Source organism: Ensifer sp. 2TAB8 (assembly GCF_052115125.1).
Lineage (GTDB): Bacteria > Pseudomonadota > Alphaproteobacteria > Rhizobiales > Rhizobiaceae > Ensifer.
In genome coordinates this window covers 1-90872 of record NZ_JBFRGB010000025.1, presented here as the reverse complement: position 1 = coordinate 90872, position 90872 = coordinate 1, and the positions used below count along the sequence as shown (strand labels likewise).

Sequence of the window (90872 nt, the reverse complement as noted above, 5' to 3'; positions counted from 1 at the left end):
TCGCCGTCGGTCGGTGCCGATGTCGGCTTCGCCTCGCTCGACGGCGAAGGCCTGTTCGGGCGGGTTTCAGCCGGGTTGGCCTTGTCGAACACCGACAACTGGGACCTCGACTTCTCGCTGCTGTTCAACATCGAAGGCGACGGTTCGCAATCGGCCGGCGCCAAGGTCGGTGCCCGCGTTCGCTTCTGACGAATGAGGGGCACCATTGTTGGTGCCCTTGCCGCCGCTCGGGTCGAAGATCGCACGATCGCCGGATATAGAGTGCGCCGCAAGATTGGTGTCGAGCACCCGTGGCGTAAAACGCTTCTGCGGTCGATAACGTCATCGCCCGATCGGCATCCGACAAACAGGTCCCGCCGATCTCAGGAAATGCCGTCGTCCTCCAGACGGGACAGCCATTCCGAACCGATCTGTTGGCGACGCAGGACCATGGCCGGGTCCTCCGCATCGAGGCGCGAGCAGATGCGGTAGACTTCGAGTGTTTCAGCATCCAACAAGCCGCGCTGGTAGAAGAACATTGCTGCCGCGTATCGGGCGCGGCCGGACCACTCGATGCCGGGTGCCATCTTGATCATCTCCCAGTGCCGTCTCGTCTCGTCGTCCATGCGCGCGGTCTCAGAAACGGCCGGGCGGATTGGCCGAGCGGCGGTCGAGTTTGACAAAGGGCCGGGCGACGACACGCGCCCGTTTCATCAGCTTCTGATACTGCAGTTCGCGCAGAGCATAGATTTCGACCCAGAGATCGTCGGCGATCCGGCTGCCGTAAGGGCGCGCTAGGCTGGCAATCGCGATGTTGCGCTTGGCGAGCGGCGACCAGATCGCCGCCGTGACGAGGCCCACTTCCTTCTTGCCGCGATGATAGACGATTGCGCCCTCGGCGGGGATGTTGCCCTCGATTTCGAGCCCGACGAGAACGTGCTTCAGGGTCTGTTTCGCGCGAGCCCGGAAGATAGCGTCGCGCCCGTTGAAGTAGGGCTTCTCCGCATCGACCAGCCAGTCGAGCCCGACCTCGTCGGGCATACGTTCGCGGTCGGCGCGCAGCGCGGCTTCGGCGGTGATGAAGTCGGCATTGGCGACGATGAAACCTGCTTCGATGCGGGCGCGGTTGAGCGCATCGTAGCCGATCGCCTTCAGGCCGAAATCGGCACCCGTCGCCCACAGCCGGTCCCAGAGGCTGAGAGCGTGCGTGGCATCGACGAAGAGTTCGTAGCCGAGGTCGCCGGTGAAACCGGTCCGCGAGACGGTCACCTTGCCGTCGAGATCGGGAAACTCGGCGAGTTGGAACGGCTTGAGGTTTTCCACGCCGGCAAAGCCTGCCGCTTCGAGAACTGCAAAGGAGGTTGGTCCCTGCAGCGCCACGGCAGCAATCTCGCTGGTCTCTTCGTTAATCTCGACGGAAAAACCTGCCGCGCTGTCGAGAAGCCAGGGCAGGTGCCGCTCCTGGCAGCAGAGGCGGAAATCATCTGCGGCAAGCCGGAAGAGCGTTCCGTCGTCGAGGACATGACCATGGTCGTCGCACCAGGCCGTGTAGTGCACGCGGCCTATGCCAAGCTTGGCGACGTTGCGCAGTGTCAACCGGTTGAGATAGCGCTCGGCGTCAGGGCCGCGAACGCGGTACTTCACCATGGGCGAGATGTCGAACAGGGCCGCCGTCGAGCGGATCGCGAAGTATTCGAGTTCCGTGTCGAAGATCGAATGCGGCGCCTTGTAGCCCGCCCAGCTGTACCAATCTTTGGTCTCGCTGAGTGCGGCAAGGCGTTGATGAAACGGCGTTTCGAGACGGGGCGTCAGGATATGGCCCTGCTGGGCGCGGCGCAAGGCTGTGAGATGCATCATCATGCACGTTTCTCCGATAGGACCTGCCGGGCGGCGAGCAGGCCGGGCAGGCCGGAAATGCCGCCGCCTGGATGCGAGCCGGCGCTGGCGAGATAAAGACCCCGAAGCGGCGTCGCGTAGCCAGACGCTGCGTTGACCGGGCGGTTGACAAGCAACTGATCGGCCTGCAGTTCGCCATGATGCCAATGTCCCCCAGGCAGGTTGTAGCGCGCCTCGATATCCAAGGGGGTCATGAGGCTCGTGGCCACGATGCTCACGCCAAGACCGGGGGCATAGCTTTCGAGCGTCTCAAGTACGATCTTCTGGAATGCCGGCTTGCCCGTCTCCCAACCGTCGGCAAGCGCGTAGGGCGCGAATTCGACGAGCGCCGAAAGCGTACAGCCGCCAGCCGGCGCCAGCGAGGGATCGCCGAGGCTCGGCAAAGTGATCTCCATCACCGGGTCGCTGGAAAACGCGCCGTATTTCGCCGGGTTGAATGCCTCTTCGACATGGTCGATCGAACGGGCGATCACGAGCCGTCCGCGGAGATCAGCCGCCGCGACGCCGGGAAAGTTCGGGGGGCGGTCGAGCGCCAGGTCGAGCTTGGCGACATTGCCCTTCGAGCGGATATTGCCGATGGCGCGGCGGAAACCGGTGCCGATCTCGGCGGCGTCGGTGAGGGCGAGGAACGTGGCCTTCGGGTGGATCGCCGAGACGATGGCTCCGGCTTCGAGCGTCTCGCCGGTGGAGAGGACGACACCGCTGGCACAGCCGCGATCGGCGATGATGCGGGAGACCTGCACGCCCGTGCGGATCGCGACGCCGGCGCGGGTTGCCGCGTTCTCGAAGGCCACCGCCGCCGATCGGCCGCCGGCGCCGGCGACGACCTGCGCGCCGGTCACGCCGTGCATTTCTCCGGTGAGGCGGTAGTAAAGGCCGAGCAGCGACGTCGGCGAACGGGGTCCCAGATGGATGCCGAGCGTGGCGTCGAAGGCGAGCAGCGCCTTCAGCCGGTCGTCGGTCCGGTACTCGTCGGCGATGTCCGCCACATTCATCAGCAACATGCGCAGGAAGTCGCGGCTTTCCTCTCGTCCCTTGCGCAGAAGGCCGAGACCGGCCCCGGCGAGCGTTGCGAAATCCGCCAGCGCCATCTCGCCGATCTCCGGCGGCTTGCGTTTCAGGAACCGTTTCAGGATGGCCGCCTGGAAGATCAGCTTGCCGCGCAGATCCTGGAAGCGTCGGGCTTCGTCTTCGGAAACGCCGTCGATGGCTTCTCCGTAGCCGCCCCGCAGTACGGCATGACGCCCGGTCGGCGAAAGCACCACCGTCGGTGCCGCCGCTTCGCTGCCGCTTTCGAGCGAGAGAGCTGACGCGACTTCCGGATGGAGCCGGTTGACGATGTGGGCAAGACCGGGGCTCGAATAGCCCGGGTGGAAGGTGTAGCTGCGCGCGGCGCCCCCGAGCGTGTCGCTGGCTTCAACGACCACGACCTTGCGGCCGGAGCGGGCGAGGAGGGTGGCGGCGGTCAGGCCGTTGTGGCCGCCGCCGATGACGATGGCATCAAATGACGTCATGGGCCGGGCTCATCTTGTCGGAGGACGTATGACGCAGGTCGCGCAGGATTTCGGCGGCGGCATTGCGGCCGGGGGCGCCCATGACGCCACCGCCCGGGTGGGTCGACGAGCCGCAGATGTAGAGACCCCGCACGGGGCTGCGATACTGCGCATAGCCGGGGACCGGGCGGTTGAAGAGCAACTGGTCGAAGGTGAGTTCACCCTGGAAGATGTTGCCTTCGGTGAGGCCGACTTCCTGCTCGATCTCGCGCGGCGTGCGCACCTCCATGTGCAGGATGCGGTCACGAAAACCCGGTGAATAGTCGCTGATCTGCTTGATCACCGTTTCGGCGAAGGCGTCCCGGTCGGCATCGGTCCAGTCCCGGCCCTCCACCTTCGGCGGACAGTACTGCACGAAACAGGAGACGAAATGTTTTCCCGGCGGCGCCATCGTCGGGTCGAGCGTCGTCGGGATCATCATGTCGACGAAGGGGTCGGCCGACCAGCGCCCGGCCTTCCAGTCGTCATAGGCCCGCTCCATGCGCTCCACGCTGTCGGTGAAGTGCAGGTCGCCGCGAATGCAGGAGGAACCTGCGGGCAGGGCCGGAAATTCCGGCAGGCTGTCGAGTGCGATGTTGAGCTTGCCGGAGGAGCCGCGCATCTTGAAGTGCCTGACCCGGTGGACGAAGCGCTCCGGCAGATCGTGCTCGTCGACGAGCTTGAGGAAGGTGCGTTTGACGTCGGCATTGGAGACGACGAGATTGCCGAGCACCTCTTCGCCATCGACAAGCACTGCACCACGGGCGCGACCGCCGCGGGTCAGCACCTTGGTGACATCTGCGCCGGTGCGGATTGTGCCGCCAGCCGCCTGGAACGACGAGGCGAGCGCCTTGGTGACGGCGCCCATGCCGCCGCGGGCATAACCCCAGGCGCCGACCGAGCCGTCGACCTCGCCCATATAATGGTGCAGCAGCACATAGGCCGTGCCCGGCGACATCGGCCCGAGCGCAGTGCCGATGATGCCGGAAAGCGCGAGGTAGGCCTTGATCACGTCGGTCTCGAAATACTCGTCGAGGAAATCCGCAATCGACATGGTCCAGAAGCGTAAGGTTGCCGCCATTTCGGCCGGTGAGAATTCGCCGAACTTCTTTGCGAGGTAGATGAGTTCGGAGATATCGCGCGGCTTGAAGCTGAACGGGTCCGGTGCCGTGCGCATGAGCAGCGGCTGGATGAAGCGGCACTGGCGGGTCACGTCGCGGGCGTAGCGGTCATAGGCTTCCGCATCGCGCTTCGAGTAGCGGGCAAACTCGCGGCGATGGGAATCGTGGTCGCGGTAGGAGGCGAGATAGTCGCCGTCACGGGTCAAGACCGCGCCGCCTTCGTAGGAGATGACCTGAAGCCCGTGTTTTGGCAGCTCCAGATCGCGCATGATTTCGGGGCGGAAGAGCGAACAGACGTAGGAACAGTTGGAGTAGAGGAAGCCGGGGGTGAGTTCGCGGCTGGTGGCCGCCCCCCCCACCCAGTCGTTCTTTTCGAGGACGACGACATTCAGCCCGGCGCGCTGCAGATAGCAGGCGGCGACCAGGCCGTTATGACCTCCTCCAATCATCACCACGTCGTATTTTTTCATCTGGCTCCCCCTGTCGTTGATCAAAAAATGACACGGAAAGCAGAATGTTGTCCATCAATATTGAATGAGCGTTCAGCAAATATGTTGCAATCCTCTGATAATGCGGTAGGATTTTTAGCAAGGCTTGATATGGCCAGGAGGTCAGATGTCGTCGATTGATCAGGAAACGGGACAGGCCGTCGAATACGACGATACGGCCATCCGCTTTCTTGAGGTGCTGTGGGGCGAGGGTTACCTTTCGCCCGGTGGTCCCGACGAGGTTGACCGCGTGCTCGACGGGGTCGAGATCGACGGCAAACGTGTCCTTGATCTCGGCTGCGGTGCTGGCGGCGTGACGCTGCATATCGCCCGAACCTGTCGTCCGGCGGCAATCACGGGCTTCGACGTCGAGGCGCCGGTTATCGCGCATGCGCGCGACGCGGCAGCGCGCCAGGGCCTTGCGGGGGTGAGCTTCGTTCAGGCGCCGGCTGGTCCGCTGCCCTTCATCGATGGCAGCTTCGATGTCGTCTTTTCGAAGGACGCACTGGTCCATGTTGCGGACAAACTGGCCGTGTTTCGCGAAATGTACCGCGTGCTTTCGCCCGGCGGCGTGTTCGCCGGCTCCGATTGGCTGATCTCCCACGACGGTGAGCCGTCGCAGGATATGAAGGCGTATCTCGCGGCCGAGGGGCTGAGTTTCGGTATGGCTTCGGCGGCGACGTATCTCACGGCGATGGCAGAGGCGGGCTTTGTCGAGACGCGCGCGGAAAGCCGCAACCAATGGTATCGCGAGGTCGCGCGCCAGGAGCTTTCGCGACTGCAGGGAACATTGCATTCGGCCGCCGTTGCGGCGGTCGGCGAGGCCTATGTGGCCAAGAATATCCGGACCTGGGCGGCCATGCAGAAGGTGCTTGACAGTGGGGAGCATTGTCCCACTCATCTGCGTGGCATCAAGCCGATGCGGCGGGACGCATGACATGCATCTGCGCCTGAAGAAGAACGATACGGCGGTACGGATGAAACTCACCCCTGAAGTGCAGGAAGCCGCGGAAGGCGAAAAGCGTGGCCGCAAGGCCTCGAAGGAAACCCGGCGGCAACAGCTGATCGAGGCGACGATCGATTCGCTGGCGAAGCGCGGCTATTCGGAAACGACGCTTGCCGACGTTGCCGATGGCGCCGGCCTTTCGCGCGGCATCGTCAACTTCCATTTCGAGAGCAAGGAAAAGCTGCTGATCGCCACGCTGCAATATATGGCCGACGAATATGCGGCCAATTGGGGTGCAGCGCTGGAGAAGGCCGGTGACAAGGCGGCGGCCCAGCTCTGGGCACTTGTCGCCTGTGATTTCGATCGCAAGATTTGCACCAAGCGCAAGCTTGCGGCCTGGTGCGCCTTCTGGGGTGAGGCGAAATCGCGGCCGACCTATCAGGCGCTCTGCGGCGCGCGCGACGTCAAATACCAGGAGATCTTCCTGGCCCTTTGCCAGAGGCTGAAGGACGAGGGCGGCTACGCCTATGAGCCCGAGGGCATGACGCTGGCGCTCTGCGCCTGCATGGAAGGGCTGTGGCTGAGGCTGATGATGGGCGACGGGCTGACGCGCGAAAAGGCGCATGCGGCGGCCGTCGAATATCTGCTCGTCGCCTTCCCCAAGCATTTCACCCGGGAAGGGCCGAAATAGGGAACAACAACGCCGGAACGGCCGGATAGAGGAGGTTGGCATGACATTGGTGAACGCGTGCAGGCAAATCTTGGGAGGCGCCTTCATCGCCTCGCTTGTCTCGACCACCGCCCTGCCGGCGCATGCCGCCGGAAACCTCACGATCTTCGACTGGTCCGGCTACGAGGATCCGGCCTTCCACCCGTCCTACACCTCCAAGCACGGAAGCGAACCGGACTTCAGTTTCTTCGGCGACGAGGAGGAGGCTTTCCAGAAGCTGCGCTCCGGCTTCAAGGCCGACCTTGCCCATCCCTGTTCGCAGAGCGTGGCGAAGTGGCGCGAGGCCGGGCTGATCGAGCCGCTCGACACCTCGAAACTCACCTACTGGAACGACATCGATCCGGGCATCGCCGCGATGAAGGGGCTGATGACGACGCCGGACGGAAAGGCCTGGCTGCTGCCCTTCGAATGGGGCAACACCGTGCTCACCTACCGCACCGATACGGTCAAGGAGGACGAGATCAAGTCGCTCCGGGCCTTTGCCGATCCGAAGTTCAAGGACCGGGTCTCGATCGGCGACAATGTCGATGACGCCTATGCGCTGGCGAGCCTCGCCATCGGCGTCAAGGACTGGACGACGATGACCGACGAACAGTTCAAGCAGGCTTCGGACTTTCTGCGCGAAGTGCACAAGAATGTCCGCCTCTACTGGACCGACAACACCGACTTGAGCCAGGCGATCGCCAGCGGCGAGGTCGATCTCGCCTGGGCCTGGAACGAGACGGCAACGACCCTGCAGGCAGACGGCGTTCCGGCGGCGATCAAGAAGGATACGACCGAGGGGCTTTCGACTTGGGTCTGTGGCTATGTCCGCCTCAAAGGGGCCGAAGCGCCGCTTGACGAACAATATGACTACCTGAATTCGATCTCCGATCCCGCGATCACGGCCTATATGGTCGAGTCTTGGGGGTATGGTCATGCGAACGCTCGCGGCATGGCGCAGGTCGATCCGAAGATCCTGGCCGACAAGGGCTATGCCGACGTCTCCAAATTCCTGGCCAACACGCTGTTCCAGTCGCCGATGCCGGTCGAACTGCGCCAGCGCATGATCGCTGAGTTCGAGAAGATCAAGTCGGGCTACTGAGAAGGGAAATCGGCGGGGCGCGACTGCGTCCCGCCGAAACTTTGTCAGTCGGCAACGGCGACCAGCGCATCCGGATCGTAGGCCAGCCGTATCGTGTCGCCAACGGGAATGTCGTCCGCGCCGAAATTGTTGGTCTCCGATACCGAAAGCGGCTGCTCGAGGCCGGGGATATCGACGATCAGGTGGGTGATCTCGCCGAAATAGTGTCGGTCGACGACCTTGCCGGCAACCTCGAAATCGGAACGCGCATCATCCCACAGCACACGCAGGCGTTCCGGTCGAATGCCGATCGTCGCCGTGCCGTTCCGGGCAGCAAAGCCGAGCGGTTTGTCGACGGTGACGCCACCGAAGCGCGGGGTCTCGACGGAAATGCGTGTCGCTGTCTCGTTGGTGACGCGGGCTTTCATGAAGTTCATGCCACCGAGGAAGTCCGCGACCTGGCGCGTGTTGGGGCGCTGGTAGATCTCCTTCGGCGTCGCCACCTGCGCGATCCGGCCACCGAACATCACGGCGATGCGGTCCGAAAGCGCCAGCGCCTCATACTGATCGTGGGTGACGAGGATGAAGGTGATGCCGACCGCGCGCTGCAGCGTGCGCAGTTCCACCTGCATTTCCTCGCGCAGCTTCTTGTCGAGCGCGGAGAGTGGCTCGTCGAGGAGCAGCACCTTCGGTCGCATTACCAGCGCGCGCGCCAGCGCCACCCGTTGGCGCTGGCCGCCTGACAGTTCATGCGCCCGTCGCTTGCCGAGATGGCCGAGCCTGACCTGTTCGAGTGCGGCGCCGACACGGCGGCGTTCCTCGGTCGCATCGAGCTTCAGGCGCTTCAGGCCATAGGCGACATTCTCCTCGACATCGAGATGCGGAAAAATCGCGTAGTTCTGGAAGACCATATTGGTAGGGCGGCGGTTCGGCGGCACGCCGATCACCGATTGGCCGTCGATGCGGATGTCGCCTTCTGTCTGCGTGTCGAAGCCGGCGATCGAGCGCAGAAGCGTGGTCTTGCCGCAGCCCGAAGGGCCGAGCAGCGAGAAGAATTCGCCGGCGGCGATGCCGAGCGAGACGTCGTCGAGCGCCTTGTAGATGCCGTAGAACTTGCTGACGCCTTCGATTGCGATCATCGGTGTTTCAGCCATGCTGCGCTCCCTGTGCCCTGAGCCTGTATTCGGCGCGGCGGCGTATGATTTCCGAAAGAGTGAGAAGCAGGATCGAGATGAGCAGCATCAGGCTGCCGAGCGCGAGCACGCCCGGTAGCTTTGCGGCAAAGCGGAGCTGGCCCCAGATATAGACCGGCAACGTCGGCTCGGTTCCCGAGAGGAAGAAGGCGAGGATGAACTCGTCGAGCGACACCGTGAAAGACACGAGCAGGCTGGAGACGATCGCCGGCGCGACGACGGGCAGGGTCACCCGCCGGAAGGTGCCGATCGCCGTTTCGCCGAGATCGAGCGAAGCCTCTTCCAGCGACCGGTCGAAGCCGTCGAAGCCTGAGATCAGTACCGACATCGCATAGGGCAGGCAGAAGACCACCTGGCCGAGGATGACGGTGACGAGCGAAAGCTCGATGCCGAGCTGCAGCAGGATCATCAACAGCGAAACGGCGACGATGATCTCGGGCAGGAACAGGGGCGCCATGATCAGGCCTGTCGCCGGCCCTTTGCCGCGGAAGCGATAGCGCGTCAGTGCGCGGGCGGCGCAGATACCGAGAACGGTGCTGATGAGCGCCACGGAGACGCCGACGATCATGCTGTTGCGTGCCGCTTCCAGCATGGCCGAATTGCCCCAGAGCGTGACGTACCACTTGGTGGTGAAGCCGGCCAGCGGGAAGGTCGTGGTGGAGGCGTTGTTGAAGGAAAAGATCGGCAGCAGCAGGATCGGGAAATAAAGGAAGAGCAGGTAGAGGCCGACATAGATCGGCAGCCAGCGGGACTTCGGGATGCCGTGACGGCCGCTCATTTCGCCAGCCTCATTGTGAGTTTCAGCGCGAGGACGACGAGCCCCGCCATCGCCGAGACGACCACCATGGTCGTCACCGAAAGTGCGGCGCCGAGCGGCCAGTTGGCGCCCTTGCCGAACTGTGCCTGGATCGCGGTCGCGATCATCACCCCATCCTTGCCGCCGACGAGCTTGGGCGTCACGTAGTCGCCGACGGTCGGGATCATCACGATCAGGAAGGCGGAGATGACGCCCGGCAGCGACAGGGGCAGGGTGACACGCAGGAAGCTCATCACCTTGTTGTCACCGAGATCGTGCGCAGCTTCTATCAGCGAGCGGTCGACCTTTTCCAGCGACACGTAGATCGGCAGGATCGCAAAAGCCGCCCAGCTGTGGACGAGCGTAATGACGACGGCATTGGAATTGTAGAGCAGCGTCGTCAGCGGCTTGTCGATAAGGCCGATCGATAGAAGCCCCGTATTCATCACGCCGCCATAGCCGAGGATGACCTTCCACGACATCACGCGCAGAAGATAGCTCGTCCAGCAGGGCACGGTGATCAAGAACAGCCAGAGGTTCTTGTGCACGCCGCCATGGAAGGAAATGAACCAGGCGATCGGATAGGAGGCCGCGACGGTGACGACGCTGACGACCAGCGAGATGACCAGCGAGCGCACCAGGAGGTCCTGGTAGATCGGTTCGCCAAGGGCGGTGCGGTAATTTTCGAGGGTAAAGGTACGGTCGATCGTCAGATAGTCCTGGGTCCAGAAACTGTAGGCGATGACGATCAGGACGGGCAGGAAGAGCAGGGCAAGCGCGTAAAGCAGTGTCGGTGAGATGAGAGCGAGGCCGCTGGCCTCTTCGCTGGCAATCCAGCGTGTGCGGCTTTTCGGTGGTTCTGCGGGCCGATGCTCCACCCCCGCGCCCGACAGGACTGCCATCAGCATGTCCTCGCGCGATGTGCTGAGCGTGGACACTGGAAATGCAGCGATCGCTTCATTCTATCCATCCCGTGGCGGTATCCGCCTTTTGTGGTCCCTCAATTAGCAAAACGCAAATCGGGATTGAACGCAAGCGGAATTTCTGCAATATTGATTGAACAGCCATTCAATAAAAGTAGTCATTATCGATTGTTATCAACTTGTTGAGTGGAAAAATACACCGGATTTAATGGGAGATTCCGTGATGGCCGCGAAGCTCGATCCTGCAGTTGTGCACAACCGCGAGGCGGATGAAACCGCCGCGCTCGCCGCGCGGCATCTCGTCCAGCCTTGGCCTGTCGCCGGCAGCATCGGCGCCGAGTCGCGCGGGGCGATCGAAAGCGGCGACGGAATCTATGTGACGGACGGCGAGGGGCGCCGACTGATCGATGGGCCTGCCGGCATGTGGTGCGTCAATGTCGGTCATCGCCGGGCCGAGCTGGCTCAGGTGCTGCATGATCAGGCGCTGGCGCTCTCCTACAACTCGCCATGGTACACGACGAGCACGCCCTCGGTTGATCTCGCCGAGCGACTGGCAGCACATGCGCCCGTAGACCTCGGCCACGTGTTCTACACGACGGGCGGATCCTCGGCGGTTGAGACGGCCCTGCGCTTCATGCAGTTCATGAACAATGTGCGCGGCCAGCCGGACAAGAAGCTGATCGTCTCGCGTCAGGGCGGCTATCACGGCTCCACCTATCTCTCGGCCTCGCTCAATGGTCGGCCGCGCGATCACGACTGGATGGACAGCGCTTCGGATCAGGTGATCAAGCTCACCTGTCCGAACCCCTTCCGCCGCCCGACGGGTCAGTCGGAAGCGGAGTTCTGCGATTTCCTCGTTGCGGAGTTCCGCGCCGTGATCGAAGCGCGCGGTGCCGAGAAGATTGGCGCCTTCATCGCCGAGCCGGTCATGGCATCCGGTGGCGTCATCGTGCCGCCGGCGGGCTACCTTCCGCGTATGCGGGCGCTTTGCGCCGAGAACGACATCCTCTTCATCGCCGACGAGGTGGTGACGGCTTTCGGCCGCCTCGGCGAGATCTTCGCCTCCAAAGCAGTCTTCTCGATCGAGCCCGACATGATCACCTTCGCCAAGGGGGTAACGTCAGGCTATTTCCCGCTCGGCGGCGTGATGATCTCGTCGAAACTTCTGGAAACGCTGCGCCAATCCAATCATTCCGACGCGATGTTCGCCCATGGCCTCACCTATTCCAGCCACCCGATCGGCTGTGCGGTGGCGCTCAAGAACCTCGATATCCTGGAAGGCGGGCTGCTCGACCATGCGCGGGCGATCTCCGGTCATTTCCAAGCGGCACTGAAACGGCTCGAAGCGCTGCCGCTCGTCGGCGAGGTGCGCGGACTGGGGCTGATGGCCTGCGTCGAATGCGTCGCCGATCGCGTCAGCAACAATCCGCTGATGCTCGATTTGGAAGTCGGCAAACGTATCGATCGGCACTGCCAGGAACTCGGCCTGCTCGTGCGGCCGCTGATCAACATGTGCGTGATGTCGCCACCGCTGACGATCACGACGGGCCAGATCGACGTCATGGCCGATATCCTCGATGTCAGTATTCGAAGGACGATGGACGAACTGGTGCGCGAGGGGCTCTGGAAGGGCTGATGGTGGCATGAAATGCCTCGGCCCCGCCAGCATTCCCCGGCGAGGCCGACTTCAGGGGCCGGACGATCTCCGGCCCTTCTTTTTGTCTTCGTTCAGCGTGCCGCCATCGCCTCGTTGACGGCGGCCATCTCCTCCTCGCGCGGCGCCTGATCGAGCGTCATGACCGGCAGAACCGCGCGCAGGTGGTCGTGGTGGGTCCGCACGCCATATTCGAGGTCGGAGAGATAGAAGCCGCCGAACGCCTTGGACGTCATCGACTCGTTCGACCAGATCGTCAGCTGTACGTCTTCGGCCTGGGTGTCGCGATCGATGCGGAAGGCGAGGTAGCGGGCGAGCCGCTGCCGGCGCGTCTCATCGGGATAGCGATAGATGCCACCGCGTAGCAGCGTCTTGCCCGTTGCGAGCGGGAATTCCTGATAGAATTGCACGCTCTCCGGCGTCACGGCGATGACCGCGTTCGGAAACAGGCCGAAATAGATCCAGGTCTTACGCAGCCGCTCGGGCAGATGCGTCGCTTCCGGCGCGACGCTGACATATTGCTTCACGCTCCAGCGCCGGCCGGCATGCGGATTGTAGGTCGCGAAGGAACGGCAAAGTCCGTTGACGAAGGGCTCGTCGTAATAGGTCGAGCCGTAGAGATCCTGCAGCGCCGGATGGGCCATGGCGACATGGTAGCCCTCATTGTCGACGTCGCGCACGGACTTCCAGTTGACCGGGCTTTCCTGCGTCCAGATGCCCTGGGTGGGCACCATGCCCTCCGTCCCATAGTGCCCGAGTTCCTCGGCGAAGGGGCGCATGACCTCGGCGACCGATGGCTGCGGGCCGGGGCGGAAGCGGACGAAGACGAAGCCCATCCAGACCTCGAGTTCCAATGGGATCAGCCCGAATGCCTGCTTGTCGAGCGGCGGAAATGAGCGTGGGCGCGCGGCGCCGCGCAGCGTTCCGTCGAGATTGTAGACCCAGCCGTGGAACGGACAGACCAGCGCGTTGCGGCAGGTGCCCTTGTCGTCGGCGACGACGCGGGAGCCCCGGTGGCGGCAGATGTTATGAAATCCGCGGAGCGTGCCGTCCTGGTCGCGCAGGATCAGCGCCCGCTCGCCGACGACGTCCATGGCGACGTAATTGCCCGGCTCCGGCACGTCGGACACATGGCAGGCGATCTGCCAATGCTGCTTGAAGACATGCTCCTTCTCCAGCTCGAGCAGGGCGTTGCTGTGGTAGCACCATCCGGGCAGCCCACGGCGATCCCAGTCATTCGGAACGGAAATGTCGCGGACCAACTCGTTCATCACGGTCTCCATATTTGCTGAACGTTCATTCAATATATCCGGATTTTGCGATGAAGGGAAGCCGGGGCGCTGGCGCGACGGGCGGCGGTCCGGCTTGAGGAGGAGCGGCATCGCAGTCGATGTCGTTAGGCGAAGCCCAACCCTTGTTGGTGGGATGTGGTGTCACTATAGAAATGGCCATCGATCAGGTTCGCCGCGGTGGCAGAGGTTTTTGATGGATTCGCATATTCGTCCCGTTCCGCTCGAAAAGGCCTATCGGTTGCTCAACCATGGCCCGACCGTTCTGGTCTCCGCCCGCCATGCTGGGGTGGAAGACGTGATGGCAGCGGCCTGGGCCTGCGCCCTCGACTATGATCCGCCGAAGCTGACCGTCGTGCTCGACAGTGCCACCCGCACCCGTAGCCTGGCAGAGGAGGCGGGCCTGTTTTGCATCCAGGTTCCAACCGCGACCCAGGCGGTGCTGACCCATGCGGTCGGCACCACGAGCCTGCACGACGATCCGGACAAACTTGACAAGGCCGGTGTCGCGCTCTTCGACATGCCGGAGCATGACCTGCCCTTCGTTGCCGGCTGTTCGGCCTGGCTGGTGTGCCGGCTGATCTCCGAGCCGTCCATCGAAAGCCGCTACGACCTGTTCATCGGCGAGATCTTCGCCGCCTGGGCGGACGATCGCGTGTTTCGTGACGGGCACTGGATGTTCGAGACCGCCGACCCGGCCCTGCGCAGCCTGCATTATGTCGCGGGCGGACACTTCTACGCGATCGGCGAAGCGATCGACATATCCTCCCCCTAGGCTGATCTTTCCCGGCAGTTGAAGCCGCGCCGGCAGGAAATGATCTGTGCGCGGGCCGCAATCATTACGCGTTTGACAAACGCATACCCAATTGGCTATACGTCATCATATAGCCAATTGGGTATGAGATATGTCGCGGTTGCAGGATGCGGTTTTTCGGGCGCTCGCCGATCCCACTCGTCGTGGGCTCTTCGAGCACCTCTGCCGCCAGGGGGATACGACCGTCGTCGGATTGCTGGCCGATGCCGGCGTTTCGCAGCCGGTCGTGTCCAAGCATCTGAAAATCCTGAAGGCGGCAGGGCTCGTGCACGACAGGCATGAGGGCCGCTACACTTATTACAGCGCGAAGCGCGAGGCGCTTGCGACCCTGGTTGACTGGACGACGGAGATGGCCGGCTTCTGGCAGGACCGCTTCGATGATCTCGATGATTTGCTGAAGAGAATGGACCAATGATCGAAACAACGGAAACTACACGCTCTGTCGTGGTCGAACGTGACTTCCCGCATCCGCCCGAGAAGATCTGGCGTGCCCTGACGCAACCGCATCTGATCGCCGAATGGCTGATGCGCAACGATTTCATTCCCGAAGTCGGCCGCCGCTTTACCCTGTCGGCCGATTGGGGACAGGTCGACTGCGAGGTTCAGACGATCGAGGCGAACCGCTCGCTTGTCTATCGCTGGGACACCAAGGACCTCACCAGCGTTGTCACCTGGACGCTCGCTCCCGCCAATGGCGGCACGAGCCTGCGCATGGAACAGCGCGGCTTCCGCGCAGACCAGAAGTCCTACTTCCAGGGCGCAACCGTCGGTTGGCAGCGCTTTTTCACGCAGTTGGAAGAGGTCGTCGCAAAGCTCGACTGATCGCTCCATCGCTCGATCCAACGCCCGAATTCAAGGTGCCAGAATGACTTCTCTGATCCGGATAATCCATCGCTGGACGTCCCTGCTATTCTCCTTGGCCGTTGCCGGGATCTTTATCGGCATGCCCCTGGCGACGCTTCCCGAATGGGTCTACTACCTGCCCCTGCCGCCGCTGTTCGTGCTTTTGCCGAACGGCCTCTATCTCTTCGTGCTGCCCTATTTGAGCAAGCCGCAAGGCAGGGTTCAGGCGGCCGAATAGGGGGATGCGACCCGCCAATTTACCCAGCGAGAAGCGCCGGGCTGGCGAAGCGCTTTCGGTACTCGGCCGGCGTTACGCCGACATGGCGGGTGAAGGCCCGACGCAGCGTATCGGCATCGGCAAAGCCGCACTGGGCCGCGACCTGCTTGGGCGCGTCATGGCCCCGTTCGAGAAGGCGGCGGGCCGCATGGACCCGCGCCTCCTCAACCCAGCTTGCCGGCGTGATGCCGACCTCGCTGCGAAAAAGCCGGGAGAAGTGGCGCGGGCTGAGATCCATCCGCTTGGCGAGGTTGGCAACGCTGTGATCCTGTGCGGGATTGACGGCGATCCAGCGCTGAAGTTCCTGGAGCGCCGAGCGGCCGGCCGGTGCCGCTTCCCCCTTGCGGCTGAACTGCAGCTGCCCTCCGGGCCGCTTGAAGAACATCACGAGCTGGCTCGCCACCCGTTTGGCGACCTCATGCCCAAGATCCTCCTCGACCAGGGCGAGCGCCAGGTCGAGTCCGGCCGTCACCCCGGCAGCCGTGCGCACCGGCCCGTCGCTCACATGGATTGAATCCTCCTCGACGGTCACCTCGGGGAACCGCCGCGCGAGCGCTTCGGCCACGGCCCAATGCGTCGTCACGCGCCTCCCTGCAAGCAGCCCCGCCGCGGCAAGGAAGAAGGCGCCGCTGCAGACCGATCCGTAGCGCCGGACAATTGGCGCCCGCTGCCGCAGCCAATCCAGAACCACGCCATCCGCGGACACCTCCGCCGCATTCGGGCATCCGGCAACAAGCAGCGTGTCGATCGGATCGTCGAAATCGCGGCCGATAACCCGGTCCGCCATCAATCGCACGCCGGACGAACTGCGGAGCGGCCCGGGCTCTGTCGCGGCGACAAGGAGGCGATAGGCCTCGCGCCCGACCTGCGCATTCGCTTCCGCAAACACATCCAACGGACCCGAGACGTCGAGCAGTTGCACGCCGGGCAGCGCCACCATCACGATTGTTCTCGTTTTCTCCTTCATGCGCGTCCGCCTCGATCTGGATTTGGCCGTATTTGACGTGTTGCATAAATTGCAGACATTTTAGGTGGTTTCTATCCTGTTGGCGAGTAGAAAGCGCAGGAGAAAACAATGCCGCTCATCGCCAACGAGGCCGCCATCCCCGATAGCAAGCTGGCCAAGGCAATAACCGAGTACATCCGCGACACCGAAACCGCACTGCTCTTCAACCATTCAAGCCGCGTCTACCATTTCGGCGCGCTCGCCGGCATTCACCGCGGGCTGACCTTCGACCGCGAGCTGCTTTATGCCGGGGCGATGTTCCATGACATCGGCCTGATGCCGAGCCACAGCAGCAAGCATGAACGCTTCGAAGTCGACGGCGCCCATGCCGCGCGCGACTTTCTGCGCGGCCATGGCATTTCGGAAGCGGATGCCTACACGGTCTGGACGGCGATAGCGCTCCACACGACGCCGGGCGTGCCCGAACATATGCATCCGGTCGTGGCACTCGTGACCGCCGGCGTCGAGATGGATGTGCTCGGCCTCACCTACCAGCAATATTCCGACGCCGAGCGCGAAGCCGTGGTCGGCGCATTCCCGCGCACGCCCAATTTTAAGGAAGATATCATTCAGGCCTTCTACGACGGCATCAGGCACAAGCCCGACACCACCTTCGGCAACGTCAAGGCCGATGTCATTGCTGACAAGGAGCCCCACTTCCATCGCGGCAATTTCTGCAACGTCATCCGCTGCTCGCACTGGCACGGCTGAGGCGTCTCGTGCGAGGGTTGCCTCATATCCTCGCAGCCCTTGCCCGACAGTCTATTCCAAAAGGCAATCGATCAAGGCGCGCGTCGCGGCAGACAGGTTGCGATGCGGCGGGTAGATGAGCGAGAAGGGACGCGACCGGCCGCCCAGTTCCAGAAGGAGTTCGACCAGGCCTCCCTGCGCCAGGCTATCCCGCACGACGAAGTCATAGGTCTGGCAAACGCCAAGACCGGCCTCCGCCAGGGACACGGTGCCGAGAACATCGTCTTGAACATGAACGGGGCCATGGGGCGTCCACTCGATATCCGAGCCGTCGACCCGCAACAACCAGGGCGCCGGACGGCCCGTGCTGGGCATGATGAAGGGCAGGCAGGTATGTTTCGTGAGATCGTCGATCGACTGCGGCATACCGCACCGGGCGAGGTAACCGGGAGAGGCCACAAGCCTTAGCGGCTCGTCCCCGAGCTTTCTCCCAATCATCCCGCTGTCGGGAAGCTGACCGAGGCGGATTGCGAGATCATAGCCCTCGGCGACAAGGTCGACATTGCGGTTGGCAATCGATACTTCAACGGCAACCGACGGATACTTCAGCGCAAAGCGGGTCAGCTTCTCCGGCAGGCAAAAATGACCGTAGGTAGTGGAAACGCTGAGGCGGACCCGGCCGGCCACAACGCCTTCGCCCTGAACGGCGCGCTCGGCCTGGTCGATGGTTTCGAACGCCGTGCGGACCTGTTCCAGATAGTTTCGCCCCGCCTCCGTAAGGCTGATGCGCCGCGTCGTTCGCCGCAACAACTGCGTGCCGAGCTTCGTTTCCAGGCGGGTGATCGCCCGGCTCAGGACCGATGGCGTGGTGGCCAGCGCCACGGCGCCGGCCGTCATTGATCCCTTGTCGATGACGGTGATGAAGGCCTCGACGTCGGCGAGGTGATCGAAGCGGCGCATTGTTGCCTTTCAGGACCAAATCATTTCCCTGTGAGTGAATTTATCGCCGAATGTGGAGATAATAAATAGGCTGCATCAGCAACGCCCGCGACGCCGGGCCATTCCCAAAAGAGGAAATGACGATGACGGAGGCAGCCTCGACCGCCGGAAAGCCAGTGCTTTTCGTTCTCACCAGCCACAGCTCCAAGGGTGACGGTGGCCAGCCGACCGGCTTCTATCTCGGCGAGGTCACGCATCCGCTGGCCGTGCTCGAAGCCGCCGGGATCTCGGTCGAATTCGCGTCGATCAAAGGCGGCGAACCGCCGGTTGACGGCCTCGATCTCGAAGACAAGATCAATTCGCAGTACTGGAACGACGATGCGTTTCGAGCGGCGATCCGCACCACCACCGGGCTCGATGATGTCGACCCCTCGCGTTACGCTGCGGTTTTCTTCGCCGGCGGTCACGGCGCCATGTGGGATCTGCCGCAAAGCGGTGCCGTCGACCGGGTGACTCGTTCGATCTTCGAGGCTGGTGGTGTGGTCGCGGCGGTGTGTCATGGCCCGGCGGCGCTCGTAAACGTCAAGCTGTCCGACGGTCGCTATCTCGTCGCCGGCCGCGATGTCAGCGCCTTCACCGATTCCGAAGAGCGCGCCGTCGACCTCGACAAGACGGTGCCCTTCCTGCTCGCGAGCGCTCTCGTCGAGCGTGGCGCGCGGCATCATCCGGCGCCGGACTGGACATCGAAGGTCGTCGTCGACGGCCGATTGATCACAGGCCAGAATCCGCAGTCCGCCACAGGCGTCGGCGAGGCGCTGCGCGACGTCCTCGCCGCCTGAAGAGCCCATTGCGGGAGGCCCATTCGGCCACCATTCGGAGACATGAAGATGAAAATGCTGATGAAGTTGGCGGCCTCGGCGGCAATCGTGCTTAGCGCCACGCACGCGGATGCCGGAAATATCCTGGTCGTGCTTTCAGATGAAAACAGGCTGGACCTCAAGGACGGCAAGGTCTTCGAGACCGGCTTTTACCTCAACGAATTGATGCAGCCGGTAAAGGCGTTCCTGGACGCTGGCCATGAGGTAACCTTCGCGACACCAAAAGGCATGGCGCCGAGCGTTGATCGTACTTCGATCGACAAGATGTATTTCGGTGGCGATGAAGCGGCGATGCGGGAAAGCGAAGCACTGCTCGGCAAGCTGAAGATCACCTCGCCGACGGAGACCCCGGTTGTCAGCCTGCCGCGGGTGGCGCCGATCGGCTACGACCACTTTGAAGCGGTCTACGTTCCCGGAGGCCATGCGCCGATGCAGGATCTGCTCGTCGACGCAAATCTCGGCCAGCTGCTTCGGCAGTTTCACATGGGCGGTAAGACGACCGCCTTGATGTGCCACGGGCCGATCGCGCTTCTGTCGACACTTTCCGAGCCGGCCGAGTTTACCGGAGAATTGGCGGCGGGTCGCCAGACTGTCGCCGATACCGGCTGGATTTATGCCGGCTATCGCATGACCGTCTTCAGCAATGGCGAGGAAGAGATGGCCAAGCCTCTGCTGAAGGGCGGGGAGATGAAGTTCTATCCTCAGGATGCCCTGGCACTGGCGGGCGGTATGATCGCCAACGGTGATACGCCCTTCCAGTCGAACATGATCGTCGATCGCGAGCTGATCACCGGCCAGAATCCGGCGAGCGCTGCGAAGGTCGCAGGTGAGATCCTGAAGCGCGTGCAGTAGTCCCTATCCTCAGGAGCGGCCATTGCGGTCGCGCAGAATTCGATTGCGAATTAAGTCTATGCAATGCATAGGTTTTCGATCGCCTTCACCCGGTCGCTCCGAGGTCGCCCATGCCCATCGCAAGCCTTGCCATGTATGTCAGCCCGGCGCCGCTGAAGGACGCGACGCGGATGTTCTGGGAGGCGCTGGCGGATCGCCTCCGTGCCGTTGGGCTCGATGCGCCTGCGGCCTTGAAGGAGGACATGCGCTACGACGAGCCCTGGCTTCGCCCAGATCTCCTGTTCGCGCAGACCTGCGGCTATCCCTATGTCCAGCGCCTGCGCGGCCAGGTGCAGCTGGTGGCGACGCCGGTCTACGGACTGCCTGGCTGCGACGGATCGCTCAAATGCAGTTTCATCATCGTCAACGCCGCATCCTCGGCGCGTTCGATCGAGGATCTGCGCGGTGCGCGGGCGGCGATCAACGATCCCGGCAGCAATTCCGGTTACAACCTGTTTCGCGCCTTCGTGGCGCCCCATGCGATCGACGGACGGTTCTTCTCGACGGTGCTGCAGACCGGCGGTCATGTGGCGAGCATTGACGCCGTGTCCAGCGGTGCCGCCGATATCGCGGCGATCGACTGCGTGACCTTCGGCAACACCTTGCGCTTCGACCCCGCTCGCGTCGCCGGCGTGCGCATCCTGGCAGAGACAAAAAAAGGTCCGGGCTTGCCGTTCATCACCGCAGCATCGACACCGGCGAAGGACCTGGTGTTGTTGCGCCGCGTGCTTGCGGAAACCATTGCCGACCCGGCGCTTTTCGAGATCTGCGACACGCTTTCGCTGCGCGGCATCAGCCTGCTATCCGATAGCGACTACGAGGCTCTGGCGGCTTTCGATCGCGATGCCGCCGATCAGGGATATCCGACGATCGCCTGACGGTTCGGCGGCGGCTTCGCGAAGGCCGTCGCGAACATCAGGCGCACGGCAGCTTTATAGAATATAAATTACATAGAATAAATATTTTACAGGCCTGGCGTTTCGCACGACCACTATTCCCGTTTGCGTGTCTTTGCCGCAAAGCCATGCGGCGCCTTCCCCTTGGTCGGCTTTTTATATTGGCGATTGAAATCTATCGCTTTTTCTAGCCGGAGACCCCATGTCGACTGACGCGCTGCCCCCGCAATCGAGCCTATCTCTAATCGCGCGCATCGAATGGCAGACCGTCGCGCTGGCCGTGGCCATCTATAGTGGTTTTTTCGCCCTGACCTGGTTCTGGAAGTCGCTTCCCGTCGCGGTGGTGATCGGCTTGGGCGGTTGGTTGATTGCCTGGCACGGGTCGCTACAGCATGAGGTCATTCACGGTCATCCGACGCGCGACCAACGCATCAACGATGCGATCGGATCGCCGCCGCTTTCCCTCTGGCTGCCCTACGCGATCTATCGGGAAGGGCACCTCGTCCACCATCGCGACGAACATCTGACGGATCCGATCGAGGATCCGGAGTCCTCCTATTTTACCCGAGCCGCCTGGGAAGGCATGGGCAAGGTGGGACGAAAGCTTGCCGAGTGGAACACGACCCTGCTCGGCCGGCTGACACTCGGACCACTGGTCATGATCCTGAGTTTCCTCGCGCAGGAACTGGCGCAGATCGTGCAGGGCGACAGGGAGCGGGCAAGAATCTGGCTCGCGCACGCGGCAGGCGTCGCCGTCGTCCTCATCTGGGTTCTTGCGGTCTGCGGCATGCCGCTCTGGCTCTACCTCTTCGGTTTCGTCTATGCCGGTGCGGCGTTGACGCGGCTTCGCTCCTATGCGGAGCACCGTTACGCCGGCCATCACGACGAGCGGACGGCGATCGTCGAAGGCACACCGCTCTTCGGCCTCCTGTTTCTCTACAACAATCTGCATGTGCTGCATCACCAGCGACCGGGTGTTCCCTGGTATCAGATCCCGGCGCTCTATCGCCGGTACAGAGGTGCACTGCTGGCGATCAATGGCGGCCTCGTCTATCGCGGCTATCTCGACGTCGCGCGTCGGTATCTCCTGAAGCCGCACGACGATCCGCGCCATCCGCAGCACCCTTGAGCGCAAGCCGCAACGGCAAAGGCCGGCGTGAAGCGCTAGGCAGTTCGTCCATGGCGTGCTCGGTGATGGGCGACGAACGCGCGTACGGCTGCCGAGCCTTCGACCTTGCGATAGGCGACCGCGAGATCGGACGTGACGCGGTTTCGCGCCAATGAAACATAGCGCACGCCCGGAAGCTGCAGGCATTGCAGCGACTGCGGCACGAGCGCGATGCCGAGCCCGACGGCGACCATGCTCATGATGGTGGTGAAATCCCGGCCCGTCGCGCTGATCTTCGGGGTAAGGCCGGCGTCCTTGCAGGCGTCGAGCGTGTTTAAGTGGAAGCCGACATCGGCAGGTTGGCGCGGGGTTATGAAGGTGTGGTCGGAGAGGGCCGCGAGCTCGATGGCATGCTGGGCGGCCAGCGGATGGGCCGTCGGCAGCGCCATCACCAGTGGCTCGCGCAGGACCGTGGTCGTCGTCAGGCCGGCCGGGATCGGCGCCGGTGGGCGAATGTAGCCGAAGTCGAGATCACCTTCCGCGATCATCGTGAGCTGCTGGCGCATTTCGATCTCGACAAGCTGAAGTTCGATGTCGGGAAACTCCTGACGGAAAGAGGTGAGTGATTCCGTCAGCACGCCGGAATAGGCGGCCGAGGCGACATAGCCGATCGATATCCTGCCCGTCTGACCGCGTCCGACCCGCTGCAGTTCCGACAAGGCGAGGTCGGCCTGCGCGACGATCTTTCGGGCTTCGTCAAACAGCAATTGTCCAGAGAGCGTCAGTTGTACCGAACGCTTCGCCCTATTCAGCAACGGGATGCCGACCAGGCTTTCCAGATTGAGAATCTGCTGGCTGAGGCCGGGTTGGGCAATCCCGAGCCGGGCGGCGGCGCGCTCGAAATTTTTCTCCTCCACCAGGGCGATAAAATAGCGCAGGTGCCGAAGCTCGAAGGTTGCGGCGCGCGGTGACTTTGGAGCCGACATGAGGCCTCGTGGTGTAATAACTGAAAGCGATGCTGCCTGTTGGTATCATAATCATTAGTTCTGAAAAATCCTGTACCGACTTATTGGAATGGCGGAAAATTTGCCTATACAAAGATGACAAATTTACTCCAGATTGAGCGCGCGGTACGCGGTGCGCAGAGGCTTTCGTCGTCACATGTCACGCATTCACTGGTTGCTGCTTACGTCCGTCGCTCTGGTAGGATACGCCGGACAGTCGGCGATGGCGCAGCAGCACGGCGAGACCAGGCTCGAGGCGATCGTCGCGAAGGGCGACAGGGACGCCGGCGGTCCCGTCGAGGGCTATGTGGCGAAGTCGAGCCGCACCGCTTCGAAGACCGGCACACCCCTGCTCGAGACGCAGCAATCCGTGTCTGTCATCACGCATGACCAGATCGTGGCGCAGGGTGCCCAGACGGTAGGGCAGGCGCTGAATTACACGCCCGGCGTGCTGGCGCAGCCCTTCGGTACGGATCCGCGCTTCGATACGCCGATCATACGCGGTTTCGATGGCCGGCAGGCCCAGTTCCTGAACGGGCTCAGGATGATGCGCACCGCCGGCGCACCAGCCGTCGAAATATACGGGCTCGAAAACATCGACGTCCTGCGCGGGCCCGCCTCGGTCATGTACGGTCAAGGCAATCCGGGCGGCATCATCAACATGATCAGCAAGAAGCCGATCTTTGAGAATTTCGGCGAAGTCGGCGTGCAGGGTGGAAGCTTCGAGACTTTTGGTGGCTTCTTTGATTTCGGCGGTACGCTGGGTGAGGATTCGGATTTCGCATACCGGCTGACCGGTCTTGGCAAGAATGCCGCTGCCCAGGTCGATGAACTGGACAACGACCGCTATTTCATCGCACCGGCGCTGACATGGCAGCCGGACGAGGATACCAAGCTCACGATCCTTGCGAGCGTCCAGCACGACAATCCCGGCACGCCCTCGGGCCTGCCGCCGCAATACACGCTGAACGCAACCGACTTTCGCCTGCCGCGCGACTTCTATGTCGGTGACGAAACCTTCGACCGCTCCAGCCGCACGCTCACCAATCTCGGATACGAGCTCGAACATCGCCTGAGCGAGAGCTGGATCTTCTTGCAGAATTTCCGCTACTCCGATTTCGATTGGGACTACCAGTCGCTCGGCATGTCGACGCTTGGTCTTGCGGCTGACGGCCGCACGCTGCGGCGAAACGCGACCTTCCAGGACGAAACGCTCAACACCGTCAACGTCGACAACAATCTGCTGGGCGAATTCTCGACCGGCGACGCCGACCATACGCTGCTTGTCGGCCTCGACTATCGCCACTTCGACAACAATGTGCGGACCCGCTTTTTCCAGGCGACGCCGATCGACGTGCGCTCGCCAAGCTATGGCGGGCCGATCCGGCTGATCGCGCCGACGCTCGATACGACGGTCGACAGCGCGCTTTCGCAGCTTGGCGTCTATGTGCAGGACGAATTGGCACTCGGCGGCTGGCGGGCGACGCTTGGCCTCAGGCAGGATTGGACCAGCAGCTCGGGAACGTCGCTCAACGGCCTTACCGGCGCTTCCCGCCCGCTCGATCAGGATGATCATGAACTGACCGGCCGCGCCGGCCTCGCTTACGTCTTCGACAACGGTGTTGCGCCCTATGTCAGCTACTCGACGTCCTTCGAGCCGGTGATCGGGGCCGGGCCGGATGGCTCGCCCTTCGAGCCGACATCGGGCGAGCAGGTGGAGCTCGGTGTGAAATACGAGCCGGCTGACTGGAACGGTTTTTTCACGGCAGCCGTCTACGACCTCAAGCAGAGGAACGTGCTGCGCACCATCGCCGGCCTCTCGTCGCAGATCGGCGAGGTCAATGTCCGTGGCCTGGAGCTCGAGGGCGTCGCCAGCATAACGCGAGGGCTCGACCTGCGCGCCGCCTACACCTACACGGACGCCCGGATTGCGGCCGGCGCTGACGACGGCAACCGCGTCGAAAACGTGCCGGAGCATATGGCGAGCCTCTGGGCGAACTACACCTTCCAGGAGGACACGGCGCTTGAAGGTCTCGGCGTCGGGGCGGGCGTTCGCCTCGTCGGCCAGCGCTATGGCAACAGCGCCAACACCTTCAACCTGGATTCGGTGGTGCTCGCCGATTTCGCGCTCTCCTATCAGAAGAATGGTTACAAGGCCTCGCTCAACGTTCAAAATCTGTTCGACAAGGACTATGTCGCAAGCTGCAGCTCCTTCGGCTGCTACTACGGCGACGGCCGCACATTCATGGGGAAGCTGACCTATAGCTGGTAGCGAATTGAGAGAGCGGGCATTGGGTCCTTTCGTCAGCCGCCGGGAACTGCTTCTCGGCGCGCCGCTGTTGCTTGCCGCGCCGGATGGCCGGGCCGACGTGCCATTGCGCATCGCCGCGATCGACTGGGCGATGCTGGAGACGCTGTGCGCGCTCGGCCTCACGCCGGTTGCCGCGACGGAACTCATCCAGTTCCGAAGCGATGCTGTAGAGCCGGCGTTGCCGAACGATGTCGTCGATCTCGGATTGCGCGGCTCGCCCAATTTCGAGCTGCTTCACCTGCTCAGACCCGACCTGATCCTGATTTCGCCGTTCTATGTGCGCCATGAGGCAGCACTCGGCCGGATCGCGCCGCTCTTCTCACAGCCGTTCTACGTTCGCGGCGAGCCGCCCTTTGAGAAGGCGCTGGCGGCGGTCAAGGCGCTCGGCCACCGGCTCGAACGCTCGGAAAGGGCCGAAGCACTGTTGAAGGAGATAGCCGGCAAAATCGAAGGTCACAGGCAGGCGCTCGCTCCCTTCGCGGGCAGGTCCACCTATATCGTCAACATCGGCGATGCACGGCACGTGCGCGTCTTTGGTTTCGACAGCATGTTCGGCGACTTGCTTGCCCGGCTGGGTCTGCCGAATGCCTGGACGGATCGTTCGCGCTTTACTTTCGCAGCACCCGTGCCGATCGAAAACCTGGCGGCTGACCCCGATGCGCGCATCGTCATCGTCTCGGACATCCCGGTCGAGGCACGAAGCGGCCTTCGAAACAGCATCATCTGGAACGCGTTGGAACCCGTCCGCCAGGGACGCATCATCCAGCTTGCCAACGTAAACCCCTATGGCGGCGTCACCGCGGGCCTGCGGTTTGCGCGCCTTTTCGCCGAGGCGATGCAGACGGGGGATCCGCGCGGATGACGATGCGGGCATGGTCTTTCCTGTCGGCTAGCCTGCTGGTCGGCCTCATCCTCTTCGCGTTGTCCGCATCGAGCCAGGTGCCGTTTTCGCAGTGGAGCGATCTGCTTGCGCCTTCCGCGGCACTCAGTCTCGACAAGATCATTCTGGCCTATAGCCTGTTCCCAAGGGCGGCGGTCGCGCTTACAGCGGGCGCAGCGCTCGGCCTCTCGGGCGCGCTTCTCCAGCAATTGCTGCGCAACCCGCTCGCCGATCCCTCGACCCTCGGGATTTCGGCGGGTGCCCAGCTCGCGATCGTTGCAGCAACGCTCTACGCCCCTGAAATCGTCGATGGCCATCGAACTGCCGTTGCGCTCGCCGGTGCCGCGGCGGCGGCAGCGGTCGTCTTCGCGCTCGGCTGGCGGCGGGCTTTCGAACCGATCACGATGGTGGTCTCCGGTCTGCTCGTGGGCGTGACGGCAGCCGCCCTATCGGCGGCCATGACGCTTGCGCGCGGCGAATATCTCATGTCGCTGGTGACCTGGAACGGCGGGTCTCTCAGCCAGCAGGACTGGTCCGTGTTCCAGGGGCTCGCGCTGGAGTTCGTCCTTCTCGGCGTGCTCGCCAGCCTGCTGATCCGCCCGCTGCTGGTCCTCGGTCTCGGCGATACCAGTGCGCGCAGCCTGGGGGTCAATCTCGGCGGCATTCGCTTTGCAATTGCCGCAATCGCGACAGCTCTGGCCGGCTTCGTCGCTGCTGCGGTAGGGCTCGTCAGCTTCGTCGGCCTTGCCGCCCCGGCCTTCGTGCGCGCCTGCGGAGCCCGCCGGCCGGCGGCGATTGTCGCGCTGTCGCCGCTTGCGGGTGCCTTGTTCCTCTGGCTCTGCGACGGCATCGTGCAGACCCTTGCTCGCACCTCGAGCGAGAACTTTCCAACCGGTGCGGTCACCGCACTCGTTGGCGGCCCCTTGCTTCTCTGGCTTCTGCCCAAGGTGCGCAGCATGGAAGTGCCGCATGAGGCGCGGGAGAGCATTCGTCGCGCGAGATTGATGCCGGCATTTGCTGTGTTTCTTGCCCTGGTGCCCGTCATCGTCGCGATCGCCTTTTTCGTAGGGCCCTCCGGGCAGGGCTGGAAGGTACTGAGCTGGGCCGAAACGCTCGACCTTGCACCGCTCCGGTGGCCACGGCTGCTGGCGTCCGCCTCAGCAGGCGGCCTGCTGGCCGTGACTGGCGCGATCCTGCAGCGCATGACGGGTAACGCCATGGCAAGCCCCGAGGTCGTCGGCGTCAGCGGCGGTGCCGGTCTCGGTTTTGCCGCAGCGCTGACCGTCGTGCCGGACGGCGGCACGGCCACGGTCTTCATCGGCGCGGGTCTCGGCGCGCTCATCGCCATGCTGGCGGTGCTCCTCTTCGCCAGCCGCAGGCATCTGCCGCCGGAAAAGCTGCTGCTTGCGGGCGTGGCCGTCGGTTCCTTCAGTTCGGCCGTCCTGTCGGCGCTGCTGGCGATCGGCGACCAGCGGTCGTGGCAGATCCTCGCCTGGCTCGGCGGTTCGGCATCCACGGCAACGCCGGCGACTGCAATTTTCCTCGGCATTCTCTCTCTGCTCATCCTTGCCGTCGCGTTGATGCTGAGCCGCTGGTTGACGATCCTGCCGTTTGGGCCGTCAATCGCCCTGTCGCTCGGCCTGTCGGTGCGCTTGAGCCGCGTGTTCCTCCTGCTTCTTTCGGGCGCTGCAACGGGTGCTGCATCCCTGCTTGTCGGCCCCTTGAGCTTCGTCGGGCTCGTCGCGCCGCACATTGTCCTGCGTGCCGGTCTCGTCACGGCGCCGCAGCATCTGGCCGGCTCCTTCCTGCTCGGCTCGATCCTGATGGCCCTTGCCGATTTCGGCGCTCGCACGGCGACGTTCCCCTACGAGTTGCCGCTCGGCCTCTTCGCCGCGCTCGTCGGTGCGCCCTACCTCATCTGGCTTCTGGGGCGGAAACGATGATGGCGAGCCTGTTGCCGGCGCTTCCCGCTCCCTTTGCGGACGCGGCCTTGAGCCACGCATTTCAGGCTGACGACGATGATCTCGTCCGCCTGGACAGCATTCTCGAACCGGGGCCGGTTGCCCGCGCGCTGGATGGCCTTTTGCGGCGTTGGGGACCGGGCGATCGCAGGGCTGCCGCGTCGCTGTGGACGCAAGGCTATTTCGGCCGACTGCTCCGACCCGCCATCGCCTATGGCCTCGTTCACGACATCTGGTTTTGCCTGGCGTTACCGGAAGTTCAGGTCGGCCTGTCGGATATGGCGACGCCCGTTCGGTTCGTGGCGAAGCGGGCAGCTCCCGCTTCGTTGAGCACACATCTGCATGGGATCGTCGATGACAATGTGAGACCGTTGATCGCGCGAATTGCGACGGTGACGGCGACCTCGGAACGGGTGCACTGGAGCAACGCGTCTTACGCCTTCTGCCGCGCCCGCAGCCATGTTCGCAATCTCTGCCAGCGGGGCGCGATGCCGGGCGATGTCGCGGCGCGGCTCGACGAGCTGGAGGCGCTGATGGCAGCGGGCCATCCACTGGTCCGGCTGACGCAGACGGCCCCCGACGCCTCGGGTGGTACCTGCCTCCAGCGCAAGGTCTGTTGCATCCGCTACAAACTCGATGGATTGAAGAAATGCGGCCCGGCCTGCCCGATCAATGCCTCGACCTTTTGTCGCCAATGATGTCTACCGATAGAGCAAACAGCAGGTTCAGCCACCCTGCACCGGAACGAAGAGATGCAGAACCACGCGACTGAAGCTCCGCCCATTGCCCGCGATCAGGCCGTCCTGTCGCTTCATGATGTGAGCTACGCCATCGACGGGCGAAACCTGCTGCACCCGCTGACGCTGGATATCCCGGCAGGGCATTCCATCGCGCTCATCGGCCACAACGGTTCTGGCAAGTCGACATTGCTCAAGCTGATCGGGCGGCAGCTCACGCCGACCGCGGGGCGTATCGATTTCGAGGGCCAGCCACTTACAGGCTGGGGAACGCGGGCCTTCGCCCGCCGGCTCGGTTATCTGCCGCAGAACACGCCACCGGCGCCCGGCATGCTGGCCCGAGAACTGGTCGCGCTTGGCCGCTATCCCTGGCACGGCACGCTCGGACGCTTCGGGGCAGCCGACAAGGCAAAGGTGGAAGAGGCGATCGAGGTCACCGGTATCGGGCCGTTCGTCAACCGCGAGGTCGACAGCCTGTCGGGCGGCGAGCGCCAGCGTGTGTGGCTCGCCATGCTCGTCGCGCAGGATGCCACGTGCCTGCTGCTCGATGAGCCGATCTCCGCGCTCGACATCGGCCATCAACTCGAGGTTCTGACGCTGACGCGCGATCTTTGCCGGGACAAGGGCATCACCATCATCGCGGTGCTGCACGAGATCAACATGGCGGCCCGTTTCTGCGACCGCATCGTGGCGCTTCATTCCGGCCGCCTCATCGCCGAGGGGACACCCTCCGACGTCATGACGCCCGAAGAACTGGCGCGGATCTACGATGTGCAGATGGACGTGCTGGAACAGCCCGTCAGCGGACGCCGCGTGGCGCTGGCGCGGTAGGCGGCAAAACCACCGCCCCAAGTCGACCAGCCGGCTTGGATGCCGGACCACCGATTAGCATTTGCCCCTTGAGTAGCCGACGGCAATTGACATGAGTCAATGCGAAGGCCCGGTTCTTCGGGCCTGTTCTAGCGACCCTTTGCACCGCGTGGCGCGGTCGCTTCGTCTATTCCCGGTTGTGTTTGGACGGCCGCGGGCTATTGTTACGGTATATGTTGAAGGTGGACGCTGAGATGGAAAAAGCCCGGAAGAATTGGTTCTTGGTCGGTCTGGTCATTCTGGCGCTCGCGGGCGGCTACTATGCCTGGCAGAACCTGGATCGCAATGCGCTGCCCGCGGGGATTGCGAGCGGCAACGGACGCATAGAGGCTGTCGAGATCGATATCTCGACCAAGACGGCCGGCAGGATCAAGGAGATCCTGGTGGACGAGGGGGACTTCGTTACTGCCGGCCAGGTGCTCGCCCAGATGGACACCGTGCAGTTGGAGGCCCACAAGCGGCAAGCCGAGGCGCAGCAGCAGCGTGCGATCATCGGCGTCGAAGCGGCAAAGAACCTGGTGACGCAGCGCGAAGCCGAGAAGGCGGCGGCCGAGGCTGTACTGGCACAGCGCAAGGCACAACTGGACGCTGCGGAACGGCGCCTTGCCCGCTCCGAGCAACTCGTCAGGACGAGCACCGTTTCGCAGCAGGTGCTGGATGACGACCGGGCGACCGCCGAGGGCGCGCGGGCCGCCGCCAGTGCGGCGGAAGCTTCGCTTGCCGCGTCGAATGCGGCAATCAATTCGGCCAAGTCCCAGGTCATCGATGCCGAAGCCGCGGTCGAGGCCGCCAAGGCGTCGGTCGAAAGCATCATCGCCGACATCAACGACAGCACCCTGATCTCGCCGCGCGACGGCCGTATTCAATATCGTGTGGTCCAGCCCGGCGAAGTGCTGGCGGCTGGTGGCCGCGTCCTCAATCTCGTCGATCTCGGCGATGTCTACATGACGTTCTTCCTGCCGACGGATCAGGCCGGCCGCCTGTCGATCGGCAGCGAGGTCCGGCTGGTGCTGGATGCCGCCCCGCAATATATCATTCCTGCCAAGGTCTCCTATGTCGCCGATGTCGCGCAGTTTACGCCGAAGACGGTGGAGACCGCCGAGGAACGGCAGAAGTTGACCTTCCGCATCAAGGCGCAGATCCCGAAGGAACTCCTGAAGAAGTACATCCGCATGGTGAAAACCGGTCTTCCGGGCGTTGCCTATGTGAAGGTCGACCCGAATGCAGAGTGGCCGGCGAGCCAGACCGGCACGCTGGTGCAGTGATGGCCGCCCCGGACCGGGCCGGCCTGCAGCCGGCAGAGCCCGTGGTTCGCTTGAGCGCCGTCACCCTTTCCTATGGGAAGACGAAGGCTCTGGACGAGGTGACGCTGGATATTCCGTCCGGCTGCATGGCCGGGCTGATCGGACCGGACGGCGTCGGGAAATCGAGCCTGCTGTCTCTCGTTGCTGGCGCCCGCGCCGTGCAGGTGGGCAGCGTCGAGGTGCTTGGCGGCGACATTGCCGATGCCGGCCATCGCCGCCGGACCTGCCCACGCATCGCCTATATGCCGCAGGGTCTCGGCAAGAACCTCTATCCGACGCTTTCCGTTTTCGAGAACGTCGATTTCTTCGGCCGACTCTTCGGCCATGATCGCGAGGAACGCGAAAGGCGGATAGCCAGCCTGCTCGAAAGCACCGGGCTTGCTCCCTTCGCGGAGCGCCCCGCGGGCAAGCTCTCCGGCGGCATGAAGCAAAAACTCGGGCTTTGCTGCGCGCTGATCCACGATCCCGATCTCCTGATCCTCGATGAACCGACGACCGGCGTGGACCCTTTGTCGCGACGGCAGTTTTGGGAACTGATCGACGACATCCGTGCTGAGCGGCCGGGCATGAGCGTCATCGTCGCGACTGCCTATATGGAGGAGGCCGCCCGCTTCGACTGGCTGGTCGCGATGGATGCCGGCCGGGTGCTGGCAACGGGCACACCCGATCAACTGCTTGAAAAGACCGGGGTCGACACGCTCGACGCTGCCTTCATCGCGCTGCTGCCGGAGGATATCAGGGGCGAACACCACGATGTCGTCATTCCGCCGCGCCCGGAAGGCGCGGGCGATGATATCGCCATCGAGGCGAACAACCTCACCATGCGCTTTGGCGATTTCGTCGCCGTCGACAATGTCAGCTTCCGCATCGGCCGTGGCGAGATCTTCGGTTTCCTGGGTTCCAACGGCTGCGGCAAGACGACGACGATGAAGATGCTGACGGGCCTGCTCGCCGCCAGCGAAGGTACGGCAAAGCTCTTCGGACGCGAGGTCGACCCGCGCGACATGGAGGTGCGCCACCGCGTTGGCTACATGTCGCAGGCCTTCTCGCTCTATACCGAACTCACGGTGCTGCAGAACCTGGAACTGCATGCCAAGCTGTTCGGCATGGCGGCGGACAGCATTCCCAATCGGATCGAGGAACTGGCGAAGCGCTTCGATCTCTCGGACGTGATGGAAGCCTTGCCGGACGCCTTGCCGCTTGGCGTGCGCCAAAGGCTGTCGCTTGCGGTCGCGCTGATCCATTCACCCGATATCCTCATCCTCGATGAGCCGACATCCGGCGTCGATCCCGTGGCGCGCGACAGTTTCTGGCAGATCCTCGTCGATCTCTCCCGCAACGACCAGGTGACGATCTTCATCTCCACCCACTTCATGAACGAAGCGATGCGCTGCGATCGCATGTCGCTGATGCATGCGGGCAAGGTGCTCGTCAGCGATACGCCGGTCGGTATCATGAAGAGCCGTTCCGCCGCGACGCTGGAAGAGGCTTTCATCGCCTATCTGGAGGAGGCGATCGCCGGGGCGAAACAGCCGGTGCCCGCAGTGGTCAGGGCCAAGACGCCGCTGGAGCCGGTCGCTAAGCGAACGGCCGAGGCGACACGGCCTCCGAAGTCCGGTTTTTTCGACGTCGGGCGGATGTTCAGCTATACCCGCCGCGAGGCCCTGGAACTGGTGCGCGATCCCATTCGCGCGACGCTTGCCACGATCGGCACGGTCATCCTGATGTTCGTCATCGGCTACGGCATCAACATGGACGTCGAGGACCTTACCTTTGCAGTGCTCGACCGCGACCAGACGACGACCAGCCGCGAATATATTCTCGAAATTGCCGGCTCGCGCTACTTCATCGAGAAGGATCCGATCACCGACTATGCCGATCTGGACCGGCGCATGCGCAACGGCGAACTGAGCCTCGCGATCGAGATCCCACCGGGTTTTGCCCGGGATGCGGCGCGCGGCGACACGGTGCAAATCGCCGCCTGGATCGATGGCGCGATGGCGAGCCGTGCCGAAACGGTCAAGGGTTACGTGCAGGGGCTGCACGCCCATTGGCTGACCGGCAAGATCCGAGAGCGCTATGGAGCGGCCGCAACCACGGGCGCGTTCAAGATCGAGACACGCTTCCGCTATAATCCCGACGTCAAGAGCATCGTCGCCATGGTGCCGGCGGTCATCCCGCTGTTGCTGATGTTGATCCCGGCCATGCTTTCGGCCCTCAGCGTCGTGCGCGAAAAGGAGCTGGGGTCGATCGTCAATCTCTACGTCTCGCCGGTGACGCGGCTCGAATTCCTGATCGGCAAGCAGATACCCTATATCGCCCTGGCGATGCTCAACTTCGTGCTGCTGACGGCTTTTGCGGTCTTCGTCTTCCGGGTGCCCTTTACCGGCAGCCTGCTTACCTGGACGGTCGCGGGGCTGATCTATGTCTCGGCGGCAACGGCCATGGGGCTGGTCATCTCCACCTTCATGTCGAGCCAGATCGCCGCGATCTTCGGCACGGCGATCCTGACGCTCATTCCGGCGATCCAGTATTCCGGCATGATCGATCCGGTTTCCTCGCTCGAAGGCGCGGGCGCCTTCATCGGCCAGATCTATCCGACCACGCATTTCATGACGATCGCCCGCGGCACTTTTTCCAAGGCGCTCGGCTTCGCCGATCTCGGCGGTGCCTTCGTGCCGATGCTGATCGCGGTGCCGGTGCTGCTGGCGATCGGCACGTTCTCCCTCAAGAAGCAGGCGAGGTAGCGATGCGCCTGTCCCACATCTACCATCTCGGCATCAAGGAACTCTGGGGGCTCTGGCGCGATCCGATCCTGCTGATCCTGATCGTCTATTCCTTCACGCTGTCGGTCTATACGGGCTCGACCGCAATGCCCGAAACGCTGAACCGCGCGGCGATCGCCATCGTTGACGAAGACCAGTCGCCGGTTTCGACGCGGATATCGACGGCTTTCTACCCGCCCTATTTCGTGCCGCCACAGATGATCACGCCGGCGGAAATGGACCGGCGCATGGACCAGGGGCTCGATACTTTCGCGCTCGACATCCCGCCGAATTTCCAGACGGACCTCCTGGCCGGTCGCTTGCCGACGATCCAGCTCAATGTCGACGCGACGCGCATGAGCCAGGCTTTTTCCGGCAACGGCTATATCCAGCAGATCGTGACCGGCGAGGTCTCTGGCTTTCTGGAGCGCCACCGCAACGAGACGCCGCTTCCGGTCGATCTCGTTCTGCGCGCCCGCTTCAACGCCGAACTCAACAAGGGCTGGTTCGGCGCGGTCATGAACGTCATCACCAACATCACCATCCTGTCGATCGTCTTGACGGGCGCGGCCCTCATCCGTGAACGCGAGCACGGGACCGTCGAGCACCTGCTGGTCATGCCCGTGACCCCGTTCGAAATCATGGTCAGCAAGGTCTGGTCGATGGGGCTGGTGGTGCTCATAGCGTCGGCGGTCTCTCTGATATTCGTCGTCAAGGGCGCGCTTGCTGTTCCCGTGCAGGGGTCGTTTGCCCTGTTCCTACTGGCAACGGCGTTGCAGCTCTTTGCGACAACGTCGATGGGCATCCTGCTGGCCACGGTTGCGGGCTCCATGCCGCAGTTCGGCCTGCTGCTGATGCTGGTGCTCTTGCCGCTCCAGGCCCTGTCCGGCGGCATGACGCCGCGCGAAAGCATGCCCGAGATCATCCAGAACATCATGCTGGCGGCGCCGAACACGCATTTCGTCATTCTGGCGCAGGCGGTTCTGTTTCGCGATGCGGGGCTGGACGTGGTCTGGCCGCAGCTTCTTGCCTTGCTGCTGATCGGCGCGATCCTGTTTGCCTTCGCCATGCGGCGCTTCCGGGCGTTCCTGAAGTAGACAACGCGCCCGGCGCTCGATTCAAGAGGCGATGCCGGCGGATCTGCGCTTGATCGCTGCACTCCAGGCTGCGGGAGGGATCAGGCGGGAATGAATTTCCCGTCGTAGCGCACGCGAAAATTCCGGCGTTGGGCGTCTTCCTGGAAGCAGACAAACACGAGTTCGAGATCGTGCGTGCTGTTGCGTCTGCCCAGCAGGCTCAAGGTGATGACGATCACGCCGCCATAGGTGCGCGTCAGATTGATGGCCGCGCGCCGGATTTCATTCGTCCCGGCATCGTCCCGGTCTTCGCGCCGTTCGTACACCTGCCAGAAAGGCGCGCTCTCCCAAGCCGTTCGCAGTGCTTCGGTTATCTCCGCCTTGAACTCTTCAACCGATCGGCCCTTGCTCCATGAAACGGTCCGTTCGGTGTGATCGCCAAAGATATCGAGATAGGCGTCATAGTCGTCTGGATCGGAAAAACACCGCTCGATCATTCCGAATGCCACGTCGTCGGAAATTGCTGCCTTAAAGAAAATCGTCATCGAATCGCAATCCTGCCTTGAACACCTATGTTGTCAAAGCGTCGGCGGCGTATCCAGTCCTTCGGCTGCTGATCGCTACCGCACGAACAACTAATCGTCTCGCTGCCGGTGTTTAGACGGGCTGGGCGCATCACGTAGGCAGCCGATTTTGGCTTCATGATTGTTGCCTCATATTCGGGGTCCATGCTATCTTTGGTTTTATTATTGGCTGGCGCAACTTTCATTCTCCTGTCGCCTTCTGAGGAGCAATCCTCGTGGCGACCGCGCAAGAACTGTTTGTTTTGATAGTCATATTTGCAGCATGAATTTTACAGGATCGAGCGTGGCCGCTCCATTCTGAAAATCCGGGGCCGCGACAGTCGGGAGAGGTACACTTTTTTGATCGGGATGGCATTTCCACGAGAAGTATTCTCGCGTTCAGTGGTCATTGTCTGTCTGTTGGTTGGGCTTTTGGCCTCCGCCGCGACGGCTCGCGCGGCGCCAGCCGATGACACCGACATGCAGTTCTTCGTGGTTCGCAGCGGTCAGCCCGGGTGCGAGCCGACCTGTCCGGAGTGGATATCGGCCGAAGGGGCGATCGTCCGCGACAGCCCGGCACTGCTCAAGAAGCTGCTCAAAACCATCGGCAATCGCCGCCTTCCGGTCGTGGTGACGTCGCCCGGCGGAGATGTCGATGCGGCGCTGGCGCTCGGGCGGATCATCAGGGCGCGCAAGCTTGAAGTGGCGGTCGGCAAGACCCGCTTCATCGGTTGCCAGCCGCAGCAGAAGGATTGCCGCGACAACGACGGCAGGGGCGCGCGCTATATCGGAATCGCCTATTCGGGCGGAGCCTATTGCAACTCGGCCTGTCCGCTGATGCTGGCCGGCGGCACCCGGCGCGTAGTCGGCCAGTGGGCATATCTCGGCGTTCACCAGATCACCACGGTCCACACGCAGGTCCTGACGCGGTACCAGGAGAAGTACCGCATCGTGAACGGCAAGAAGAAAGTCACCAGCAAGAAGGTCGTCAGCCGAAAGAATGTCGGCACCCGCACGACCTATGAGATGAGCAAGGCGCAGGAGCGCGAACTGGCGGCCTACCTTGCGGAGATGGGTGTCGGGCGTGCGGTCATCGATCAGATGAAGATCACGTTCGCTAACGACATGCGCAAGATCGAGCCGGTGGCGATGATGGAAATGAAGCTGATCACGCAGCTGGGCGGGGTCGAACTGCTGACCGCGGCCGGGGTCTGCAAGACGGTGCCCGCCTCCGCCCATTGCCGGGTTTTCGTCATGTCGGACCTGAAGCGCTAGACCCGGGGACTTTTAGGTTGGAGACTGCGATGCGAGTATGGAGTTCTCCACCCGGTCCTGCCACGACCCGCCTGAAATGCGTTGTGGCTCTGATCTGCCTTCTGGCCGCAGGCCTGTTGATGGAGCGGCCGGCAATGGCAGAGCAGGAGATGCGGTTTGTCGTCGTGCGCTCTAACCAGGCCGGGTGCGAGCCGACATGTCCGGAATGGATTTCCGCCGCAGGCGCTATCGGTCCGAAGACACCGGCCCTGCTGAAGGCAACCTTGAAGACGCTCGCAGGCCGCAAGCTGCCATTGGTCCTGCGATCGCCCGGTGGCGACATGGCAGCTGCGATGGCACTCGGCCGCCTCATCCGCAAGAGCAAGCTCAGCGTGGCGGTGGGCACGACCATGTTCGTTGGATGTCAGCGCGATCAGAAGAATTGTACCGCAAACGACAAAAAGGGGGCCGATTACATCGGCAAGGCAGTTTCGCTTGGAGCCTGCGAGCAGGCCTGCACGCTCGTGCTTGCGTCCGGCATTCGGCGGCTGGCGGGAGAAGGGACGATCGTTGATGACATTCCGATGCTGGCCGGAAACGAGGCCGATACCCGCAAACTCGTGGCCTACTACGGCGAAATGGGCGTCCGCTACCAGTCTTTGGCCGAACGCCTGCGCAACGCGGCTGGTAGACTCCACCCCTATCAATTGTCCCTAGAGCTGATGTTGACGGACCAGCTGCCCGTCGGCCAACTGGTCGATGCGGAAATTTGCCGCGCTGTGCCTGCGCCCGACAATTGCCGGGTCTTCACCACGCTAGACCTGGAGTAGCTGCGTGGGCCCAATATTTGTCGGCCAGTCGTCTCCTGCCAAGGTCAGCATGCGGGCCTCCATGCGGGCAAGGAACGATGGTGGGTTGAGGTGGCAGCCAGCAATGGCTATGTGGTGCGCTTCCTCTTCAACGAACCACAAGGCCGAACCGGATGATCCCAGAGTTTCTCGTTACCCATTCCGGTGGCTTCCATGCCGACGAACTGTTGTCCACCGTGATCCTCACGCGGCTTTTCCCTGAGGCTCGTATCATGCGCAGCCGGGCTCCTGAATGGATCAGGCCTGGTGCTGACCGCATCGTGTACGACGTTGGCGGCCAGTATGACCCTGCTGCCGGCATCTTCGATCATCACCAGCGCGGGGCGCCGCTCAGGGAGGACGGCCAGCCCTACAGTTCGTTCGGGCTGATCTGGAAGCACTTTGGTCGCGACTATCTCGCCGCTTCAGACGTACCTGAAGACCATATCGAGGCGGTCCATGCAGCCTTTGACGCGCGCTTCGTGCTTCCGGTCGACCTGGTGGACAACGGTGCCTTCGACCCTTCCGTTGCCGGGCCGCTGGCGGGGCTGACGTTGCCGGCACTTCTGGAAACCTTGAAGCCGGTCTTCGACCAGGCAGGCCCCGAGGCAGACGATCGCGGCTTTCAGGCGGCGCTGGCGGTTGCCCGCACGCTCGTCGAGGCCGGCGTCGCGCAGCGCGCCGCCAAGCTCAGGGCCGAGGCGTTCGTTCTGCAGCAGATCGCCCGTGCTGGAGATGGCCGTGTTCTCGAATTGCCGATGGGCATGCCCTTCCGCCCGGCCATCGTGAAGTCCGGTGCCGATCATCTGCTGTTCGTCGTGCACCCGCGCGACAAGGACTGGTGCCTGACTGGCATTCGCAAGTCCGATGAGGGCTTTGAGCTACGCGCAGACCTGCCTGCCGCCTGGGCTGGCCTGACCAATGGCGATCTGGAAGCCGCTTGCGGGGTCGCCGGCGCAAGCTTCTGCCACAATGGCCGCTTCATCGCGGCCGCTGCGACGCGCGAAGCGGCTCTTGCCATGGCTGAACTGGCGGTCGCAGAGGCCACGTCGTCGGCTGTCGAAGCGCAGGCCTAGGCCAAAGGATGCCCTGCATCGGGCACTTCGCCTGCTTAGGCCCCAGCCGGAAACGGCGGACCAGCACCGGCCGCGGCGCGGTCGGTCGCCTGAAGCGACTTCGCGCTCAAGTTTTGGTGCCCGCCATCCTGATGAAATCGACGAAGGCGCGCAACGCCGCGGGCATCTGTCGCCGGCTGGGATAGTATAGGTAAAGGCCGCCGTAATAGGGGCACCAATCCTCCAGCACCCGAACGAGCTTCCCCTCGTCGACGAGCGACTGCACCTGATCCTCGAAGGTGAAGGTCACGCCGGCGCCGGCAAGGGCGGCGTCCACCATCATGTCCTGGTCGTCGACGATCAGCGGGCCGTTGACTTCGACCTGAAGTTCAACGCCGCCGCGCTCGAACTCCCATGCATAGAGCCGGCCGCTGCCAAAGCGCAGCCCGACGCAGGGGAGTTGCTTCAGGTGATCGGGAGCGGTTGGCTTTGGAAAGCGCTCGAAGAAGGTGGGCGTTGCCACGATCGCCGTGCGCTGGCGCGGCCCGATCGGTACGGCGATCATGTCCTGCGCGATCACTTCGCCGAAACGAATGCCGGCGTCGAAACCTTCCGATACCATGTCGACGAGGTCGTTGTCGGTGACGATTTCGATGCTGATCTTCGGGTAAGCTTCGAGAAAACGCGCGACCAAAGGCAGAAGCACCATCTTCGCGGCGGCTCGCGCCGCATTGAGCTTCAGGCGCCCGACGGGTGTGCCTCGGAAGTTGTTGAGGTCGTCGAGCGCATCCTCGATGTCGCGGAAGGCGGGGGCGACGCGTGCGAGGAGGAGCTCGCCTGCTTCCGTCAACGCGACGCTGCGGGTCGTTCGGTTGAAGAGGCGGAGATCGAGACGCTCTTCGAGCGCTTTCAGCGCATGGCTGAGGGCCGAGGGCGTGCAGCCGAGCTCGTCGGCGGCCCGGCGGAAGCTGCGATGCCGGGCCAAGGCCAGGAAGGAGGACAGGTCGGACGGTGATATGGTTCTCATTGGTGAACTGTATTCATCAGCTTGAGGAGAATCCAGTCGATTATCTCAGTAGCCAGGGCGCGGTAAAACCTTCTCAGCCGCCGACGATGGAGCGGCGACACAAACAGGAGGTTCTCATGCATACATGGTTCGTTACCGGGGCATCGCGCGGATTTGGTGCCCTCATTGTTGAAAGGGCGCTCGCCAAGGGCGATCAGGTCGTCGCCACCGCGCGCAATCCGAAGGCGATCGTCGAGCGTTTCGGCGAGCAAGCCAACCTTCTGGCAGTCGCGCTCGATGTTACCGATGAGGCCCAGGCGCATCAGGCGGTCGGCCAGGCGATCGCACGCTTTGGCCGGATCGATGTTCTGGTCAACAATGCAGGCTACGGTCTGCTGGGTGCAGTCGAAGAAGCAAGCGGCGCCGAGATCGAGGCGCTCTATCGCACCAACGTCTTCGGCCTGCTGGCCGTTACCCGGGCCGTGCTGCCGCACATGCGCCGCCAGCGTTCGGGACGCATCCTGAACTTCTCGTCGGTCGGCGGCTATCGCAGCGGCCCCGGCTTCGGGGTCTATTGCTCGACGAAGTTCGCGGTCGAAGGCTTGACCGAAGCACTTGCGGCTGAACTCGCCCCGCTCGGTATCCATGCGACGGCGATCGAGCCCGGCTACTTCCGTACCGACTTCCTGGATTCGACCTCGCTCAGCGTCAGCCCGATCGAGATCGAGGACTATGCGGAAACGGCCGGCGTCGTTCGCAGCAAGGCGAAGGAAATCAGCCACAACCAGCCGGGCAACCCCGACAAGCTGGCCGAGGTAGTGGTCGCCTTCGCCGACGCAGAAAATCCGCCGGTCAGGCTCCCGCTCGGCAGCGACACGGTGGCAGCGATCGAGGCCAAACACTCATCGGATGCAGAGCTCCTCGCCCAATGGCGTGCCGTGTCCGCTTCGACCGATTTCGACCCGGCCGCATAAACGTCGAGGCGGCGGTCAGCCGCCACCTCAAAGGTCCCGCCATGGTGCGGGGCCATCGTCACAGGTGGTTCACCCGTTCGACGCTACGCCTCCCCCGGGATGCTTCGATCCCGAAGGTCTCGTCGCCAGCCAGAAGAGCAGCGAAGCAAGGCTGATAGCGGCGCCCATCAGGCACACGCCGCTCCATCCCGCATGCGCATAGGCGACCGTGGAGAGGGAAGAGCCGATCGCGCTGCCAAGCGAATAGAAGAGCATGTAGGCAGCCGTCAGTCGGTTCTGCGCTTCCGGGCGGACGCGATAGATCAGGGCCTGGTTCGTCACGTGGACCGCCTGGAGCCCGAAATCGAGCACGAGGACCCCGGCGATCAGCCAGAGGAGGGAGTGGTCCAGCAGGGAGATCGGCAGCCACGCGGCAAGCATCAGGGCGAGCGCAATTCCGGTTGTTGTCTGGCCAAAGCCGCGATCGGCCCAATGGCCGGCGCGCGAAGCGGCCAACGCCCCGGCGATGCCAGCGAGGCCGAAGAGGCCGACCCCGGTATGCGACATCGAGAAAGGCGGCGCACTCAGCGGCAGAACAAGCGGTGTGAGCAGCGTCGTCACATTCGCGAAGATCAGCATGGCGATCACGCCGCGGGTGCGCAGCACCGGCTCTTCCCAGATCAGCTTGAAGGTGGAGCCGATGAGGCGGGGGTAGCTGAGCTTGCTCGTTTCCCTTCTCTGCTGCGGCAGCAGCCTGTAAAGCAGGCCGGCGATCAACAAGGTTGCGACGCAGGATGCGAGATAGACTGATCGCCAGCCGGCAAGATCCGTCAGAAGACCAGCGATCGTGCGGGCGGAGAGGATGCCGATGACGATACCGCTGGTAACGAACCCGACCACCCGCCCGCGCTCCGATGGATCGGCCAGGCTGGCCGCATAGGCGACCAGGGCCTGCGTCAGGACGGCAAGCATGCCGACGGCGGCGATCGAGGCCATCAGCATTTCGGCACTGGCCGATAGGGCCACAAAGCTGAGAGCGACCACGGACAGAAGGGACTGGACGATGATGACCTTGCGGCGATCGAAGAGATCGCCAAGGGGAACGAGCAGGATCAGGCCGAGCGCGTAGCCGATCTGCGTCGCGCCGACGATCAGGCCGGCGCTTGTCTGCGACAGCTTAAGATCCGCGGCCATCACATCCAGCAGCGGGTGGGCAAAATAGGCGTTGGCGACCGCCAGGCCAGAGGCAAAGGCGAAGAGGGTCAACATCGGGCGCGTCAGGAGTGACGTCGCAGTCTTGCCGGCGCTCAGGCACGCAGCGTCGTTTGCGGCGTCGATCGACGCCGCAGCAGCTCTACCATCCATTGGACTTCTTCCTTATTTCGGTTTAATAATGAAACCAAAATAATGGATACCAATTTGGTTTCATAATACAACCAAAAATTCATGACCCGTGAGAGAGGAGAGTTCGTATGGTGGCGCGCAGAAGCCTCAAGGGGGACTACTGCCCCAGCGCGCGATCTCTGGATGCGATCGGCGACTGGTGGTCGCTGTTGATCGTGCGCGATGCGTTCGACGGGTTGCGACGCTTTAGCGATTTTCAGAAAAGCCTCGGCATTGCCAAGAATATCCTGACGGATCGCCTGCGCACGCTCGTCGACCGCGGCATTCTGGAGACGGTTCCCGTCGGCGATGCGAAAACGCGGGTGGAGTATCAGCTGACGGCGATGGGCCGGGACCTCTTTCCCGTGATGGTCGCCTTGCGCCAGTTCGGCGAACGACACCTCTTTCAGCCTGGCGAGGAACATTCCCTGCTGGTCGAAAAGGAAACAGGGCTACCAGTCAAGCTCGATATCCGCACGCAGGATGGCAGGCCGATCGAGGCTGTCGAGACGGTCCTGATCAAGGTTCCCGAAGACTGACGCTGCTCAGCGCAACGTTCGATACTTCTGCGGCGAATCGATCTAACTTTAGACGAATATTCAGTTTTCTCTTTTAGTTTGCAGGTGTCCTTCCGCAGCCGGGGAATTGGTAATGAGCGTAATCACGCTGGACCAGGTCGAGAACCAGATCGCGCGCGGCTTTCGCTATCTGCAGTTCTCGCCGGAGATCGAGGCGCTGTTCCGCAAGGAATATGCAGCCGAGCGTGTGCGGCTCGCGGTGATCTGGGGCGTGATCGGCGTCTTCATCTACGACCTGGTCTATTTCGGCGACCGTACGATGCTGCCGGATGTGTTCGACGAGTTGCTCGTCGCCCGTTTCCTGGTGTTCACGCCTTTCGTCATCGGCTGTATCCTCGCCGTGCGCCGCTGGCCGAATGCGCTCCTCTACGACATTCTGGCGGTGGCAATAGCGGTGCTCGGCGTCACCTTGCCGATGGCGGCGGCCACGCAGAGCGCCAGTTCGTACCTGTTCGTCTATCAAAACGGCAATTCTGCCGCCTTTTTGTTCTTCGTCATCGCGCTGCGACCGCGTTTCCTTGCCGTCGTGATCGGGCTTGCGCTGATGTGTGCCTCCCATTTTACGACCACGCGTCTGACCGGCGCTTTCGATGATGTCACCTATTCCGGCATCATCACCTTCTATCTGACGCTGTCGATCTTTCTGGCGGTCAGCGCCTATTTCCTGGAGCAGAAGGACCGGCAGAATTTTCTCAACCAGCTGCGTGGTAGCCTTCTCTATCGCCGGCTTGAGCGCAACGCTGAGCGGGATGAGCTGACGGGACTGCTGAACCGCCGGTCGCTGGCGCGGGTGGGCGAGATGCTGTGGAACGACGCGCCGCACCTGGTGCCGGTTTCCGCGATCCTTTTGGATATCGATCACTTCAAGCGGTTCAACGACGTTCACGGCCACATAGAGGGCGACTCCTGCATCCGCGCCGTCTCCCAAAGCATCCGCGATACGGTGGACGAGGCCTCCTTCGTCTTCCGCTTCGGCGGGGAGGAAATGCTGGTGCTCGCCGCGGGTCGGGAGCCGCTGCAGGCGCTGGCGATGGCCGAGCGGATCCGCACGGCGATCGAACGGCTTGCCATTGCGCACCGCGGACTTGGCGACGGGTGCGTGACCGCAAGCCTCGGCGTCGCCTCGGCCCTTGCGGCCGAAACGACGCTTGAAAAGCTGCTGCAAAAGGCCGACAGCGCCCTCTACGAGGCAAAGCGCATGGGCCGCAACACGGTCGCGCTCGCAAGTGCCCCGGAGCCCGGCGCGCAGGTCGCCTGAAAGGTGGATTGCCGCTTAGCCGATGATCGCCTTCGGCTCGAGGAAGGCTTCGAGGCCGAAGGGGCCAAATTCACGGCCGATGCCGGAATGCTTGAACCCACCGAAGGGAGCCTCAGCATCCGCCGGCGATTCATTGAGGACCACGCGCCCGGCCTCGAGCTGGCTGGCCACGCGGTGCATGCGCGTCCCGTCAGTTCCGAGAACATAGGATTGCAGGCCATAGTCCGTGTCGTTGGCGATGGCGATCGCCTCGTCTTCGTCGCGATAGGAAAGAACGCTGAGGACCGGGCCGAAGATTTCCTCGCGCGCGATCCGCATGTCGTTGGTGACGTCGGTGAAAACGGTGGGGCGAACGAACCAACCACGGTCGAGCCCTTCGGGGCGACCTTCGCCACCGACCAGTAACGTTGCGCCGTCCTCCTGCGCAAGACGAATATAGGACTGGACACGCTGCCATTGTCTGGCGCTGACCATGGGGCCGATCTCCGACGCCGGGTCGCTCGAAGGGCCGGTCTTCAGTGCCGAGACGGCGGCTGCGAGTCGGGAGGTCACTTCCGCATGCTTCCGCTTCGAAACCAGAAGTCGGGTCCCGGCGATGCAGGCCTGGCCGCTGTTGCGGAAGGCGGAAGCAAGCAGATGCGGGATGGCGTGATCGAGATCGGCATCGTCGAGCAGGATCTGCGGTCCTTTGCCGCCGAGCTCAAGTGTCACCCGCTTGAAGGTTTCCGCCGCGGTTCGGAGGATCGTCCGTCCGGTCGCGGTCGAACCGGTGAATGTGATCTTGGCGATACCTGGGTTTTGGCTGAGCTCGGCGCCGACGACATGGCCGTAGCCATTGACGACGTTGAGGACGCCGTGCGGAAGTCCGGCTTCGTGCAGGGCTTCCAGCAGCGTCTGGGTCTGGATGGCGCTCATTTCCGACGGCTTGATCACGATGGTCGTGCCGGCTGCGATCGCGGTCGCGAGCTTGGTGCAGATGAAGCCTATATTGCTGTTCCACGGGGTGATGGCGGCGGCAACGCCGACGGGTTCCATGACCACCTCGGCGTTGCCGATCTGCCGGGTGAAGGCATAATCCGCCACGGTCTTCGCGGCGACGTCGAAAACGCGTGCGGCATGCGGCACCGAAAAAGCGAGGAAGGATTGCGGCGCGCCGTATTCCGTTGCCATGGCCTCATGCAGGGTCCCGGCGCGCGCCGCGACGGCGTCGCGCAACGCGTGCAACATGGCGATGCGTTCGCCCGGCGTCGTGCGTCGCATCGCGGGGAAGGCGCGCCTCGCGGCTGCGATGGCCGCGCGGGCGTCTTGCGCATCACCGAGGCGGACTTCGCCGATCTTCTCTTCGGTGGCGGGATTGAAAAGCTCGAAACGCTCGCTGCTCTCCGGTGTCACGAAAGCGCCGTCCACGTAGATCTGCTCGATCATTTTCATCATTCGGTTTCCTTTTGCGATGAAAGGGGATATGCGCCGGAACGGCCGCTAGGATAAGATTATCAATCATAGACAGGTTGATGAGGAAAATTGTGCAATGAGGCCCAGTCTCTCCGAACTCGAGGCGGTGACGGCGATCGCGCGGCTTGGCGGCTTCCGCGCCGCGGCCCGGGAACTCGGCGTGTCATCCTCCGCGCTCAGCCATGCCGTGTCGGCGCTGGAAGAACGGCTGGACGTCCGTCTCTTCAACCGGACGACCCGGTCGGTGGCATTGACGGCGGCGGGCGAGGCTTTCGTGGCGGAAGTCCTGCCGGCTCTCGCCGCGATCGACGGCGCGGTTGAGAGGGTGACGGAATCTCGGACTCGACCGAGCGGAACGCTGCGGCTGAATACCTCGCCCGGTGCGGCACGCATCGTGCTGCAGCCGCTGCTCATGGAGTATCTCCGCCGCTTTCCGGAAATGGCGGTGGAGGTGGCGACCGACAATGCCCTGGTCGACATCGTTGCCCTCGGTTTTGATGCCGGTTTCCGGCTGGCAGAGGCGGTGCCGCCGGACATGATCGCCGTTCCGGTGACGCGCCGGACGCGCATGATCGTCGTCGGATCGCCGGACTATTTCCATGAAAGGGCGGCGCCGCTGCGACCGGGCGATCTCGTGAACCACACCTGTATCCGGGGGCGGATGGCGAGCGGCCGGATCTACCACTGGGAATTCTCGCGTCGTGGTGAAAGCGTGGAGATCGATGTGCCCGGACGGCTCATCCTGGACGAGAGCGGGCTGATGCTCGAGGCGGCACTATGTGGCGCGGGACTGGCTTATCTCTCCGATCATGCAGTCCAGGAGCACGTCGCTTCCGGGCGATTGCTGCAGGTTCTCGATGATTGGACGCCACCCTATGACGGCCTGTGCCTCTATTTCTCCGGCCGACGACACGTGCCGGCAAAACTCCGCGTGTTGATCGAACTCGTCAGAGAGTTGCGCGTCGAAGGTGGTGGAGCCGTCGGCGCTACGCCCTGAATCACGATCGAAATAAAACGAGACGAACCGGGCAGGTTGGGCGCTCGACTGCCGTTTCGTTGGCCATGGCGAGAAACCGGAAAAACCGCCATGTTCGCCATCCCTGCCGCGTCCGGTTGACGCGGTTCGCACTCAGATGGGTAATGGTGTTTCGGGGGAAAAGTTCCGCTGCAGCAACGGGGTAGGGTGCCTGGCCGAGGACAATCGCGCTCGACGGCAATGCGCTGCCGTCACTGCCTCGAAAAATAACATGACTATTACAGACAAGTTTACTTCTGCGTGCTAAGAGACTTCGCGTTCGCTGGGTCAGCCTGTCCATTGATCGCCTCGCGGCAGGCAGTGCGAACGACGCTGGACGCCACATCAAAGTTGTTTTGTTCGGATCAGACGCCCTTGGTCGACATGGAAACGCGCCATCAGGTCTATTTCGCCAATCGGACCGCTTTGGTCGCCTATGCCACCCGCATCGTCGGATCGCGCGAAACTGCCGAAGACATCGTGCAGGAGGCGTTCATCCGCTTCGCGCCGGCCAACGCCGACAACGGTTCCCTGGGGCTTACGCCCGCCTATCTCTACAGGATCGTCCGCAACCTCTGCCTGGATCTCCTCAAGCGCCGGAAGATCGAGGCACGGGAGGAACAGGGCGAACCGCCTTTCTGGTCGATGCCGATCGAGATGCCGACGCCCGAAGATATCGCGGTGGTGAGCGACGAGATCAGGCGCATTTCCGGCGTCCTCGACGATCTTCCTGTGGAGGTTCGCGTGGCCCTTGAGATGCACCGCTTCGGTGGGTACACCCTGGAAGAAATCGCCGCCCACCTGAACATCTCCGTCGCAACCGCCCACCGCCATGTGCGCACTGCCATGATGCGGGTGGCGGCAACCCTGGCAGGCGACGCCCCCTAGAATTTTGGGCCGGAGTGAAAAAAAATCCGAAGCAATTCGTCTTTGTGACAGACCGGATCATTCCGCTAGTGTCTCGTCGAACACGTAACCAGCAGGCAGAGCTTTGACCAAGGACAACCACATACCGGAGGCGTTGCTGGAAGAGGCCATGGACTGGTTCCTCGAGCTGAAGGCACGCCCGAACTGTCGGCAGACCGAAGTCGCGTTCCGGGCCTGGTTGGGTCGGTCGGAATTGCATCCCCGATCCTGGGAGACGGCCTTGAAAACCTGGCAGTTGCTGGGAGAAGTGTCGCCGGTTCATGAGCACCTCTGGCGCGACGCAACGCCGTCGGCGTCGTCGGTCGTGCCGGCCCGCCAGTCGAAACGCCTTGTGGCGCGAACCCTAGCTGCCGGTGCGGCGGCCATGGCGCTTGCCGTCTGCCTGGTGCTTTTCGTCTCGCTGCCGTCGCTGCTGGTGTGGTGGCAGGCCGATCACGTGACCGAGACCGCCGAGAGCAGGACGATCACACTGGAGGACGGCACGACGATCCAAATGGGCGGTGGCAGCGCGATTGCTACCGAGATTACAGCCATGGCCCGGCATGTTCGTCTTCTCAGGGGCGAGGCCTATTTCGACGTTGCGCGCGACCCGTCTCGTCCCTTCGTCGTCGATGCCGGCGGCGTGGAGGTTTCGGTTCTCGGCACCTCTTTCGACGTGCAGCTTGCGAGTACGGAGACCACGGTCGAGCTCGCTCATGGCACCGTTGCCGTTTCGTACAACGGGGAAAGCCACAGGCGGAACTTCGAGCTCGCGCCGGGAGAAACGGCGACGGTGACGCATGCGACGGGCGCGGTTACCCGAAGCGCGATCGCGGCCGAAGAGATCGGCGCCTGGCGCAGCGGCAAGATGTTCGTCAACAACGTCACCGTTGCCGCTGCCGCCGAGCGGCTGCAACGTTACCATTCCGCCTGGATCTCCGTCCCGCAATCCGAACTCGCGGCACGAAGGGTAACGGGTGTCTATGACCTTACCGACCCCGATCACGCTCTTCAGGCATTGGTTCAGCCCTTCGGCGGCAAGGTGCGCGAGGTGACACCCTATGGCCGCGTTCTGACGCAATTTTAATTTGGACTCAAAAATTCAAGAAAAAATCGCGGGCCGGTGAAAAAAAATCCGGCGCCCGTCGTCTTTGGTCCGAAGCGCCTGCACGAGAGGCAGCGCGCGGATCATCGAGACGGGGGTAAAATGAGTTCGCCGAAATGCCGCAAGGGACATCTTTCTTTCAAAGCAGGATATAGTCAGGCGGGCCTGCGCCTGCTGACTACGACGGCAATCGTTGGGCTTTCCTCCCTTGCCTTCATGCCCCTTTCCGTCGCATCCGCACAGCAGACGACATCGCGCGTCAGTACGGCCCGCACGTTCAATATTCCGTCGCAACCGCTTGCCAGCGCCTTGAATGCGTTTGGGCGGCAATCCGGCCTGCAGGTGACCTTGGCCGCGGCGACGTCGCAGGGCCTTCGCTCGACTGCCGTCAACGGCACGCTGGAGCCGCAGCAGGCCCTTGCGCAGTTGCTGTCGGGCACCGGCATCTCCTACAGGGTATCGGGCGGAACGGCGCTGATCGGTTCGCCGACGGCGGCCGGCGGAAGCGGGGGCGTGGATGCCTCCGGCGCGACGGTCCTTGATCCGATTTCCGCCTTCGGCAGCGGACCGCTCGGCGCCGGCGAGATCGAGATTTCGTCGGAAGACCTGAAGCAGAAGAACCCTGCCAACATTGCCGACGTCTTTTCGGGTGAGCCCGGCATTTCAGTCGGCAGCTCGCTGCCGATGTCGCAGAAGGTCTATGTCCACGGGATCGAGGAGACCAGCCTTGCCGTGACGATGGACGGCGGCCGCCAGAACAACAAGGTCTTCCACCACAACGGCACGAACCTCATCGATCCCGGTCTCCTGAAGGCGGTGAGCGTTGATGCCGGCGTCGCGCCGGCCGATGCCGGTCCGGGGGCGCTCGCCGGCGCGATTGCCTACGAAACCATCGATCCGCGCGATCTGCTGGACGCAGACGGCTTCGGCGGTTTCGTCACGTCGAGCTACAATTTCAACAGCGACACGGTGACGACGGGCGTTTCCGCCTATGGCATGCATGAAGGGCTCGAGTTCCTCGGCTACTTCAACTTCGGCAAAGGCAACGATTTTACCGCCGGAAACGGCAAGGAGGTCGAAGGCACGAGCACCAACCTGCTCAGCGGCCTTGGAAAGCTCGCCTACGAGTTCGAGAGCGGTGACCGTCTCGAGATCAGCCACGACCGCATCAACGACGATGCGCCCCGGCCGTTCCGTGCCAATGTGGGTTCGATTTCGAACCCCAAGCCGTGGGAGCCGCGCATCCGTGACTACACGCTCGACCGGCAGAACACCGTCTTCACCTACACCGACAGCACGCCGGAGGGGTGGTGGGACCCGAAGCTGCTGCTTGCCTACAGCAAGACCGAGGTCGATCTGCCGATCTTCCCGAAGCCCGGAGCAGGCGTTCCCAGTACCTACGACGCCATTGGCACGTCGGATAGTTTCAACGGAAAATTCGAGAACAAGTTCTCCTTCGATATCGGCAACGTGATCGCCGGCATCGACTTCTATAGCGACAAGGCCGAGCTCGAGGATCTCTACGATCCGGGGGCGGAGAAGGCGCGCAATGTCGGCATTTACGCACAGGCAAGGCTGGAGCCCTGGGAGAGGACGCGCCTGTCCTTCGGCGCCCGAGGCGACAACCAGCACTTCACCGGAACGACGGGCCAGGAGTGGACCAACTCCGGCTTCAGCGGCAACGTCTCGGGCGAATATGACCTGATCGAGGATCTTCTGACCGCCAAGGCAGGCTACTCGCATGTCTGGGCCGGCATTCCGCTCGCCGAGAACTTCATCATCAATCCCAACTGGGACTACGGCCAAGGCCCGAAACCGGTGACTGCCGACAATTACATCCTGGGATTGGAGGCCAATTACAACGGCTTCACCGTCGAGGGTAGCGTCTTCCAGACCGATCTCGATGATGCGCGCGCGCCGCGCTTCCGGGCGGACCTCGGTATTGCCGCCCATGACGTTCGCTCGCGCGGTTTCGAGATCGGCGGCGGCTACAACTGGGGCGACGGCTACTTCAAGGTGAAATACGCCAACATCGATGTCGAAATCGACGGCAAGCCTGCCGACTCCGACGTCGGCACCTATCTTGCAGCACCCGCCGGCCAGATCATCACTCTTCAGGCGATCCACACGCTGACTGACTGGGGCGTCACCTTCGGTGCCGATGCCGAGATTGCGCTCGACTACGACGACGTCGCTCCCGGCAGCAAGCCTCTCAAGGGCTACGAGGTCTTCAACGCCTTTGTCGAATACGTGCCGCCGGAACGCCCGAACCTGACGCTGCGCGCCGAACTGAAGAACATCTTTGACGAAACCTATTCGGACCGGGCGACCTACGGCCAGGAATTCGGGAACGTTACGCCGCTCTACGAGCCCGGCCGTTCCTTCATCCTGACCGCCAGAGCGACGTTCTAGGCCGACGGTCCGCAATTGCGGCTGCCGTGTCCTCCCCGCGGCGGCCGCCCAAGACGCTCAGGCGGTCACCCCGGCCGCCCGAGCCGCGAAAGCCGAAAGACAGGAGTTCCAGATGCAAGAAGCGACCACCCATTTTGCGACGGAAGACGGCCAGAAGTACCTGACGCAGCTCTGCAAGCATTTCGCCCACAAGATCGACGTCGAGCAGGCGGGCGACCGCGCCGAGCTCCGGTTTTCCTGCGGGACCGGCTATCTCCTGGCAACAGTGAATGGCCTGAGCATTCGCGCCCGCTCGCCCGACGATGACAATCTCGCCGATACGAAATCGGTCATCGAAAGCCATCTTTTGCGCTTCGCCTTCCGCGAAGAGCCCGGGCCGCTCCACTGGCAAGCCGCCGGCTGAGCGACGCGGACAGAGAGCATTTTCAATCAGAAAATTCAATGTGTTGGTCAAAGGCGGCCAACGCCATTGCGCGGCCATGCGTGTCGCGTGCCGAGGATCGACAGGATGCAATCGTCTAGGCAAATCGCTGAAATCGCCACTTTTCAAAGTTTCGCAAACTGCTACCTGCGCGAAGTGAACCCGGGCATTCGGGTCATTCATCGAGCCAGCGGCGGCGTCTTCGACTGTGTCGAGTGGTCGCTGCCGCGGCAGCACATGATCCTGCGCGCCGAGGTGACGTCGCCGTCGCTCTGCGGTCCGCATCACTTCGGCAGGGTCTGGGGCAGGGGCATTTCCGATGCCGCCTGGCGCCAGATCGAGCTGATATCGGCGCTGCACATTCTCATCCACGAATGCTACCGCCAGGTCGATGATGCGCACGCCGATGCCCTGCGTGGCTTCGAGCTCGAGCTTCTGGTGCGGGTGCTTGAAAGCTATCAGCAGACAGCACTCTACATCGACAAGGCGCGGCCGGAGCCGGAAAACGGCGGCGATTTTATCGAGGCCGAGCAAGCGCTCGTCTTCGGTCACTGGCAGCATCCGACACCGAAGAGCCGGCAGGGCATGACCTACTGGCAGCAGGAGTCTTATGCGCCGGAACTGCGAGGCCAGTTCAAGCTGCACCATTTTGCCGCCAAGACGGATTGCGTGCGACACGCCTCCGCCCGTTCGACGGCGGCTCCTGAGATTGTCCGTTCGCTGATGCGGCCGGGGGCAGAGGCGAGCGCGCCCGATGAGCATCTTCTGCCGATGCACCCGCTGCAGGCGGAAGCACTGTTGCTCGATCCCGATATTCAGGCACTGATCGGGGAGGGGAGGCTGCGCCACCTGGGCCCTGCCGGCCCGACCTTCACCGCGACCTCGTCGGTGCGCACGGTCTACGGCGTCGATGCCGATTGGATGCTTAAATTCTCGCTCCCTGTCCGCATTACCAACTCGGTGCGGCCGAACCGGCTTCAGGAGCTTGAGGCCGGAGTGGCCATGGCGAAACTGATCGATCGCATCGGCTTTGCCGAGCGTTCCCGCAATTTCCGCATCATCCAGGACCCGGCCTATATCACGCTCGACCTGCCCGATCGCAACGAAAGCGGTTTCGAAGTCATCCTGCGGGAGAGCCCTTTTGCCGGTGCGAAGGGCAGGGGTATCGTGACCGTTGCTGCCTTGACGGCCGATCCGCTTCCGGGCCGGGCTTCCCGGCTCGAAAGTCTGGTTCGGACACTCGCCGCGCGCATCGGCGAAGCGCTGGCGGATGCAGCACTTCTTTGGTTCCGCCGCTATCTCGACTGCGCCGTCGAGCCGCTGGTCCGCCTCTATGACGACTACGGCATTGCGCTCGAGGCGCACCAGCAGAACAGTCTGCTGGATGTCGGCAACTGCTACCCGCTAACCAGCTATTATCGCGACAATCAGGGCTTCTATCTTTCGGAGCGCTATCGCAGCCTGATCGTCGGCCATGTCCCCGAGACGCAAACGATCGCGTCGCTCTATTTTGCCGACAGCGAGATCCGTGATCGCTTCGCCTACTACCTGATCGTCAACCAGGTTTTCTCGGTCGTCAGCCGCATGGGCCATGACGGGCTCTGCGACGAGGGTCTGTTGCTGCGCGAACTGCGCCTGCACCTGGAGCGCTATGCCGCCCGGATGAGCGGTGCCGGTCGGGACTTCGCGCGCCATGTGCTCGACCTGCCGACGATCGCCTCCAAGGCCAACCTGACGACCCGCCTTTACGATGTGGACGAACTGCAATCCAACAACGCGCCGACGCTCTACCGCCCCGTGCCCAACCCGCTGCGGCTGCCGGCCGTCCTGACGCTACCGAGGATCGATCATGCCATTGCCTCTTGATCTCCCGGGCCGGCCGGACGAGCGGGTGCTTCGCCAGTTCGTCTCAGCGCTGCTGTTCGAAGGCATCGTCGACGCCGGCAAGCATGTCCGGGACGATATGGTTGAGTTTCAGTGGTCGCTCGGCGGTCGCGACTATTGCTGCCGCGGCGCCATCGGCCCGTTCGGGCGGCTTCGCTTGGTAGCGAACTCGGTAGAGATGCGTGAAGGCGCGGACAGCTGGGTTGCACCACCCCTGGCACAGCTGGTCTCGGCTCTGCCGGGCAGCGGCCCCATGCGCGGCAAATTGCTCCACGAACTCTTGCAGACCATCGCCTTCTGCCAGTGGAACGAGCGCCATCTCGCCGGGCGGCCCCGACGCATGATGACCTTCGCGGAACTCGAGGGCGCGCTGGACGAGGGGCACCCGTACCACCCCTGCTTCAAGGCGCGCAGCGGCTTTACCTTTGCCGATCATGCCGCCTACGGTCCGGAAGCGGGCGACCGCTTCCAGCTCGTCTGGTTGCTGGTGGCGCGCAAGCATCTGCGGCAGGCGCTGCCCTGCGACGAGGATTTTTTCTGGCAGGGCGAACTCGGGCCGGAAACATGGGCGCATCTCTGCGCGTTGCGAGAACAGCTCGATGCTTCGCCGGGTGATTTCGGCCTCGTCCCCTTGCATCCCTGGCAATGGCGAGAACTCGGCGAGACGTTGCGCTCCGGCTGGATTGCTGCCGGCGAGGCCCACTATCTGGGCCCGGTGGGCGACCGATACACGGCAACCCAGTCGGTGCGCTCTCTCCTCAACCAGAACCGACCGCATGCCGCCAGCCTCAAGCTGCCGCTCAACATCGTCAACACCTCGTCGCGACGGATACTGGAGCCGCATTCGGTCTGCACCGCGCCGGTGATCTCGCGCTGGATCGCCGGGATCGTGGCCGGCGATCCGGCCTTTTCCGCGCACTATCCCCTGACCATCTTGCAGGAATATGCCGGCATCATTGCAGACGGTGACGGCCCCCTGGCGGGGCAGGTGGCGGCGATCTGGCGCGAGAGTGCCGAAGCCACACTTGCGGTCGGCGAAGCGGTGATCCCGTTCAATGCGCTGATGATGGTGGAGGCGGACGGGCGGCCCTTCGCCGGCGACTGGATCAGGCGTTTCGGCCTCATGCCCTGGCTCAACCGGCTCATCGAAGTCGCAGTCCTGCCCGTCTGGCATCTGCTCGTTCATCATGGTCTCGCGGTCGAGGCGCACGGACAGAACATGCTGCTCGTCCATCGCGATGGCTGGCCGGTCAGGCTCATCCTGCGCGATTTCCACGAGAGCATCGAGTTCTCACCGGGCTTCCTGCGCGAGCCGGACAAGGCGCCGGATTTGCTGTCGCTGCACCCCGCCTATCGGGACGCCGAACCCGACCAGTTCTACTGGACGAACAATCTGGATTCGCTGCGCGAATTGGTGATGGACACGCTGTTCGTCTACAATCTCAGCGAAATCTCCCATCTTCTCGACCACTGCTACGACCTGCCGGAACCGCTCTTCTGGCAACGCGTCCAAAGCGTGCTTTTCGCCTATGAGAGCGAGCATGGGGCGAGCGACCGACTGGCTGTGCTCGGCTGCGGCCAACCCCGCATTCTCACCGAATCCCTGATGACGAGGAAGCTCCTCGCGACCAAGCCCGAGTACCACCACACGGTGCCGAACACCTTGGCTGCGAAAACGCTTCAACGAAGGAGAAAGTCATGATCCGCATCGATGACAGGCTCTACGACGAGCGCCATTTCAGCGAAACATCGGCACGGCTGGCCACGGAGACGGGCCTTACGCAACGAGACACCGGCCGCTACGCCGTCTGTTTCCCGGAAACAGCCGATTGGCTGTCGCTGTTTTTCGCGATCCGCAAGGCAGGTGCGAGCGTTCTGCCGATTCATCCTGGCACGCCCTATCCGGCTGCCCGCAAGCTGGCGATCGGTGCCGGCTGTGATCGGTTGTTCTACAACAGCGTGACCGCCGAGGTTCTCGATGTGCCCGCCGTGGAGCCGAAGCCGGGAACGCTGCTGCAGATGAGTTCGGGGACAACCGGTGCGCCGAAATGCATCGCGCGCAGCTGGGCGGAGATCGATGCCGAAATCGAAAGCTACGTCCGCACCTTCCGCGAACCGGAGGACATGACGCCGGTCATCGCCTGCCCGACCACGCATTCCTATGGCCTGATCTGCGGCATTCTGGTGGCGCTGAAGCGCGGCCAGACGCCGGTCATCGTAGACACCGCGAACCCGAAGTATCTCTTGAAGGTGCTGCGCGATACAGAGCGGCCGCTGCTCTATTCATCGCCGGCGATCCTGCACACGCTGGCGCGGCTGCTGCCCGTGGGCGAGCGCATCCATGCGACGATGACTTCGGGCACGTTGCTTCCCGATCCGTGGTTTGCCGATATCCGCGCGAAAAGCCGGTTCATGTTCCAGCAATATGGCTGCTCGGAATCCGGCTGCATCGCCATCAACCCGGATGTCGCCGCCGCGGGCGACATGGGCTTCGTTCTGCCGCACCATTCCGCCGAAACCGGCAGCAGCGCAGAGGGTGCCGCCGAGATCATCGTCCGCAACGGCGACGGCATCGCAATTCATACCCGAGACCTCGGTTACCGCCGCACCGACGGCATGCTGGTCTTCGTCTCGCGCATGGACGACATGATCAATGTCTCCGGTCTCAATGTCTATCCGAAGGATGTTGAGGACGCCGCCATGGCGATGCCTGCGATCACCGATGCCGTTGCCTTCCGCAAGAGTGACCGCTTCGCCGGTGAGCGCGTCGCGCTGCTCTTCAGCGCCGACCAGGCGATCGCGCCGCAGGCGGTGCGGGAATGGTGCAGCCGCCATCTCGCCGGCCACCAGCTGCCGATGGAGATTCTGCAGGTCGATGCAGTTCCCCGTCAGGCGAACGGCAAGATCAGCCGCCGCGACGTTGCGGCGCGGCACATGGCCGGTGAATTCAACAGGTCTATGGCAGGTGCTGCATCATGAGCGAGACCGAAATCCTGACGGCGATCGAGACCGTTCTCATCGAAAAGATGGCGCATGGGCATATGGCTGGCTTCGGGCTGGACGCGCGGCTCAACGAGGACCTCTATCTCGATTCCGTTCTGATCCTGGAGATCTTCCTCAATCTCGAACTCGAATACGGGCTTTCCGTGCCCGAGGAAGCGATTGCAAAGCAGGAGATCGAGAAAGTTGCCGATCTGGTCGCTCTCTATCTGCCGAAGTCCACGGTTCACGTTCCGAGCTTCCCGCTCACCGGCGGCACGAGCGACGAGGGCGTGCACGGCGACGCCTACTACGACATCAAGGTCCATTGCTTCGTCAGCTGCGTCTCGGATGGCTTGAAGCGAAACGGGCTGGACCAGCGGCCGTTCTATTTCGGTGTATGGGATGCGAAGTTCGCGGTCAGCGACCGTTTCGAACTTCTCTACCATGCGCCTGACATCACCCAGGAGTTTTTCCGCGGCTGGTTCGAGCGGCTCTACGGGGTCTCCGTCGTCGAATGGTACGATCCGGAGCGCATCAAGCTCGACAACCTTGCTGTGCTGCTCGGCCTCTTGAAGCAGCGCGGTGACACCGGTTCGGTCATGGTCATGCTCGACATGTTCCACCTGCCGGAGCGGGAGAACAAGTTCAACCAGAACCCGTTTCCGCATTATCTCATGCTGCAGGAAACCGCCGATCCCGACACCTGGTTCGTGCATGATCCGGACTATCGCTGGGAAGGCGAGATCGCCAAGGAAAAGGTCATCCACGCGATCATGCAGCCGACCGTCGGCGGCGGCTACGTCTTCGACAATGCCGAGGCGCGTGCGCCGCATGCCGAAGATCTGAAGGCCTATTTCGAAGCGTGCTTCGTTCGTGGCCGAAACCCCCTGGTCGATGCCATCAGGGCGATCGTCACCGCACATATTGAAGAGCGGGATGGGCTTACGCTCTCGACGCTGAGCGCAGCGGTGCGTGAGCTGCCGGTGATCACCATCCGGAAATACGCCTATGAGCACGGCTTCGCCTTCTATTGGCGGGCGCTGAAGCTGCCGGCAGCAGAATTCGAAGGGTGGTGCGAGGAAATCGAGGCGCTGGTCCAGTCGTTGAAGACGCTGCACTACAGCTGCATGAAGCTTGCCCAGACCGGCGATCGCGCCTTGGCGACAGACGTTTTCGGGCGCCTCGACGAAGCGGACCGGCAGGAGATGAAGCTCAAAACCAAGCTCGCCGAGATTTTCGATCTCTGGTGCGACCTCGTCCTTCCCGCAGAAGTTCCCCCATTGAAGAGAGTTGCACGATGAGAGTTTCGCTCTGCACCATCACCTTCCGGCACCATCTGATATCGCTCGGCGAGATCGCCGCCTGGGCCGAGGCCAATGATTTCCAGGGCATCGAGCTCTGGGGGGCGCATGCCCGCAACCTGGCGCCACGGACGGACCGGAACGCCGAATGGCTCGACGGCTATGGCCTCTCCGTGCCGATGATCAGCGACTACCTGCCGCTCGATGGCGATACCGAAGCGTTGCGGCACAAGACGGTAGAGCTTTGCCGGCTTGCCCGCCGTTGGCGCACCCGCAAGATCCGCACCTTTGCCGGAAGCCGCGGCAGTCAAGCCGTCGGGGCGGACGAGCGGCGGCAGGTCGTCGCCCGGCTGAAGGAGATCAGCGACATCACCGCGAGCTACGGCATTTACCTGCTTGCCGAGACGCACCCGAAGACACTGGCCGATACGGCGGCATCGACCCTGCAACTGATCGAGGAGGTCGCTCACTCCCATTTCGCGATCAACTTCGACACGCTGCATGTCTGGGAGGGCGGGGACGATCCGGTCACGGTGCACCGGGCCATGAAGCCGCATATCCGCCACTACCATCTGAAGAACATCGTCGACCGTGCAGATTTGTCAGTCTTCGAACCGGCCAATGTCTACGCGGCCGCCGGCAACCGGCGGGGCATGACGCCCTTGTTCGAAGGGACCGTCGACTACACGCGGTTCCTTGAGGAGATAGCCGACGATCCGCAGGCCGATGCATCGCTGGAGTGGTTCGGCAATGACTGCATGGACACGCTGAGACGGGACCGCCGGCAGGTGCGCCAGGCGATCGAAGGCGGCGAGCGCCCGCTCAGGACAGCAAATATCTAGAGCAAGATTGGAAGAATTGGCCTTCGCAGTGGATCCTGGCGATCCACTGCGAAGGCGAGGGCCGGCATGTTCTGCTCCTGTCGACCTCAGGCCGGAGGTGGTCGGCGTGGTGGATCAACCGGTGAGAGCGGGGCTCAGCCGTCCTTGTAGTAGTAGCTGTAGCCGTTCAGCGCCGGAGCGCCGCCGAGATGGGCGTAGAGCACGCGGGACCCCTCCGGGAAGAAGCCCTTGCGGGCGAGGTCTATCATCCCCTGCATCGATTTGCCCTCGTAAACCGGGTCGGTAATCATGGCCTCGGTGCGAGCCGCTAGCCGGATCGCTGCATTGGTTTCTTCCGATGGTACGCCATAGGCGGGGTAGGCATAATCGGGATTGATGACGATTTCGTCCTCGCGGATGCCCCGGCCGAGGCGCACCAGCTCGGCGGTGGAATCGACGATCTTCCGGACCTGGGCACGCGTCTGCCCGAGCGTTCCGGACGCATCGATGCCGATCACGCGGTCGGCGCGGTCCTGGGCGGCGAAACCCACGATCATGCCGCCCTGGGTCGAGCCGGTAACGACGCAGACGATGATGTAGTCGAAGGCGAAGCCGAGTTCCTTCTCCTGCGCTGCCACCTCCTCGGCGAAGCCGACATAACCGAGCGCGCCGTATTTGTGTACGGACGCGCCGGCGGGGATCGGGTAGGGCTTGCCGCCGGCATCCTTTACCGACTGAATCGCATCCTCCCAGCTCTTGCGGATGCCGATATCGAAGCCGTCATCGACCAGCCGGCTGTCCGCCCCCATCAACCGCGTCATCAGGATGTTGCCGACGCGGTCGTAGACGGCATCGTAGTGCGGCACCCACTTTTCCTGGATGACAACGCATTTCATGCCGATCTTCGCGGCGGTGGCGGCGACCATGCGCGTGTGGTTCGACTGCACGCCGCCGATCGAGACGAGCGTATCGGCGCCGGAAGCGATCGCGTCGGGTACGATGTATTCGAGCTTCCGGAGCTTGTTGCCGCCCATGGGGAGACCGGAATTGCAGTCGTCGCGCTTGGCATAAATCTCCACCTTTCCGCCGATCGCTGCCGTGAGCCGGGGCAGGTGCTCAATCGGGGTTGGGCCGAAGGTGAGCGGGTAACGTTCGAACTTCTCAAGCAGTGACATTGATCATCGCCTCCGTGCTGGATTGACAGGAGAACGATAGGAGAATGTTCGCGAAAGGTGCTCTCTATTATCTGTTTAGAATTTCCTGGATTTCGAAGTCCGATCGACAGAGAATCAAATTTCTTCGAATGGGAGACGTATAAATGAAAGATTCTTCCAGTGACGATTTCGACAGGATCGATCTCAAGATCTTGCGAGCCCTGCAATCCGAGGGCCGGCTGTCGAATGCGGACCTCGCCGAGCGCGTGAATGTGAGCGCTGCCACCTGCCATCGGCGCACGCAGAGGCTGTTCGACGAGGGCTACATCACCGGTGTCCGGGCGGAAATCGCGCCCAGTGCCGTCGGTCTCGGGGCGCTGGTGATGGTCGGCGTGGTGCTCGACCGCTCGACACCGGAAAGCTTCGCCGCCTTCGAGGGCGCAGTGATGGAGATGAAGGAGGTGCTCGACTGCAACCTTGTCGCCGGCGATTTCGATTATCTCCTGAAGATCCGCGTGCGTGACATGGCGGACTTCAACAAGCTGCACGGCCTGAAGTTGATCGCGCTACCGGGCGTGCGCCAGACGCGGACCTTCTTCGTGATGAAGGAAGTCAAGGAGAATGCGCGGCTGCCGTTCTGATCGTGAGACGTCTCGACCTTCGCTTGGATATATCTTGATGGTAAAGATACTTATCTATAAAGATAAATTCATCTGATTGGGACGGGAGAGCTCTCAATGGTTTCGCTGTCGGTTGCTTTGGTCGGTCTTGCCGGTTCGCTGGCGCTCATCGGCGTCGGCGGTGGGCTCTACGAGTTTTCAGTCGTGGACGCCGCCTGGCCGCGGCGTCCGGATCTCATTCAGCCTGCGCGCGGAGGCATTTCCCGACGTCGCTTCTGGATACCGGCGCATATCGCCTTCGAGTTGGCGCTGGTGGCGGCGTTGATCATCACCTGGTATCAGCCCGACATTCGCTTCTGGTTGCTCGTTGCCGTCGCCAGCCATGCTGTCATGCGTCTCTGGTCGGCATTCGACTTCATCCCGAAGGCGCTGGCCTTCGAGCGTGCCGATCCCGCGGAGTTCGATGCGGCGGCCGCCCGGCGGTGGAGCAATCGAAGCCTGTTGCGCCTGCCGCTCGACCTTCTGACAGCCACCGCGATGTTGGCTGCCTTTGCGACTGCTGTTGCGATCGCTTGAGCCGGAGCTACCAATGACCGACGAAGGCAACAATCGAAGCGCGGCAGACAAGCAGGAACTTGTCGCCCAGGTCGGGCGCAATATCCGCCAGATGGGTGCGCAAAGCGTGATGACCAGCCAGGCCGTCGCGAGACGCTTCGGCCTGCATACGACGGACCTTGAATGCCTCGATCTGATCTATCTGCGCGGGCAGGCCTCGGCAGGCGAACTGGCCGAAGCTGCCGGGCTCACTTCGGGCGCCACAACCGCGCTGATCGACCGGCTGGAGCGTGCCGGCTATGTTGAGCGCGTTGCCGATCCGCGGGATCGGCGCCGCGTGTATGTCCGTGTCCGGCCGCACGCCATTGCGCCGATCAAGGCCGTCTATGAGCCGATGCAACAGCGGATGTTCGAGCTGTGGTCGCGCTATGATTGCGATGAGTTGGCACTGATCGCCGACTTCCTGTCGCGCAGCACGGAACTGGCGAAGGCATGTGCGGAAGATATTCGGCGCGACACCTCGCCATCACCGCCGAAACGCCGCGCACCGCGGAGCGGTGGGCGGGGGGACGAAAAGGGCTGACGGCAACCCGGGAGGTGCCACCGGCATATCTTCGAGGCGTGTTTCGTCGGGGTTTGACCGCAGTCGGCAGCGTTCAGGGAGCCGAGCGCGTCAGTTCCCCAGCTAGACCTGGACGAAATGATCCTCGGCAATCTGCTGATAGCGCCGCGCTTCCGGAACGTAGTCGGGCGCGCGCAAGGGGCTCTTCAGCTCGTCACTCGCAACATTGCGACGCGCATGGCGTCGGGTCGGGTCGGCAATCGGCACGGCAGCCATCAGCTTCTTCGTATAGGGATGCTGCGGGTTTTCGAAGACCTGCGCGCGTGAGCCGATCTCGACGATCTCTCCGAGATGCATGACGGCGACGCGGTGGCTGACGCGCTCGACGACGGCCATGTCGTGCGAGATGAACAGATAGGCAAGGCCGAGGCTCGCCTGCAGGTCGAGCAAGAGGTTGATGACCTGCGCCTTGATCGAGACGTCGAGTGCCGAGACCGATTCATCGGCGACGATCACCTTCGGGTCGAGCGCAAGCGCTCGGGCGATGCAGACGCGCTGGCGCTGGCCGCCGGAGAATTCGTGCGGGTAGCGCGCAGCCATGTCGGCCTGCAGTCCGACGCGTTCCAGGAGGTCGGCGACCTTTTCGCGGGCCTGTCGCGTGGTGCCGAGCTTGTGTTCGAGATAGGGTTCGGCGATCGCAGCGCCAACCGTCATGCGCGGATTGAGGCTGGCGAAGGGATCTTGAAAGATCATCTGCATGGTGCGGCGCATTTCGCGCAGCTGCCTGCGGTCCATTTTGAGGACGTCCTGGCCATCGAGCGTCACGGAGCCGCTTTCCGGTTCGATCAGCCGCATGATGGCCCGGCCGGTCGTGGACTTTCCGCAGCCGGACTCGCCGACGAGCGACAGCGTCTCGCCCGGCTGCAGGCTGAATGATACGTCCTCGATCGCATGTACCCGGCCTTTCAGCTTGCCGAGCATGCCCGCATGGATGTCGAACCGCTTGACGAGGTTCTTGACCTCGAGGATCGGCTTGCGACCGGATTGAACAGTGTCGGTTGCCTCAGCCACGGCGTTTGGCAGCCCGGTCGAAGCGTCGATGATGGGAAAGCGCATCGGCTGGCTTTCGCCCTTCATCGAGCCGAGCATTGGCACGGCCGAAAGCAGCGCTCGCGTATAGGGGTGTTTCGCCCGCAGGAAGATGTCCTCGGTGTTGCCGGTCTCGACCGCGTCGCCGCGGAACATCACGACCGTGCGGTCGGCGATTTCGGCGACCACGCCCATGTCGTGGGTGATGAAGAGCACCGAGGTGCCTTCTTCCTCCTGCAGCACCTTGATCAGGTCGAGGATCTGGCCCTGGATCGTCACGTCGAGCGCCGTTGTCGGCTCATCGGCGATCAGGAGCTTTGGGCGGCTCGCCAGCGCCATGGCGATCATCACGCGCTGCCGCATGCCGCCGGAAAACCGATGCGGATATTCGTCGAAGCGAGAGGCGGCCGAGGGAATGCGAACCTTTTCGAGCAGCCGGATGGTTTCGGCTCGCGCTTCGGCCTTCGACATCGGGCTGTGGCAGAGCAAGGCTTCGGAAATCTGGTCGCCGATCGTGAACAGCGGATTGAGGCTGGTCATCGGCTCCTGGAAGATCATCGCGACGTCATTGCCGCGCACGTTGCGCATCTCGCTTTCGGGTAGGTCGAGGATATTGCGCCCTCCCATCATCACCCGGCCCTCGATCCGGCTCGTCTCCTTCTGCAGGAGGCGCATGATCGAAAGCGACGTGACGCTCTTGCCGGATCCGGACTCGCCAACGATCGCGACGGTTTCGCCCGGAGCGACGGAAAACGAGACGTCCCGGACGACAGGCTTCCACACGCCATCGACCAGGAACGAGGTCGTCAGGTTCTCGACGGAGAGAACGGGCGCCGTCGAACGGTCCTGTGGGGCTTTGGTCTCGGTCATCTCGTTTGCTCCGTCACATGCTGCGTGCTTGATCGTCGTTGCGGGTCAGTCAGGCCAGCGCAGCAGGCCCGCAAAACGGCGGGCGTTGCGTTCGCTGAGGGACGTGGCGATGATCTCGTTCGAGGCTCTTGCCTTGTCGAGCTCTTCGCCGAGGCGGCTGGCCACGACCTTCTCCTGGCCGGGATGCAGATTGCAGGGGTCCAGATAGAAGTAATTGTGCTCGGCTTCGTGGTCGCGCACGATGATCGGTGGCGTACCGCGGGCCAGCGCATCGGCGAGATCCCAGGCGGTGATGTGGGCTTGCTGCGGATCGATGTTGACGCGCAGCCGGTCGAGCGGGTTGTTGGTCGGGTCGGCCTCGATCACCGGCTTGATGCCGGGGCGGCCGTCGAGCGTTTCATGCCAAAGGTTCAGATAGCCGGTTTCCCGCTCGCGAATGCCGGCGTGGTCTCGCGTCTCCCACGCTTGAAGTGCGGCCATCACGCCGAGCATGCTTTCCTTGCCGACCTTCATGCCGCGGCCGATGCCAAGGTTTTGCAGGAAAGTGTTGCGCACCAGCTCTTTTCTTCCGGCGACGATGCCCGAAGTCGGGCCGCCCAGGAACTTGTGGCCGGAATAGAGCACGATGTCGGCGCCCTGCTCCAGGAAGATACGCAGATCATATTCGGACGCGGCATCGACGATGACCGGCACGCCCTTGGAATGGCAGACCTCGGCGAACTCCTTGAGACCGACGAGGCCATATTGCACGACATGATGCGAGACAACGTAGACGGCGCAGGCGGTGCGCTCGTTGATTGCGCCTTCGATGTGATAGCGATAGGCCGATGTCGCCTGGCCGACGATCACCGGCTTGGCGCCGGCAAGGCGGATCGCCTGGTCGACGGGCGCGCCGTAGCTCACCACATGGCCCATCTGGAGAATGACTTCATTCTTGAGGCCAGTCGTGTCCGGCAGGCGCTCGATGGCGGCCAGATCGCTGCCGGTCATGGTGCCGGCGACGGCGAGACTGATGCCGGCGGAACAGGACGCCGTCACAAAGCCCGCTTCGGCGCCCGTCAGCCGCGCAATCACCGGGCTCACCTTGCGCTGCAGGTCGTTGATCTCGACGAATTGCGGCAGTATGCCTGTCATGGCCGCGATCGCTTCCGGGACCACGATCGATGCGCCGAGGCCCGTCATCGTGCCGGAGACGTTGATAACGGGACGAAGTCCGAGAGCTTCGCGAATGTCACGGTCAGGCATAGTGGTCTCCATGTAATTTTCTGGCAGGCGATTTTCTGGCGGTCGAAGCGGATAGACTATTCCGTCTTCGCGGAATATCTACCATAGTAATGAAGTACGGGTGAGGCCTTTCGTCGTTGAATGCAGCCGCTGGCAGCGGCGCAGATGCGACAAGGCCGGACATTTTCCTGATGATGCGCATTCCAGGCTGCGCAGGAGTGGAACAGTGGACAAGACGATGACCGACGCCGCGCCGAACGACGACACCGAAACGACCGGCAAGCCGCGCCGCTCGCGCGTAAGTGGCATGGACCGTGCTTTGCAAGTGCTCGATTTCCTCTATGAAACCGGTGCGCCGAGCGGCGTCTACGCGATTGCCAAGGCGGTCGGCGCACCGCTGTCCACGGCCTATGTCATCGTCGACGACATGGTCGAAAAGAACCTGCTCAGCCGCGATGCCGACGGTTTCGTCTGGCTCGGCGACCGGCTCTACCACTACGGCCTTGCCTATGCTCGCTCGCTCGATTTCCTGGGCGTAGCCACCCGCGAGATGCACGACCTCGGTCGACAAGTGTCCGAGACGATCCAGCTCTGCGGTCGCGACGGTGACTACATGCAGGTGCTCGCCATGGCCGACGGCCCCGGCCATTTCCAGGTGACCTCGCGCGTTGGTACCCGCGTTCCGCTCAACTGGACGGCGTCCGGCCGCTTGCTCGTCGGCCATCTGCCCGCCGACGAAAGGCTCGAGCTTTTCCGCCGTTGCGCCCGCACGTCGCCGACCGGCCGCGCCGATATCGATCCCGCTGCCCTTTCCGCGCAAGCCGAGAGCGCGCTCACGGCGCGCCTGTCGATCCAGGCTGGCGAATCCGATTATGCCGTTGCCTGCGTCGCGGCTCCCATCCTTGACGACAAGGGCAATTGCGCCGCCACGATCTCGATCGTGCTGCCCGAGCAGAAAATCCTCGACGACCGGGCGTTCTACGCCGATCACGTCAGGGTTTCCGCCGAGCGGATCGAGAAGATGATGGGCTGGCGCAGCCATTGATCCGACCTCCCGCCGTCACTCGTGAAGAGCGACGATCGCCTCGATTTCGACGGTGATGTTTCCGGGCAGCGACCCGAAACCCACCGCCGAGCGCGCATGGCTGCCGGCCGCTCCGAAGACGTCCATCATCAGGTCGGAGCAGCCGTTGATGACCCGCGGATGCTCGGCGAAATCCGGTACGGCATTGACCATGCCGAGGATCTTGACGATGCGCTTGACCCGTCCGAGATCCCCCAGCGCATCGTGCATCACGGCCAGCAGGTTGATGCCGGTCAGTCGCGCGTGATCATAGGCGCTGTCGATGTCGACATCGGCCCCGACCTTGCCGGCATAAAGATGCCCATCGGGCTCGCGCGGGCCCTGGCCCGAGAGGTAGAGCATGTTGCCTTCGCGCACATGCGTCACGAAATTGGCAATCGGCGGCGGCGCCGGCGGCAGGTCGATGCCGAGGGCCTGAAGCCGTTGATAGGGTGAGGCAGATACGTGGCTGCCTTTCTTCTGATCCAGACTGTTCACGCGATGTCCTGTCATTTCTGTATTCTGTCGCCCTGGCTTAGCGGTAGCTGAAGCCGTGGCTGTGGTCCGGGCATTCGACATGCTGCGGCTGATAGCGGTTGGCCGCGACCACGTCGGTACCCATAACCGCGTAGCGCGGTTCGAAGAGGCGGTTGAGATGGGCTTCGGTACCAAGGGAATCGAAGACCCGAAGCTCGCTATCGATGAGGTCGAAGAGGGTGAACTCGGCGCGGGCGCCGACGGTTAGCAGATTGTCCATCGGCAGGCGGATCACCGAAGCGGGCGCCTGGGTCACGGCCTCGACAACCTTTTCAAAGGGCATTCCGACGCTCAAGAGTTTCGACATGGTGGTGCCGAGGTCCCAGACGGACTGGTTCATGCTGCGCAGATGCACGTCGGTGGAGATCGAGAAGGGCAGGAGCCCACGGGCGATCGCCACTTCGGCGACGCGGAAGGAGAACGAGGCGCCGCCATGGCCGATGTCGAGGCGGATGCCTTCGCCGGCGCAGCGTTCGGCAAGCTCGAACAGGTCCTCATCCTCGATGATGCTGGAGCCCGCCTTGCCGTTGAAGCAATGGGTGACGATGTCGCCGGGGCCGAGGATTTCGAGCACCTCGTCGTAGAGCGCCGGCGGTTCGCCGACATGCACCATCATCGGGATCTTCAGGATCTTGGCGATCTTCTTGCCGAGTTTTACCGGCGTGACGCCCCAGGAACCGGTGATGACGTGGCTGGCGCGCACCTTCAGGCCGACGATGTGCTCGCGGTTTTCCTGATAGCAGGCGATGATGCGGTCAATGTCAATCGAGCGGATGTCGGAGAGCTCGCTGACGCGGTTGCAGGCGACGAGACCGATCGAGCCGAGATTGAGGAACGCCTTGATGCGCTCGCGCGACGGCTCGATGATGTATTCGCGGAAGCCGTGGAAATTGGCTTCACCGGCAGAGCCCGCATCGACGATCGTGGTGACGCCGCGCTCCATGCCGCAAAGCTGCGGACGCACGGAAATGTCGGTGCCGCCGTGCCAGACATGGGCATGCAGGTCGATCCAGCCGGGCGAGATCCAGGCACCCTTGCCTTCGATGCGGCGAACATCGCCTGACGCCTCCAGGTTCGGGCCGAGGGCTGCGATGCGGCCTTCGTCATCGACGAGGATGTCGACGGTTTCCGCCGGTGCGGCCATGCCGAAGGCGACGGGTTTCACCTGCCGGATCAGCACCGGACCAGCGCTGTTGGTTGCGTTCGTCATGACTTACAGGTCCTTTCTGAGGCGGGGGTCGAGCATGTCGCGCAGGCCGTCACCGACCATCTGCAACGACAGAACCGAGAGCACGATGGCGATGCCGGGGAAGAGCGTCACCCAGTCGGCCTGACCGATATATTGGCGACCGGAGGCGATCATCGTGCCCCAGGTGGGAATTTCCGGGCTGACGCCGACGCCAAGGAAGGAGAGCCCTGCCTCGGCAAGCATCGCATGGGCGAAGAGGAACGTGCCCTGGACGAGGACGGGCGAGAGCAGGTTGCGCAAAACGTGGCGCGTCATGATGTGCGGCGTCGAGATCCCGAGCGCGCGCGCCGCCTCAACGTAAGGAAGCTCGCGGATGACCAGGGTCGAGGCGCGCACCACGCGGGCCAGCCGCGGCGCATAGACGATGCTGAGCGCGATGATGACGGTTGTCAGTGAGGGGCCGAGAGCGGCGACGAGCGCGATTGCAAGCAGGATGTCCGGGAAGGCCATCATCGCGTCGATGACGCGGGCGATCGGCGTGTCGAGCTTCGGGAAGAAGCCGGCAAGCAGCCCGAGCACGACGCCGATCACGGTTGCGAGCGTGACGACGGCAGCACCGACGAGCAGCGACAGGCGGCCGGCATAGATGGTGCGCGAGAAGACATCGCGGCCGAATTCGTCGGTGCCGAAGAACCATTGCAGGCTCGGCGGCTGCAAGCGGTTGACGATCGACAGCTTGCCGGGCGCATAGGGCGCAATCAGCGGCGCAAAGACGGCCAAGAGCACGAAGGTGGTCAGCACGATCAGGCCGAAGGCGACGGTCTTGCGCTTCAACAGGCGGCGGACGAACTTGCGGCCTTCGCTCTCGGTGGGGGCAGATACGGAAATAGCCATCAGTAGCGCACCCTTGGATCAACGAGGAGATAAAGCATGTCGATCGCGAAATTGATCAGCACGTAGAGGGCGGCAATGACGAGCAGCGCGCCCTGGATGACAGGATAGTCGCGGCGAAGGACGGCGGAGACGACGAGATTGCCGACGCCCGGCAGGCCGAAGACGGTCTCTGTGACGACGGCGCCGGAGATCAGCACGGCGGCCGTCAGGCCGATGATCGTCAGGATCGGGATCAGCGCATTTTTCAGCGCGTGCTTCATCACCACCTTGCGCTCGCCGAGACCTTTGGCGCGCGCGGTGCGGATGAAGTCGTCTCCGAGCACGTCGAGCATCGAGGCGCGGGTGAAGCGCAGGATCAGCGCCGAGGAGACGACGCCGAGTGCGATCGACGGCAGCGTCAGATGGTACATGCGCTCAGTGAAGGAGGAGCCCGGCCCACCATAACCGGAGACCGGAAACCAGCCGAAGCGCACCGCCAGTATCTGGATCAGGATCAGCCCGAGCCAGAAGCTCGGAATGCTCGCTGCGAGCATCGCAAGCGTCGTTGCCGCCTGGTCGACGAAGGATCCACGCCGATAGGCGGCGTAGATGCCGATCGGCAGCGCGATCGCGCAGGCGATCAGGATCGAAAATAGCGTCAGGAAGAAAGTCGGTTCGGTCCGTTCCGCAAGTGCCGAGGTCACGGGCTGGTTGAGGAAGATCGACTGGCCGAGGTCACCCTGCAACAGCTGTCCGATGTAGTAGACGTATTGCAGCCCGAGCGACTGGTCGAGGCCGAGGCGCGTGCGCAGTTCTGCGATGTCTTCCTGGGTCGCTTCCGGGCCGAGCATCACGGCGGCGGGGTCGCCCGGCGTCACGCGGACGATGACGAAGACGATCGTGACGACGATCGCCATGACGACGATCATGCCCATCAGCCGCTGGAAAATGTAGCGTAACATGGTGGCCTCGAACCTTTCCTGTGCGCTGCGCCGCGAGGGCGGAGCGACGTGCCCCTTCAGGCGGACGCCTGGCCATTGGCCGAGCATCCGCCGAAGACCCTTGGGAGGGGGAGCTTACTTCTTGATCGAAGCGTTCCAGAAGTATGGCCACGGGGCCGGCGAGACGCCGTCGAGCGTCTTTGCCTTGGCCGAAAGCGCGTTGAAGTCGCCGATCTTGATGAAGGGTACTTCCTCGAAGATCACCTTCTGCACGTCGGCCCAGAGTGCCACGCGCTTGGCCGGATCGGATTCGGCGTTGAAGGCATCGACCGCCTTGGCGCGCGCTGGTGTGTCCCAGTTGCCGGGCGCCTTGGTCGACATCATGCCGATCAGAGCCGGTTCCGGCAGGAAGGGGCTGTGGGTGATATAGATGTCCCAGAGCGTCGGGTCGGCACGGCGCTGGGTGAGCGTCGCCCAGTCGACCACCTGCAGATCGACGGTGAAGCCGGCGAGCTTCAGATATTCGGCCGCGACCTGCGCCATCTTGTAGTGGAACTCGTACTGGCGGCTCGTCAGGATGCGCAACGGTTCACCCTTGTAGCCGGCCACCTTCAGGAGTTCGCCAGCCTTTTCCGGATCGGCGATGTTGTAGGCGCCCTCGGTGCCGGCATCGGTGCGCCAGGTGAACTGCGACGGATAGAGAGCGGCGTCGAGCGCATAGAAGTCGGTGGTGCCGAAAGCGGCCGCCATCATATCTTCCATGCTAAGCGAAGCGCGGATCGCCTTGCGCAGATCGAGGTTCTTGGTCATGCCGTTGCCGGAGTTCAGAACGAAGACCGGCCAGCCGAAGGGCTGCAGCATGACGGGATCGGAAGCGCTCGAACCCTTAATGCGATCGAAGGATTCGACCGGCAGACTATCGACATAGTCATATTGGCCGGAAACGGCGGCCTCGACGCGGGTGTTCGGATCCGGAACCGGCACGAAGCGGATTTCGTCGGCATATTGGTGGCGGGCGCCGCCATAGCCGTTGGCCTCGCCTTCCGGCGACTTGTAGGCGTCGAAGCGGGTCAGCTGGATATACTGGTCGGCCTTGCGCTCCTTCAGCTGGTAGGGGCCGGTGCCGACGAAATCGGTCATCGGCTCGGCCTGCTTTTCCGAGGGAAGCACGATTGCTGCGGAGTTGTTGAAGGCGAGCAGCGATACGAGCGGCGCATAGGGCGTGCTGAGCGAGATCTTCACCGTCAGCGGATCGACCGCCTCGATGCCCGAAATCGTCGTGGCTGTCTGCTTGCCGCGCGAGGCGACCTTGGTCCAGCGCTCGAGCGAGGCGACGACGTCCTTGCTGTCGAGATCCGTGCCATCATGGAACTTGACGCCGGAGCGCAGCTTGATCGTGTAGGTTTTGCCGTCGGCGCTGATCTCGGGCAGGGCGGCGGCCAGAAGCGGCGTCGGCTTCCAGTCCTTGTCGAAGGTGTAGAGCGTTTCGAAGATGTGCTGCGAAACGATGCCGACGAGGTCGGCGGTCGAGGCCATCGGGTCGAGTGTCGGTGGCTCCCCGACCGTCGCGACATTGATGACGCCACCCTTTTCCTGCGCGAAGGCGAATGATGCCGATACCGCGAGTGCCGTTCCGATAAGCAAGGCAAGTTTAGTCGATTTCATATTTGCTCCTCCTCATATTCCATAGTTATGCTATGTCGTTCGTTATTTTGGAATATAAAAGTCCACGAAACCGGAAATGTCAACCGGTTGTCGTCGTCGTGTCATGCAGCTTTGCCGAAAGGTCGGTTGTTGGGGGCAAGGAAGGCGGGTGAAAGAGACCGGCGTTGCGCCCCGCAATTGCCTTGTGTCCCAGGCGCAGACGGTCGCTGGAGCTATCGCGATGGCGCGCGATTTGTTAGCTCAGAGTCCGGTTCGAAAAGGGAGAGCATAGGGTGAAGGTCATCGGCCTGATTGGCGGCATGAGCTGGGAGAGCTCGGCACAATACTACCGCATCATCAACGAGACGGTTCGCGAGCGCCTGGGCGGCGTGCACTCGGCAAAGTCGCTGATGTGGTCGATGGATTTCGGCGAGATAGAGCGGCTGCAGCACCATGGCGATTGGCCGGCGCTGACCGAGGAGATGATTGCGGCGGCGCGTCGTCTCGAAGCCGGCGGCGCCGATTTCCTGATGATCTGTACCAACACGATGCACAAGATGGCTGCCGATGTTTCAGCGGCAGTGTCGATCCCGCTGCTTCATATCGCCGACCCGACGGCCGAGAGGATCAAGGCGGCGGGGTTCAGAAAGGTCGGCCTCCTTGGTACCGCTTTCACCATGGAGCAGGATTTCTACAAGGGCCGTCTGAAGGACGCATTCGGTCTCGATGTGCTGGTGCCGGAGGCGGAAGACCGCGCCAAGGTGCACGAGATCATCTACCGCGAACTGGTTGCCGGCATCGTCAAGGACAATTCACGCGACGCATATCGCGCTGTCATCGCACGGCTCGTCGATGCGGGCGCGGAAGCGATCATCATGGGGTGCACCGAGATCATGCTGCTGATTTCACAGGCCGATAGCCCGGTCCCCGTGTTCGATACGACCGAGATCCATGCGCTGGCTGCGGTCGACCTTGCGCTCGAAGGCGCGTGAGAAGCTTGATGGTCAGTGGCCGTCGCGAGGCCGCCAGGGCCGGTCGAGGACGTCCCCGACCGGAGAATGTGGTTACGGTCGGGGAGACGTCGGCCGTGTTTCCAAGCTTTAGTGCAGGGTGAACTCGCGGGGCTCGCCCTGAAACAGGCTGAGCAACGCGATGCCCTGCTGCAGCAGCAGTTCGGCTGCCGGCAGGTCGCCAACGACCAGGTCATCGGCACAGCTGGTGATGATATTGGCGAGGCTGATCGAGTTCTGCGCGAACCGGTCGTCGCCGATCTCATAGGCCTTCTCGGCCGTTGCCTCGAGTGCGTCCGCAACGAGCGCCATCATGTCCGAGCGCTCGTTGAGCGTCATCTTGTCCAGTGTCTTGGCATCGGGCGTCTTGGCAGAAGTCTGCATGATTACCTTCCCTATTGTTCAAGCCGGAATTGGCCGCGCCGGCGCAGGGCCGGGGGAAAAGTCTACGACTGTGATGGAGTGCTGAAGGGAGCCGGCGTCGAACGCGGCTTCTTCATTAATGTCGTGAATAGCGACGCGGGATGCAAGGAATGGCTACTATGCGCCCTGCGCATGGGTCGGCGGATCGAGGCGAAGAGGTGCCGTCGAAGCGCGTTAGGTCTCCATATGGGGGTTCTTCGCCGGCCATGCCAGGCTCTCATCGATCGTCAGGCGATCGGCAGCGCATTCCTGGGCGAGAAAGTCGATGAAGGTGCGAACCGACGGCAGAAGCCCGCGTTTCGAGGGGAAGACGGCATGCACGATACCGGATGCAGGCCGCCATTGCGGCAGCACCGGCACCAGCGTCCCTGCCACCAGGTCCTTCCAGATCATCATCGTCGGTAGCTGCACGATGCCGGCGCCGTCGAGCGCGGCTTCGCGCAGCGCCGCCATATCGTCGGTCAGGAAGCGTGGCTCGTGCCGAATGACCGCCTGCTCGCCGGCAGAACTCTCCAGCCACCAGTCATAGCTGTGTGTGGCCGAAGTCCAGGCAAGGCTGGCGAGCCCCGTCAGCTGCTCGGGCGTCTGGACCGACTCCCTCAGAAATCCCGGTTTGGCGACGAGATATTGCGAGCTGTCATCGAGCTTGCGCATGACGAGCTCGCTTCTCTCCAGTGGCGGAAACCGGACCCGAATCGAGACGTCGAAGCCCTCGGCGATCACGTCCACGCGGCGGTTGGTGCTTTCGAGCTGCAGGCTGATCTTTGGATGCGCGGTCATGAATCTGGCGAAAAGCCGGGCGAACTGGAAGGAGATCAGCGCCGTTGGGCAGCTCACCCGGATGGTCCCCTGCGGTTCCCCCTGGTGCTGCGCGATGAAGGCGTCGGCCGCTTCGGCCTCGATCAGCACTGCGACGCAGCGCTGGTAATATTCGCGGCCGACATCGGTGACGAAGAACCGGCGCGGCGAACGCTGGATCAGTCGGACGCCGATCCGATCCTCCAGCACTGCAATGCGTCGGCTGAGCCGGGATTTTTGCGTTCCGGTCGCCCGTGCTGCAGCCGCAAAGCCACCATGATCCACCACTTGCACGAAATAATAGAGGTCGTTCAGATCCTGCATCGTTCTATTTATAGGACGCTGCGTCGGAATTCACAATCTTTTTGCATCAGCGGTCCTGCAGTAGCCTACTGTCAATCACAGCGGATCAGGCGGCAACGAACGCTGCCGGCGGTGATGGAAACCAACCGAAGGAAAGGACTTCCGATGACCAAGCCCTATGTACGTCTCAACAAGGATGATGTTGCCGTTCTGCTCGTCGACCATCAGACCGGTCTCCTGTCGTTGGTGCGCGACTTCGACCCGGACAAGTTCAAGAACAACGTTCTGGCACTTGGCGACCTCGCCAAGTACTTCAAGCTGCCGACGGTGCTGACGACCAGTTTCGAAGACGGTCCGAACGGCCCGCTGGTACCGGAACTGAAGGAACTGTTTCCCGACGCGCCCTTCATTCCCCGTCCGGGCCAGATCAACGCCTGGGACAACGAGGATTTCGTCAAGGCGGTGAAGGCGACGGGCAAGAAGCAGTTGCTGATCGCCGGCGTGGTGACCGAAGTCTGCGTGGCGTTTCCGGCGCTTTCGGCGATCGAGGAAGGTTTTGAGGTCTTCGTGGTGACGGACGCTTCCGGCACGTTCAACGAGGTGACCCGCGATTCCGCCTGGTCGCGCATGACCGCCGCCGGCGTTCAGCTGATGACCTGGTTCGGCGTCGCCTGCGAATTGCACCGCGATTGGCGCAACGACATCGAGGGGCTCGGTACGCTGTTCTCCAACCACATCCCCGACTATCGCAACCTCATCACCAGCTACACCACCATGGCAGCGCGCAAGTAGGTCGCGCCTGCCGATGGACGAAGAAAGCCCCGGCCGAAATCGGCCGGGGCTTTCGCGTTAACTATCGCGGTCGCCGCTACGCGCGGCTGGCAGCTTGCTGGGTGTCTTGTGCGCTCACGCGCGCGGCGGGCTTGAGCCGACCGGTCAAAAGCAGGCTGACAGCGAGGAAGGGAACGAGCACGCCGAGGCCGAAGCGCATGTCGCTGTGCTCGGCAATCAGGCCGATGAGCGGCGGTCCGAGCAGGAAGCCGAGGAGTGCKATGAAAGACAGGATGGCGACGCTGGCGGCCGCCGGCCGGTCGGTCTGGTCGGCGGCTGCCGTGACTGCGAGCGGGAAGCCGACGGAAACGCCGAAGCCCATGGCGGCAAAGCCGAGAAGCGCTGCCCAGGCGACTGGGCTCACCACGACCAGAACCAGGCCGGCAATACTGGCGACGCCGCAGGCGCGCGCAACCGCTACCGGTCCGTAGCTCGCCTTCAGCCGATCGCCAGCGAAACGGCCGGCCGCCACCATGAAAGCGAAGATCGAGTACCCGAAGCCGGCGCTGGCACCGGAAAGTCCGAAGACATCGCGCAGGAAAACCGCCGACCAGTCAGCCACCGCGCCTTCGGTCATGGTGATGCCGACGACGAAGAAGCAAACGCCGAGCAGTGCAAAGCTTGGCAGCCGTCGCCTTGACGGTGCCGCCTGCGCAGCCGCCGCCTCCCCGGTTTTGAGGAGGGGCAGTTTCCTGGCGAAAAATACGCTGATCGGCAGCATGACCGCAGCCGTCAGCGGTACGGCCCATTCCGGCGCCACATGGAGCGCGGCGAAGCCGACGCCGATTAGGCTGCCGGTCATGATGCCGAGGCTCCAGAAACCGTGGCAGGTGCTCATGATCAGCTGTCCGGAGTGCTTCTCGATTGCGTCCGCTTCGACATTGAGGCCGAGCTCCAACGTTGCCAGCGCCACGCCGACGATGGCGAGTGTCAGGAATAGCACTTCGATGTTCGAGGCCCAAGTCGGCAGCCAGACGAGGGCCAGAAAGACGACGAAACCATAGAGGATCGTGGCGCGACCGCCGATCCAGGCAACGAATCGGCCGGCAAATGGCAGTGTGAGAAGGATACCGACCGGCATGCCGAGAAGCGCGATCGCGAGGTCGGCGGGGCCGAGGCCGAGCCGCTGCTGCACATCGGGAATGCGTGGCAGCCAGGCGCCGAAGGCGATCGGTTGAAGGAAGAAGATCAGCATGATGAGCCGTTGATTGGTCATGCGTATTGTTCCCCGATAGGTATCGTATCGCGCGATCCAGCCTCGGCAGCGGCTAAAACCGTGGAGCCGATGCGGCATCTGATGGAATTCTGATATTCTGAAAATCGTTTTCAGAGCTTGTCGTGCGGGGCAGCTGTCGTCAAGGCAGGGAACAGTCGCAAAGCGGGAAAGCTATGTCTTTCCGGTTGAATGGCCGGCAGTGTTGCGAATGTGTCGCCACCAATCGTGGTATTGGTCTGGTCGCGATGAAAAAAATATACACGCCAGGCCGGACGGTTGCGCTCCACGGCCTTCCGTGCCGTTCCGGATCGCACCTCAGCGCAGCAACTTCAAGGATCCTGTCAGCGATTTGACCCACTTGGAAGCGCCGGCCAATCCGATGCCGTCGATCGTTTCGGCAGAGAGATCGCGTTCCGGAAACTGTGCCTCATAGTCCGCATAGCTGTGCAGCGAGCGCGCAAACGCCGGAAACGGCACGACGATGCGGTCTTTCTCTTTCGGCAGCGCCCTGAGCAGCAACACGCTGATCGCCTGGCTGTCGGCCTGGAGGATCGGAACGGGCCGGTTGGAACTGATATCGATCGTATTCTCTCTGTTGTCTGTAAGTCGCCGATTGCCAAGATCAGGCATCGCCGAGCCGATGCCGATGGATATCGCCGCGATGGTGTTGGCGAGATGGCCCGGCGGCAGCGCCGGATTGACGATGATGGCGAGGCGGATGTCGTGAAGCACGGTGGTCTATTCCTTCTCGGTTTGTCGATGGGGAGAATAGACCGGTCGCCCGGGTAAGTTCTTTCGGATGTTGCGACGAAATGCACATGTGAGGTAGCATCTACCTGAGAATGAAGTGAATGAGGTAGAGTATGCCTACAACGCTGACGCCTGCGGATGTGAAGATTTTGACCGCGCTGCAGAATGATGGTCGCTTGAGCAATCAGGCGCTTTCCGACGAGGTCGGCATGTCGACCTCGCCGTGCTGGCGGCGCGTGCGCCAGCTTGAGGATGACGGCGTCATTCAGGGCTATATGGCGGTGCTGAACCGGAAGGAAATCGGTCTTGGGGTGCTCGCCTTCATCCGCGTGAAGATCGACAGCCATACGGAGGCGGAGGCCGATGCCTTTGCCGACGAGGTGATGAAGCTCGACAGCGTCGTCGCCTGCTACAGCATTGCCGGCGACGCGGACTTTCTTCTTCAAGTCGTTTCGTCCGACCTCGATTCCTATTCGGATTTCGCCATGAAGGTCGTACGGCGGTTGCCCTGCATCAAGGAGATGCAGACGACCTTCGTGCTGAAGGAGATCAAGACCTTCAGCGGTCTCCCGTTGCGCGCGACGTCCGGGCAACGTTGAACGAGGCGTTGCTCGGTCAGGAGGCGGACGCCATCAACGGGTCTTCCCGAATGACCTGCACGAGGAAGTCGAGAACGGTTCTGACACGCAGCGGCATGTTCCTGCGTGACGGATAGACGACGCTGATCGGCAGGCGCGCCGGCGGAAAGTCCGGCATCACGTTCACCAGCCTGCCTGCTTCGATGTCCGGGCAGGCAAGGATATGTGAAAGAATGGCAAGGCCGCTTCCCGCCAGGACGGCGCGATGCACGGCCACGGCGTTGTTGGCGACGAGACGCGGTGCGATGCGCACGAAGACATCATCGGATCCATCGGAAAAGATCCAGGAGCGTCCGTCTCCGGCGCGGCTATAGCAGATGCACTCGTGCCCCTCGATCTCGTCAGGCGTTTTCGGCGTGCTTCGTCCGTCGAGATAGCCGGGTGCGGCGACGAGGAAGGCGGTCGTCCAACCGATGCGTCGGCACATCAGGCTGCTGTCCGTCACGGGGCCGAGGCGCACTTCGAGATCGATACCCTCTCCGACCAGGTCCGATGGCTCCTCACGGAAGATCAACTCGACCGAAAGGCCGGGATGGCGCGCGAGAAAAGCGGCGAGTCGATCGCTGGCATAAAGGCCGAGCGGGGCGGGTAGGGTCAAGCGGACCCGGCCGGCAACCATGGCCGTTTCGGTGCATGAGGCTTCGTTGAGGGCGTCGACCGCTTCCACCACCCTGAGCGCCATCGGGATCATGTGTTCGCCTTCGGCGGTAAGCGCCAGCGCGTTTGTCGTCCGGTGGAGGAGGCGCGTGTTCAGGTGCTCCTCAAGCGCCGATACTTGCCGCGAGACGGCCGGTTGCGTCAGGTTGAGGTCGAGCGCGGCGGCGGAAAACGAACCCGTCTCCGCCACGCGCAGGAAAGCTCTTAGCGCTGAGACGATGTCCATCGGGTCCCCCAAACGTTTCGACATAAGCCTTATGCGCCGAGTGTATGCCCGTTGCGCTTTACTGTCCAGATATTAAGGATATCTTGTATCCATAAGGATGCAAAATATCCTTAATAACGGAGCGACCCCATGACACAGCGCCTGAACTACGCACAGCACTCACCCGAATTCTTCAAGAAAATCTCTGACCTGAGCCTCAGCCTGAGGGACAGCGTCATCGAACAGAAAATCCGCGACCTCGTGAACATCCGCGCCTCGCAGATCAACGGCTGCGCCTTCTGCGTCGACATGCACGTGAAAGAGGCGAAGATCCACGGGGAGAGCGAACTGCGCCTCTATCACGTCGCGATCTGGCGTGAATCGAACCTCTTCATCCCGCGCGAACGTGCAGCGCTTGCCTGGACCGAGGCGCTCACGAAACTGCCCGAAGGCGGCATTCCGGACGAGCTTTACGAGCGTGTCCGTGGCCAGCTTTCGGAGAAGGAAATCTCGGATCTCACCTTCTCCATCATGGTCATCAATGCCTGGAACCGCGTCAGCATCGCCTTCAAGTCCGTGCCCGGTTCGGCCGACAAGCTCTACGGCCTCGACAAGGCCGGACTGAACTGACCGCTATCCCAGAATGATTGAGCGCTGCGGCGCAACGGCCGCAGCGAATGGAGGATCCCATGAAAGTCGTCATCATCGGCGGAACGGGCCTGATCGGCTCCAAGACAGTCGAACGCCTTCGCAAGCAGGGTCACGAGGTGATCGCCGCCTCTCCGAACACCGGCGTCAACACGATGACCGGCGAGGGCCTTGCCGAGGCGCTTACCGGTTGCGAGATCGTGATCGACCTCGCCAACTCGCCCTCTTTCGAGGACAAGGCGGTGCTCGAGTTCTTCGAAACCTCCGGCCGCAATCTGCTTGCCGCGGAAAGGTCTGCCGGCATCAAACATCACATCGCGCTTTCGGTCGTTGGCACCGAGCGGCTGCAGGAGAGCGGCTACTTCCGTGGCAAGCTCGCCCAGGAAAGACTGATCAAGGCGTCCGGCATCCCCTACACGATCGTGCACTCGACCCAGTTCATGGAGTTCCTGGGTGGTATCGCGCAATCGGGAGCGGTCGGTGACACGGTGCGCCTGTCGCCGGCCTATGTGCAGCCGATCGCCTCCGACGACGTTGCCGACGCGATGGCCGCCGTCGCACTGGCTGCTCCCGTCAACGGTACGATCGAGATTGCCGGCCCCGAGCGCTCGCGCCTCAGCGACCTCGTTGCCCGCTATCTCAAGGCCAGCGGCGACAACCGCAAGGTCGAGCCTGATCGTGAGGCGCGCTATTTCGGCGCCCTGCTGGAAGACGGCTCGCTCGTCTCCGACAACAATCCGCGTCTTGGCCGGATCACCTTCGAAGAGTGGTTCGCGACGGCGCCCCGCAAGTGACAGCACTGTGCGCCGCTCGGCGCCTTACCCAGCCTTGAAAGGATATTCGACATGATCAAGTCTCTCATCGCCGCGCTCGCGGTCAGCGCAACACTGTTCGGCAGTGCTGTTGCAGGTGACGCCGCCAAAGTCACACTGGTCTACGAGCACGAGTTGCCGAACGCTCCCGGCAAGAGCATCAAGGGCGTTCTGGTGGAGTACGGGCCTGGCGGGTCTTCAGAGGCACACACCCATCCGAGCACGGCCTTCATCTATGCGACGGTGCTGGAAGGCTCGATCCGCAGCCAGGTTAATGACGGCCCGGTCAAGGTCTACAAGGCTGGCGAGAGCTTTTCCGAGATGCCCAGCGATCGGCACGGCGTCAGTGCCAATGGCAGCGAAACGGAGCCCGCCAAGCTGCTTGCGGTCTTCGTCGTCGATACCGCCCAGAAAGAACTCACCTACCCGATGACGAAGTGATGCATCGGAAGGGTCGGGTGCCGATCGCGCAGCCGGCCCTTCCTTGGGGGTGCAACCGTTGGAGCCTGCCATGTTTGCCGAACACCTGCCGTTGCTGCTGATCAACCTTCTTGGGGTCACCGGCATAGCCGTCTGGCACTTGCAGGGGCGTGATCGCCCGACGGCAAGGCTGATCGTTCAGATCCTGTTCTTCACGGTGATGACCGCGGTCCTCATCCTGGCCGGGATCATGCCGCACAGGAGCGACGATCAGCACCTCCAAGGTGCAGCGGCCATGCTGGCGACGTCGGCGCGCGTGCTGTGGTGGACGCATCTCGCCTGGTCCCTCATCGGTTTCGCGCGCATCTACATCGTTCTTGAAAAGCGGCCGCAGGAGGCACGGCTGCTGCAGGATCTGATCGTCGCCGTCGTCTATCTCGGCGTGTCGCTGTCGGTCCTGGGCTTCGTCTTCAAGGCGCCGATCGGCACGCTGGTCGCAACCTCTGGCGTGGTCGCCATCATCTTCGGCCTCGCGCTTCAAAATACGCTCGGCGACGTGTTCTCCGGCATCGCCCTGACACTGGGGCGGCCTTTTGCCATCGGTGACTGGATAGCGCTTGGCGACGGGACGGAGGGCCGTGTGATCGAGAACAACTGGCGCTCGACCTTCCTGCTTACCGGTGCGCACAATGTCGTTGTCCTGCCGAATAGCGCGCTCGCCAAGGTCGGGCTCACCAATCTCAGCCGTCCTGATGAAACGCATCAGATTCCATTGCCGATCCGCGTAGAGGCAAGCCACTCGCCGAAGCGCGTCGAAGAGGTGATGCGCGCGGCGCTGCAGGATTGCGCCCGCATCGTCCGCGATCCGCCACCGATTGTCGCCCTCAAGGCGATCGACGCCGTGGCGATCGAGGTTGAACTGCAGTTTCGCGTTAGAAGCCCGGCCGAACGGACACCCGCACGCAACGAGGTGATCGCGCGTGTCTACGACCGATGCCGGCAAGACGGTCTTTCGCTTGCATTGCCAGCGCAAGCATACTTCTACGCTTCCCCTGCGGAGGTGGCGGTCAGGCCTCTCTTATCCAGCGCGCCCCAGTACCCACTCGAAACTGCGCTTCCAGAGGTCTGATGGAATTTCCTTCGAGAGAATGTCGATCAGGTCGGACAAGCGCACGCTCCGCAGCTTGTCGCGCCAGGCCTCGTCCGCCTCCCACATGATGCGCGCCACTGCGCACGGCGTGCTTTCGCAATAGCCCGGTGCCCGACAGGGATTGTTGGCCCTGATGTTGGTGCAAACGAAGGTTCGCGATTTGCCCTCGACCGCCTCGACGATATCGAGAAAGGAAAGCTCGGCCGGCGCCTTGGCCAGTCGATACCCGCCCGATGGGCCGAGGGTCGTGTGGACGAGCCCGGCTTGCGAAAGGCTCTGCAGTGCCTTCGAAAGATACTCCTTGGGAAGCCCGTGGAACTCCGCCAGCGCCTTGGTTGAGAGGTAGCGGCCTTCAGGCAGGCCGGCAAGAATGGCACAACAATGCAATGCCCATTCGACTTGGCTTTTGAGAATCATGTGTTCGTCCGGCAGATGCCAATGCGTATCTATTAAGGATAAAAAATATCCCTATTCCACTACCGTGTAAACAGTGCCGAACCCACATGAGGAAACGCATTGCGCGCAAAGGGAGGTTTCATGATCGCGATTGTCGGTTTTATGTCGGTCCTTTGTATCGCGCTGCCGCTTGCCTTCAGTTGGCGCCTCTGGCGCCTTGACGAGCCCACGCGCCTTGGCTGGTTTCTGGTGTTTGCCGAAAGCGTCGTGCTGATCTCGCTGGTCATGCTCCTTGGTCGCTGGGACATTGCCGGGCTGTGGACCGGCCTCGCGCTTGCGGTTCTTGCCATCATCGCGGCTCTAGCCTCAGCGGTGCGGCACGCGGGCCGACCCTGGCTCTCCGGGGATCGCGGGGCGCTGTGGCGCAGTCTTGTCCCGACCATCGCCTCGCTGGGCGTTTTCGGTGCGGCGCTCGCCTATGTCATCGGGGGGATGTCCGTGCGCGATGATCCCCGCGACCTTTCGTTTCCGTTGACGGGTGGGCGCTTCGTCGTCGCCCAGGGTGGCGCCATAGGGATCCTCAACCATCACAGCGACCACCCGGTGCAAAGGCATGCCCTCGACATTACGGCCGTCGATGCCGCTGGCCTTCGTGCCCTGGGGCTGCTGCCCAAAGATCCCCGGGATTACGCGATCTTCGGGAAAACCGTGATCAGTCCTTGTGAGGGAGAAGTGATCGCTGCGGTCGATGGACTGGCGGATCTGTCGCCACCTACGACCGACGGGAACAATCCAGCCGGCAATCACGTGATCCTTGCCTGCGACGGCATGCAGGTGGAACTTGCGCATCTGCGCCAGGGAAGCATTGTTGTTTCGGCCGGAGCGGCTGTATCTGCCGGCACCCCGATCGGTGAGGTCGGCAACTCCGGCAACAGCACCGAGCCGCATCTGCACATCCATGCCGTCGACGGCCGATCCGGGCGCGCCGTTCAAGTCTCCTTCGACGGGCGCGTCGCCGTTCGCAATTCGCAATTCGACCGGATGCTCGATTTCTGAGAAATCTGCGGTGACAGCGCCGATCGGCAGTCAGGATACGTTCGGCGGTCTTGGTGCCGTGCCACCCCTTGAGGTTTTCAGCGAAAACAGCGCCTTCGCTGCAGTGCCGCCGTTGGCAAGTCCGCCGGAGAAACGAGGGACGCCGTCCGCATCCATTGACCAAACGGCGTTTCGGCCAGCGGTCTTCGCCGCATACAGAGCCGCGTCGGCGGAAGAGATGAGCGCGTGTGGATCCTCGTGCCCTTCTGCGAAGGCGACGCCGATGCTCACGGTTGCTGACAGGACGCCTTTGGCCGTGCCGAGCCGGCGCGCTTCGAGCGAGGTGCGAATGCCGTCGGCGATGGCGAGCGCGCCCAACCGGTCCGCGTGGGGCAGGCAGGCGGCGAATTCCTCGCCGCCGAAGCGTGCGATGAAAGCGTCAGCGGGCACGGCCCTGGAAACGATCTCGGCAAATTCGACCAGCACCTGGTCACCGGCTGCGTGCCCAAAGCGATCATTGATCGCCTTGAAGTGGTCGATGTCGAGATAGAGCAGTGCTCCTTTTGCCGAGCCCGCGGCGAGATGGGTATCAAGCTGCGTGAGGAAGGCGCGCCGGTTCGGCACGCCCGTCAGCGCGTCGGTTTCGGAGGCAAGCTTGTAGCGCTGCTGCGTTCGCTCCTTCACCAGCGCGAAGAAGGCGAAGCCGCCAGCGAGACTGTGAAAGAACAGCTCGAAGGTCAGAAGTTGATACCAAAGCGGCTGCGCCGTTCCCGCGGCCGTATTGCCTGCGAGAGGCCACAGTACGATCAGCGGAATACGGGCGAGATAAAGGGCGCCGTGCGTGGCGAAAACGAAGGCGACGATATAGGAGCTCGGCAACCGGCGGAAATACTCCGATCGGAAGACCTCGAGTGCGATCAACGCAGAATAGGCGAAGATCAGGATCGAGTAGAGGATGATCCTGCTCGTGACACTCTCGCGGACGTCCTCGGAGAAGTAGGTCACGGCGATCCAGAGAAACGGTCCGAGAAGAGCGGAGGCGACCTTCAGCGGCTGATTGTCAAAGGCGCGCAGGCCGAGCCAGATCATGGCAAGGGCCAGCACTGCGAGCGCATTGCCGAGCGAAATGGTGATGAAGCTGTAGCCGTCGCCGCGCAGCGTCAAAAGCACGAAACCGATTGCGCCGATGGCGAAGGCCGAAGACCATAGAAGCAGTTCGAAGCTCTTGCGCTCCTGCCGCCAGGCAAGGCCGAAGAAAACGGCGAAGATCACCAGTGTCACGAACGAACTGAGCATGATCGTCGGGGTATGCAGGATGTCCACCGTCGTCTCCTGATGTTCGCGCGGAACCTTGCCTTACAACCGTAAAGCTTTCGCAAATGGTGGCTCTCGCGACGATGCGCGCCGCTGACCAAGCGCTGGTCTCGACGGCGTCGGGGCAGGAAACGGGTTGAATTTGAATCGCGCAGGCACGATTTTGATGACAGAGACATGAGGGAGGCCAGGCAGATGGGCCAGGCAGCACATCGCTATTTCATCTTCGAAACCGCGGCCGGCTTTTGCGGCATTGCCTGGAACGATGTCGGTATCACGCGTTTCCAACTACCGACCCGTACGGCCGAGGCAACCGAACGGCTCCTGCTGAAGCGGCTGCCCTCTGCCGAGTCAGCCCAGCCGACACCCGAAATTCGGGAAGCGGTGGAAGCGGTCCAACGTTACTTTGATGGCAAGGAAGTCGACTTCACCGGCTTTGCTGTCGATCTGGATGGGCAGGACGAGCTTTTCCGGCGCATCTACGCCGCGACGCGCGCGCTGCGCTGGGGGCAGACGACCACCTACGGGGCGCTCGCAAAAGAGCTGGGAGCCGGACCGGAGGCGGCGCGTGATGTCGGGCAGGCCATGGCCAAGAATCCGGTTTCCCTGATCATTCCCTGTCACCGAGTGCTGGCCGCCGGCGGCAAGATCGGCGGTTTCTCTGCGCCCGGCGGTTCCACCACCAAAACCCGCATGCTGGAGCTGGAAGGGGTACATCTGGGGCAGCCACCCGAACCGACGCAGCAGTCCTTCGGTTTCTGAGGACATTGCCGACTGCGACCCGATGCTTTCCGCTGCTGCTGAAGCAATTATTGCGCCCTTTGCGTGCGCTTCGGTGTTGGCTTTGGCTTATGGTTGCGCTTTGCCGCTCTCTTCCCGAGAGGTTCTCAGGTTCTCTGCTCAAGATATGTTACAAGTTCCGCGGGAGTTATCGCAACTTCGTAGTATTTTCAATTGGTTAGAGAAGCAGCCCGATCGGATTAATTCTGATTTTCTCATGACAGACTATCAGAACGGAAATATTTTAGGCGTCGCTAACTTGTTGCAAACGAATCCTGGGGGTGACGCATGTCCATCAGTTCAGGAACGCCGTGCCGCAAGGACCGTACGCCGACCGGAATCGTCATAGAACATCAGACGTTGGTACGCAGCGTCATTGTCGCCGTTCTCGAATACGAACTCTCCGGTTGGAATTTTATCGATATGGTCTCGACCGACAGCCTTGACCAGGCGCTTGGTTACGACGTGCGTTTGATTGTGCTGGACCTGAGTGCGCGAAACGACGGCGGGTGTTATTTGCATGGCGAGCTTGCGGAAATCCGCAAGCGTTTTCCGGAAGTGCCGGTTGCGGTGCTCTCGGACACCGACGACAAGGCGACCGCGGCCGATGTCCTCAAACTGGGGGTTCGCGGCTTCTTCACCACGTCCTTGCGGATCGAATTGGCGCTTGCCGGTTTGCGGTTGGTTCTTGCAGGCGGCATCTTCTGTCCAGACCCGCTTGCCGCGCTTACCGATTGTGCCGCCGTTGCTCGCCAGAGTGACAGGGCGCAGATCAGCGCCTATCGAGGCGAGTTGGTGCTCGCCGACTTCACGCCGCGCGAGGCGGATGTCCTTGCCGAGTTGCGCTGCGGGTCTTCGAACAAGGTGATCGCAGGCAAGCTCAATCTTTCCGACCATACGGTGAAAATGCATCTGCAGCACATCATGCGCAAATTGCAGGTGCAGAACCGCACCGAGGTCGTGGCCCTGCTTGCCGACCGGGGAACCGCCGGCAACGGTCATGGTGTCGCCACCAACGGCAGCAGCGTCGTCAACGTGATGTCTTTTCGAGCATCTCGCTAAGGGTTGCTGCCGTCAGCATGGCCTCGGCCAGCAGCCTCTTGAGCTTCTGATTTTCCACTTCGAGCGCCTTTACGCGCTCGGCGTCGAAGTTGGGCCCCCTGCTTTGCAGTGATTGCCACCGGTAGAATGTCGGCTGGCTGATGCCATGCCGGTGGCAGACATCGGCGACGGTTGCACCGTACTGATGCTCCTTCAGGATCTCCAGGACTTCGTCGTCATTGAACTTACGTTTGCCCATCGCGGCTGTCCTTCGGGGAACCGACTGGCACATCTGATCGCGGGGTCGAAAAATCGAGCCCATGTGGTACGCCGACGGCGTTCCGCGGGGCATGATTCAGTTCTCGCGAAATGCGGTGTTGAAACTGTCAATCAACGGACGCAGCGCATAAAGCGCCACGCTGCTCGTACCGGTCTCAATCATGGCCCGCACCGGCATGCCCGGGACCATTTCCACGCCCGGCAAGTGGCCGAGCCGTTCATCGGTAACGCGGATCGTTGCGGCGTAGTAGGTGTGGCCGGTCATCCGGTCGACCAGATTGTCGGCGGACACATAGGAAACCGTGCCTTTCAACAGCGGGACCCGCCTCTGGTTGTAAGGAATGAGATGAACCTGAGCCTCGAGCCCGGCGTGGACCTGGGCGATGTCTTCCGGCTTCACACGTGCTGCCACGACCAGTGCACCCGCGTCCGGCACGAGGTCGGCCAGCGGCTCTCCTGCGCCGATGACGCCGCCTGTCGTGTGGACACGCAGGTCCATGATCACCCCGTCGTCGGGCGCCCGGATCTCGGTTCTCGCCAGTTGATCGTCTATGGCGCTCAGCCGTTCGCGCAGCTGAGCCAACTGGTTCTCCGTGTCGCGCAACGTGAGCGCGACTTCATTAAGTCGGTCGCTGCGCAGCTTGACGATGTAGGACTGCGACTCGCTGATCACCTGATGGGCACGGGAAATACGTGCGGAGACTTCGCCGATCTGGCCGCCGATGTCGGCCTTCTCCCGTGCCAGGACGAGGGCCCGGCTTCGCCGTTCGAGGCCCTTCTCGGTCAACGCCGAGACGGTCTCGAGTTCCTGGCGCGATATGGCGCTTCTTTCGATCAGGGAGGCCTTCTGGGCGCTCAGCCCGGCGACTTCCTCAAGAACCTCCTTGATCTTCTGCTGCGTGATCACGACTTCGGACTGCATCACCTGGCGCCGTGCGTCGAATATGTTCTGCTGTCCGTCGAGGATGTCATGGATCACCCGGTAGTTGCCGGCCTGCTCCACGAGATCAGGCGGAAAGGCGACGTGGTCCGATCCCTCCTGCTCGGCCGTCAGTCGCGCCTGTCGCGCCTCAGCATCCCAGAGCTGGCCGCGAAGGTTATCCCGCTCGGATCGCGGCTTCGTATCGTCGAGCTTGATCAGCACCTGGCCTGCAGACACGGCATCGCCGTCGCGGACAAGGATCCGCCGGACGATCCCGCCTTCGAGATGCTGGATGGTCTTGCGGTTCGCTTCGGTCTCGACGACTCCGGACGCGATCGCCGCGCTGCTGAGCGGTGCGAGAACCGACCAGATGCCGAGGCCGAAAACGAAGAAGCCGATCAGCAGGTTTCCCGTCCAGGCGACATGCCGCAGCCGCGACATCGGCGAGGCTTCGGCAAGCGTCATAGGCAGGATGGCAGCGACGGCCGTCGCGGGCTGGGTCCCAGCGTTGCCCTTGGCGTCCAAGGCATAGCCCACGATTTCTGTTCCGGGTCGGGTCAGGTCGGATTTGATGAGCTCCATCGTTGTCGCGCCTCCCTTCTCACGTGCCGGCTCGGGCTGGTGGGTGCAGATAGGTATCGAAGACCCAGTCGCTGTCGCCGAAGGCTTCGATCGTGCCGTTACGCATGATCGCGATCTTGTTGGTCACGGGCAGAATGCCCATGCGATGCGTGATGATGATGACCATCATCCCCATGGCGCGCATGCGGGTGATGGCCGCAAACAACCGGCGTTCGCCGTCATAATCCAGGCTGGAATTGGGGTCGTCGAGCACGACGAGCGCGGGATTGCCGTAGACGGCGCGCGCCAGTCCCAGCTGTTGCCGTTGGGCGCGAAGCAGGGTTGCACCGCCGTCGCCGATATCCGTCTCATAGCCCTGCGGCAGTTGCATGATCGTATCGTGCAGTCCGACGAGCTTTGCCGCTTCGATGACCTTGCCGACGTCGGTTCCATCGAGCCGGCCGACGACGTCTTTCACCGCACCGCCGAAGAGTTCGATGTCCTGCGGCAGGTAGCCGATATGCCGCATGCAGCCACCGAGCCGGAGGGTGGAGATATCGACACCGCCGAGCAGGGCGCAGCCGATGGTCGTCGGCTGGACGCCCGCGATGATGCGGCCAAGCGTCGACTTTCCGGAGCCGGATGGGCCGATCAGTGCAAGGCAGTCGCCAGGTGACAGCCGCAAGGTGACGGAATTCAAGATCTGGCGGTTGCCCGAAGGAAGCGTGTAGCCGACGCGCTCAAGCACAAGGCCGCCCGCTTCGGGAATTGGTATCGTGCGGGCACTGTCCTGCGCGGCGATCGATATCAGCATCGTGTTGATGCGATTGTAGGCGGCATAGGTGAAGGCGACAGCGCGCCATGCGCCGATCGCGCCTTCGATCGGTGCAAGTCCGCGGCCGAGAAGCAGGCTGGAGACGAAGATGATGCCGGGGTTTCCACTATCCTCCACGACGAGCCATGCGGCCGACCCCATCATCAGGATCTGCGCCAGCATGCGTACGGACTTCGAGAGTCCGAGAATGGTCTCGGTGCGCTTCATCGCATCGTCTTGCGCCTGTCGTGCAGTTTCAGCGTCGCGGTAGACGAGTTGAGCGGCGCCGTTTTGCATGTTCATCGCGCGGATGACCTGGATGTACCGCAGCGCGGTCGCAAAACGCATATGGCTGCGGGAAAGCGCCAGGTTCGCTTTCATCAAGGGCTGGCGGGTCGAGAGCTCGGTTACGATGGCGAGCGCAAGCAAGGCGAGCGCGGTGAAGAGCCCGATGGTTCCGAGCAAGGGGTGGACGAGGAACAGAAGCAGCAGGAAGATCGGCGCCCAGGGAATGTCGAAAAGCAGCGAACTGGCTGGGGCGTCGAGGAACTGGCGCAGGATCGACAGGTCCCGGTAGCAGTCGTTGGCGAGACCCGTTTCGGCGCGGGCTCCGTATTCGAAACACGCCGTCAGCACGACGGGCCGCAAGCGGTGATCCAGCCAGCTGCCGATCCGCGACAGCGCGGCGCGCCGCACGATATCAAGGATCGAGCCGACCAAAACCGCCGCGGAAATGATGAGCGTCAGCATGACCAGCGTGTCGACGCTGCGGCTCGACATGACGCGATCGTAGATCTGCAGCAGGTAGATGGAGGGCGCCAGCAGGAACAGGTTGTAGGCGCAGCTATAAAGAAAGACCAGCAGGAACGCCCCCGTGCAGGCCTTGAGTGCCACGACCAGGTGGGTTGGAGAATGCTGCGCCCCTGTCGGATTCGTCGTCATTATCGGATCTCGATCGGATCGGCGTGATCGATGATGCGGTCGGCTTGGTTGCTTCAGGTTTCCTTTGCTTGGGCTCGATCCGTGGCCAAATGCAACTCAAAGGTCCCGTAGCGTTTCTTGCGCGCCGCGACACAGGTAAAAAGAGGACCGCCGGCCATGGCCGGCGATCCTTGTCGAGCGTTTCAGATACCGAGGTCGCTGATGGTTCCCAAGGTATTGTCGAAATTGTCGAGAACGTTCGAGACCGCGGTGGTGTTGGTCGCCGTGGTGGTTTCCGAGATCGGGTTCGAGTGAACGAGAGCCGCGGAAATGTCGCCGCCGAGCGCCGTTGCGCCGTCGCCGCCAGCCCCGCCCATGCCCGAAATGATCGTTGCGCCTTGATCGGCGAGTAACGTCGTCGTCTGCGTAGCAGTCGTGCTCGCGTCTACGCTTGCGGTGTTGCCGCCGCTCGTGCTGCTCTGATCGCCACTCGAAGTCGGATTGCCGCCGGCGCCGCCCGCGCCGCTGTTGGTAAGCGAGGCGAGGACAGAGATCGGTACCTGGACGAGGCCGCCGCCATCAGCGTTGCCGGTCCCCCAGTCTGCACCCTGACCGACGTTGTCGCCGTTATCCACGGTGGGGACTGAGCCGATAACTGTCTGCACCGGAGCCACGCTGGCGACCGGATTGTAGTTGATATCGCCGTTGTTGGTGCCGTCGCCGCCGTTGCCGGCGCTCGCGTCGCCCGCGATGGGATTGGTGAAGTCGATCGTGTCGGTGGTTATTTGTGAGATAGGCATAGCGTCGCTCCTCTACTTGTTGCCCCGTAGTCTTGGACGGTTCGATGCCACAGCACACCGCCGCAGCGGGGGGACAGCGCGAAAGCCATGGTGCGCGTGATCATCGGGGCGAACCAGCCGGACATTCGGAGACGTTCCTTTGGGTAGGGTGTGCCCGTGTTTCAGCTTGGCCGGCGTCAAGCGGACCCGGCGGGGCACGATTCAGGGAGTAAAGTTGTGAGGGATGGCAGCGGAACGCCACGAATACGCGTCGCCAGTGCGCGCCTGCTGCGCTTGAGTGGGAATGCTGCGGTTCAGCCGTGCAGGACGTCGTCGATCAGCGCGGCATTGGCCTCGGCGATGTTGCCTTCGCCGCCCGCGCCCCCGATGCCGCCGATCTGCAGCGTATGCTGGTCGACCAGCAGGTGGTTGAGCTGGTCCGCCTCGGCGGTGCCGCCGGCGGGTACTGCGATGTTGATCGGGTGGAAGTAGCCGATGTTGACGTCGACGGTGCTGCCGTTCGAATAGCCGTCTCCACCGCCGCCGGAGACGCCGCTTCCGGTGAAGATCGTGTCCGAGGACAGATTGAAGCCGCCACCCTTGCCGCCGATACCGGCGATCTGCACGCCGCCCTGGTCGAAGATGACGTTGTTCGTCTGTGTGGCGTGAGCATCGCCGCCGGCGGCGCCGACAGCAATGTTGATTGGCGAGAACACCGCGACGTTTACGTCGACCATGCTTCCGATGAACGTGCCGTCGCCGCCATGGCCCGCATAGGCGTCGCCGTTGAAAATGAACGTCGCGCCCTGCTGCTGGGCCGGGGCGGTATTGCCGGCAACGTTATGGTCGCCCCCGGACCCGCCAACGCCGCCGATCTGGGTGGCGCCCTGAAGGAAGGCCGCATTGTTTGCCTGCCCGGCCGTGGCGCTCGAACCTGGACCGGCTGCGACGGCCAGGTTCAAGGGCGCAAACACGGCGGTGTCAGTGCTGACGAGGCCGCCAAAGAAGGTGCCGTCGCCGCCGCCGCCGGCCACGCTGCCACCGCCATGGCCACCGGCCACGTTGCCGCTTCCGCCTTCACCACCAATGCCCCCCATCTCGGTGACGTGTTGGTTTATCAGCGCGTGGTTGCCCTGGAGTGCGTCGGCGTCCGTGTGCGAGCCGGCGATGGCCGCGTTCGACGGTGTGAACATCGCCAACGTGTTGCTGCCGATCGTGCCCAGGCTGGTGCCGTCGCCGCCGTTTCCAGCGGAGTTCTGCGCCGGCGCTATGTCGAGCGGGAGCCACGTCGGCACCAGCGCCAGGTGGCCACCGGCGATCGTGCTCTGGTTGGAGTTCGCGTTCGGTGCCTCTTCCGACAAAACACGAGTTTCCGTCATCGCCATGACTCCCATAAACTCAAGCCCCCGCAACACGATCATGCGACGTGTGCGAGCGCGCATCGCGAGCTATTTTGCAGGCGGTTGCGGCAAAAGGTGAGCCTGCAATTCGGCTACGTCCGTTCGGGGAGGGGGATGGCCGATCGGCTATCGTGCAGCCGGAGCGACAGTGCAGGGCTCACTTCGGCGATGTGGCGCGCATCTGCCGCGGCGACTGGCCGAAGGTCTTGGCAAATGTCCTGGAGAAATGCCCGGCGCTTTCAAAGCCGACTTCAAGCGCGATCTCGATGAGCGAAGCGTCCGTCTGGGTGATGAGGTGCTTGGCGCGCTCCAGTCGGAATTTCCGGTAGACGTGCGCAGGCGACATCTTCGCCTTCTCCATGAACAGTCGCTCGAGTTGCCGGCGCGACAG

Annotated in this window: 88 protein-coding genes; 52 read left to right on the top strand and 36 right to left on the bottom strand. The window is 62.9% G+C overall.

Features of this window, described 5'->3' with window-relative positions:
- A partial coding sequence (locus tag AB4Z53_RS28820) for a hypothetical protein (RefSeq protein WP_441598930.1) occupies positions 1-189 on the top strand: 189 nt, incomplete at its 5' end.
- Between the two features lie 173 nt (positions 190-362).
- Here AB4Z53_RS28820 and AB4Z53_RS28815 read toward each other — a convergent pair.
- From AB4Z53_RS28815 to AB4Z53_RS28800, 4 genes are read right to left on the bottom strand one after another with little or no spacing between them, the layout of a single operon-like run.
- A complete protein-coding gene (locus AB4Z53_RS28815; RefSeq protein WP_441598929.1) occupies positions 363-605 on the bottom strand; it encodes a hypothetical protein in 243 nt (80 codons plus the stop codon).
- A gap of 10 nt (positions 606-615) precedes the next feature.
- Positions 616-1839, bottom strand: coding sequence for an aminomethyltransferase family protein (locus tag AB4Z53_RS28810; RefSeq protein WP_441598928.1), 1224 nt, complete (start codon positions 1837-1839; stop codon positions 616-618).
- On the bottom strand, positions 1836-3389 hold the full coding sequence (locus AB4Z53_RS28805) for a phytoene desaturase family protein (protein WP_441598927.1): 1554 nt from the start codon (positions 3387-3389) through the stop codon (positions 1836-1838). Before AB4Z53_RS28805 ends, AB4Z53_RS28810 begins: the two co-directional genes overlap by 4 nt.
- Positions 3376-4998 carry a phytoene desaturase family protein gene (locus AB4Z53_RS28800; RefSeq protein WP_441598926.1) on the bottom strand — a complete coding sequence of 541 codons (1623 nt, stop codon included), beginning with the start codon at positions 4996-4998 and terminating at the stop codon, positions 3376-3378. The genes AB4Z53_RS28805 and AB4Z53_RS28800 overlap by 14 nt, the downstream gene beginning before the upstream one ends.
- 145 nt (positions 4999-5143) lie before the next feature.
- On the opposite strand from AB4Z53_RS28800, the gene AB4Z53_RS28795 reads away from it, so the two are divergent.
- Genes AB4Z53_RS28795 through AB4Z53_RS28785 form a run of 3 tightly spaced genes read left to right on the top strand, consistent with a single transcriptional unit; the run spans position 5144 to position 7776 of the window.
- On the top strand, positions 5144-5953 hold the full coding sequence (locus AB4Z53_RS28795; protein WP_441598925.1) for a class I SAM-dependent methyltransferase: 810 nt from the start codon (positions 5144-5146) through the stop codon (positions 5951-5953).
- A gap of 40 nt (positions 5954-5993) precedes the next feature.
- Positions 5994-6653, top strand: coding sequence for a TetR/AcrR family transcriptional regulator (locus AB4Z53_RS28790; RefSeq protein WP_113539165.1), 660 nt, complete (start codon positions 5994-5996; stop codon positions 6651-6653).
- 40 nt (positions 6654-6693) lie between these two features.
- Positions 6694-7776 carry an extracellular solute-binding protein gene (locus AB4Z53_RS28785; protein ID WP_441598924.1) on the top strand — a complete coding sequence of 361 codons (1083 nt, stop codon included), beginning with the start codon at positions 6694-6696 and terminating at the stop codon, positions 7774-7776.
- A gap of 44 nt (positions 7777-7820) precedes the next feature.
- Here AB4Z53_RS28785 and AB4Z53_RS28780 read toward each other — a convergent pair whose 3' ends face one another.
- The 3 genes from AB4Z53_RS28780 to AB4Z53_RS28770 are packed head-to-tail and all read right to left on the bottom strand — an operon-like array spanning position 7821 to position 10646.
- Positions 7821-8894: an ABC transporter ATP-binding protein gene (locus AB4Z53_RS28780; RefSeq protein ID WP_441598934.1), complete on the bottom strand. Its 1074-nt coding sequence runs from the start codon at positions 8892-8894 to the stop codon at positions 7821-7823.
- 7 nt (positions 8895-8901) lie between these two features.
- Positions 8902-9726 carry an ABC transporter permease gene (locus AB4Z53_RS28775; protein ID WP_441598923.1) on the bottom strand — a complete coding sequence of 275 codons (825 nt, stop codon included), beginning with the start codon at positions 9724-9726 and terminating at the stop codon, positions 8902-8904.
- Entirely contained in the window at positions 9723-10646 is a 924-nt protein-coding gene (locus tag AB4Z53_RS28770) for an ABC transporter permease (RefSeq protein ID WP_441598922.1), read from the bottom strand. Before AB4Z53_RS28770 ends, AB4Z53_RS28775 begins: the two co-directional genes overlap by 4 nt.
- Positions 10647-10890: 244 nt before the next feature.
- Between AB4Z53_RS28770 and AB4Z53_RS28765 the strand changes: the two genes are divergently transcribed.
- Positions 10891-12303: an aminotransferase gene (locus AB4Z53_RS28765; RefSeq protein WP_441598921.1), complete on the top strand. Its 1413-nt coding sequence runs from the start codon at positions 10891-10893 to the stop codon at positions 12301-12303.
- A 92-nt stretch (positions 12304-12395) separates the two neighbouring features.
- On the opposite strand, the gene AB4Z53_RS28760 is transcribed toward AB4Z53_RS28765, so the two are convergent.
- Complete coding sequence (locus AB4Z53_RS28760) at positions 12396-13592, bottom strand: aromatic ring-hydroxylating oxygenase subunit alpha (RefSeq protein WP_441598920.1); 1197 nt, start codon at positions 13590-13592, stop codon at positions 12396-12398.
- 214 nt (positions 13593-13806) lie between these two features.
- Between AB4Z53_RS28760 and AB4Z53_RS28755 the strand changes: the two genes are divergently transcribed.
- The 4 genes from AB4Z53_RS28755 to AB4Z53_RS28740 all read left to right on the top strand — a co-directional run bounded on the left by AB4Z53_RS28755 (position 13807) and on the right by AB4Z53_RS28740 (position 15505).
- Positions 13807-14385, top strand: a complete 579-nt coding sequence (locus AB4Z53_RS28755) for a flavin reductase family protein (protein ID WP_441598919.1) — start codon at positions 13807-13809, stop codon at positions 14383-14385.
- 130 nt (positions 14386-14515) lie between these two features.
- The gene (locus tag AB4Z53_RS28750; protein WP_441598918.1) at positions 14516-14839 is read left to right on the top strand and encodes an ArsR/SmtB family transcription factor; all 324 of its coding nucleotides are present in this window, start codon (positions 14516-14518) and stop codon (positions 14837-14839) included.
- The gene (locus AB4Z53_RS28745) at positions 14836-15246 is read left to right on the top strand and encodes an SRPBCC family protein (protein WP_441598917.1); all 411 of its coding nucleotides are present in this window, start codon (positions 14836-14838) and stop codon (positions 15244-15246) included. The genes AB4Z53_RS28750 and AB4Z53_RS28745 overlap by 4 nt, the downstream gene beginning before the upstream one ends.
- 43 nt (positions 15247-15289) lie before the next feature.
- On the top strand, positions 15290-15505 hold the full coding sequence (locus AB4Z53_RS28740) for a hypothetical protein (protein WP_441598916.1): 216 nt from the start codon (positions 15290-15292) through the stop codon (positions 15503-15505).
- 19 nt (positions 15506-15524) lie between these two features.
- On the opposite strand, the gene AB4Z53_RS28735 is transcribed toward AB4Z53_RS28740, so the two are convergent.
- The gene (locus AB4Z53_RS28735) at positions 15525-16484 is read right to left on the bottom strand and encodes a GlxA family transcriptional regulator (protein ID WP_441598933.1); all 960 of its coding nucleotides are present in this window, start codon (positions 16482-16484) and stop codon (positions 15525-15527) included.
- A 135-nt stretch (positions 16485-16619) separates the two neighbouring features.
- Here AB4Z53_RS28735 and AB4Z53_RS28730 point away from each other — a divergent pair, with 135 nt between their 5' ends.
- On the top strand, positions 16620-17261 hold the full coding sequence (locus tag AB4Z53_RS28730; protein ID WP_441598915.1) for an HD domain-containing protein: 642 nt from the start codon (positions 16620-16622) through the stop codon (positions 17259-17261).
- Positions 17262-17312: 51 nt separating this feature from the next.
- On the opposite strand, the gene AB4Z53_RS28725 is transcribed toward AB4Z53_RS28730, so the two are convergent.
- A complete protein-coding gene (locus tag AB4Z53_RS28725) occupies positions 17313-18200 on the bottom strand; it encodes a LysR family transcriptional regulator (RefSeq protein WP_441598914.1) in 888 nt (295 codons plus the stop codon).
- A 122-nt stretch (positions 18201-18322) separates the two neighbouring features.
- On the opposite strand from AB4Z53_RS28725, the gene AB4Z53_RS28720 reads away from it, so the two are divergent.
- The 4 genes from AB4Z53_RS28720 (at position 18323) to AB4Z53_RS28705 (ending at position 21973) form a co-directional block, all read left to right on the top strand.
- Complete coding sequence (locus tag AB4Z53_RS28720) at positions 18323-19018, top strand: type 1 glutamine amidotransferase domain-containing protein (RefSeq protein WP_441598913.1); 696 nt, start codon at positions 18323-18325, stop codon at positions 19016-19018.
- Positions 19019-19066: 48 nt separating this feature from the next.
- A complete protein-coding gene (locus AB4Z53_RS28715) occupies positions 19067-19909 on the top strand; it encodes a type 1 glutamine amidotransferase domain-containing protein (protein ID WP_441598912.1) in 843 nt (280 codons plus the stop codon).
- A gap of 110 nt (positions 19910-20019) precedes the next feature.
- Positions 20020-20826 carry a phosphate/phosphite/phosphonate ABC transporter substrate-binding protein gene (locus tag AB4Z53_RS28710; protein WP_441598911.1) on the top strand — a complete coding sequence of 269 codons (807 nt, stop codon included), beginning with the start codon at positions 20020-20022 and terminating at the stop codon, positions 20824-20826.
- 220 nt (positions 20827-21046) lie between these two features.
- Positions 21047-21973, top strand: coding sequence for a fatty acid desaturase (locus AB4Z53_RS28705; RefSeq protein WP_441598910.1), 927 nt, complete (start codon positions 21047-21049; stop codon positions 21971-21973).
- A 35-nt stretch (positions 21974-22008) separates the two neighbouring features.
- Here the strand turns inward: AB4Z53_RS28705 and AB4Z53_RS28700 are convergent, their stop codons facing one another.
- Positions 22009-22938: a LysR substrate-binding domain-containing protein gene (locus AB4Z53_RS28700; protein WP_113539138.1), complete on the bottom strand. Its 930-nt coding sequence runs from the start codon at positions 22936-22938 to the stop codon at positions 22009-22011.
- Positions 22939-23113: 175 nt separating this feature from the next.
- Between AB4Z53_RS28700 and AB4Z53_RS28695 the strand changes: the two genes are divergently transcribed.
- The 8 genes from AB4Z53_RS28695 (at position 23114) to AB4Z53_RS28660 (ending at position 34881) form a co-directional block, all read left to right on the top strand.
- Positions 23114-25228: a TonB-dependent siderophore receptor gene (locus tag AB4Z53_RS28695; protein ID WP_441598909.1), complete on the top strand. Its 2115-nt coding sequence runs from the start codon at positions 23114-23116 to the stop codon at positions 25226-25228.
- A 19-nt stretch (positions 25229-25247) separates the two neighbouring features.
- A complete protein-coding gene (locus AB4Z53_RS28690; protein WP_441598908.1) occupies positions 25248-26129 on the top strand; it encodes an iron-siderophore ABC transporter substrate-binding protein in 882 nt (293 codons plus the stop codon).
- Complete coding sequence (fhuB, locus tag AB4Z53_RS28685) at positions 26126-28090, top strand: Fe(3+)-hydroxamate ABC transporter permease FhuB (protein WP_441598907.1); 1965 nt, start codon at positions 26126-26128, stop codon at positions 28088-28090. The genes AB4Z53_RS28690 and fhuB overlap by 4 nt, the downstream gene beginning before the upstream one ends.
- Positions 28090-28806, top strand: a complete 717-nt coding sequence (fhuF, locus tag AB4Z53_RS28680; RefSeq protein ID WP_441598906.1) for a siderophore-iron reductase FhuF — start codon at positions 28090-28092, stop codon at positions 28804-28806. The genes fhuB and fhuF overlap by 1 nt, the downstream gene beginning before the upstream one ends.
- Before the next feature lie 54 nt (positions 28807-28860).
- Positions 28861-29676, top strand: a complete 816-nt coding sequence (locus tag AB4Z53_RS28675; protein WP_113539133.1) for an ATP-binding cassette domain-containing protein — start codon at positions 28861-28863, stop codon at positions 29674-29676.
- 233 nt (positions 29677-29909) lie between these two features.
- The gene (locus AB4Z53_RS28670) at positions 29910-30980 is read left to right on the top strand and encodes an HlyD family efflux transporter periplasmic adaptor subunit (RefSeq protein ID WP_113539132.1); all 1071 of its coding nucleotides are present in this window, start codon (positions 29910-29912) and stop codon (positions 30978-30980) included.
- A complete protein-coding gene (gene rbbA, locus AB4Z53_RS28665; RefSeq protein WP_113539131.1) occupies positions 30980-33766 on the top strand; it encodes a ribosome-associated ATPase/putative transporter RbbA in 2787 nt (928 codons plus the stop codon). Before AB4Z53_RS28670 ends, rbbA begins: the two co-directional genes overlap by 1 nt.
- 2 nt (positions 33767-33768) lie before the next feature.
- Positions 33769-34881 (top strand): ABC transporter permease, encoded by a 1113-nt coding sequence (locus tag AB4Z53_RS28660; protein WP_441598905.1) that lies wholly within the window; start codon positions 33769-33771, stop codon positions 34879-34881.
- A gap of 80 nt (positions 34882-34961) precedes the next feature.
- Here the strand turns inward: AB4Z53_RS28660 and AB4Z53_RS28655 are convergent, their stop codons facing one another.
- Positions 34962-35405 carry a hypothetical protein gene (locus AB4Z53_RS28655; protein WP_113539129.1) on the bottom strand — a complete coding sequence of 148 codons (444 nt, stop codon included), beginning with the start codon at positions 35403-35405 and terminating at the stop codon, positions 34962-34964.
- 498 nt (positions 35406-35903) lie between these two features.
- On the opposite strand from AB4Z53_RS28655, the gene AB4Z53_RS28650 reads away from it, so the two are divergent.
- The 3 genes from AB4Z53_RS28650 (at position 35904) to AB4Z53_RS28640 (ending at position 38601) form a co-directional block, all read left to right on the top strand.
- Positions 35904-36698 carry a hypothetical protein gene (locus AB4Z53_RS28650; protein WP_441598904.1) on the top strand — a complete coding sequence of 265 codons (795 nt, stop codon included), beginning with the start codon at positions 35904-35906 and terminating at the stop codon, positions 36696-36698.
- Positions 36699-36832: 134 nt separating this feature from the next.
- A complete protein-coding gene (locus tag AB4Z53_RS28645; RefSeq protein ID WP_441598903.1) occupies positions 36833-37507 on the top strand; it encodes a hypothetical protein in 675 nt (224 codons plus the stop codon).
- Positions 37508-37659: 152 nt separating this feature from the next.
- Positions 37660-38601: an MYG1 family protein gene (locus AB4Z53_RS28640; RefSeq protein WP_441598902.1), complete on the top strand. Its 942-nt coding sequence runs from the start codon at positions 37660-37662 to the stop codon at positions 38599-38601.
- 106 nt (positions 38602-38707) lie between these two features.
- On the opposite strand, the gene AB4Z53_RS28635 is transcribed toward AB4Z53_RS28640, so the two are convergent.
- Positions 38708-39607 carry a LysR family transcriptional regulator gene (locus tag AB4Z53_RS28635; protein WP_441598901.1) on the bottom strand — a complete coding sequence of 300 codons (900 nt, stop codon included), beginning with the start codon at positions 39605-39607 and terminating at the stop codon, positions 38708-38710.
- A 116-nt stretch (positions 39608-39723) separates the two neighbouring features.
- Here AB4Z53_RS28635 and AB4Z53_RS28630 point away from each other — a divergent pair, with 116 nt between their 5' ends.
- Entirely contained in the window at positions 39724-40560 is an 837-nt protein-coding gene (locus AB4Z53_RS28630) for an oxidoreductase (protein ID WP_113539124.1), read from the top strand.
- A gap of 69 nt (positions 40561-40629) precedes the next feature.
- Here AB4Z53_RS28630 and AB4Z53_RS28625 read toward each other — a convergent pair whose 3' ends face one another.
- Complete coding sequence (locus AB4Z53_RS28625) at positions 40630-41904, bottom strand: MFS transporter (protein WP_441598900.1); 1275 nt, start codon at positions 41902-41904, stop codon at positions 40630-40632.
- A 107-nt stretch (positions 41905-42011) separates the two neighbouring features.
- Between AB4Z53_RS28625 and AB4Z53_RS28620 the strand changes: the two genes are divergently transcribed.
- Both AB4Z53_RS28620 and AB4Z53_RS28615 read left to right on the top strand, forming a co-directional pair.
- The gene (locus AB4Z53_RS28620) at positions 42012-42461 is read left to right on the top strand and encodes a winged helix-turn-helix transcriptional regulator (RefSeq protein ID WP_113539122.1); all 450 of its coding nucleotides are present in this window, start codon (positions 42012-42014) and stop codon (positions 42459-42461) included.
- Between the two features lie 112 nt (positions 42462-42573).
- Positions 42574-43758, top strand: a complete 1185-nt coding sequence (locus AB4Z53_RS28615; protein WP_441598899.1) for a GGDEF domain-containing protein — start codon at positions 42574-42576, stop codon at positions 43756-43758.
- Between the two features lie 15 nt (positions 43759-43773).
- Here AB4Z53_RS28615 and AB4Z53_RS28610 read toward each other — a convergent pair whose 3' ends face one another.
- On the bottom strand, positions 43774-45189 hold the full coding sequence (locus AB4Z53_RS28610; RefSeq protein WP_441598932.1) for an aldehyde dehydrogenase family protein: 1416 nt from the start codon (positions 45187-45189) through the stop codon (positions 43774-43776).
- Between the two features lie 97 nt (positions 45190-45286).
- On the opposite strand from AB4Z53_RS28610, the gene AB4Z53_RS28605 reads away from it, so the two are divergent.
- From AB4Z53_RS28605 to AB4Z53_RS28560, 10 genes are all read left to right on the top strand, one after another.
- Positions 45287-46207, top strand: coding sequence for a LysR family transcriptional regulator (locus AB4Z53_RS28605; RefSeq protein WP_441598898.1), 921 nt, complete (start codon positions 45287-45289; stop codon positions 46205-46207).
- 402 nt (positions 46208-46609) lie between these two features.
- Complete coding sequence (locus AB4Z53_RS28600; RefSeq protein ID WP_441598931.1) at positions 46610-47113, top strand: RNA polymerase sigma factor; 504 nt, start codon at positions 46610-46612, stop codon at positions 47111-47113.
- A gap of 103 nt (positions 47114-47216) precedes the next feature.
- Positions 47217-48218 carry a FecR family protein gene (locus AB4Z53_RS28595; protein WP_441598897.1) on the top strand — a complete coding sequence of 334 codons (1002 nt, stop codon included), beginning with the start codon at positions 47217-47219 and terminating at the stop codon, positions 48216-48218.
- 120 nt (positions 48219-48338) lie between these two features.
- Positions 48339-50648, top strand: a complete 2310-nt coding sequence (locus tag AB4Z53_RS28590; protein WP_441598896.1) for a TonB-dependent receptor domain-containing protein — start codon at positions 48339-48341, stop codon at positions 50646-50648.
- A gap of 112 nt (positions 50649-50760) precedes the next feature.
- The gene (locus AB4Z53_RS28585; RefSeq protein WP_113539117.1) at positions 50761-51051 is read left to right on the top strand and encodes a DUF2218 domain-containing protein; all 291 of its coding nucleotides are present in this window, start codon (positions 50761-50763) and stop codon (positions 51049-51051) included.
- Positions 51052-51156: 105 nt separating this feature from the next.
- Positions 51157-52935, top strand: coding sequence for an IucA/IucC family protein (locus tag AB4Z53_RS28580; protein ID WP_441598895.1), 1779 nt, complete (start codon positions 51157-51159; stop codon positions 52933-52935).
- Positions 52919-54655, top strand: coding sequence for an IucA/IucC family protein (locus AB4Z53_RS28575; RefSeq protein ID WP_441598894.1), 1737 nt, complete (start codon positions 52919-52921; stop codon positions 54653-54655). Before AB4Z53_RS28580 ends, AB4Z53_RS28575 begins: the two co-directional genes overlap by 17 nt.
- Positions 54652-55932, top strand: coding sequence for an AMP-binding protein (locus AB4Z53_RS28570; protein ID WP_441598893.1), 1281 nt, complete (start codon positions 54652-54654; stop codon positions 55930-55932). The genes AB4Z53_RS28575 and AB4Z53_RS28570 overlap by 4 nt, the downstream gene beginning before the upstream one ends.
- Positions 55929-57236, top strand: a complete 1308-nt coding sequence (locus AB4Z53_RS28565) for a DUF6005 family protein (protein WP_441598892.1) — start codon at positions 55929-55931, stop codon at positions 57234-57236. The genes AB4Z53_RS28570 and AB4Z53_RS28565 overlap by 4 nt, the downstream gene beginning before the upstream one ends.
- Positions 57233-58078 carry a sugar phosphate isomerase/epimerase family protein gene (locus AB4Z53_RS28560; RefSeq protein ID WP_441598891.1) on the top strand — a complete coding sequence of 282 codons (846 nt, stop codon included), beginning with the start codon at positions 57233-57235 and terminating at the stop codon, positions 58076-58078. The genes AB4Z53_RS28565 and AB4Z53_RS28560 overlap by 4 nt, the downstream gene beginning before the upstream one ends.
- A 134-nt stretch (positions 58079-58212) precedes the next feature.
- Here the strand turns inward: AB4Z53_RS28560 and AB4Z53_RS28555 are convergent, their stop codons facing one another.
- Positions 58213-59232 carry a 1-aminocyclopropane-1-carboxylate deaminase gene (locus tag AB4Z53_RS28555; RefSeq protein WP_441598890.1) on the bottom strand — a complete coding sequence of 340 codons (1020 nt, stop codon included), beginning with the start codon at positions 59230-59232 and terminating at the stop codon, positions 58213-58215.
- A 143-nt stretch (positions 59233-59375) separates the two neighbouring features.
- Here AB4Z53_RS28555 and AB4Z53_RS28550 point away from each other — a divergent pair, with 143 nt between their 5' ends.
- The 3 genes from AB4Z53_RS28550 (at position 59376) to AB4Z53_RS28540 (ending at position 60969) form a co-directional block, all read left to right on the top strand.
- A complete protein-coding gene (locus tag AB4Z53_RS28550) occupies positions 59376-59852 on the top strand; it encodes an Lrp/AsnC family transcriptional regulator (RefSeq protein WP_113539110.1) in 477 nt (158 codons plus the stop codon).
- 96 nt (positions 59853-59948) lie between these two features.
- Positions 59949-60407 carry a hypothetical protein gene (locus AB4Z53_RS28545; protein WP_441598889.1) on the top strand — a complete coding sequence of 153 codons (459 nt, stop codon included), beginning with the start codon at positions 59949-59951 and terminating at the stop codon, positions 60405-60407.
- Between the two features lie 13 nt (positions 60408-60420).
- Positions 60421-60969 carry a MarR family winged helix-turn-helix transcriptional regulator gene (locus tag AB4Z53_RS28540; RefSeq protein WP_441598888.1) on the top strand — a complete coding sequence of 183 codons (549 nt, stop codon included), beginning with the start codon at positions 60421-60423 and terminating at the stop codon, positions 60967-60969.
- 102 nt (positions 60970-61071) lie between these two features.
- On the opposite strand, the gene AB4Z53_RS28535 is transcribed toward AB4Z53_RS28540, so the two are convergent.
- Both AB4Z53_RS28535 and AB4Z53_RS28530 read right to left on the bottom strand, forming a co-directional pair.
- The gene (locus tag AB4Z53_RS28535; RefSeq protein WP_441598887.1) at positions 61072-62907 is read right to left on the bottom strand and encodes an ABC transporter ATP-binding protein; all 1836 of its coding nucleotides are present in this window, start codon (positions 62905-62907) and stop codon (positions 61072-61074) included.
- Between the two features lie 45 nt (positions 62908-62952).
- Positions 62953-64152 (bottom strand): aminotransferase class V-fold PLP-dependent enzyme, encoded by a 1200-nt coding sequence (locus AB4Z53_RS28530; protein WP_441598886.1) that lies wholly within the window; start codon positions 64150-64152, stop codon positions 62953-62955.
- A 217-nt stretch (positions 64153-64369) separates the two neighbouring features.
- On the opposite strand from AB4Z53_RS28530, the gene AB4Z53_RS28525 reads away from it, so the two are divergent.
- Positions 64370-65176 carry an IclR family transcriptional regulator gene (locus AB4Z53_RS28525; protein WP_113539157.1) on the top strand — a complete coding sequence of 269 codons (807 nt, stop codon included), beginning with the start codon at positions 64370-64372 and terminating at the stop codon, positions 65174-65176.
- Positions 65177-65191: 15 nt separating this feature from the next.
- Here the strand turns inward: AB4Z53_RS28525 and AB4Z53_RS28520 are convergent, their stop codons facing one another.
- The 5 genes from AB4Z53_RS28520 to AB4Z53_RS28500 form a co-directional block, all read right to left on the bottom strand.
- The gene (locus tag AB4Z53_RS28520; RefSeq protein WP_441598885.1) at positions 65192-65707 is read right to left on the bottom strand and encodes a RidA family protein; all 516 of its coding nucleotides are present in this window, start codon (positions 65705-65707) and stop codon (positions 65192-65194) included.
- A 22-nt stretch (positions 65708-65729) separates the two neighbouring features.
- On the bottom strand, positions 65730-66941 hold the full coding sequence (locus tag AB4Z53_RS28515; protein ID WP_441598884.1) for an amidohydrolase/deacetylase family metallohydrolase: 1212 nt from the start codon (positions 66939-66941) through the stop codon (positions 65730-65732).
- Between the two features lie 3 nt (positions 66942-66944).
- Entirely contained in the window at positions 66945-67814 is an 870-nt protein-coding gene (locus AB4Z53_RS28510; RefSeq protein ID WP_113539103.1) for an ABC transporter permease, read from the bottom strand.
- Positions 67814-68755, bottom strand: coding sequence for an ABC transporter permease (locus AB4Z53_RS28505; RefSeq protein ID WP_162768827.1), 942 nt, complete (start codon positions 68753-68755; stop codon positions 67814-67816). The genes AB4Z53_RS28510 and AB4Z53_RS28505 overlap by 1 nt, the downstream gene beginning before the upstream one ends.
- A 114-nt stretch (positions 68756-68869) precedes the next feature.
- Entirely contained in the window at positions 68870-70399 is a 1530-nt protein-coding gene (locus AB4Z53_RS28500) for an ABC transporter substrate-binding protein (RefSeq protein ID WP_441598883.1), read from the bottom strand.
- 272 nt (positions 70400-70671) lie between these two features.
- Here AB4Z53_RS28500 and AB4Z53_RS28495 point away from each other — a divergent pair, with 272 nt between their 5' ends.
- Entirely contained in the window at positions 70672-71370 is a 699-nt protein-coding gene (locus tag AB4Z53_RS28495) for an aspartate/glutamate racemase family protein (protein ID WP_113539101.1), read from the top strand.
- A 108-nt stretch (positions 71371-71478) separates the two neighbouring features.
- Here AB4Z53_RS28495 and AB4Z53_RS28490 read toward each other — a convergent pair whose 3' ends face one another.
- Together AB4Z53_RS28490 and AB4Z53_RS28485 are read right to left on the bottom strand one after the other, a co-directional pair.
- Positions 71479-71772, bottom strand: coding sequence for a hypothetical protein (locus AB4Z53_RS28490; protein ID WP_113539100.1), 294 nt, complete (start codon positions 71770-71772; stop codon positions 71479-71481).
- A 213-nt stretch (positions 71773-71985) separates the two neighbouring features.
- Positions 71986-72933, bottom strand: a complete 948-nt coding sequence (locus tag AB4Z53_RS28485) for a LysR substrate-binding domain-containing protein (protein ID WP_441598882.1) — start codon at positions 72931-72933, stop codon at positions 71986-71988.
- A 144-nt stretch (positions 72934-73077) separates the two neighbouring features.
- Between AB4Z53_RS28485 and ycaC the strand changes: the two genes are divergently transcribed.
- Positions 73078-73704 carry an isochorismate family cysteine hydrolase YcaC gene (gene ycaC / locus AB4Z53_RS28480; RefSeq protein ID WP_113539098.1) on the top strand — a complete coding sequence of 209 codons (627 nt, stop codon included), beginning with the start codon at positions 73078-73080 and terminating at the stop codon, positions 73702-73704.
- A 76-nt stretch (positions 73705-73780) separates the two neighbouring features.
- Here the strand turns inward: ycaC and AB4Z53_RS28475 are convergent, their stop codons facing one another.
- Entirely contained in the window at positions 73781-74959 is a 1179-nt protein-coding gene (locus tag AB4Z53_RS28475) for an MFS transporter (protein ID WP_441598881.1), read from the bottom strand.
- Between the two features lie 315 nt (positions 74960-75274).
- Positions 75275-75691, bottom strand: coding sequence for a DUF2000 domain-containing protein (locus AB4Z53_RS28470; RefSeq protein WP_441598880.1), 417 nt, complete (start codon positions 75689-75691; stop codon positions 75275-75277).
- 131 nt (positions 75692-75822) lie between these two features.
- Between AB4Z53_RS28470 and AB4Z53_RS28465 the strand changes: the two genes are divergently transcribed.
- Positions 75823-76308 (top strand): Lrp/AsnC family transcriptional regulator, encoded by a 486-nt coding sequence (locus tag AB4Z53_RS28465; RefSeq protein WP_441598879.1) that lies wholly within the window; start codon positions 75823-75825, stop codon positions 76306-76308.
- 16 nt (positions 76309-76324) lie between these two features.
- Here AB4Z53_RS28465 and AB4Z53_RS28460 read toward each other — a convergent pair whose 3' ends face one another.
- On the bottom strand, positions 76325-77230 hold the full coding sequence (locus AB4Z53_RS28460; protein WP_441598878.1) for a LysR family transcriptional regulator: 906 nt from the start codon (positions 77228-77230) through the stop codon (positions 76325-76327).
- Positions 77231-77359: 129 nt separating this feature from the next.
- Between AB4Z53_RS28460 and AB4Z53_RS28455 the strand changes: the two genes are divergently transcribed.
- The 4 genes from AB4Z53_RS28455 (at position 77360) to AB4Z53_RS28440 (ending at position 80218) form a co-directional block, all read left to right on the top strand.
- Positions 77360-77839, top strand: coding sequence for a carboxymuconolactone decarboxylase family protein (locus AB4Z53_RS28455; protein ID WP_441598877.1), 480 nt, complete (start codon positions 77360-77362; stop codon positions 77837-77839).
- A 59-nt stretch (positions 77840-77898) separates the two neighbouring features.
- Complete coding sequence (locus tag AB4Z53_RS28450; RefSeq protein WP_113539092.1) at positions 77899-78651, top strand: SDR family oxidoreductase; 753 nt, start codon at positions 77899-77901, stop codon at positions 78649-78651.
- 51 nt (positions 78652-78702) lie between these two features.
- Positions 78703-79110 (top strand): cupin domain-containing protein, encoded by a 408-nt coding sequence (locus tag AB4Z53_RS28445; RefSeq protein WP_441598876.1) that lies wholly within the window; start codon positions 78703-78705, stop codon positions 79108-79110.
- A gap of 70 nt (positions 79111-79180) precedes the next feature.
- Positions 79181-80218, top strand: coding sequence for a mechanosensitive ion channel family protein (locus AB4Z53_RS28440; RefSeq protein WP_441598875.1), 1038 nt, complete (start codon positions 79181-79183; stop codon positions 80216-80218).
- Here AB4Z53_RS28440 and AB4Z53_RS28435 read toward each other — a convergent pair.
- On the bottom strand, positions 80168-80656 hold the full coding sequence (locus AB4Z53_RS28435; protein ID WP_223728067.1) for an RrF2 family transcriptional regulator: 489 nt from the start codon (positions 80654-80656) through the stop codon (positions 80168-80170). The two genes, AB4Z53_RS28440 and AB4Z53_RS28435, sit on opposite strands and share 51 nt — an antisense overlap.
- 120 nt (positions 80657-80776) lie before the next feature.
- On the opposite strand from AB4Z53_RS28435, the gene AB4Z53_RS28430 reads away from it, so the two are divergent.
- Positions 80777-81691 carry a M23 family metallopeptidase gene (locus tag AB4Z53_RS28430; RefSeq protein ID WP_441598874.1) on the top strand — a complete coding sequence of 305 codons (915 nt, stop codon included), beginning with the start codon at positions 80777-80779 and terminating at the stop codon, positions 81689-81691.
- A gap of 30 nt (positions 81692-81721) precedes the next feature.
- Here AB4Z53_RS28430 and AB4Z53_RS28425 read toward each other — a convergent pair whose 3' ends face one another.
- A complete protein-coding gene (locus tag AB4Z53_RS28425; protein WP_441598873.1) occupies positions 81722-82993 on the bottom strand; it encodes a GGDEF domain-containing protein in 1272 nt (423 codons plus the stop codon).
- A 186-nt stretch (positions 82994-83179) separates the two neighbouring features.
- On the opposite strand from AB4Z53_RS28425, the gene AB4Z53_RS28420 reads away from it, so the two are divergent.
- Positions 83180-83746 carry a methylated-DNA--[protein]-cysteine S-methyltransferase gene (locus AB4Z53_RS28420; protein WP_441598872.1) on the top strand — a complete coding sequence of 189 codons (567 nt, stop codon included), beginning with the start codon at positions 83180-83182 and terminating at the stop codon, positions 83744-83746.
- A gap of 306 nt (positions 83747-84052) precedes the next feature.
- The gene (locus tag AB4Z53_RS28415) at positions 84053-84826 is read left to right on the top strand and encodes a response regulator transcription factor (protein ID WP_291154832.1); all 774 of its coding nucleotides are present in this window, start codon (positions 84053-84055) and stop codon (positions 84824-84826) included.
- On the opposite strand, the gene AB4Z53_RS28410 is transcribed toward AB4Z53_RS28415, so the two are convergent.
- The 6 genes from AB4Z53_RS28410 to AB4Z53_RS28385 all read right to left on the bottom strand — a co-directional run.
- Complete coding sequence (locus AB4Z53_RS28410; protein ID WP_275025267.1) at positions 84795-85064, bottom strand: transposase; 270 nt, start codon at positions 85062-85064, stop codon at positions 84795-84797. The genes AB4Z53_RS28415 and AB4Z53_RS28410 overlap by 32 nt on opposite strands.
- Before the next feature lie 96 nt (positions 85065-85160).
- The gene (locus AB4Z53_RS28405; protein ID WP_441598871.1) at positions 85161-86588 is read right to left on the bottom strand and encodes an HlyD family type I secretion periplasmic adaptor subunit; all 1428 of its coding nucleotides are present in this window, start codon (positions 86586-86588) and stop codon (positions 85161-85163) included.
- A 19-nt stretch (positions 86589-86607) separates the two neighbouring features.
- Entirely contained in the window at positions 86608-88323 is a 1716-nt protein-coding gene (locus AB4Z53_RS28400) for a type I secretion system permease/ATPase (protein ID WP_113539082.1), read from the bottom strand.
- Positions 88324-88505: 182 nt separating this feature from the next.
- Complete coding sequence (locus AB4Z53_RS28395) at positions 88506-89102, bottom strand: PE-PGRS family protein (RefSeq protein WP_441598870.1); 597 nt, start codon at positions 89100-89102, stop codon at positions 88506-88508.
- Positions 89103-89395: 293 nt separating this feature from the next.
- Complete coding sequence (locus tag AB4Z53_RS28390) at positions 89396-90460, bottom strand: hypothetical protein (RefSeq protein ID WP_441598869.1); 1065 nt, start codon at positions 90458-90460, stop codon at positions 89396-89398.
- 178 nt (positions 90461-90638) lie between these two features.
- A partial coding sequence (locus AB4Z53_RS28385) for a helix-turn-helix domain-containing protein (RefSeq protein ID WP_441598868.1) occupies positions 90639-90872 on the bottom strand: 234 nt, incomplete at its 5' end.

Bases quoted from the DNA above. Each gene is read 5' to 3' on its own strand.
- AB4Z53_RS28640 (WP_441598902.1), top strand. From the start codon at position 37,660: ATGATCCCAGAGTTTCTCGTTACCCATTCCGGTGGCTTCCATGCCGAC.
- AB4Z53_RS28525 (WP_113539157.1), top strand. From the start codon at position 64,370: ATGACCGACGCCGCGCCGAACGACGACACCGAAACGACCGGCAAGCCG.
- ycaC (WP_113539098.1), top strand. From the start codon at position 73,078: ATGACCAAGCCCTATGTACGTCTCAACAAGGATGATGTTGCCGTTCTG.
- AB4Z53_RS28615 (WP_441598899.1), top strand. From the start codon at position 42,574: ATGAGCGTAATCACGCTGGACCAGGTCGAGAACCAGATCGCGCGCGGC.
- AB4Z53_RS28580 (WP_441598895.1), top strand. From the start codon at position 51,157: ATGCAATCGTCTAGGCAAATCGCTGAAATCGCCACTTTTCAAAGTTTC.
- AB4Z53_RS28740 (WP_441598916.1), top strand. From the start codon at position 15,290: ATGACTTCTCTGATCCGGATAATCCATCGCTGGACGTCCCTGCTATTC.
- AB4Z53_RS28715 (WP_441598912.1), top strand. From the start codon at position 19,067: ATGAAAATGCTGATGAAGTTGGCGGCCTCGGCGGCAATCGTGCTTAGC.
- fhuB (WP_441598907.1), top strand. From the start codon at position 26,126: ATGACGATGCGGGCATGGTCTTTCCTGTCGGCTAGCCTGCTGGTCGGC.
- AB4Z53_RS28545 (WP_441598889.1), top strand. From the start codon at position 59,949: ATGGTTTCGCTGTCGGTTGCTTTGGTCGGTCTTGCCGGTTCGCTGGCG.
- AB4Z53_RS28410 (WP_275025267.1), bottom strand. From the start codon at position 85,064: ATGGGCAAACGTAAGTTCAATGACGACGAAGTCCTGGAGATCCTGAAG.
- AB4Z53_RS28610 (WP_441598932.1), bottom strand. From the start codon at position 45,189: ATGAAAATGATCGAGCAGATCTACGTGGACGGCGCTTTCGTGACACCG.
- AB4Z53_RS28535 (WP_441598887.1), bottom strand. From the start codon at position 62,907: ATGACCGAGACCAAAGCCCCACAGGACCGTTCGACGGCGCCCGTTCTC.
- AB4Z53_RS28505 (WP_162768827.1), bottom strand. From the start codon at position 68,755: ATGTTACGCTACATTTTCCAGCGGCTGATGGGCATGATCGTCGTCATG.
- AB4Z53_RS28785 (WP_441598924.1), top strand. From the start codon at position 6,694: ATGACATTGGTGAACGCGTGCAGGCAAATCTTGGGAGGCGCCTTCATC.
- AB4Z53_RS28655 (WP_113539129.1), bottom strand. From the start codon at position 35,405: ATGACGATTTTCTTTAAGGCAGCAATTTCCGACGACGTGGCATTCGGA.
- AB4Z53_RS28445 (WP_441598876.1), top strand. From the start codon at position 78,703: ATGATCAAGTCTCTCATCGCCGCGCTCGCGGTCAGCGCAACACTGTTC.
- AB4Z53_RS28675 (WP_113539133.1), top strand. From the start codon at position 28,861: ATGCAGAACCACGCGACTGAAGCTCCGCCCATTGCCCGCGATCAGGCC.
- AB4Z53_RS28760 (WP_441598920.1), bottom strand. From the start codon at position 13,592: ATGAACGAGTTGGTCCGCGACATTTCCGTTCCGAATGACTGGGATCGC.
- AB4Z53_RS28500 (WP_441598883.1), bottom strand. From the start codon at position 70,399: ATGAAATCGACTAAACTTGCCTTGCTTATCGGAACGGCACTCGCGGTA.
- AB4Z53_RS28405 (WP_441598871.1), bottom strand. From the start codon at position 86,588: ATGGAGCTCATCAAATCCGACCTGACCCGACCCGGAACAGAAATCGTG.
- AB4Z53_RS28650 (WP_441598904.1), top strand. From the start codon at position 35,904: ATGCAGTTCTTCGTGGTTCGCAGCGGTCAGCCCGGGTGCGAGCCGACC.
- AB4Z53_RS28700 (WP_113539138.1), bottom strand. From the start codon at position 22,938: ATGTCGGCTCCAAAGTCACCGCGCGCCGCAACCTTCGAGCTTCGGCAC.
- AB4Z53_RS28565 (WP_441598892.1), top strand. From the start codon at position 55,929: ATGAGCGAGACCGAAATCCTGACGGCGATCGAGACCGTTCTCATCGAA.
- AB4Z53_RS28800 (WP_441598926.1), bottom strand. From the start codon at position 4,998: ATGAAAAAATACGACGTGGTGATGATTGGAGGAGGTCATAACGGCCTG.
- AB4Z53_RS28415 (WP_291154832.1), top strand. From the start codon at position 84,053: ATGTCCATCAGTTCAGGAACGCCGTGCCGCAAGGACCGTACGCCGACC.
- AB4Z53_RS28745 (WP_441598917.1), top strand. From the start codon at position 14,836: ATGATCGAAACAACGGAAACTACACGCTCTGTCGTGGTCGAACGTGAC.
- AB4Z53_RS28810 (WP_441598928.1), bottom strand. From the start codon at position 1,839: ATGATGATGCATCTCACAGCCTTGCGCCGCGCCCAGCAGGGCCATATC.
- AB4Z53_RS28520 (WP_441598885.1), bottom strand. From the start codon at position 65,707: ATGACAGGACATCGCGTGAACAGTCTGGATCAGAAGAAAGGCAGCCAC.
- AB4Z53_RS28555 (WP_441598890.1), bottom strand. From the start codon at position 59,232: ATGTCACTGCTTGAGAAGTTCGAACGTTACCCGCTCACCTTCGGCCCA.
- AB4Z53_RS28395 (WP_441598870.1), bottom strand. From the start codon at position 89,102: ATGCCTATCTCACAAATAACCACCGACACGATCGACTTCACCAATCCC.
- AB4Z53_RS28420 (WP_441598872.1), top strand. From the start codon at position 83,180: ATGGGCCAGGCAGCACATCGCTATTTCATCTTCGAAACCGCGGCCGGC.
- AB4Z53_RS28490 (WP_113539100.1), bottom strand. From the start codon at position 71,772: ATGCAGACTTCTGCCAAGACGCCCGATGCCAAGACACTGGACAAGATG.
- AB4Z53_RS28720 (WP_441598913.1), top strand. From the start codon at position 18,323: ATGACGGAGGCAGCCTCGACCGCCGGAAAGCCAGTGCTTTTCGTTCTC.
- rbbA (WP_113539131.1), top strand. From the start codon at position 30,980: ATGGCCGCCCCGGACCGGGCCGGCCTGCAGCCGGCAGAGCCCGTGGTT.
- AB4Z53_RS28780 (WP_441598934.1), bottom strand. From the start codon at position 8,894: ATGATCGCAATCGAAGGCGTCAGCAAGTTCTACGGCATCTACAAGGCG.
- AB4Z53_RS28815 (WP_441598929.1), bottom strand. From the start codon at position 605: ATGGACGACGAGACGAGACGGCACTGGGAGATGATCAAGATGGCACCC.
- AB4Z53_RS28510 (WP_113539103.1), bottom strand. From the start codon at position 67,814: ATGGCTATTTCCGTATCTGCCCCCACCGAGAGCGAAGGCCGCAAGTTC.
- AB4Z53_RS28790 (WP_113539165.1), top strand. From the start codon at position 5,994: ATGAAACTCACCCCTGAAGTGCAGGAAGCCGCGGAAGGCGAAAAGCGT.
- AB4Z53_RS28705 (WP_441598910.1), top strand. From the start codon at position 21,047: ATGTCGACTGACGCGCTGCCCCCGCAATCGAGCCTATCTCTAATCGCG.
- AB4Z53_RS28710 (WP_441598911.1), top strand. From the start codon at position 20,020: ATGCCCATCGCAAGCCTTGCCATGTATGTCAGCCCGGCGCCGCTGAAG.
- AB4Z53_RS28430 (WP_441598874.1), top strand. From the start codon at position 80,777: ATGATCGCGATTGTCGGTTTTATGTCGGTCCTTTGTATCGCGCTGCCG.
- AB4Z53_RS28660 (WP_441598905.1), top strand. From the start codon at position 33,769: ATGCGCCTGTCCCACATCTACCATCTCGGCATCAAGGAACTCTGGGGG.
- AB4Z53_RS28400 (WP_113539082.1), bottom strand. From the start codon at position 88,323: ATGACGACGAATCCGACAGGGGCGCAGCATTCTCCAACCCACCTGGTC.
- AB4Z53_RS28725 (WP_441598914.1), bottom strand. From the start codon at position 18,200: ATGCGCCGCTTCGATCACCTCGCCGACGTCGAGGCCTTCATCACCGTC.
- AB4Z53_RS28455 (WP_441598877.1), top strand. From the start codon at position 77,360: ATGACACAGCGCCTGAACTACGCACAGCACTCACCCGAATTCTTCAAG.
- AB4Z53_RS28645 (WP_441598903.1), top strand. From the start codon at position 36,833: ATGGCAGAGCAGGAGATGCGGTTTGTCGTCGTGCGCTCTAACCAGGCC.
- AB4Z53_RS28550 (WP_113539110.1), top strand. From the start codon at position 59,376: ATGAAAGATTCTTCCAGTGACGATTTCGACAGGATCGATCTCAAGATC.
- AB4Z53_RS28465 (WP_441598879.1), top strand. From the start codon at position 75,823: ATGCCTACAACGCTGACGCCTGCGGATGTGAAGATTTTGACCGCGCTG.
- AB4Z53_RS28750 (WP_441598918.1), top strand. From the start codon at position 14,516: ATGTCGCGGTTGCAGGATGCGGTTTTTCGGGCGCTCGCCGATCCCACT.
- AB4Z53_RS28590 (WP_441598896.1), top strand. From the start codon at position 48,339: ATGAGTTCGCCGAAATGCCGCAAGGGACATCTTTCTTTCAAAGCAGGA.
- AB4Z53_RS28390 (WP_441598869.1), bottom strand. From the start codon at position 90,460: ATGACGGAAACTCGTGTTTTGTCGGAAGAGGCACCGAACGCGAACTCC.
- AB4Z53_RS28575 (WP_441598894.1), top strand. From the start codon at position 52,919: ATGCCATTGCCTCTTGATCTCCCGGGCCGGCCGGACGAGCGGGTGCTT.
- AB4Z53_RS28450 (WP_113539092.1), top strand. From the start codon at position 77,899: ATGAAAGTCGTCATCATCGGCGGAACGGGCCTGATCGGCTCCAAGACA.
- AB4Z53_RS28460 (WP_441598878.1), bottom strand. From the start codon at position 77,230: ATGGACATCGTCTCAGCGCTAAGAGCTTTCCTGCGCGTGGCGGAGACG.
- AB4Z53_RS28600 (WP_441598931.1), top strand. From the start codon at position 46,610: ATGGAAACGCGCCATCAGGTCTATTTCGCCAATCGGACCGCTTTGGTC.
- AB4Z53_RS28730 (WP_441598915.1), top strand. From the start codon at position 16,620: ATGCCGCTCATCGCCAACGAGGCCGCCATCCCCGATAGCAAGCTGGCC.
- AB4Z53_RS28435 (WP_223728067.1), bottom strand. From the start codon at position 80,656: ATGATTCTCAAAAGCCAAGTCGAATGGGCATTGCATTGTTGTGCCATT.
- fhuF (WP_441598906.1), top strand. From the start codon at position 28,090: ATGGCGAGCCTGTTGCCGGCGCTTCCCGCTCCCTTTGCGGACGCGGCC.
- AB4Z53_RS28805 (WP_441598927.1), bottom strand. From the start codon at position 3,389: ATGACGTCATTTGATGCCATCGTCATCGGCGGCGGCCACAACGGCCTG.
- AB4Z53_RS28440 (WP_441598875.1), top strand. From the start codon at position 79,181: ATGTTTGCCGAACACCTGCCGTTGCTGCTGATCAACCTTCTTGGGGTC.
- AB4Z53_RS28670 (WP_113539132.1), top strand. From the start codon at position 29,910: ATGGAAAAAGCCCGGAAGAATTGGTTCTTGGTCGGTCTGGTCATTCTG.
- AB4Z53_RS28620 (WP_113539122.1), top strand. From the start codon at position 42,012: ATGGTGGCGCGCAGAAGCCTCAAGGGGGACTACTGCCCCAGCGCGCGA.
- AB4Z53_RS28530 (WP_441598886.1), bottom strand. From the start codon at position 64,152: ATGCCTGACCGTGACATTCGCGAAGCTCTCGGACTTCGTCCCGTTATC.
- AB4Z53_RS28560 (WP_441598891.1), top strand. From the start codon at position 57,233: ATGAGAGTTTCGCTCTGCACCATCACCTTCCGGCACCATCTGATATCG.
- AB4Z53_RS28775 (WP_441598923.1), bottom strand. From the start codon at position 9,726: ATGAGCGGCCGTCACGGCATCCCGAAGTCCCGCTGGCTGCCGATCTAT.
- AB4Z53_RS28585 (WP_113539117.1), top strand. From the start codon at position 50,761: ATGCAAGAAGCGACCACCCATTTTGCGACGGAAGACGGCCAGAAGTAC.
- AB4Z53_RS28515 (WP_441598884.1), bottom strand. From the start codon at position 66,941: ATGACGAACGCAACCAACAGCGCTGGTCCGGTGCTGATCCGGCAGGTG.
- AB4Z53_RS28695 (WP_441598909.1), top strand. From the start codon at position 23,114: ATGTCACGCATTCACTGGTTGCTGCTTACGTCCGTCGCTCTGGTAGGA.
- AB4Z53_RS28625 (WP_441598900.1), bottom strand. From the start codon at position 41,904: ATGGATGGTAGAGCTGCTGCGGCGTCGATCGACGCCGCAAACGACGCT.
- AB4Z53_RS28485 (WP_441598882.1), bottom strand. From the start codon at position 72,933: ATGCAGGATCTGAACGACCTCTATTATTTCGTGCAAGTGGTGGATCAT.
- AB4Z53_RS28770 (WP_441598922.1), bottom strand. From the start codon at position 10,646: ATGGCAGTCCTGTCGGGCGCGGGGGTGGAGCATCGGCCCGCAGAACCA.
- AB4Z53_RS28630 (WP_113539124.1), top strand. From the start codon at position 39,724: ATGCATACATGGTTCGTTACCGGGGCATCGCGCGGATTTGGTGCCCTC.
- AB4Z53_RS28735 (WP_441598933.1), bottom strand. From the start codon at position 16,484: ATGGTGGCGCTGCCCGGCGTGCAACTGCTCGACGTCTCGGGTCCGTTG.
- AB4Z53_RS28795 (WP_441598925.1), top strand. From the start codon at position 5,144: ATGTCGTCGATTGATCAGGAAACGGGACAGGCCGTCGAATACGACGAT.
- AB4Z53_RS28605 (WP_441598898.1), top strand. From the start codon at position 45,287: ATGAGGCCCAGTCTCTCCGAACTCGAGGCGGTGACGGCGATCGCGCGG.
- AB4Z53_RS28765 (WP_441598921.1), top strand. From the start codon at position 10,891: ATGGCCGCGAAGCTCGATCCTGCAGTTGTGCACAACCGCGAGGCGGAT.
- AB4Z53_RS28570 (WP_441598893.1), top strand. From the start codon at position 54,652: ATGATCCGCATCGATGACAGGCTCTACGACGAGCGCCATTTCAGCGAA.
- AB4Z53_RS28755 (WP_441598919.1), top strand. From the start codon at position 13,807: ATGGATTCGCATATTCGTCCCGTTCCGCTCGAAAAGGCCTATCGGTTG.
- AB4Z53_RS28540 (WP_441598888.1), top strand. From the start codon at position 60,421: ATGACCGACGAAGGCAACAATCGAAGCGCGGCAGACAAGCAGGAACTT.
- AB4Z53_RS28635 (WP_441598901.1), bottom strand. From the start codon at position 39,607: ATGAGAACCATATCACCGTCCGACCTGTCCTCCTTCCTGGCCTTGGCC.